Genomic DNA, 115,343 nt, shown 5'->3' with positions numbered 1-115,343 from the left:
GACACGGCGACGTTATCTCGTGCGCCGTTCGCATTTCATGACGATCGTCGCCGCATGGATCGTCACCGTGCCGGTTTCGGGTGCGCTTGCGGCAATGATTTATTGGGTTATGTTCGCGCTCTTCGTCTAAAGCGCGTCGCGATCTTTCAGATCCGCGTGCCGCGCTTTAGGTCTTTATTTTCTAGCATGTCACGATCGCAAAACCGCTGCACAGGTTTGCGAGACATGCTTCACGACCTCGAGTTTTTTAATGCGCGCCAATTTCCGCATGCAACGGCTTTTCGTCGACGCGCCGCTTACGCGCGGTGCCGTCGTGGAGGCGAATGCCGATCAGTTCAACTATCTCGGCAATGTGCTGAGGATGGAGGAAGGCGGGGAGATCCTGCTCTTCAACGGCCGCGACGGCGAGTGGAAGGCGACCCTTACATTCCCCACCCGCAAACGCATCCTGTTGACAGCAACCGAAGAGACGCGGCCGCAGCCGCAGCCTTGCGACCTGCATTATCTCTTTGCGCCGCTCAAAGTCGGCCGCCTGGATTATCTCGTGCAGAAGGCGGTCGAAATGGGAGCCGGCCTGCTCCAGCCGGTCATGACCCAGCACGTCCAGGGCAAGATCACCAATCTCGACAAGCTGCGCGCCAATGTCGTCGAAGCGGCGGAGCAATGCGGCATTCTCGGCATTCCCGATGTCGCCGAGCCGGTGAGGCTTCTCGACCTGCTCGACCGCTGGCCGAGCGAGCGCCGCATCATCTATTGCGACGAGGGTGATGCCGGGCAGAACCCGCTGCCGGTGCTGTCGGCGGTCAAGGAAAGACATCTCGCTCTGCTTGTCGGGCCGGAAGGCGGCTTTTCGGAAGAAGAACGGGCGCGGCTTCGAAGCCTCGATTTTGTCACCGCCATTCCGCTCGGGCCGCGCATCCTGCGGGCCGATACCGCAGCCGTTGCGGCACTGGCAGTAGTCCAGGCCGCGATCGGCGACTGGAAGTAAGGTCGAAAACGGGTTGACATGGAAATCGCTGTTATTTTTTTGATGCGTCGTTGAAACAATTTCACTTGCAACATGGGTGGCTTGGGTCCTAATCACCCTTCCAATTGCCCGGCCCCCTGGGCGCCTTTTTGAATACAGGTATCCCGCATGGCCCGCGACACTACCGACCAGACACCGATCTCTTCGGTCCAGGATTTGACCGACTATATCGCCGCGGGCAACAAGCCGCGGGAGCGCTTCCGGATCGGCACCGAACACGAGAAATTCGCGTTCTTCCGCGCCGACAACAGCCCGGTTCCCTATTTCGGCGATGCCAGCATTTCGGCCCTTTTGACCGGCCTGCAGAAAAAAAGCGGCTGGGAGCCGATCACCGATGGCGGCAATATCATCGGGCTTGCCGAGCACAACGGCATGGGCGCGATCTCGATCGAGCCCGGCGGCCAGTTCGAGCTCTCCGGTGCACCGCTGGAGACGATCCACGAGACCTGCAAGGAATCGAACCAGCATCTGGCGACGTTGCGCCAAATCGCCGAGCCGATGGGCATCCGTTTCCTCGGCATCGGCGGCAGCCCGAAATGGACCTATGCGGAAACCCCGCAAATGCCGAAATCACGCTACGAGATCATGACCCGCTACATGCCGAAGGTCGGAGCTAAGGGTCTCGACATGATGTACCGCACCTGCACGATCCAGGTGAACCTCGATTTCTCCTCGGAAGCCGACATGCGCAAGAAAATGCGCGTCTCGATGAAGCTGCAGTCGCTGGCGACCGCTCTGTTTGCTTCCTCGCCCTTCACCGAAGGCAAGCCGAACGGGCTGCTCTCCTGGCGCGGCGATATCTGGCGCGACGTCGACAACCGGCGCTCCGGCCTGCTCGATTTCACTTTCCGCGACGATTTCGGTTTCCGCGATTATGCCGAGTGGGCGCTCGACGTGCCGATGTATTTCATCGTCCGTGACGGCCGCTATCACGACTGTACCCACGTCACCTTCCGCCAGTTCATGAACGGCGCATTGAAGGGCGAGGTCGCCGATCCGGCGCCGACGATGGGGGACTGGACCAACCATCTTTCGACACTCTTCCCCGACGTGCGGCTGAAACGCTTCCTCGAAATGCGCGGCGCCGACGGCGGTCCGTGGCGGCGCATCTGTGCCTTGCCGGCCTTCTGGGTCGGCCTGCTCTATGACGATGCGGCACTCGATGCCGCTGATGAGTTGACGAAGGATTGGAGCTTTGCCGAGGTCCAGGCACTGCGCAACGCCGTTCCCGCCGAGGGGTTGACGGCTGAGTTTCGCGGACACCCGCTCTTCGACATGGCGCGCGAGGTGGTCGGCATATCAAGGGCCGGCCTCAAGGCGCGCGGCAGGCTCAACCGGGAAGGCCAGGACGAGAGCATCTTCCTGGCGCCGCTCGAAGAAGTGCTCGCCAAGAAGGCGACACTCGCCGAGGATCTGTTGTCGCTCTATCACGGCCGCTGGCACGGCTCCGTGGAACCGGTCTTTGAGGACTATCAATACTGAGTGGGTTCCGCTTTTCCCGGAATTGCTCCGACAGTCCCTAATTCGGCTGTCTCTGAGCAGCGGAAGTGAAGTCCGGCCAGGTGGTGCTCCACGCGACCTGTCGCTGGAGCCTTAGCCGAACGCTCTAAAGCGTGTCGCGATCCTTCAGATTCGCGTGCGCGCTTTAGATCTTTGCTTTTCCGCATGTCTTTATCGCAAAACCGTTGCTCACTTTTGCGAGACATGCTTTAGGGAAACTCCTCCCTAAGTTCTTATGGCAAAAAGCCGTTTGCGCATTGCCATTTCCGGTTATAGTGGCGTTACAACGCGTCACGACCCGGGGAAAGGGACTTCCATGCTGCCACTCTTCGACATGATGATGCAGGCGCAGAACGGCGCGGCGATGGAGGCGATCGCCCGCCAGTTCAACCTCGCACAGGAACAGGCGACGAAGGCGATGGCGGCACTGATGCCGGCCTTTTCCGCCGGGCTGAAACGCAGCACCAGCAATCCCTATGATTTCGTCGGGCTGATGCAGGCGGTCTCCTCCGGCGACTATGCGCGATATTTCGAGGATATGAACCGGGCCTTCACGCCGGAGGGCATTTCCGACGGCAACAACATCCTTGCCCAGCTTTTCGGCTCGAAGGAGGTTTCGCGCGCGGTCGCCGCCCAGGCCGCACAAATGACCGGCATCGGCCAGGATATCTACAAGCGGATGCTGCCGGTGCTGGCCGATACGCTGATGGGCGGGCTCTTCAAGCAGACGACCGGCCAGATGGCGTCGCCAGTCAATCCCTTCTTCAACACGGCGATGGGCGAGACCATCCAGAAATGGCTGGAGAGTACCGGCTTCGCGCCAAAGCCGGCCCCGGAGCCCAGCGTCTTCGACAATCCCTTTACGCAGGCGATGCAGCAGATGTTTTCGGTGCCAAAGCCTGCGCCAACGCAGACGCCGAACCCCTTCCTCGACAATCCTTTCGCCAAAGCCTTCCAGGAGATGATGGGCGGGCTCGGCCAGCAGCCGGCAGCCCAGACTAAGGCCAAGACGCCTGAAGCGCCGAAGGAAGAGGCGAAGATCAATGCCGACAGCTATACCGAGATGCTGAACGCCATGTTCGACAGCGGACTGGAGGTGCAGAAGAACTACCAGAGGAACTTGGAAGCGATCTTCGAAACCTATCGGCCGAAGCCCCGGTCCAAGACGAGCGAATAACCCCGGATGCGGGGCGTTAGCAAGTAAAAAAAACCCGGAGATGGCTTGGGAAAGCCGATCACCGGGTCAAGCGGCAGGGCTATTGGCTATCACCCTGCGGGGAAACTCGACGCTCCTACTCTTCGTGGGAGCGGAAGAGCGACAGGCGCCAGCGATTGCGTGCCGAGCGCGTCAGATGTTCCGATGGGTCCTCGAAGAAGGTCGAGGCCAGGAACGCGGAGGTCAGGTCGGCCCGGCTAAGGCCGATATCCCTCAGCTGCGTGTCGTTCAGATCGTGCAGCGCGTTGATCTCCATGCGATTGCGGAAGACGCGAAAGAGGGAGGCCAACGGTGCGAGGACTGCTGCCAGACGCTGGGAAAACGTCGGGGTGAGCTTGCCGCAGTCGAGTTCTATTGTCCGGTCTGTCATGCGCATGGGACTCTCCTTTCTTTCGATTTTTTTCAGGCGCGCAACAACCCACCCCCTGCCGCGAGGTCATGCGGGAAGGAGTACGGCTGAATTGGGCTCGGACAGGCAGGGCGTCTGTCCTTCACTTTGCTTGATTTGCATCCCGAAGATGCCAAAGACCTATTGATCAGTCCAACGAATGTTTCTAATGATTATCATCAGCTATCTTTATGGGTGAAAGCATGTCCGCGCCTCTTGATCTCGACCAATTGCAGACTTTCATCGCCATCGTCGATTCCGGCAGCTTCACCAAGGCCGCCGACCGGGTCTACAAGACCCAATCGGCCGTCTCCATGCAGATGCGCCGTCTCGAGGAACGCATCGGCAAGCAGCTGTTCATCAAGGACGGACGCGGCAACCGGCTGACTGTCGAGGGCGAAAAACTGCTCAACTATGCCCGGCGCATCATTCGCCTCAACAATGAGGCGATTGCGGCTTTCGACGACAACAGGCTGGAGGGGATGCTGCGCATCGGCACGCCGGACGATTATGCCGACCGCTACATGCCAGAAATCATCGGCCGCTTCGCCAAGACGCATCCGAATGTCGAGCTCTACATCGTCTGCGAGCCCTCGGTGGATCTTGCCGAGCGCATGCATAAGGGCGAGCTCGACATTGCGCTCGTCACCCACAATCCGCGCGAACGCATGTCCGATGTGGTGAGAACCGAGCCGCTCTGCTGGGTGGGCTCGGCCAACCATCCGATCCGCGACGACGCACCGGTGCCGCTTGCCGTCGGCCGGCGCGACTGCCAATGGCGCCAGCTCGCCTGTTCGGCGCTCGATGCGGTGGGACGCGAGCATCAGATCCTGTTCACCAGCTGGTCCTGCACCGTCGTTGCCGCTGCCGTGCTTGCCGGCATGGCTGTTTCGGTGATGCCGGAATCGGCGCTGCGGACGGGCATGAAGGTGCTGAGCCAGGCGGACGGCTTTCCGGCGCTGCCGCCGGTGCAGATCGGCATCATGAAGCGGCCGGGCGTTTCGCTCTCGCTGATGAACGCGATCACGGCGCATATCACCGCCTGCCTCGACAATATCACGCCCACTGTCGTCGACGACAGCCTCGAGGCGGACGTCAAATCCGCCCAGGCGCGCCTTTATCCGCGGCTGAAGGCGGCTAATATGGTCCCAAGCTGGTAGTCGCTCTCAGGCGGCGCGCGGCAGGATCGTGGCAAAAAGGGAGGCGCGGATGACGCGCTTCCACTCATCGAGCATGCGCCGCGCCAAGGCCTCCTCGCTCACGGCGGCGAGCCGGATGACGGCGCCGATCAGGTGGCTGAACAGGTAAGTACGCGCATACATGTCTTCGTCGCAAAGGTCGGGAGCCAGCTGACGCACGGCGTCATGGAAGATGCCGGCGACGCGACCGCTATGCTCGATATTCAGCTGCAGCAGATCCTGATCGGTCTCCGTTCCCATCCAGACGCCGAGATAGACGGGATCGTTGTGGTAGGAATCGTAATACCAGTCGATGGTGGCGCAGATGACGTCCAGCGCCTGGTCAAGTGACCGTACGTCGGCAAACATCGCCGCCATCTTCGCCTGGATCGCCGAGGCGTGCTGGTCGAACAGGGCTTTGACGATTGCCGCCTTCTCCGGGAAATACTGGTAAACCGAACCGATCGGCACCTTGGCGGCAATGGCGAGTTCCGTCATCCGCATGGCGCTGACGCCCTTTTCGGCGATGATCTTGGCGGCGGCAGCGAGAATGAGGTCCAGCCTCTGGATGCTGCGCTCCTGCTTCGGCTTCCTGCGCAGGCCGATCCGATCTATGCTTTCCGCGCCCATGTCGTTCCCATTCTTATCGTTCGCAATGGAAGGCATGTGCCAAACCACCGCGTCGGGTCGATATGACATGCAGGTCTTCATCCGCCGTAAATGGAAACGCTCGCATTTTAACGGCCGGCAAAAGCGTGTGAAAACGGTGCGCTACCGTACAATTCAAAGTGTTACAGCGTCCTGTGCACGCCTGAAAAAGACGCACGGCGCCGCCACGCATATCATGTCAGCATTTCACCGGCAGCGCCGCTTGCGCCCCATGCTGCTGTGCGTTGTCTGCGATCTTGGGAATGGCCCAACGTCCGGCGGCCATCTTGCCGCCAATGCCGGCATGTTCCGTCGTCGGGCTGCAGCACTTTGAATTGCTGTAGATCTTATCCTTAGGTCGATCCCGATTTAGGGAATTACGGAGCAGGTGGCGGGCAAATGATGGGGCGGTAGCGCCTGCCGCCTCAGCTCATCAGCATCCATGCGACAAGCCAGATCCACATGGCGGCAAGCACCAGGTAACCGGCGGCGAAGATCGGGCTGCGATAACGCAGGTCGTTGCTGGTAACATGGATGGCGGCGTGAGCATAGCGCAGGGCGACGAAGATCCAGGCAAGTCCGACGGTGACGATATTGTCGGCGTCCGTGATATAGAGAAGAATGCAGCAGGCGTAGAAGAGCACCGGCAGTTCGAACTGGTTGGCAAGGCAGCTCTTGACGGCGAGGCTTTCGGCCGGCTCGTCACGATTTTCGCGATAATCCGATTTCGCGATGTTGCCGGCGCGGACCATTTTTGCGCGCCGAAGGCCAAGAAGCACATACAGACCATAGACCAGGGCCACATGGGCAAGGAGTGGCCAGAAGATTTGATAGCCGGTCATATGGCCGCTTCCTTTCTGCTTCCGCATTTGTTGCGCGTATGACAGCGCCGCGCGTCTTTCAGGCGCGCAAAGGAGGCTGTAATACTTTGAGTTGCTGCATAATTTTCTCCTTAAATCGATTCCGATTTAAGGAATTATGCAGTAGCCGAAAGGAGAACCGGACACTAGCGCCGGACAGGCTGAAAGCGGCCTCAATCTTGGCGCGGCGAGAGCCAGCGACCGATGGCTAGCCGGACCATGAGGATGAAGCAGATGGCGAGGCTTGCGAATTTCAGCCGTGTCATCCACGGCAGCAGCTGCGTTGCAACAGTTGATGACGCACCGTTGCCGAAGGCGATGAGGCTCGAGATGTTCTCGCCGTAGTCGGCAATGCCGTAGATGAACGGCAGCAGGTAGACCGCCTTGCCGACCAGCGGATGCACCGATTGGCCGAACCACGAACCGACAGGACCGAGCTTGAGGAAGGCGAGGAATAGCAGCGCCGTCAGCAGTGCCGGAAAGATCAGCTCCGGCCCGAAATACATGGCGCGTAGCAGCCTGGTCGCTGTCTCGTTCTCATCGAGCAGCGTCTGCAGGTGGAAGACGGCCGACTCGTCGTAACCAGCGAAATAGGTATCGAGCACCGCCTGGCCGGTTTCGTGCTTGAACGGAACGACGAAGCCGAAGGTTGTCCAGGCGAGCACGGCGAGGCAGAGGGCTGCGAGCAGCGCGACGATCCAGAGAGGAATCCCGCTGCCCGCCTTCATGATCAGAGGCCGGCGCCCGGATAGTTCGGGCTCTCGCGGGTGATCGTCACGTCATGGGCGTGGCTTTCGCGAAGACCGGCACCTGAGATGCGCACGAACGTGGCCCGCTCCTGGAAATCCTTCAGATCCTTGCCGCCGACATAGCCCATGGCCGCCTTCAAGCCGCCGGCGAGCTGGTGGATGACGCCCGAGACCGGGCCCTTGTACGGCACCTGACCTTCGATGCCCTCAGGCACGAGCTTCAACGTGTCGCGCACTTCCGCCTGGAAATAGCGGTCGGCCGAGCCACGGGCCATGGCGCCGACGGAACCCATGCCGCGATAGGCCTTGAAGGAGCGTCCCTGGTAAAGATAGACCTCGCCCGGGCTCTCATCGGTACCGGCAAGCAGCGAGCCGATCATGACGGCGGAAGCGCCGGCGGCAATCGCCTTGGCAAGATCGCCAGAGAACTTGATGCCGCCATCGGCGATGACGGGCACGTCCTGATCATTCGCGGCCTGCACCGCCGACATGATGGCGGCGAGCTGCGGCACGCCGACGCCGGCAACGATGCGCGTCGTGCAGATCGAACCCGGACCGATGCCGACCTTGACGGCATCCGCACCGGCATCGATCAGCGCCCTGGTGCCGTCATAAGTGGCGACGTTGCCCGCCATGATGCGCACCGAGTTGGAGAGCTTCTTGACGCGAGCGACGGCATCGAGGACGCGCTGCGAGTGGCCGTGGGCGGTATCGACGACCAGCAGGTCGACGCCGGCCTCGATCAGGCGTTCGGCGCGCTCGAAGCCGTCATCGCCGACACTGATGGCGGCGGCAGCGCGAAGCCTGCCCTGTGCATCCTTGGAGGCGTTCGGGTTCAACTGCGACTTCTCGATGTCCTTGACGGTGATGAGGCCGACGCAGCGGCCCTCGGTATCGACGACCAGCAGCTTCTCGATACGATGCGAATGCAGCAGGCGCTTGGCCTCCTGCTGATCGACGTTTTCCTTGACGGTGACCAGATTGTCCTTGGTCATCAATTCGTGGATCTTCTGTTCCGGTTCAGAAGCGAAGCGGACGTCGCGGTTGGTCAGGATGCCAACGAGGCGGCCGGACTTCTCGACGACAGGGATGCCGGAAATGCTATAGGATTTCATGAGCCCGAGCGCATCGGCAAGCGTCGCATCGGGGCCGATCGTCACCGGATTGACGACCATGCCGCTTTCAAACTTTTTCACTTGCCGGACCTGCTCGGCCTGTTCGATCGGCGTCAGGTTGCGATGAATGACCCCGAGGCCGCCGGCCTGGGCCATGGCGATCGCCAGGCGGCTTTCGGTGACGGTATCCATGGCGGATGAAATGATCGGGATGTTGAGTTCGAAATCGCGGGCGATGCGGGTGGAGATATTCGTCTGGCCTGGCATGACCTCGGAATGTCCGGGCTGCAGCAGCACGTCGTCGAAGGTAAGCGCGTCTGCGCCGGTTGCCGTTTCAATGATACGTGCCATGGCCAAATTCCTTCATTTAATAAAAATGCGACCCTGTCCGGAAACGAATCGTCCGCCCCGGCGGTCTGCATGGGTTGCTTGGAAGTTGGCGAGGGCTGGTAACACGTCTATGACAGGAAGGAAATAGCAAAAAGCCCGGCATGTCCGCCAGGCTCGTCATGGGTGCCATGCGCCAGGAGCATTGCGGGAAAAGCGCTCAGCACTTTTCCGTCCGGAATTGCATAAAAACAAGAAGTTAGAGCGGCCCAGCGCTTCCGCGAAAGGCGGAACCGCTCCCGATCAGATGTCGAACTGATAGCTCTTCGGCACGAAGCGATAACCGCCATCCTGCCTTTCGACGAAGCCGACCGCCGGGAAGGGCATGTGGTAGCCAAGGAAGGCGATCTTCTCGCTCGCAATCATCTCGAAGACCTTGCGGCGGGTGGCGGCAGCCTGCGCCTTGTCCATGTCGAAGCGCACCTCCCAATCCGGCCGCAGCAGCGACAGGATATAATGGTTGGCCGTATCGCCGGTGAGCACAAGGCGTTTGCCCTCGGATTCGACGTGGAACACCATATGTCCCGGCGAGTGGCCGGCCGCCAGCACCGCAGTCACACCGGGCGCGACGCTATCACCTTCTTTGATAAAAGTAGTCTTCTCGGCGAACGGTACGACATTGGCGAGCACCGCCTTGTGGCCGCCCTCGGCAGGTGTGCCCTCACGTGCCTTGTCCGACCAGAAATCATATTCCGCCTGGCCGACGACATAGCGAGCATTCTTGAAGGCAGCCGCGCCATCTTCCATCAGGCCGCCGATATGATCACCGTGCAGATGGGTCAGCGCTACCAGCGTGACGTCGTCGGCCGAATATCCCGCCGCCTTCAAGCCTTCGGTCAGTTGACCGGCGCCACGTGCGCGGCCGGCAGCGCCGAAGCCGGTGTCGACGAGGATGACATCCGAACCGGTATCGATGAGAGCCGGCGTATAGCCATTCATGAACTTGTCGGCCGGCAGGAAGTTTGCGGTCAGCAATCCCTTGACGGTTTCGGGGTCCTGATTGGTGCCGAAGGTTTCATAGGGCTTTTCGACAATGCTGGTGCCGTCACGGACGACGGTGAACGTATAGGAACCGAGCTTGAATTGATTGATCTCGGGCAAAAGCGTTCCATCCATATGATTGCGTTCTCCAGTTGCGGCCGCTTCGGCCTTCTCTCGCAAAATGACCGGCGCCGCCAGCAGGCCAAGGCCTGCGGCAAAAAGGGTGCGCCGCTTTATTCCCGACGAAATTGTCATATGTCCATCCTTCATGACGTGCGAAGCGTCGCCGCACGGCCCCCAGTGTCGATTCCGGCCGGATTTCTTGCTCCCGCCAGGTAAACATATGTCAATCTTGACAAGCGACGTTAATGCGCAAGCCGTCTCACGCAGACGTGAAGCAAACGTGTCGTCGACCCGGATTTGGGGATTGGCAGAACCTGCAGCTGGGACTAAACAGCACCGGCCTTTCCAGCTCCATTCCGCGCCCATCAAGGCTCCCGCCTATGAATCGCATCGTCCCGCTGATCCTTGCCGTCGCCCTCTTCATGGAACAGATGGACTCGACTGTCATTGCGACGGCGCTGCCGGCGATCGCGGCGGATCTCAATGTCGGGCCGATCACGCTGAAGCTGGCGCTGACCTCCTACATGGTGGCGCTGGCGGTGTTCATCCCGGTCAGCGGCTGGATGGCCGACAGGTTCGGCGCCAAGAAGATCTTCCGCCTTGCCATCTCGGTCTTCGTCATCGGCTCGATCTTCTGCGCCGTGTCTTCTAACCTCGTCGAATTCGTCTTTGCCCGCTTCCTGCAGGGCATGGGCGGCGCGATGATGACGCCGGTCGGCCGCCTGGTGCTGGTGCGCACGACGCAGCGCAGCGATCTGGTCTCGGCCATGGCGCTGCTGACCATCCCCGCGCTTGTCGGCCCGCTCACCGGACCGCCGCTCGGCGGTTTCATCACCACCTATTTCAGCTGGCACTGGATCTTCCTGATCAACGTGCCAGTCGGCATCATCGGCATCTGGCTTGCGACGATCTTCCTGCCGGAGGTGGAAGCGACGGCGCCGCCGCGGCTCGATTTCACCGGTTTCGTGCTGACCTCGCTATCGGCTGCGGGCGTCGTCTTCGGCCTGTCGGTGGTCAGTCTGCCGGCCCTGCCCCCGATCATCGGCGTCACCGCCACCTTGATCGGCCTCATCTGCGGCATCCTCTACGTGCGCCATGCCAAGCGTCATCCGGCGCCGATCCTCAATCTCAACCTGTTCAAGAACCCGACGTTTCGGGCCTCCACCTTGGGCGGCATGCTCTTTCGAATTTGCGTCGGCGCCATGCCATTCCTGACGCCGCTGATGCTGCAGCTCGGCTTCGGGCTGACGCCGTTCCAATCCGGCCTCATCACCTTTGCAGGCGCGATCGGGGCGATCACCACCAAGTTCATGGCGAAGCGCGTCTTCGCCGCCGCCGGCTTCCGCACCACGCTTCTCGGCGCCGCTATGGTGACGACCCTGGTGACTGTCGTCACCGGCCTGTTCACGCCGTCGACGCCGCATCTCGTCATCATCGGCGTGCTGCTGCTCGGCGGCTTCTCCCGCTCCTTCATGTTCACCGGCGTCAATGCGCTTGCCTTCGCCGACATCGAAGATTCGGAAGCCAGCCAGGCGACATCGATGAGTTCGGTGATGCAGCAAGTCAGCCTGGCGCTCGGTGTTGCGGTCGCCGCCGCGATCCTGGAGAGCTCGATCTATTTCCGCGGCGAAGCGCTGCAAGTGGCCGATTTCCACCTTGCTTTCTACATCATTGCCGGACTGACGGTCATTGCGACCATTCCCTTCATCCGAATGGACCGCAATGCCGGCGCACTCGTTTCCGGCCACCGCTTGAAGACGATGACGGCCGCAACTGTCGAAGCCGAACAGCACGCGGTGAAATAAAGCATGTCGCGCGAAAGTGTGCAGCGGTTTTGCGGGAATGACATGCGTGGAAACAAAGACCAAAGCGCGAGGAGCGAATCTGAAAGATTGCGACGCGCTTTAGGCAGCCGTTACTCCGGGCTTTCGCAGACGGCAGAGAGCTTGTTGCCGTCGAGATCACGCACATAGGCGGCATAGAATTGGGCATGGTAGGAGCGCAGGCCGGGCTCGCCCTCATCCACGGCGCCTGCCGCGATTGCCGCCGCATGGAAGGCATCGACATCAGCCCGCGTTTCGGCTGCAAGCGCCACCATGGCGCCATTGCCTGAGGTTGCCCGGCGGTGATTGAACGGCGTCACCACCCAGAAGCGGCAGCGCGTATCGCCCTCGGCGGAATAGCCGATTTCCTCTTCGGAAGAGCGCTGACGGCGATAGCCGAGGGGAGACAGCACGGCATCATAAAAATGCCCTGCGCGATAGAGGTCGTTGGTTCCGAGCGTGACGTAAAGAAGCATGGGATCAGCGGTTCAAATCCTGACAGCGCGGTGCGCCCTTCAGACACGCAAAGGACGCGGCAACGCTTTCCATTGCTGCATATCTTATCCTTAAATCGATACCGTTTTAAGGAGTTATGCAGTCGATCGCCATCATCCGTCGGGACCGGCCCGAAGATCAAGCTTCCTCTGCGTTGCCTTCGGCCTTGCGTCCCTTGAACCCCTTGGCCAGCAGGAACATCTCGACCGATTCGGCGCGCGACGAGTTCGGTTTGACATGGACGACCTGGCGGAAATTCTGCTTGAGCATGGCGAGCAGCTCACGCTCGGTGCCGCCCTGAAAGGTCTTGGTCAGGAAGTGCCCGCCCTCCCCCAGGACTTCGACGGCGAAATGGGCCGCGACTTCGCACAGATGCATGGTGCGCAGATGGTCGGTGCGGTGGTGGCCGGTGGTGGGCGCCGCCATGTCGGAGATGACGAGATCAGGCGTGCCCCCGACGGCCTCCAACAGCTTTTCCGGCGCTGTCGGATCGAGGAAATCGAGCTGCAGGATCTTGACCCCCGGCAGCTGGGTCATTTCAAGGAAATCGATCGCAGCCACACGAATATCATCATCCGTCGAGCCGGTGACCTTGGCGGCGATCTGCGACCAGCTGCCGGGAGCGGCCCCCAGATCGATGATGCGCCTGGCGCCGCGCAGGATGTGATGTTTCTCGTCGATCTCCAGCAGCTTGAAGGCGGCCCGGGCGCGATAGCCTTCAAGCTGGGCGCGCTGCACATAGGGATCGTTGATGTGGCGCTCCAGCCATTGGCGGGAGGAGGCCTTCATCTTCTTGTTCTTGACGCGCTGGCCGAGCTTGCGGCCGGTGCGGTTTCCCGCGATCGGTGCCTTGGTCATGCCTATTCCTTATCTCACGATCTCACGCGCTGGCCGCGGCGGTTACGATTGCGCCGCCACACGCCGTCATCGGCCATCATGTCGGTGAGCAGACCTTCCCTCAAGCCGCGATCGGCAACCCGCATGCGCGGGCTCGGCCAACGGCGGCGGATCGCCTCGAGAATGGCGCAGCCGGCGAGCACCAGATCGGCCCGGTCAGGCCCGATGCAGGGATTGGCGGCACGGCTTGCGAAATCCCAGGAGAGAAGCTTTGCCTGCATGGCGGAGACCTCGTCGTCGGACAGCCAGATGCCATCGACCTTGCGCCGGTCATAACGCGGCAGGTCGAGATGCACGCCGGCAAGCGTTGTCACCGTGCCCGATGTGCCGATCAGGTGAAAATCGCCACTCTGGGCGACCTCGATCTCCGGGCAATTGAAGCTTCCCAGCATGCCTTCGACTTCACGCACCATGCCTTCGAAGGCCTCCGGCGTGACGTCGTGCCCGCCATGGCGCTCCGACAGCGTCACGACGCCGACCGGAAGCGAGGTCCAGTGGGTAATGTGATTGGCAAGGCGGCTGAAGCGATTGTCGCCGATACGGATGACGGCGATCTCCGACGAGCCGCCGCCGATATCGAAGAGCACGACGGAGCGCGTCTCGCGACCGACCAGCGAGGAGCAGCCGGAGACGGCAAGCCGCGCCTCTGTCTCGCGATCGATGATTTCGAGCGCGAGGCCGGTTTCGGCAACGACCCGGCTGAGGAATTCCTCGCCATTGACGGCCTGGCGGCAGGCTTCGGTGGCGATCAGCCGCATGCGGCGGATCTCCCGGTTCCTGAGCTTGGAGGCGCAGATCCTCAGCGCCTCGATCGCCCTCTCCATCGCCTCATCGGACAGACGGCCGCTGGTCGCAAGACCTTCGCCGAGGCGCACGATGCGGGAAAAGGCGTCGACGACGCGAAATTGTCCTGGACGGGTAGGCTGGGCAATGAGCAGACGGCAATTGTTGGTGCCGAGATCGAGGGCAGCATAGAGCTCCTCCGGCCACACATGTTCGCCGGCCTGACGATCCCCCTGATGCCCGGAATGGGGATGGCTTTCCTGGCGGCCTCTGCGGTTGGTGCTCGCACCATTCAGTGTTTCACGCAGTTCGCCACCGAGCGCCGTCTCTTCCGCGCGGCGTTCCTGTTGCGAGACACCTGATGGTTTTGCCGGTGTTAGCGGCCGGCCCTGCAGACCGCGCTTGCCGCGATGCTTGCGGCGGTTGCGACGGCTCGGCGCCGAATCGCCATCGGAGCGGGCGGCATGATCTGCCGCTCCGGCCTGTTCCATCATATGAGGTTGAGGTGAACCATCCTGCACAGCACCATGGCCGCCACGACGGCGACGCTTGCGCTTGCGGGCCGGATTGCCGGCTGCATCTTCCATCGGGCGCGCAGGCTGTCCGGCACCGCCGGAAGGCTCATGCGAAGCGGGATGAGCACCGTTGCGGGATTGCCCGCCACGTTTGCCCTTGCGGCGCCTGGACTTCTTGCCGTCCTTGCGCCCTGCCGCCGACGCCCCGTCAAATTGCAGCTTTGCGCCGCCTTCGGGGTCTTCCACGTTGTTTTTCCATCGCGCCGCGCAAGTCTTGAGATATGCAGCAGGCGCTCATTCGATTTTTGCGTTGCGGCAAGAATATCAGCGCCCGCCGAAATCGCCAAATTCTTTTTTGGACAGGGGATTTGCAGCGGTTTCACCTTTCCGCGGCAGCACCGATTTTTTTCAAAACAGCTATTTGCAATCCCCCGGCTTTTGGTTATAAGCGCCGCACACCAGCCGACCGCCCGCCGGTTCGCTTATGCTGGGGAATAGTTCAATGGTAGAACGACGGACTCTGACTCCGTTAATCTTGGTTCGAATCCAGGTTCCCCAGCCAATTCTCCCTAAATGCCCTTAATTCCTTGATTTTCCAGTCGTGCCGGATATCGTTTTGGCATCATTGGCGACCTGATGCCCAGAACTGTAGCCCACAGGTGATGCCCACGCGGAAACTGCGTGGGACGTCGCAGGTGGCAGGCAGGGGCAACTTCCCATGGCGGTCCGCCACGACGTCGAGAACCTTATTCGCCGCGGCAACATCTTCTACTGGCGCGCTCGTGTTCCCACTTCTTTCGCGCGGTGCCAGCCGGGCAGCCGGCTTTCACTGAGCCTTCATTGTTCCGATCATAAAAAGGCCCAGGCGATTGGCAGGAAGCTCAACACGCTGATGGCCGAACTGAAGATGAAATCGAAGGAACCAATGTCGAAGGCCCAGCTTCAAAAGCTTTGCGAACACGAACGCGACGTGATGCTCTTGCATCTCGAAGACGTCTCGATCGTCGCGAGGCGCTATGGCCGTCCGGCTGACATCGAGGAACTGGAACTCGATCTGGAGAATGGCTGGGCATACAAGCTGCTCGCCATGTTTGGCATCCGCCAGAAACTGACGCTAGAGGAAGGCTGCAGCGGATCCAAGTACCTGCTCGAAAACGGCGTGCCTTCCTCACATTTCCTCGCGGTCAGATCGAACTATTTCGAACTCCTCCATGAGGCGAATACACGCGGCTTTCAGGATGGAATCCGAATGCTGATGCATCAGTTCGATATCAGCCAAAACGCCCTCAACCACGAAAAGGCGATGAAGGCCTATTTCAGCGGGCGGGCAGAAGCTCTCTTCGATGTCGCTGAAAGACATTCCCTTGCTGATCGCAACCTGAGCGAACTCACTGGCGGTTCGAGTCCGCAGGCGCAGCCTGTCTCCGTTAAAACTCCATCCGTAAACACGACGCCGTCGGAAACGGTGATCGCCCGTCCCGCCGATGACGTTGCGACGCTCCCTGCGCTTGAAGCTCGGCCAATCGCGACGCTTGATCTGACTCCCTTGCCACGGACCGCTGCTCTCGAAGAGCCGGTTGGGGACAAGACCCGACCCGTGATCCAAGTCGCGGACTTCGAGGCCGAGTGCGAACAGCTCGTCAAGAACATGAAGGACGCCTGGGACGACAGTACCGCACGTGACGCCCGCGCGCTGGTTCGCATGCTCAAGGGCGTACTAGAAGAACACGGTGTCAAACATACCGGCCAGATTAGCCAGTACCATCTCGGCAAGCTGCGCCAGCACTTCAATGACATTCCGGTACGTTGGGGACAGAGCGCCAGAATGAGGGCGATGTCGGCCCCCGAACTACGGGCCGAAGGGCAAAGGCTCCGCGAGCAGGCCGAGACGGAGGGCAAGGAGGCGGCAGTGGGTTTGAGCGCTGCGACTATCCGCAAGCATTTTGGAAACCTGAACCACTTCTTGAAGCATGTGCGCGGGCACGGGTTTGAACTCGACGATTGGAGCTTCGATGGGCTACGGCCGAAAAAGCCGAAACTTGGCGCTATTCGTGGCCAGCAGCACAAACCGACACCCGAAGAAGTCAAACCTATCTTCTCGTCACCGATCTACACAGGTTCGCTCAATGATCAGCGTGGTCGTGGTAAGCCGGGGCAGCGCATTTTTCACGATGCGGCTTACTTCCTGCCCATTCTACTTACCTATCTCGGCGGACGCAGGCGAGAGTTTGCAGGGCTGGCTCTTGATGACATTGCGGAAGATGATCAGGGACTGGTCCTCATGCTACGGTCGAACCAGTTTCGGCGACTGAAGAACGAGCAGTCGAAACGGGTGTTGCCTCTTCCTGAGGAAATGATCCGCCTGGGCTTCATGGACTACTGCGTTGCTCTCAAGGACCTGGGGTATGAAGCCGTGTTTCCCGACCTCATTTCGGACAAGACGATGAACGATCCGGGTGATCGGTTCTATGACGTCTTCCTCCCGATCATGAAACGCTGTTTGGGAGAGAACCTGTGGGATCGCACTCTCCATGCATTGCGCCACGGCATGGCGGACACGTTGAAGCAGGCCGGCGTGTCTCCAGAGGTAATCGATGATATCTCCGGTCGCCTGAGTGAGGGAAGCGAAACCAACACGCGCTATACAAACCCAGCCGGTCTCCCATTGATGCGCGAAGCCCTCAGTAAGTATCCGATCATTACGGGCGGGATCGAGCCGAAGCCGATCAAACTGCTGCCGTGGATCGAACAACGCCTGCCACCGCCATGGGCGCGTGACGCGAAAAATGAGGCGAGACGCCGGAAATAATTTCCGACATCTCCTTCTGACTTATGCGGCTTCCCAGACTTGATTGAGGATGCGAGCGGCGAGCGCTGCTTTGTCCTGCGGGAGAAACCGCCCGTAGTGCTTGGCGACCATGTCGGCTGTGTCCTGGATTGCGTAGCTCGCCTGCTCATAGGAGCCGGTCTGCTTCAGGATATGGGTCGCCAGCACGTCACGTACGTTATGAGGTCCATGCGGCAAGAGCCCCTTAATCGCGCCGCGCCCTGTGTAGGGATTGTAGATCCCGTAGCGCTGGATCGTCAGACGCCATGCCTCGTAGAAGGTCGTGACGTCGTAAGCGGCATCCGTGCTGGTCGTCTTGACGGTCTTGACGAAGAAAGTGCCGGGATCGGCGGCTGAGCGCAGCAGTAAGGCGCGATGCCTTTCGACGTAGGCGTTTAAATATTCGTAGAGATCCAGGAGGTCAGGCAGCACGAGACGAAACGGCTTGTCGCCGAAGAAGAACGAGTGCGCGTTTTTGAACGCGACCGCTGGAATGAACACTTCCCAACCACCCTCGCGGTCACTCCAACGGATCTCGCCGCGCTTCATCTTCTCCAGAACACGCTCCGAGCGGGGCATATGACCTTTGGGGCAGAGCATGAGCTGGCGCAGATTTTTCTGCCGCAGTCCGAGATGCAAGCCCAGCCTCAGCATCAAAAACGCGCGAACGGCTTCGGCGGCAGGCCGCGGATAACGATGTTCATCCGGCATCAGACGGATGATCTCCTCGGTGATCTTGCGATACTCGCCGACAGGGCTTGCTGCCTCGAGGACCGGCATGATCGGCTCGAACGGATCGCGGTGAACGCGGGCGATCCGCTGAATTTCCTTTACGCGATGAGCCGCATGTTTGTGGAAGTCGTCGCAGGCACTATGCCAATCCGCATGGGCATAGTCGATTTCATTTTGCGAAACGAGACCGGCGATCGGCTGGACCCGAGCGAGAAGTTCAGGATGCTGGCGAAGCCACCCGGTGTCTTCCTTGGTAATCGCCAGAGCAATCCGCAACATGTCGACTTCCCAAGCTGTGTAGAAGCCGCGCCGTGTTTCACGCCACTGCAGATACCAGTCCCAGACGCCGGGAAAGAGCAACAGGCCGAAGGTTAGTTGACGCAGCGGCACGCCGTTGCCCCTGACCTCCCCATCCTTAGCTGCGGCAAGGGCGCCGAACATGAGCCCGAGATGCTCGATCTTCTGAGACGCCGTCTCCTCGCCCCAGACACCGTTTCGCTGGAATCCAACCGACGTGAGAGCCGACGTCTTGAAGCGCACGAGGTCGGCCATTTCCATCGCTAGCGCCGGCGGCGCCTCGATGACACCAGACAGCAGGTCGGGATCTTCTATCCACGTTTCCTCATAGTTAGCGGGAATGGTGATCTTCCCATCCCGCGGTGCGCGACCGCCATAGGACACGCCTGGAAAGCGGATCGCATATCGCTGCTTGGCGGCTGCCGCCTGAAACTTTCTGTAGTCGGTCGACCCGCTGATGATAACGCGCCGAACCCAATCAACGATCTCTTCGCGCTTCTGGAAGGCAGCGAGTTGAAGTCCTCCGGCAGGTGCCACGCGAGCCGCCGCCGCTCCGCGGGTTCGATCCCGGACAGGTTGAAACCCGAAGCGGATCGTGACGGGTGCGGGAGCTTTGCCTTGAAATAGCCCTCCGGAAGCCGATAGCGCCGCTCGATGCGGGATAGCACGTGGAAACTCTCCGTACTGCGAGGCACCCTCCGGCCTTCGATCCAGCTCAACAGCGTATTCTTGTCCGTCAGATCATCAGGGCCGATGATGCCGCGATAAAGCGTCCAATAGGTTTCTCCGTGGCGCCGAAGATGCAGTTGCAGAGCCTCCGCGAAGTCCGTCGGATCTTCCCAGACCTTGAACAGGGCTTCTGGAAACTCGACGTTGACGCGGGCAGACGCCTCGCCGGCAGGCTTCGACTTTACTCGCGACTCCTGCACTTGTGGCGCCGCTCGGGCGACCGCTGGCGGCGCCGCCATGGCCCTCGACGTCTTCGCTGGTTTACGCACGTCAGGTTTCTCGGCACCGGCGGCGAGGCGAGTATCTCTGATCCACCGAGCAATCGCATCCAGGGCAGGATCGATCTGACGCGCACTCGCCGCGAGCTCCTTAGCATCGATGCCGGACGCCGCTGCAACGACGCTCCAGTCGGTCTTGCCGTTAGTCCGAGGCGCTGACCGCCTCGCCTGGATGAGGGAGTACAGGTAATCCCTCAGCCGACTTAGCTCATCGACCCTCAGCAAAGGCGAGAGGCGGAGCTGGCAGAAGGCGTCGATCTTGCGTCGAAAAGTTTTCGCAGAAAATTCGTTCATTTCCATTCACATAGCTGTTGTTGCGTTTCCCGCGGATGCGGGGCACGCGGGTTATGTGATGGCGATTAAACTCTGGTAACTGACCGGCCATGAAGGCGGCGGACTCTGAAAAAATCGATTCCTCTGCAAACGGCGTTTCAAGAAGTAACGGGGGGACGAAGTCCCCTTATGTGAACGCCGTTTGCAAAGTCGGTCATCAGATTAAGAGGCCGAGATCGTCAGGCTCGCAAGTGAAGCTTGCGGCGGAAGGGCTGGTCATCGCGGGCATAGCGATCGACGATGCCGTCGAAGACGTCGTAGGACGCCCGCTTGTCGAAACCCTGGTCGCTTAGAACGGCGACGGCCGCGTCGGAAAGCTGGTCAATCCGGTCGGGCCGCCGTTCCTTGAGATAGCTGGTGATCGCCCAGAATAGCAAGGCCCGAGCGACGTCGTCGCGATCCGGGCGCCGCTCATCTCTATGACGGTCCCGAAGCCGCTGCTGCCGCTCCCTCTGCCTGGCGTTTCGCTCGTCCGGGGTCTGTCGTGCCATGATGTCCTCCCTTTTTGTTATGGATGGCACTTCCATGGTCAGAGGACCGGCGGACTGGCGCAACCCGTTTGTCGCGGAAACGGAATCATTGTGTTCTGAATCGGAATTCCGGGACTTTGAATCGAATGAGCGCAATTTGACTCGAGTTTAGCGCACGTCGAAACAAATGACCGGCAAACCCTCGGACCAAGGCTCAGCGAGTAGGCGGATGTGAAGACGTCCGCAGCCCCCTCGAAAATCCGTGAATCGGAATATTACGGTTTGGAATCGTCGGCCGGGAATATTGAAACGTCAGTCCGGGACTTGGAATCGTTCGCCCATCAGTCCGAATCGAATGAACGCAATTTGTTTCAGGTTGCCGGCAATTGATATCACGTCGTTTCAGTTTACGCGTGGCTGATCCGCTGATCTCATGGCCGCTGGCCGAGTATCCAACCTTCCCAGGTCGCGACGTCATCGTCGTCTGGGACTCCTTCAGTGCGGCGCCGCTCGACGACGTCGATCATTCCGAACAGACCAACGACTGCATCGAACCGATCCTCACCGGTCTTGTCTATCCCAAACCCATCAGTGATCGCCGCCTCCAGCGCCGCTCCGCCGATTTGGGGGCGGTCGGCCAACCATCGGAGGAGATGGCCTCCAGCAGTACGGCGGCCAGCCTGCTGTCGCTTGCTCCACACGGGGCGCCGCGGAATGCCAAGTTGGCTGTAGACATCTCCTGGATACGTTTCAGCAACAACAGTTGCTCCGGGCTTTGTGAGTTCAGCAAGGCTTCCGTCGAAAGGCCATAGAGCTAGCTCCGAAACGTTCGGGATAATGATCTCTCGCCAGCCGCTGATGGCTGCTTTTCCCACCTGATTGCCGCCAAGCGTCCAAAATAGCATGCAGGCATCGCCACGCTCCGCCGTTGCGCGCTCGCAACGGCGGAGAAGCTCACGGCCGCTCCCGACTCCAAGGGCATCGAACAGGTCTCGACGATGTGTCCCACCTGGCCGCATGGGATAGAAGGGACGATCGATGGCGATGTCGTTGCGATGTTCCGCGACGTCGAACCACAGCGCAAATTGCCCGGCGCCAAACGCTCGCAAGGCAGAGCGGAAGTTGGCGAGACCCAATGCTTTGCCATAAGCGGCCGGCAAGCCGATCGGGAAATCGAAACCCATCAACAGCGCGGCGTCTGTTTCGGCACGGCTTCGAAGCCGAGGGATGACGTCCTTCGTTTCGCCGACAGGCTCTGGCGCCGACAAGATCCATTTCGCCCCTTGGCGCACGGCGACACACATCCACCGCTTTTTCCGGTCGATACTCCAGTCGCAATGAGCAATGACCGCCACAGACATCCTGACCTCCGCTGTTCCCACAAGGATCTAGGAGGTGGGGGCTAGGATGTCCATCACCGCATCGCCATCGAGCGCCTGGGCGTCGAACAGCGCCCGGACCAGCCGGTCGAACGTCGCTCGGTGTTCGAAAATCACCTCGGTGGCCCTGGCCTGCGCAAACTCCAGACGCTGGTGAACCCGCGTTGCCAGATCGGCGTCTCGACTGAGGATCGCTGTCGGATCCCTGTGTTCGAGATAAAGCAGCGGATAGCGACCGCCGAAGCCAAGGGCCTGTTCCATGTCGAGAGCGATGCGCGTGGCGCGGGCGAGATCGCTCTGCTCTGCGCCGCCGGAGCCTGCGGATACGGTCTTCAGCACGATAAGTTCCGCTGCGCGTCCGGCTAACAACATGGCAAGCAGCCGCTCATACCAATTCACGGTATCGGGCGTGCCAGTCGCGAACGTCACAGCATTGTGGCCGCCGTCCTTGGTGTCGATCGTCAGACCCTTAATGGAGCCAAGACGCAAGGCGTGATGGACGACGGCATGGCCGGATTCATGGATCGCATAGCGCCACCGGACGTCGTATGGGACAGGCGGCCGATGACCGCGAATGCCGGCTTCGATGTCGGCATAGGTTAGACGCCGCTGCTCACGGCGCGCCTTCAGCCTTGCCTCTCGTACGACCCGTTCGATGTCGGCGCCCGTCAGACCCATCGCCCGCGTCGCTAGACGTCGGAGCGCCTGAGCAATTGCCCCTTCCTCCTTGTGCACGTCCGGCCCCTCGTTATCGCGCGGATCGTCATCGTCAAGAACGATCTCCAGCTCGTCTGTGGGGCCACCGATCTGGGTAAACCTCGTCATGGCTGACCTCCGTCTTGAGTATCCGATTTGGCTACGACGTCGAGATCGGCACCAAGATGATGTGCGAGAATGCCGGCGAGCGCCGGGATATCGGGTCGCGGGATCTCGATATGAGTCTCCAGCCTTCCCGACCTGCGGATGGCCTCGTCGATTTCGTTCGCCCGGTTGGTCGCACCAACGACGATGACGCCCTCGCTCTTCACCGCACCGTCGAGCAGCTCCAGGAGCTTGTTGACGCACGCATTCCAGTAGTCGGCATATTGCCGCGACGCCGAGACGCGCGTTCCGATACCGTCGATCTCGTCGATGAAAAGGATGCATGGCGCCTGGGCTCGGGCCTCGGCGAAAGTATTTGCCATCCGATCAAGCACGGCGCTCAGGTATTCGCCCTGCAGCCATGTCGAGACGGAGGTCACGACCAGCGGGATCCGAAGGCTGTTGCACATCGCGCGCGCAAACGTCGTCTTGCCCGTTCCTGGCGGTCCGGAGAGAAGAAGCTTGGTACTCATGTCGGACCAAGCCAGATCGCCGGCGAGGTAATCAGCCAAATCCGTCTTCAGCCCAAGCGCCCAATCTGTCGCTGCACCGTAGCCACTCAGCGTCTCCACCAGCAGCGGCGGCCGGCCCTCTCCTGGCGTCTCACCATCTGCAGGCAGAGGCTGGATCAATTCGGCGCCGGTCGGCTGGGCTTTTGATCTGCGGTTACCTGCCGACGACGATGAGCTGTCGCCCTTGGCGCTGCGGTCTTGAGACGACTGCGCTGCCCGTTCACTGGGGCTCTGGGTAATCAGCCGCCGCGAGGAAGCCGTGTGGCCTTTGTCCTTCTCGTTGTCCCGCTCTTCGCGATTATGGACAGCAAGCCCCACCAACGCTTCAATACTGGACAGGATCGGTCGGCCAGGCCGGATGGCAATAGAGAGATCATCGAGCGTCAGGGCGCCCGCATCAATCACCGCGATGAGGCCGTCATGGTGTGACACATCATCACTGCCATAGACCGCTTCCAGCAAGTCGGCGAGAAATGTGACACTGATCCCTCCGCCCGTCAGCCGGACATCGCTTGTCAGATCGACCTGATCCGGAACGGCGTGGTGGGTTTCAGCCACGGCGAGAACCGGAGAGCCGTGCGCCAAGGCCCAGAGCAACTGAGCGCGCATGGACGAACTGGTTGGCCGATAACTTTTAGCGACCGGAATCTGCAAGAAGACACGTTTGGCTTGGCCATCCACATACCTCCAGAGCTCGTCCACGAAAGTAAAATCAGCAGCCATGCCGACGTAAGGGCCGAACGGCAAGAAGGCCGTTTCTTCGACAAGGTGCGGCAGTGCCCGCTCGAATCCTTCGACCGACACCTGCACGGCGAAGACCCCGGCGGGTTGCCGAAGGAACGCGACCAGATCGCGCAACTCGACGCCGGATTCCTTCATGGCCGCCGCGAGCAAGAGGACGGTCGCCATCGTCTTGATGCAAAGCACTTCACCCGCCTCAGCGACAACCCTGACTGCATAAGCGAGCGCGTCATCGTCAGCGCCGTTCCTGACCAAGCGTCGCCTGAGCTGCGGCGGCCACACAGGCGCCGCCGACAACAGGTCGGGTCGGCCGCTCGCATCCTGCGGGGCGTCGATCAGGAAGGCAGCGAGACGATCGCGGACCCACTGCCGGTCTCGCTCCACCTCGCCCGTCAGATGGGAGGGATCGAAGGCTGGAACGTAGCGGCCGACGACAAGCCCGTCGATGATGGCGGTTTTCATCATCAGCAGACCGTTGCGGACAGCCAGCCGCCGGATCTCGCGGCGCTGCAAGTGGCGCAGACGCCGAAGCAGGAAGGAAGACAGACGATCCATCACTTTTCCCCCACGGTGCTTGCCGAAGAAGCGAAAACAATTTCCGCAAGACCGGCGTGCTGGGCAGCGGCATGACGGCCGCTAGAGTCAGCAAGATCGTGCTGCGTGTTTGCTTTCTCAGTGAGCCAGTCGAGAACCAGGAGGCAGGCTGGGTCGCCAGACCATGCGTGGTGGCACAGCCGATCAAGGAGCATCGGCGGAACGGCCGCGGCTTCGCCCGCACCTTGTCGGGTGAAGGCGAGCGCGAGGCCGACGATCAGCGCCGGGTCATTTTGGCAATCGCGACGACGCCGGCCGGCCAACGCGGTGTCAGTTCTGGCAGAACCAGGCAATTTGGACGGCGATGATGAGGTGGATAAGATTTCTACGGACATGCAAGATCTCCTCGCCGGTCCAACTTTGGTCACCGGCGTCTTCAGAGCACGAAGGGAACAGGGAAAGGCGGGCTGCGGGAATTAGCGCCGCAGCCATCACCTTAGTCAGAGCGAAAGACGGATGCCCTCAGGCGTCGAGCAGACGCCGCGCAAAGCCGACGCGGATGTGCTGCGGAGGCCATGCGGCTGCGGCGTCATCTTCTGCGTCCGCGTCATCCCGACCGTCGTCGAACGGATCGTCGTCGCCACAGCGGCATCCGGACGGATGCTCATCGCAGCACGCCGGATCATCACAGATCATGACGCGGGGGGTGGCCCGGAGGATTCCGAGACGCCGGGAAGATGTCGAATTTGCAGCCGCCGATGTCAGCGGCGGCGTTGCCGCATCCGGAATACCGAGCGCACGTCGCGCCTCGGCCCCCAGAAGCTGCTGCACGCGGCGCCCGAACCGCAGACGCAGTTCCGCCATGCAGGTGGCCGCGCCATCGATCTCCAGCAGGTCGTCGATCTCCGACAATGCCCAGACGCCCGCCGCATGATCGCTCGGGCGGCTCGCCCCATCGACAATCGCGACACCGACGGTTTCGACCATAAGCCGCTTCTGGGTCTTGTAGAGCCAGTCGGGCAGGATCATTGCCGACGCCAACATCCTGAGCTTCAGCTCTTCCAGCCGGCTGGTATCGCCGTAAGACGCGAGCGAGCGTTTCAGGTCCAGCACGAAGGCGGCGCGCTTTGCGCGGTTCACAAGGATCAGGTCCGGCGTGTAGCTGCCCTTCGCAGGCGCGTCGCAATCGAGGCGCACGCCCTCAAGATGATGCCAGTCATTACCGGCGACCGCTTCGATCGCCGCCTTCACTAGCGGCAGCTTGATCGACTGCATGAGGACCACGAGGTCGGGATTGGCCTTGGCAAGCCGCTCGACGGCCTGTTCCAATAGCTTGCCTTCGCGGAACGACACGGCCCGCACGAGTGACGCCACGTTGACGTAGTGGCCGAGGATCTCGTCCTCGACTGGGTCGCCTTCGGCAATGGCGGCGATTGCCTTGTCGATCAAGACGTCGAAGTCCGCCTCGATGTCGGGGTAGCGCACCAGATGCGGATGACGGCGCAGCACCGGCGGCTCGGATGGGAAAGCCGCACGGTCGGCTAGGTACCGGCGCAGGGACATTGCATTCGAGTGGCCGACGGTGGAAGAAGCGGTGGACGCGGCGCGCAGAACTTCCCCCATGGGGGACGAAGAGTGTAGGTTGGTCAAAGCCCGATTCCTTTCAACAGAAGGCTTGAGGGTCAGGCCCTTGTCGGTGTTACGAGCACCGGCTTGGGCCGCTTGCTCCGATGACTTCGGAGCCGCCCATACCTGACAGGACCAGAACCAGATCTCAAGGACCCCTCAGGCAAAAAGAGAACGGATCCCGAACGCGGTTAACGAGGGACCTAAAGGCGAATTCCGCTGGCTGCATGTTGGTCACCCGCAAACGACCTGCGATCTTCCGGATGAACCGGACGCGCCAGGAACGCCGGCGGCTGGAATCAAGAAAGGGGGCCAAAACCCCCTTCCTTGTGTTCAGTCCGCCGAGACCTCGGCGGGTTTCGGCTTCAGCCAAGCCGGCTTCCTCAGCCCCGACCGGTTTTCAGTAGATACCATCGGGATCACATTGGGGGCGTCGGCTTCGGGTGCTGAAGCCGGACGCGCAAGGAAGGCCGGCGGCTGGAAGTCCCGGAAGGCAGCGCCATTGTCACCGGCCGGATCAAGGCTTGGCGCCTCAACCCGTACCACGCCGCCAAGCGCCTCAAGGCCGCTTCGCATGACTGCGTCTGCGGACTTCGGAGCGACTGGGGCTTCAAGCGGCCATTCGGGTTTCTTCGTCCGAGACGTTGCCCAGTCGAGCAGCAGCAGTACGTCTTGGCGCAACCAAGTTTCAAGCCCTTTGGCTTCGGGCCACGACTCCCTGTTGCCGAGATGGTCCAACGTCTGGAAGACCTTGTACCAATGGCTCGCAGCAGAAAGCTCGCTTTCCGAGAGCTTGCGGACGTCGACGTCACCCGGCGCATCGAGAAGCAAAACATTGCCTAGGCTGCGTTTCGCCACTCGAGCCAAAGGCTCAAGCACCGGGATGAGTGTCGTTTTCTGCAGACGCTTGCCCTTGCTCTCAAGAGCACTGACAACTGCTGCGGCAAGAGCTGCGCCACTTTCGACGAAAGCGGCTACACCACTCTTCGTCTTGAGGTCGATCAGCGCCCGCAGACCGGATAGTCCACCGACGTCGGCAAGCTCTGCGCCGATGATCTCTTCGGACGCCGTCTCAGAGCCATCCGCTAGCAAGGCTTTCACCTCACTGACGCGAATGCCGTCGTTTTCCTCGGCATAAACCAACGCATCCTCAACCTTATCCTCAGGCGCGGACGCAAGATGGAAAAGGACTGTCGGGCTGATCGCAAGCTCGACTGCTCGCCCCCGGAAAGCGTTGAGGTTTCGAGCAACGGCCCGGTAGTTCCGGGCTGTTTTCGAGGAGATGTCGCATCGCTGCGATACCCATTTTTCGAAAGTGCCCGGTTCTACGTGCTCGGAAGCCTGCTCCAGCAGGAGGCCTAGCTCGAAGGCTTGGTCCGTGGACCGGCGCCCCAGGGCCTGGATGCCAGCGGCTGCCGCTTCCAACGCCTTCTTGCTCTGCACGCCGATGTCGAGCGCGTCGTAGTCAAAGCGGGCTGGCGCCCGTTTTGCTGTCTTGTTCGTCATGTCAAAGATCCTTGCGGGTTGCAAAAGTACCAACCGTATTTGCGCGATTGATGTATGTATTATCTCACCGCGTATTGACAATAACAACGTTTACTATAGGTTGCCGCCGAGATATTAACTTCAAATATCAGATGCTTACTTCATATTTTACTTACCGTTATTAAATAGTCGTTCCAAAAAATTATTTTATACATAAAATCACTTAAGTATCATTTCTGCATTCTCTGGTTGTACATCACTCTATCTGCCAACCTGGCACCAGATACGCAGATTCAAATGAGTGACACTATGTCAAAGGCAGTGCTGACAACGAAACTCGGACCTAAGATGATCTTCCGGAGCAGCGGTATCATCTCCCGCGCACCTATCTGCGTCAGGTCGAAGCGGCGAGTGGTGACTGGATTGTCTAATACGAACCGCGGCGTCCGAGCGAGTTGATGAAGACCGGTGGACGGCGGGCTTATTTCGCGACGGCCCTGATCGCCGACATCATTCCGGATCCATCGAAGCCTGACCATTTCTACGCGTTGATCGAGGACTTCCTACCTTTCGATCATGCCGTTCCGTTCAAGGAAGTGGACTACTACTACGAAAGCGGCCTGCGCCAGGAGGACGGCTCAACGAACAAAGGCGCATTCGGCGGCGCTGTCTAAACGTCTCTGACGCCGAGTATGGCCTGATCCTTACATGCCTTCCTCGCGCACATCCTCAGAAGACGAGGCCACGAACGGCCTGCGCCGGTTCCGGATCTGGCCAACGAACCGTGCATCGGACTTTGGCGACAATCTGAAGACGCTATACGGGACTGACGGTATCGTCGCTAACAGGTGTCCGAGGGATAAACGGGCGGAAATGATTTCCGACAACGGAACCTCGTATTAACGCATCCGTGGACAGTAATTCTGTTCGCCTTGCAATCTTTCGATGAGTAATGAATGTACCTCTGTCAGGGGATACGCATGCCTAAATCATGGATAGTTCGCGCTGACCGCAAGAGACGATTATTTGACGCTTTCAAAGAGATATTCGTTGTGGCCATCGGATTGAACGCACTCTGTGATCTTTCCGGAACGACGACCGTCGGCGCGCTTGCAAAGGTGTATTTCCGCTCCAACAGCCAATCCATGGCTATTGGCCAATTTCATCGATTTTTTAACGAGATGAGTATTAGCCACCACGTGGCCTTGGCATACAGTTTTACGCAAATGGCCAACATGTCACATTTTGAGCCCGTTCTTGAAACTGGTGATCACCAATTGCATGCTACAGCGACGACTGATCATCAAACCTACCTGGCGCAGGATTTGATGACTGCAGGAGCATCCCCTCGTGACAAGTGAGAACGAACAACATTATAAGATGTCATTCGTCGTTGGCGGATTGTTTCTCAACGAAAGCATCGACGTCGTGAACCTTCATAGGTCGTCTGCGAATTGGAACCAAACGCGACAAATGGCGCTTGGCGAGAGCATCACATCTTTGCCAAAAATAGCCTCTCGTCGTAGGACCCTACGTGAAATTGCGAGTAGGCTGTCAAAGCTGAATGATGCGGAGCTGCGCTTTTTCGGTGAAACGAGAGAGCGCACCGATCAGCAGGCTTTGCTGTGGCTGGCAGTATGTCGCGAATATCGTATCGTGCATGAATTTGCGACTGAGGTTGTGCGGGAGCGCTTCCTGTCTCTTCAAACTGACTTGTCAGTCGAGAGCTTTGACACTTTCTTCGCTCACAAAGCAGAGTGGAATGACGCGCTCGCGAGCATCAGCGCAACGACACGATCAAAGCTGCGGCAGGTGCTTTTCCGGATCATGCGCGAGGCTGGCATCATCTCAAAGGAGAACAAGATCCTGGCGACATACATCTCGCCGCAGCTCGGCGGAATAATTGCAGAGCACAGTCCTTCAGATATCCAGCTATTTCCGGGTTTGAAATCCGACAGAGGCATCGCATGAACCTGCCAGCCACCCGCAAAGCACGTTCTGAACATCTTTTCAAAGTCATCACGAGCCCGCGATTCTTGACCAAACAGGGCCTTGGGAATGAAGTGCCCTTCTTTATCTATCCCTATGACGCCAAGGAAGGGCTGTCGATGGATGAGGACAGGCGCGACCTAGTGGCTCGAGTTGGCCACGCAGGTGTCGCCGTCCTGGACCTCAACCTGTACAATCTGTCGCTCGGTATTTTGGAAGAGCGCGGGATTTTCGAGCAGGTCCTCGACGTCGAATCAGAGACGGATAAAATTGAGCTTCGGGAGCTGCTTCAGTCAGTCCTGGACCCCCAAGCCAATCTGATCCCCAAGATTGGCGAGGCGATTTCATCAACGCCGCACGACGTCATATTCCTGTCGGGCGTCGGTGAGGTGTATCCCTACATCCGCTCGCACAACGTTTTGAACAATCTGCAAAGCACGGCAAAGGACAAGCCGACGGTTCTTTTCTTTCCCGGAAGCTACACCCATTCGCTTGCGACCGGAGCGTCGCTGGATCTCTTCGGGTGCTTGCACGACGACAAATACTACAGAGCTTTCAATATCCTGAATTACGAGGTCTGATTTATGACGATCGCGATGCGTGACATTTTCGAAAAACCTGTCGATCGTTCCATCGATGGCGTCATCAAGGCGGATGATGAAGCAAGTCTGCGGGTGGAGTTGGACGAGTACGTCATCACCGGCGAAATCGGGCTTAGGCTGGGTCAGTTACTGGAGGCCTACAACAACTACAGCACCGCGAACGGCGTCTGGATCTCCGGCTTTTTTGGCTCCGGCAAGTCGCACCTTCTCAAAATGCTCGCCTTGCTACTGGAAAACCGTGAGGTTGACGGCATCAAGGCCTTCGATATTTTTGCTCAGAAAGATGAATTGAAGGGTGATCCGATGCTGGCCGGCGCTTTGCGCAAGGCCGTTTCGATCCCGTCGAAATCGATCCTCTTCAACATCGACCAGAAGGCCGACGTGATCTCAAAGACTGACGTCGATGCGCTGCTGGCTGTGTTCCAAAAAGTGTTCGATGAAATGTGCGGCTATTACGGGAAGCAGCCGCACATCGCCCAGTTCGAGCGGCAACTGGATGAGCGCGGTCAACTCGACACCTTTAAGACGGCCTTCCTGGAACTGTCCGGCAAGCCATGGGAAACCCGCGGCAGAGAAGAGGCTCTGCTGGAAGCACGCAACGTCGCCGCAGCCTTCGCTCGCGCTACCGGAACGGACGCCGCGGATGCAAGGGATATCCTGACGCAGTATCGTAAGGATACACGGGTCTCGATCGAGGATTTTGCCAACACTGTGAAGGCATGGATCGACCGGCAGGTACCTAAGTTTCGACTGAACTTCTTTGTCGATGAAGTCGGTCAGTACATCGCTGACAACGTCAAGCTGATGACAAACCTGCAGACCATTGCCGAAAGCCTGAACACCAAGTGCAAGGGACAAGCGTGGATCATCGTCACCGCGCAGCAGGCTCTCACAGACGTCGTGGGCGACATGACGACGCGCCAGGAGAACGACTTTTCCAAGATTCAGGCCCGCTTTTCCAATCGCATGCCGCTGAACTCTGCCGATGTGGCAGAGGTCATCCAGAAGCGTCTGCTGGCGAAAACCGATGCCGCGGAAATTACGCTGGGCAATTTGCACGACAAGGAAGTGAGTAATCTGCGGACCCTATTCGATTTTGCCGATGGTTCTATCCCGCTCAAAAACTATCGCGATCGAAACCATTTCATCGCCAGCTACCCCTTCCCGCCGTACCAGTACACGCTCTTCCAGATGGCGATCACCTCACTTTCGGAGCACAACGCTTTTGAAGGCAAGCATAGTTCTGTTGGCGAACGATCCATGCTTGCCGTGTTTCAGGAGGTTGCCAAGGCTCTGAAAGATATGCCGGTCGGCGGCCTCGCGACCTTCGATCGCATGTTCGACGGCATACAATCGGTACTGAAGTCCTCCGTCCAACAATCCATCCATATTGCGAAAGACAATCTCGATGACCCCTATGCCTTTCGTGTCCTGAAGGCACTGTTCCTCGTCAAATACGTCAAGGGCTTCAGGGCGACAGTGAGGAACATCAGCATCCTGCTGCTATCCGAATTTGATGTAGACCAAGGCGAACAGCGCCGCAGGATCGAGGAGGCCTTGGCTCGCCTCGAGCGGGAAACTTACATCCAGCGCAATGGCGATGTTTATGAATTTCTCACCAATGAGGAGAAGGACGTCGAGGCAGAGATCAAGGCGCTCGACGTCGACCCGGAGGAAAGCACCAAGGCGCTGGAAGATCTCGCGTTCGACACCATTCTCCGTCACCGCAAGATCAAGCACCTGACGACGGGCTACGAATATGCCTTCAGCCGGAAGCTCGACGACCATCTCTTGGGCCGCGAATATGAACTGTCCATCAACATCATCAGCCCGGTCGGCGATGATATTGCGGTCCCGGAGACAGTCCGCATGCGCAACCTCGGGCGCGAGGAGCTGGCTGTCGTCCTGCAGCCAGACGTTCGGTTCGTTCGCGACCTGCGGCTGTTCCGGCAAACGGACAAGTACATCCGGCAGGCTCGCACCGGCTCACCGCAGCCGGGCCGCGACCGCCTTATTCAGGAAAAGAGCGATCAAAACGCTCGCCGTGCGAAGGATCTGGAAGCCCGGCTTCGAAAATTGATCGCAGACGCACGTCTCTTCGTGCGCGGCGATGAGCTTGATGTCGGCGGCGACGAGCCGCAGGAGCGCATCGTCAAGGCATTCCAGTCTCTCGTCGACAAGGTCTATGTCAACCTGCCGATGCTGCGGAGCGTGACCTACCAAGAGGCAGATATTGCCAAGGCGGCAAGCCTGGCGAACGACCTTCTCGGCGATACGGGTCTGAAGGAGGAGGAGCAGGAGGTCCTGAACCATATCCAGGGGCAGGCCCGCAATGGCGTGAAGGTGTCAGTCAAGTATCTGACGGAGCGGTTCGGCGCCAAGCCCTATGGCTGGCCGACGGTCGCCACCCTTTGTCTCACCGCAAGCCTGGTGGCCAAGGGCAAATGCGAAGCCCGGTCGGATGGCGCGCCGCTTGAGGGCGCGGGTCTCGCACGAGCGCTGAACAATAGTCATCAGCTAGGCAATATTCTGCTCACGCCGCAAGTGGAGTTCCTCCCCTCCCAGATCCGGGCTGCCAAGGATCTGTACCGGGAACTTTTCGGCCAGCCGGCAGATGGCTCCGATGCGCGCGTACTTGGCGGCGAGTGGGCAGATAGCGCACGCAAGCTCGCGGACGAACTCAACCGGTTGCTGTCTGACAAACGAAACTATCCCTTCGTGGTCGCCCTCGAGCCGTTGCGGGATCGGATCGCCGACATGACGGGTAAGCCGCCGGCCTGGTACATCACCGAGCCGGTGAAACAGGAAGACGCGCTGCTGAATGCCAAGGAGGACATCCTCGACAAGATCCGCAGCTTCATGGCCGGTGCCCAGAAGGAAATCTACGATGACGTCCGGGATTTCCTCCGGTCACAGGAAGCCAATATCGGCTATGTCGACGCTGGTGCCGGGGAAAAGCTGCGCGCAGCGCTGAACGACCCGGATTGCTACAAGGGCAATGTCGTCCAGTCGCTCAAGGCAGACCTCTACGCCCTGAAGGACAAGGTAGAGCTTGACGTCTTGAAAGAGCGCAAGGCGGTGATCGCGGCGGTGGATGAATGTGCCGAGAAGATCGCCTGGACGTCCGAGTTCCAGGCGCTGACCCCGGAGCAACAGGACAAGATCCAGCGCAGCATCGAAACCCACAAAACCGGTGTTGAGACGGTCAGCATGATCCCGATCCTGCGGGACAGGGCGAATGGTGCGCGCACGGGCCTGATGCAGCAGATCCTCGCGGATATCGCCAGGCTTACTCCTCCGCCTGCGGCGCCAAAGCCCACGACGCCAGGCATGGGCGAGCGGCCAGCCCCAGTCATCAAGCCGCCAACCTATATCAACGCTTCGCAAATCAAGGTGGCCTATCCGCGACCATACCTCGCGGAAGAGGCCGATGTGGAGCAATACGTCAATGAACTGCGCAAGACCCTGTTGGCAGAGATTGCCGCAGGCAAGAAAGTGATCGTCTGATGGATACTAATGGCCTGAAGAAATTCGCGCAAAGCGCCCGCAACCTGCTGATCGATCAGGTCACCGCAAAGCTGGGTTTGGTGCTGGATCCGGCCTCTGCGGCGCGGCGCGAACAGCCGGCGGCGGTCAAGGCACTAGAAGTCGCCATTCATGAGGCGAGCGAACGGCAGGTGATCGAACAGGTGGCCTATACCTGGTTCAACCGTTTCACGGCACTGCGCTTCATGGATGTGAACGGCTACACCAATCCACGTGTCGTCTCCCCCGCCGATGGCGCGACGCGGCCGGAAATTCTGGCGGAAGCCATGGCTGGCAATCTGCCGGAAAAGGCACCTTCTGCCATCTCAGCTTTGCTGGAAGGCCGCACTCCTTCGAACGATCCGCAGGCGGAGGCCTACCGGCTGCTGCTGGTGCATGCCTGCAATGCCTGGCATGGGGCAATGCCCTTCCTGTTTGAGAAGGTGGGCGATTATACCGAACTCCTGATGCCGGAAGATCTGCTGTCGCCTAGCTCCATCCTTGCCCGCCTGCGCGAAGCGATGGCGGATGATGCTTGCGCCGATGTCGAAATCATCGGCTGGCTTTATCAGTTCTACATCTCGGAAAAGAAGGATCAGGTCTTCGCCGGGCTGAAGAAGAACATAAAGATCACAGCGGAAAACATTCCCGCCGCAACGCAGCTTTTCACCCCGCACTGGATTGTCCGCTACCTGGTGGAAAACTCGCTGGGACGGCTGTGGCTGCTCAATCGGCCGGGCTCGAAGCTTGCCGCGCAGATGGGCTATTACATCGCCCCCGAAGAACCAGAGACCGACTTCCTGAAGATTGGCAAGCCGGAAGAGATCAGGATCTGCGATCCGGCCTGCGGCTCCGGCCATATGCTGACCTATGCCTTCGACCTGCTCACCGCGATCTATGAGGAAGAAGGCTATGACCCCGCCGAGATCCCGGCGCTGATCCTGAAGCACAATCTCACCGGCATCGAGATCGATGACCGCGCAGGCGCATTGGCGGCCTTCGCGCTCTCCATGAAGGCGGCAGCGAAACTGGGCCGCCGCCGCTTCCTGCGCATGGAGGTGAAGCCGGATATCGTCGTGCTGCAAAACGTCACCTTCACACCTGCCGAACTGACGGATGTGGCCGCCGTGGTGGGCAAGGATCTGTTTACGGATGCGCTGCGCGAAACGCTTGCGCAGTTTGAGCAGGCGAAGAATTTCGGCTCGCTGATCGTGCCGAAACTGCGCGACCCGGCGGAGACGCTGCGGCTGGTCGAGGCACGGGATTTCAGGTCAGACCTGTTGCTGAAGGAAATGCAGGCACGCGTTCTGGACGTGCTGCGCATGGCCAACGCGCTGTCGCAGACATACCATGTCGTAGTCGCCAACCCGCCATATATGGGTTGGAATGGGATGAACGGGGGACTGCAGTCATTTACGAAGCGATCGTATCCCGACTCGCGATTTGATTTGATGACCTGTTTCATGGAGCGCTGCACTACCGCAACCCTTCCAAATGGCTACTGGGGAATGATCAACCTGCCATCCTGGATGTTCCTTACGTCATTTGGGAAGTATCGTGCAAATACCGTTCGTGCCCAGGAGATTACCTCTCTTCTTCATTTGGGCCGTGGGATCTTCGGTTCGGACTTTGGCTCAACAGCGTTTTCGTTTAGGAATGCGGCCCCAAGGAAAAGTGGTCGGTCAGTTTTCAGAAGATTGTTCAAACGACACGTAGACGTTAGGTCACCTAACGAGATTGAAAAAATATTTCGCGATCCGCTGAGTGGCTTCTTCAAGTTTGAGCAGCGCCGGTTCGGAAAGATCCCCGGAACTCCGATTGCCTATTGGTTAAGCGACAATACCCTACGCGCTTTCGAAAACTATCCTGCCTTTTCTGAAGGTGGAAGAATTCTCGTTGGGCTCCAGACTGGTGACAATGAGCGCTTCATAAGGTTTTGGCACGAAGCGTCCCTAAAAAAGACGCGGATCAGCAACTCCAACGGTACTTGGGTGCCATATGTTAAGGGCGGTGAGTACCGAAAATGGTACGGCAATCGGGACATGGTCATTGATTGGTCCGAAGATGGGCTTGAGATCATACAGCATCCAAGCGCTAGACCCCAAAACCGAGATTACTACTTCCGCTCCGGTGTTACCTATACGAACGTCTCCAGCGGCGCATTCTCAGCCAGATATGTAGATGGAAAAGGGATTTTCGATCAAAAAGGTAGCATGATCTTCTCCGAGACCACTTTCTCCGAAAAGGCTTTCATGGCGCTTTTGCTGTCTAAGGTCGGCACGAAATTCCTCGAGATCCTTTGCCCAACAATTGATTTCAATCCTGGCAGCATCAGCCAGTTTCCAGTTCTTAAAGATGCCCTCTTGCAGATCGAGCCGATGGCCGACATGCTCACCAATTCGGCGCGAACAGACTGGGACGCGTACGAAACTTCCTGGGATTTCACCACGCTCCCGCTGCTCTCGCCCGAGCACAGGGACGAGACGCTGGAGGCGAGCTACGCCCGTTTGCGCGCCGACTGGCAGGGCATGACAAACGAAATGCAGCGGCTGGAGGAAGAGAATAACCACATCTTCATCGACGGATATGGTCTGGCTGAAGAACTCACGCCTGATGTGCCCATCGAGGAGATCACGCTGACCTGCAACCCGGCCTATCGCTATGGCGTCAAGGGAACGGTGGAAGAGCGGGAAGCGCGGCTGAAGGTCGATACCATGGCCGAGTTCCTCTCCTATGCAGTCGGCTGCATGTTCGGCCGCTACAGCCTCGATGCGCCGGGTCTGATCCTTGCCAATCAGGGCGAGACGCTTGCCGATTATCTAAACAAGCTGCAAGAGAAGGGCGTAGCGGAACCGAGCTTCCTGCCGGATGCGGACAATGTGATCCCCGTGCTGGATGGCGACTGGTTCCCGGATGATATTGTGGACCGCTTCCGCAAGTTCCTGCGCGTGACTTTCGGCGAAGAGCGGTTCCGCGAGAACCTTGCTTTCATTGAGGCGCAGATTGGCGATATCCGCAAATACTTCACCCGGACCTTCTATGAGGACCACCTGAAGCGCTACAAGAAGCGGCCGATCTACTGGATGTTCTCTTCGCCTAAGGGCACCTTCCAGGCGCTCATCTACATGCACCGCTACCGGCCTGAGACGGTTTCCGTGCTGCTGAACGATTATCTACGCGAATTCATCCGCAAGCTGGAAGCCGAGCGTGCCCGGCTGGACAAGCTCTCCGATGATCAATCGGCCGCCCAGAACGTTCGCACCCGCGCCCTCAAGGATGTCGGCACTGTCGCCAAGGAGATCGCCGAACTGGAGGAATGGGAGCGCGATGTCATCTTCCCGCTGGCGCAGAAGAAGATCGATGTAGATCTGGATGAGGGCGTGAAGCGCAACTACCCGCTGTTCGGCGCAGCGCTGAAGCCGATCAAGGGGCTGGAGGCGGCCGATGAGTGATCGCATCGCCGCCAGCCTGCGGCGTCTCTACGAAGAGCACCGGATCGTCTTCTGGTACGACACGGACCGCAACATGCGGGCGGAGTTTGACGCGCTTGACCTTCCTGGCGTGACCAAGCTGGACATCGCAAACAATGAGTTCGGCCTGAAGTACCGCATCCTGCGAAAGGAGCCGTATGCCTATTTCCTTCTGTTCAAAGACGGGCATGAGCCGCCGATGCCGGAAAACTGGCTTCTCGATGTGCAACTGGCAACGACTGTGTTCAAGGCGGATCAGGCCGCGATCTGGGTTGCGGAGCTGGGCCTGCCTCTGCAATTCGAAAATGCCGTTCGCGCGCATATCGGTTTCTTCGGCGCCAAGCCTCGTGTCGAGGTCCTAAAAAAGCTGCTGCACACCTCCGACACCCAAACCCAGATGCGCCTGAAAATGCTGGCCGTCTGCGCTGGCGCCGAGGGCGGCCTGGATACAGTGATCGAAGCTCTGCTGGGCGATCTTGCCGCTGGCAAGGAGGATGGCTTGCGGCTGATCGAGCGCTCCGGGCTCACAGAATACTTCTGGACGCAGGCAAGCCAAGCCTATGGCTACAAGCCAAGCGAGCCGGATTTCGAGGACTTCGCCATCTCCCTGTTCCAATCGGCCTATGTCCGCGTGCTGGGCGAAGATGGGGCGCTGAATGCCGAGGCACTGCTCGTCTTCCGCCGCTGGAAGAACAACCGGCACTGGGCGGATGCCTTCGAGACCCTTTCTGCCCGCTATCAGGATCTGCTGGCCATTCCCGCCGACTTGAAGAAGCGCGATTTCCGCACCTTCGTCACCATCGACCATTTCGAGGAAATCGACCGCGAGATCATCCACCAGATCGTGCAGGCTCTTTCAGCGCAGGCGGTCGGCGCGCCGGAGGTGCTGAGCTGGGTGCGCGAACGGCGGCAGAGCCACTGGTATTCGAAGTACGAGGACATCTATCAGGCCATCGGTTTTGCGACCGAGTTCCAGCAGGCGCTGGCGGAAGCCCATCTCGGCATGACCAATGCCTCCGAGGGCGTGCAACGCTATGTCAGCACTTGGTACCGACTAGACCAGCTCTATCGCAAATTCATCTACCACATGCAGAAGAGCGGTCAGGCGCAACTGCTGGCCGACCTCTACGAGTCGGTCGAAAACCGCTATACCAACAGCTATGTTCTGGCCGTCAACGATGCCTGGCAAGACCAGGTCGCCCGCTTGAGTGACTGGAAGATCCCCGGCTATCCATCACAGGCGGACTTCTACCGCGAACAGTCGGCGGAGTACCGCCGGAAGGATCAGAAGGTAGCGGTAATTATTTCCGATGCGCTGCGTTTCGAGGTTGCCGAAGAATGCCTGCGCCGGATCCGTGCGCTGGATCGGTTCGATGCCGATCTGAAGCCGATGATCAGTTCGCTCCCGAGCTATACCCAGCTCGGCATGGCCGCACTCCTTCCGCACAACGGGCTGGCCATGGCCGAGGATGGCAGCGGCGATATTCTCTCCGGTGGTGAAAACACCCGAGGTCTGGCCGCACGGGAAAAGCTGCTGGCCGCCGGCCGTAATGGCGACACAGCCAAGGCGCTGAAATTCGAAGACGTCATGAACATGCGCGTCGACGAGGGAAAAGCGCTCTTCCGTGACAACCATATCGTCTACATCTACCACAACCGCATCGACGCGATTGGCGACAAGATGCAGACGGAAGATCTGCTGCCGGAAGCTGCCGAGGACACCATCGAGGATTTGACCAAACTGGTGCGCAAGCTGACATCCGCCAACTTCTCCAATATCATCATTACCGCCGACCACGGTTTCCTCTATCAGCACCGCGCGCTCGACGAGAGCGACTTCGCCATCGCCGATCCGAAGGGTGACGAGGTCCTTTTCCGCAACCGCCGCTTCGTCATTGGCCGGGGACTTGTTGCCACTGATGGGATGAAGCACTTCACGGCCACCAATCTCGGGCTTTCCGGCGAGCTGGACGTTCTGATTCCGAACTCGATCAACCGTATGCGGGTGAAAGGTGCCGGCAGCCGTTTCGTTCACGGCGGCGCTAGCCTGCAGGAGATCGTCATACCCGTCATCCGGGTCGGCAAGCAGCGGGAGGCCGACATCGGTCAGGTCGAGGTGCAGATCCTCGTTTCCGGGCGCAGCCTGATCTCGTCCGGCCAGACAGCCGTCACGCTGTATCAGGTTCAGCCTGTCTCGGAAAAGATGCGGTCGCGCGAGGTTTTGGCGGGCATCTATGCCACGGATGGAACGCTGATTTCCGACGAATACACCCTGGTGTTCGACTTCAGCTCCGACAACCCGCGTGAACGCGAAATGCCGCGAAAATTCCTGTTGTCGCGAGAGGCTGACCGCTTCAACAATCAGGATGTCATCCTGAAGCTGCGTGAGCGTGTTGGCAAGACGAGCCGTTATCAAGATTGTGCCACGTATCGGTTTGAATTGCGTCGCGGCATAACCACTGACTTTGATTTCTGAGGACCGGCCCATGAGCGATCTCGATAGCAAGATCAACGAACACTTCGCGGGCTTCGTTGTCCGGAAAGATCTCGTGAAGGCCGTCAAGGGCAATGCCATCGTGCCGACCTACGTGCTGGAATATCTGCTGGGGCAGTATTGCGCGACGGACGACGAGGCGTCGATCCAGACGGGCATTGAAACGGTCAAGGACATCCTGCGCAAGCACTATGTTCACCGCAGCGAGGCCGGCCTGATCCAGTCCACCATCCGGGAGCGCAGCCGCTATAAGGTGATCGACCAGATCAGCGTTTCACTCAACGAGAAGACCGACAGCTATGAGGCGGTATTCGAGAACCTCGGGATCAAGAAAGTCGCCGTGGACAGCACCACGGTCAAGACACACCCGAAGCTGCTGGTGACCGGCGTCTGGTGCATCGCCGATGTGCTGTATGAATTTTCTGACGAGGCGCGGGTTTCGCCCTGGATCCTGGAAACGATCAAGCCGATCCAGATCGCCAAGGTGGACTATGAGCAGTATCGGGACTTACGCCGGTCCTTCTCCACGGACGAGTGGATCGATCTGCTCATGCAGAGCATCGGCTTCCGCCCTGAGGCCTTCGGGCGTCGGAGCAAGCTGCTGCAATTGCTGCGCCTCATTCCTTTCGTCGAGCGGAACTACAATCTGATTGAACTGGGCCCGAAGGGAACGGGTAAGTCTCACGTCTACTCGGAATTCTCTCCGCACGGCCAGTTGATTTCAGGCGGCGAGATTACGATCCCCAAGCTCTTCGTGAACAACTCGAACGGCCGTATCGGCCTCGTCGGCTACTGGGATGTGGTTGCTTTCGACGAGTTCGCTGGACGTGAAAAGACCGCGAACAAGGCGCTGGTCGACATCATGAAGAACTACATGGCCAACAAGACATTCTCCCGTGGGGTGAACCCCATGGGAGCAGAGGCCAGCTTCTCCTTCGTCGGCAATACGGACCATAACGTCCCCTATATGCTGAAGAACAGCGATCTCTTCGAGGCATTGCCCAGCCAGTTCCATGACTCGGCTTTCATCGACCGCTTGCATGCCTATCTGCCAGGCTGGGAGATCGACGTCATCCGCGGCGAAATGTTCACGGCGGGCTACGGCTTTATCGTCGACTACCTCGCCGAAATCCTGCGCCATCTGCGATCCGAAGACTTCTCCAATCGCGTTCAGCACTATTTCAAGATCAGCGAAAATATCTCAGAGCGGGATCGCACAGCGATCTCCAAGACCATGTCAGGGCTCCTCAAGCTGATCTTTCCGGATGGCAGCCAAACAGAGGCTGAAGTCGAAGAGCTGCTGCGCCTAGCCATGGAAAGCCGCAAGCGAGTTAAGGACCAGCTCGCACGTATAGACAGCACCTATCCGGAAGTTGATTTTCACTACATTGGCGTCGACGGCGTAAAGCGCGGCGTGACCACCGTGGAGGAAGAAGAGTATCCGCAGTTCTACCACACGAAAGGCGCCGATGGTGGCGATGCGCAGGAAGATACCTTGCTCGATGTCCCTGTCGCGCCGCTTTCGATTGAGCGGAAAGAGGGGGCGCCCCCTCCCGTTCTAGTGACGGCTCACCCAGCAGCTCAAAGTTCCATCGCACTTGCGGAGGGCCATTTCGTCTATGCCGAAAACCGCAAGGGCGTCAGCTATGACAAGCTCTTTGGTCCCTATGTTGACGGAGCCTCTCTTGTCGTCGTGACCGATCCGTACATTCGGTTCTTCTATCAGATCCGGAATATGATGGAATTCGTGGAGATGCTGGTCCGCCGCAAGCGCCCCGAGGATCAGCTACGGGTTCATCTGGTTACGGCGCCAGACGATGGCAATCTGTCGCGTCAAAGAGAGCTTCTCGATTCTATCAAGGCAGCCTGCACTGGCTCCGGAGTAGAATTTAGCTGGGCCCTCGACACGTCTGGAACAGCTCATGCTCGCGATATCGTCACTGATACCGGGTGGAAAATCGTACTTGATCGCGGGCTCGACATTTTTCAGCCACCGATCAAGACGGAAGGCTTTTCACTTGGCGATCGCTTACAGGACCACCGGGTGATCAAGGGGTTCTATGTGACCTATGTGAAGGTACGGGATGATAATGCGGACTCGATCGGCCAGCAGGCGACTGGGGCAGCTCGTAGCGGGTGATCGCGTTGGGGCCGTAACCTGTTAGTCGGCTTTTGGTGACGCGCCGGCTAAAGCAGGCATTCGTCGCGTGGCCAGATCTTCGCCCAAGCGGTCGCGCGTGTGTTTTTTTGCTAGAAGCCGAAACTTGGTCGAACAACGTGGCCGGCGGCTCCGTGACCGACGGTTGGTGGCGCATTGGAGGTGTTGGCTCGACAAATATGCCCTCGGCAATTCTTTCACCGGCGCTAATGCGGTTGGCGTTTTTCCGAGCCTCTAATTGGCGCGGAAGAGCAAGATACTGCGCTGGATGCATGTCGTCGAGCGTTGCGCACCGCCCACGTCATTCCAGTTGGAAAGGGTCATTCTTCTTTTGTAATTCAAGAATACTCTTGGACGAATCTGGTTGCATTAAGCTAGATGGTGCTACCACGTGTATTAGCTGAGCCGCACCGATGCATCTCCATTCCTATCGCCTGAAAAATTACCGTCGCCTGCGAGACGTACATATCGAACTGGCATCCGATATCTCTATCTTCGTCGGGTCGAACAACAGTGGGAAAACGTCTGCTACGCAGGCGATCATCATGTTCCTGTCAGGCGCGAAGGACAGATTCACGCTGTTCGATTTCAGCTCTCATACCTGGCAGCAGCTCAATGAGATCGAGGCGGCCGATCCTTCTTGGGACTCGTCGGCGGAACTGCCGAAGATCAGCCTGGATCTCTGGTTCGAGGTGAACGCGGCGGACCTGTATCTGGTCATGCCGATCCTTCCAAGCTCAGCTTGGGAGGGCAACATGGTAGGGATGCGCATAGAGTTGGCGGCACGGTCGCCCTCGGAGCTCCTGCAACGGTTCCGCCAAAGGAAGGCCGCCGCCGTCGAAAGGGCGGACGCGCTGCCCGGCGGTCCGGGCGACTACAAGCCATGGCCGAAGTCGCTTGCCGATTATCTCGAGAAGGAACTGCACAACGAGTACGAGTTTCGCTACTTCGTCCTGGACAGGGCCAGGTTCAATCCCGCCTTGGTGGAGGAAGCAGGATACGAGCCCGCTGCGCTAGCTGCGGAGTCGAGCGGGGCCGCAGTTTTGCGATCGCTCATACGTGTAGACTGCCTGAACGCCCAGCGCCATCTGGCGGATCCTGCCTCACGTTCGGAAGGCGGGGCGGGACGTTCAGAGGATCTCTCTCGGAGACTTAGTCGGTTTTACGAGCGCAACCTGGTTCAGAGGGAAGAGGACCACACCGCACTCAGGGCGCTTTTCAATTCTGAGGCCGGCCTTAACGACCACCTCAAGGATGTATTCAAAGAAACTTTGGACCGGATCGCTACCCTCGGCTACCCCGGCCTCAACAATACGCGTCTTGAGATAAAGTCGGCGCTCAACCCCGCTTCCGTAATGAGCCAAGACGCCAGGATACACTACGTACTCGGCGACGGCGACGACGCTACCCGATTGCCAGACAGCTACAACGGTCTCGGATTCAAGAACTTGATCTACATGGTAGTCGAAATCCTCGACCTCCACGAGAAGTGGAAAGCCGACGAGGAGAAGCGGTCGCCCCTGCATCTGGTCTTCATAGAGGAACCGGAAGCTCACCTGCACACGCAGTTGCAACAGGTGTTCATCCGGAATGTCCTCAGTCTTGTCGAGGAGAAGGACGAGACAGCGTTCGCCAGCCAGGTCGTCGTCACGACCCACTCTCCCCACATCCTATATGAGCGGGGTTTTGCTCCGATCCGTTACTTTCGTCGGCACGCAGAGGGCGAGCAGACCACGCAGGTGCTGAATCTTTCGTCGTTCCAAGTAGGTGACGCGCCAAAGGACCGGGACTTTCTACAGAGATATCTCAAGCTCACGCATTGCGATCTGTTCTTCGCAGACGCTGCGATCCTGGTCGAAGGCAACGTCGAACGCCTTCTGCTTCCTCTCATGATCGAGCGTGAGGCGCACACTCTACGGTCCGCCTCCCTTTGTATTCTCGAGGTCAGTGGCGCCTTCGGCCATCGTTTCAAAGAGCTGATCGAATTTCTCGGTATCACGACCTTGATCGTGACGGACATTGACAGCGTCACGGCAAGACCGGCCCCGGAGCCAGTAGATGAACATTCGGACGAAGAGGAAGAAGAGCTGGAATTCGAGGTTCCTGGCGATGCTGCAGGTGAACCTGCCAAGAAACGTTACGGCAAGGCATGCCTGCCTTCGGTTGATGGCGCAGAAACGTCCAACCAGACCTTAATCAAGTGGCTGCCCAAGAAGCGGCTTATCACCGAGTTGTTGGTTGCAGAGGATTCAGAAAAGACCGCGGAGATCGCGGGCTCAGAACCGGCGAAGGTATTTGTAGCATACCAGGTCGCCACCGACGTTAGTTGGCGGGGAGCGACGACCTACGTCTGCGGGCGAACGCTGGAAGAGGCCTTCGGCCTAGAAAATGCCGAATGGTGTCAGTCGGAGGACCACAAGGGTGTCGGTCTGAAGCTCAAGAAGGCCCCGTCCGATGTCGCGGCTTTGGCAGGCGGCCTGCACAAGCGAGTAGGCGGAAAGCACTTCGACAAGACCAAGTTCGCGCTGGAGGTCATGGCCTCCGGCGGCGGGGGGTGGGTCACTCCCAAATACATCAAGGACGGACTGGTCTGGCTTGCCGGACAAGTCGCACTGGAAGTCGCGCAGGAAGCGGAGGCGATAGTTGGGGCGGTCGATGTTTTCGAGGAGGCTGCAGAATGAGTGGCGGCCGTATCGACAAACCCGACACGGAGGCGGACAAGCTTCTTAAGGCATGTCTCACCGGCAAGGCAAAACGTAGCTTCATCATGGTGGCCGGCGCCGGATCGGGTAAGACCACCTCGTTGGTGAAAGCACTAGCAACCGCCATCCAGGTGCATGGGCAGGAGCTTAAACGCCGCCGGAGGCGAATCGCTTGTATCACCTATACCGAAATCGCGGCCGGTGAGATCTGGGCTGACGTCGGCAACAACCCTCTTCTGCATGTCTCCACCATCCACAGTTTCTTGTGGTCCATCACGAGGTCGTTCCAGGCGGACATCAAAGCTTGGGTGCTGCAGCGTATCGCGGAACGGATCCTAGAACTGGAGGAGACGGCGGCCAATTTCGGCCCCCGTGTTCAACAGCGGACGCGAGTAAAAAACCAGAGCGACATCGACAGGTATAGGGCCAATATTCCTGCCGTCGAAAAGGTCACAACCTTCCGCTATGGTACCGGAAGCGACTACCCGAGGGGCGTACTCGGCCATGACGATATCATCCGTATGGCCACCTACTTTATGTCGAACCGCCCGCTCTTCCGGACGCTCGTAGCTCAGCAGTTCCCGATTGTCTTCGTGGACGAGAGCCAAGACACACAACCTGTCGTCGTGGAGGCCCTCAAGGCTGTTGCCCATCAAGCCGGATCGGACTTCTGTCTGGGTTTCTTCGGCGATCCCATGCAGCGCATCTACGCCACAGGCATCGGCGACATCGTAGCGGAAGAGAACTGGGAGGAGATCGCCAAGGAAGAGAACTTCAGGTGCCCGACCAAGGTACTCTCCGTCGCCAACGCCATCAGGCGCGACGGCGACGACCTCATACAGACGGGAGGGCGCATCGCACCGGACCCGGCTGACGGCGCGCCCAGATCAGTCGAGGGATCGGCATGGATATTCATTCTGCCCGGCGATGACAGGCGCGATGAGAAAATGGCGGCGGTCCGGCGCTTGGTATCCGAACAGGTCGGCGATCCCATATGGGCTGGCGGTGCGGATGCCGATATCAAGCTATTGGTGATCGTCCATCGTATGGCCGCGAACAGGTTGGGTTTCGGAGAGCTGTATGCCGCAATGAACGATAAGGCGCCGAGCGCTTTCAGAGATGGCTTCATGGAGGCGACTTCTTGGCCGCTCAAGCCCTTCGTCTCCTTTATCCTGCCTATCGTCGAAGCGATGAAGACAGGCAACGAATTCGAGGCGATGTCGTTGTTGCGCAAGTCGTGTCCCAAGTTGCAACCGGATGTGGCCGCGAAGTCGAACGTCGCCGAAATTCTCGCCTCGGTGAGGACCGCCGTACTGACCTTGGTGCAACTGATGTCGGACGAAAAAACCACCGTCCGGGATGTTCTGCTACATATCGCCGAGAACCGGCTGATGTTGCTTGACCCGAAGATCGCCGCATTCATCGGACAGCCGCTTCTTGAACAGAAAGTGGCAGCGGCCGACGAGGATGGGGAGGAAACAGAGGATGCCGATAAGGAGGAGGTGTCCTTGGAAGTGGACGCCATGGATCGTTTCCTTGCGTGTCCGGCGAACCAGTTCATCGGATACCGGGACTATATCCGGCAGTCGTCACCTTTTTCGACACAGCAGGGTATCAAGGGTGCCGAGTTCGAACGCGTGCTGGTCGTTCTCGACGACGACGAGGGAACCCATGTGCAGTTCTCATATGATAAGTACTTTGGCGTGAAACCGCTGTCCAAGCGCGATAATGAGAACATTGCCGAGGGCAAGGAAACGGCGGTGGATCGGACTAGGCGCCTGTTCTACGTCTGCTGCACGAGAGCGCTGAAGGATTTGGTGGTAGTCTATTTTACCGACGATCCCGAAACGGCGGAGTGTCGAGTCCGCGATGCAGGCATCTTCCCTAATGAAGCCATCTTCACGGAGGACGCGCTCGGTTAAGGCCGGTTTCGGACAGATCAGACGCAGGCTCGGGCCGAAGCAGGTCGCAGCTTCTACAATTGTTTGCTGATGGACTGAACGGCAGAAATGAGGGCGCAAAGCTGAAGTCACTTCCGCAGTTGCCCCAATAAGAAACCATGTTCAGGCAAGATTTCCGCGGGACATCGGTCCAGCTATTCTGGGGGGATCCGACCCGGCAAGGCAAGCTCGATCCGCTCGGCGATTCTTGCATCCGCACATCCGGTCGTTCCAAATGCCTAGCTGTTCTAGGTGCTGTGCCGTGAAGTAGACGTATTGCGCCATCGACCCGATCATCCCGACCGTCTGGGCGGTCGAGCCTCGACCATGTGGTTTCGCCGCTGATCACAAGGCTCGGTCGCCTCGAGCTATACCATTGAAACTAGCCGTTCTGATAGGATCTGACCATCCCACACTGCCATGGAGAGCAAGGGCCTCGTCATGAGGATGCCGATAAACGTTGGACGCACCGTAAGAGATTAAATAACTCGCTCGTCCAATTGGAGCAGGCGGCCTTGAAAATGCGCTATGAGCGCGTCCTCCGTGATGGGTAGCCACTAGCCCGTCGACATGCAATGTACCAAACGGCAGGCTGTTATAGTCCGCATCCCCTGCCAGCAATATATTTCGTCCATCAAGAAGCGAGGCGAGCAGTGCCAGACCCGTACCGTTTCTGCCCAAGCCCGTGCATTCTCCAACGTCACCGACATCAAATGACGCAGATCCACCGTTCCACACGTATAGACGCCGGGCGGTCGCCAAACCTCTGGCTAGCGACGCGGCTGCCGGTCCAAGGATCTGGTCAGGCACTATCCATCTACACCGCCAAAGCGAGGGGATTTGAAACGCAGCGTGGAAATGGTCCCAATCCCAATGCGAGAGAAGGATTGGCACGCGTGTGTCCAGGTCTACGGCAAAAGGTGCCGTCCTTGCGCCCTTCGCATTGAAGGCCGTAGGAGAGCCGACGTCAAAGTGAAGACAAGGTTGCCCGTATCTCAGTAGCGTCGTGAAGCTCCCTTGCCCAACATCATGTATGAGCACCTTGTCGGACTGTGGAACGCGCGCCAGCACATCTTGAGCACTTAACCGAGACACACGCTGCGGTATGCGGCAGACAGCGGCGATTGCTGACGGCAGCGTGAGGGCGGGCACGGAAGCAGCACCCAGCGACGACGGACGAGGCGCGGGATCGATGCTGGAAACGAGCCGTTCGGCTTTGACTATCCGCCCCTTTGAGAATGCGGTGAAACCGAAAGGAGTGCGCCCGGCAAACCAGGCACGCATCCCCCCTGCCGATTGATTGGGATCCAGCTTCAGGTGAAACCAAAATCCCGGTTGCACATCGACAATGTCGTTAGCGAACTCGGCGAATTTGGTTGGTGTCGTGGTGAGGCGAAGCAACCCGAAGTTGGTGCTGTACTCGGCTGCCCCGCTTTCAATCCAGTCGGCAGCACGATCACCAGCATCCGCGGTCACAGTGTCGAGCTCGATCACCGATCGGGCAAGCGGTCCGGCGCCGATCTGATCTATCCGACTGACTCTGGCAAATACATGTCGTTCTGGGAAAACACCCAAGCCAAAAAAGAGAAAAAAGAAGTCGGCCTCCTGAAAGCTAAAATCGCACTCTGGAGCAGGACATTAAGACAAGCTTCTAAAGAAAATCTGACCTCCCGGCCGATCTCGTATGCTTAGCTGGTCAATGGGTCCAGCGGTTTCGCATGAGAGGTCACGCCTTGAGGTTCTCGGGGCGAATACACGGCTAAAATCTGCTGTCGACGCGAAGGCGACAAGTCCCTTGGTCAAGACGATGTCTGCTTTCAGGCAGGCGCGAGGAAGCGATCTGTGGCTGACTTGACCGCGCGCTTGAGACCTGAAAAGCACTTTGCGGAATAAAAGGTGGAGCAACATCTCAAGCGGGAACGCTGAACAACGATGACACCTCTGGACAACAGCCTATCGGCTCGTAACACGCTCCAAGAACTTTGGTATTGTCCGGCCGATAACATTTCTTGTGCCCGATTCGCTCAGCCACCAAAGCTGGTCTGCTTTCTTTGGATCTGAGCAAGTTCCTGCTCGTCCGGGTCGCTTCCGTACATTTTCCGGATCCGGCTCTCAAGCCATCTACTGGGCTGGAATAACCACCATAGCTACAAATGCTGGCTGAACTGAGAGAACCAAGTTCGAGAACGACTTCCTTCTGAGTGTTTCCATACTTGCCAGCGCCATTGTAGAAGTATTCGATCTCCTGCCCGTATAAAGCGACGGCTTTCTGAAATTCTGGCTCATCGTACAGCCGCTCCAGATTTGCCACTACGGAACCTGCAGGCGGTTTCATGGCGAGCATGATTGAACGGTCTTGGTCGCCCCACGCCACGCCGCCTTTAAAGGCCTTCGCCACCTCTAACGAAGTCGTCCACGAAGCGATTGTTTCCGGCAACTTGTCATCGATGAGCACCTGGAAGGTTCGGTCCTTCTGATGGCATTCCTGTCTGAAGCATAACGCAATTTCGCGTCGAATCCTATGTGACTTGCTCCAGATCTTGCGGATGCCTGGAGCTCTGTAAAAGACGGCTGGGAACCTTAACTCGACCTCCCTCAAGACAAGCCGTGACCAACGACAGTGTTGGGCCGCGAGCGGGCCGGCAGCTTGCAGCCGCAGTCGAGGAAACGCACATTGGGAGAGGCAGATCGATGTTCTTGACGTGATCCCTTTAAGCGATCCTGTGACCGCGTATGTCGGAAAGCTGTTGACGCGCTGAAAGCACATGAGACGGCAGACCGTTGTCACGGAACGATTATTTGTGCGAGAAGACGCATTTGAACCCACTGCGAAAGTAGCTTGTATATTCGGCGCGCGACGCAGCGACCGCTCCTGCTACTAATAGCGCTTAGCGGCCCACAGGCCAGTTTTCGGCACCGTCGCACTTGCCGGCATCCCAGCATTGACGGCGCCAGTCATTCGGCGAAATCTGGTCAGGCAGGCCCCAGGCACCGCGCTTGCCCGCTTTTGCCTCATCTTCGGCCTTTTTGCTTTCCGGGTCCCGCACCCAAATAGCCTTGGACGGCAGCCAACCCCATCCGCTCTTGATTTGTTCAAGATTCAGATTAACGGTTCCCCTGAATACATGGCAGGCAAAGCGCCCGTACATATCAGGTTCATAGCATTCGACCCGCACTTGGTCGCCGACGGAAACGAGCTGCAGCAAGGCTTCCGTTGCCGCCCGTCCACCCGCCTGCCCCGGCCTAAAGGGGCTGCCATTGCAGGCACAGTCATTGTCAACGTACGGCTTGTGAGAAACCTCCGGCGTATCGATATCCGAGAACCGGATCACGAATCTTGCCTTCCCTTTGCCGATGATGTCGATGGTGTCCCCGTCGTCGATCGATTTCACCGTTCCCGTCATTGTGAAATTTACGAGATCTTCTCGTGAGGCGGGTGCAACGGCGAGGAGGTCTTCTCCAGACCGCTCAATTCCCAGGCCTTCCTCGGGACGCGACTTCATCCACTCGAATGAATTCTCCGCATAAGTATTCTGAGTCAGACAAAGTCCTGTCAGGCCAAATAACCATGCGTAACGCATTGCGGGCCTCCTACGTTTTACGTTGCCCGGTAGCCCCCTCAGCCGTTTCGGCAGCAGGCCAATCCTTGCTACTTGCCTGAGAGGATCTTGAAGTTCCCTTGCATCAACGCGCGCTCGGAGCCGTTAGGATCTTCCAAAACCGTTACAGCGAGAATCTTCGATTGGTCGCCCGCCAAGTCGCCGAGCATAGCGTGACGCACTTGTGCCAACTGATCATCGGTCGGCTCGGGCAATCCAGCTATCTGGGCATAGGCACGGATAGCTGCGTAGGCGTGGTTGTGAGCTGCCATTTCAATATCCCCTACACTTGACGTTTGATCCGTTTCGAGTCCTCATTAGGTATTACAGCAGTATAAATTCAAACCAACAGTGAAGTGAAGGGGAGTATCTTGCTTTTTCCCGCTCTTGTCGAGTCTCACACCTCACGTCATACCGTTTCTGAGTTGATAACTGCTGGCCACTGGCCAGGTTACTTCCATGGCTATCCGCACAAACGAGCGTATCGTCCACTGGATGGAATGCGCCTATTAGATGCGTGGAAACCCGCGAGTGGTGGACCGCTAAATATTTACGTACACATACCTTTTTGCACTCAGCGCTGCTCGTTCTGCAACCTCTTCCTTATCCCTGTAAATGCAGAAGCGTCACAAGACTTCATCGGGGCCTACGTAAATCGCCTTACTGACGACATCGCTTTCGCTGCGACAGCCGTTGCGCCTACAGCGGTAACTTCAGTCTACTTCGGTGGTGGCACTCCCTCTATGCTCTCGCTTAGTCTGATGGAGAGCATCTTCGGAGCGCTTCGCACTGCGTTTCCGACTTGGCAGGATGCGGAGCCCTGCGTGGAGTGTGGCCCCGAGACGATCGATAAATCGTACTTGCAGGGTTTGCGATCGTTTGGTGTCGAACGCATTAGCATAGGCGTCCAGAGCCTGCGCCCAGCAGCGCTCAGGCATATGGCACGGCGTTACACTGCAGATGACGTCGAACGGATCATCGCAGATACGCAGGACCTGAAGATGGAGATCAACGCGGATCTCATCTACGGCCTTCCCGAGACGACGACTGATGACTTCCTCGAAGACCTTCTCCGACTAATAGAACTTGGCGTCGACAACGTCTCTATCTACCCGTTGGCGGTCCGCGAGAAGACTCGCTACCAGAACCTCCCTAGTGCCCATTTGCGAAAGTACGAGATGTGGCGGCTCGCAGATCAAGTACTGGCGGCGAGAGACTTTGTTCGCGAAACCTATGTACGATATCGTAGAAAGGCGTCAAAGACGACCTATCGCCAGCAAAAGCTCGAGTTCGCCGGCGTACCAACGCTCGGGCTGGGTTCCGGTGCGAGAAGTTATGCCCCGCGTCTGGACTACGCGCAAGAATACGTCGTAAGCGGTCGAGCATCAAAGGGCATCATTGCCGACTATATCGGCTCGACACCGGATACCCGGACCTATGTCGGCTTCAGGTTCTCAGATGGCGAAATTGCTCGCCGAGCGGTCATTTTGGGTCTGCTTGCGGGCGGTGTGAATCTCCCTCGTCTGCGTGCGGATACGAGTAGCGAGATTTGGGAGGAATTCTCTTCAGCCTTCGACGAGTTACAAGGGAACGAACTCATCGACTCGTGCGGCGAAACCGTCTTCTTGACCACACGGGGACGCCAATACTCGGATATCGCCGTTTCTCGTTTCGAGAGCCTGGAGGTGCTGTCCAGCAGATCGGAATTCCATGTCCGCTAGTTTAGTGCGCCGGGGCGGGATTCTCGGTCACCGATTGAGAATGGCGCAGCACGGGGCGCCAGGACGCCTGCTGGCTTTTACCGGGAACGATGGCTCGGGCAAGACGACGCTGCTGGAGCATTGTGCGGCTCTGCTGGCTCGCGAGGGCAAGGAGACTCTCGTGGTCGCAATGCCTAGCCGAGAGATCCGCGCAATGTCGCTTTTTCGTGACTTCCACGACGCTCCCACCGAGACAATCCGGTCACACGAGATCCGACTGGCACTCACCCTGATCGCATCAGGTGACCGGCTACGCTTGCTGCATCTCGTCGTCTTGCCGGCATTGCAGCGGGGATGTTGGGTGCTTTGCGATCGCTATGCCTATACCGGTTTGGTCAGGTGTCCCGACAGCATCATTCACGATGTGACCAATCGCTTCGTGGCGCCCGATCTGGTCTTCCTCGCGAGTTGCCCTGTCAATATCTGCGAGCAACGCGTGCGTTCGCGTCCCGATGAAGCGACCCGCTTTTATGATCATGATGAGGAGGAGCGTGTTCGGGATAACTACCTGGCCCTTGCTCGAGCCAATAAATTCTGCGTGGTCGATACGTCGCAGCCGATCTCAGACTGCTACTTCCTCGTCGAGGAGCGTCTAGGTAGGGTCGGGGTCGGACCGAGGTTGCCAACTAGATAGGTCTTGTATGCTTCCGACGCACACCGAAATCGCTGGTTGGTACTCCTCACTACGGGCCCGGTCGTCGGGGTTGATCGACCAGAGGATGAACGCCGCAGCTAACGCCTTGGAGGTTTCGTTTCCAGGGTGTGAGGATGCTTATGTCGTTGGGTCGACGGCACGGGGTTGGTTCCTCGGGACCAGTGACGTCGACGTCGTCGCAATTACCGAGGATGAAGGAGAGGAAGTCACAACGACCTCAGACGGACTGACGGTAAGCATAACTCGGATGCGACGAAGCGATGTCATGGACAGACTCCAACCCGGCTCAGCGACTCCGAGCACTCTCCGACTTGCTTCCAGTCTGTCCGCGGCACTGCCTCTTCGGCAGACTGAGGCAACGCCGTTCTTCCTAGGCGCGAACAAGGCTTTGAGACCGGATCCTGCTCTCGTTCATTGGTACCTCGAAGTCCGCAACGCGTGGACCGCGGCTCGCCGGCACGGTCAACGCAGGCTAAGCCGCATAGAAGTAAGTCGAATGCTCCAGATCAACATTTTCCTAGTCCTGCTCTGTAGTCCGTTCAGAGTCATCAAACACCGTTGGAATTTGATGTGCCTGCGGCAACTGGATCCCGTCTTCTTCGATGCTATCGCGTATGCATACAACCTCTTGGCAGTGCCAGATCAAGGGTCAGCCATCAGCCACCTCGCGTCGTCCTTGAGACGGGAGGGACACCTGACGTCGTTTCACGAGAGAGCACTCGCCGAGGCACTGCAGGACGCCCAACTTGCGGAAGCCCACCAGATCCTCCTACCACCGCAAACGGCCAGTTATGTGCTCACTTTGGCGTTTTGCCTTGTAGCGAGCGCATCCGAAAAGAATCGGATGATAGCGGAGACGGCCCATGAAGACTTCGTCGACAAGTCGGTACTCGAGGTCCTGCGTACGTGCAGTGATCGGGCCGACCAACTGATAGTTTGGGACGTCGGGAATCCACCCCGCTAAATATAGCTCTCGACCGCCGACGAAATCCCGTTCCGCGCGGGAGCCAAGGCCTTGGCTTAGGAGAGACAGACCTTGCGCGGACAACATTTTTCCATTTCGGGACACGGCAGCGGCGGCGCCAGCATCTGGTCAAGCTCATCGATTAGCGGTAGCCGGTGTTCTGCTTCCACGTTGTCCTCGCCGCCCTAATCTGTGATCGCCTTTCCACGGACAAGCAACGTGGGTTTCTCCATGGAGACTACATTGGAGTTTCTCACCACCAGAAAGTCTGGACGTGAGGCTCCCCGGCAAATGGCCGGACGAGGTTAAGGCGCAGATCGTTTCGGAGAGCCTTCAGCCTGGTGCGATCGTCTGCTTTTCGAATGAAACATCGCATGGCAACGGCAGATTGGGATGCAAGGCGGAGAAACGCGCGGAGACATGTATCGGTCAACGCCCAACATTTAAAAGTTGTACTGATGGCTCTAAGGAGCGAAGTTACACACGCATCCAGATTGTAGCAATAAATTGTCGGGCAAGGTGTGGTTAAATGAAATTTTGCTATTTCAATCATATGCCCTGGCGTCACATGACCCAACCTTGTGGGGTGTGGCCATACGAGCGCTCTCAATACGATGCGATTGTCGGTCATGAAGAATTTACAAACTTCTTCGAGCAAGTGACGCTGGCCGAAGAAAGCGGTTTTGACTGGGTGGCATTTGGCGAAGAGCATTCAACACCGTTTGGTGTTCTTCCCAACTCTTCGCTAGCCTGCGCGATAGCTGCCAGAATTACCAAGCGCGTTCGGATTGCTGCACTGGGCTATCCAGTCCCGCTCCTCAATCCGCTTCGGCTTGCTGAGGAGTGCGCTTGGCTCGACGTGATGAGCGCTGGTCGTCTCGAAGTTGGCTTACTTCGAGGCGTACCACAAAGCTACGTGACGTATAACATCGATCCAAGCAAATCGTGGGCACGATTTGAACAGGGCGTGGAGTTGGTCATGAAGGCATGGATGTCGGATGACAGCTTTTCTTGGAGCTCCAGCGAGTTTGAATTTCCTACTGTTGCAGTTTGGCCGCGTTGCCTTCAAAAGCCACACCCTCCTATTTTATTCTCTGCGGGTAGCGAGCGGTCGCTGAAATTGGCGGCAACAATTGGAGCGAGAGTAGGGCAAGTCCATCTGGTAAAATTGGGCGCGGTTGAAGAAGCCGCCACCGCGTTCGCAAATTTCAGGCGTTTCTGGCGGGAGGCCGGGCGCCTCTATCGCAATGACGATACTTTGCTAGGTCTATATGCCTGCATTGCGGATTCAAGATCCGAGGCGCGGGATTTGCTAAACGACGCTTTCGAGTATATGCGCAAATACTTGTCCGGGGCATTCCGGAGTCAAAAACAGAAAATATTTACCGAAACAGGTTATGCCGAAGATGCAAGGTCCGCAGACAAAAGCTTCGTGCCGGGCGAGGAACTAACCATTGAACAGCGCATTGAAGCCGGCCTTGTAATATGCGGAACTCCGGCCGAGGCGTGTGACCAGATAGCTCGACTAAAAGAACTTGCTGATCCCGGTATACTGAGTTTGCACTTTCAGGTGGGGAATATGGCGCACAAAGCAGTATGCAAGAGTATAGCCCACACGGGAAAGTATATAATACCAGCTTTCAGAAATTAGCCTTCGGTTAAGCCCTTTGCCGCCAGCCAGTTTCGCTAAGAAACATCCCGTCCAACCTCTGATACTCACATATATCGCTGCCGAAGAACATTGATATCTGCGTCTCCGCCTCCTCATATGTAGCGGCTCTGTGTATTACGTCCGCCCCCGTCCACATGGAGTACTTTCCGCGGATCGTATAAGCAGGATTTTCTTCTGATTTTTTTTCTGGCCCGGCTAATTCGAAAGCGCGCTTTATTGCATTTCGCCCTTCCAAGACGAATGCAACACATGGGGCGCATTGCATGCTGCTTTTGACTTGATCGTGAAAAGCCCTTTCAGGCAAGAATGGATATAGGCCGTATAGCAACTCATCATTTAGAAAAAGCATCCGCATGGCACTAATACGGAAGCCCTTCTGCTCAAACTCATTCAATATTACGCCTATAAGCGCACGCAAAATGGCGTCGGGCTTCAACAATAGAAACGTCCGCTGGATTTCTGTGCTCACTGTCAACGCTCCGCCTGGGCAACCGTAAGAGCTAAAACGTCTGCAACTCGAGCTACTAGCCGCTCATTCATTGAAACATGACATGGCAACGGAAGTGTACCGGAAACAAGACGCTCAGCATTCGGACATGTACGAGAATAACGTTGGAAGATCGCGCGTTTATAGGCTACATCATAGCCATACTTAACGAAATCGCTTTCAATTCCTTCTTCATGATGAAGGCGCCTTAGTAGAGGCACGTCGTAGCGCGCCGGGTCTGCGGTCAATACTAAGCTGTAGCAATTTTGAATGCCGCCAGCCGCGAATGAAATCTCTCTAAATGGGAGATGCGATATTGAGCTAATTATCTTCTCGGCGGATGCGCGCTTTTTACTGATCACCGATCGCAACTTTCTGAGCTGTATAGTGCCGTAGGCCGCGCACAATCCGCTCAGCTTATAGTTCCATCCGAAATGGAAGCCATCCAAACCGCCTAGCCTGGTGATAGACCGCAATCTCTCATAAATCGCTGCATCGTTTGTAAGGATGAACCCTCCTTCACCGGTTGAAAGCGGTTTATTGTCATGTGTACTAAAGCAACCTATATCTCCTACTGTTCCGACAAAACGCTTGCCATATTGCGATCCATGAGCCTGCGCAGCGTCTTCTACAACTTTTATTCCGAAGGACCTAACTTCTTCGAAAAGATCAATTTGGTCAAATGGATAACCCCACAGGGGAACTGATAGAAACGCCACCGTGTGTGGCGTTATTATCTTTCTCAGGTCTGAAATTGAGGTGCCAAAGTCAGTTGGATTCGTATCAACGAACACCGGCGTTGCACCCGCGGCCAATACAGGCAACACGGTGGGAATTGGTGCAATTGCGGGCACAATAACTTCTTTGCCTGGCCCCGCTCCGGCAATGTGTAGCGCGGCGTAAAGGGCAGCCGATCCAGAGGAAACGCTAACCGCGTATTTTGCGCCGAACCATATGGAAAGCTCCTTTTCGTATTCTTCAACAACTTCACTTGTACCACTCAATTTTCCGCCTAGGTATTTGGCCAATTGAATGGCGTCGTCTGGTGATCTGTTTGTTTCACGGATTGGAAAAAAGGGGGACGGCATGTTCGGTACACTCCCGCAAGCGCGATTATCTTAATAAACTACGAGTGCGCTTGAATCGGCGCCATCCTTTGAAAGAGTTTCGTATGCGGTTTGCAGTTCTCGGAAGAAGTAGCGACGTTTCATTGATTCATGAACAATAACGTCTCGTTGTCCAATCAACGCGATGGCCACTTGTTCTTGACGCTGACGTGTCCATAATGGTGATCTTCTGTGGGATCTATTGTTCACTGACATTGAGCTTTTCAACGTCAACCTGTTTCTGCCCCACTCTCCCATCAAGTCCACGCCGAGATCATTGGCTGATGGGGACGAGTACGTGCTTATAGTAACGATAGTCCCTTCGCTTCTGACAAGCCGCATTGCCAAATTAAGCCCAGCGCTCGTTCCCGAGCATTCGATGATCTTGTCGGGCAAGATGTCGCCGAGTGTTTCTTTTATAGATGCCGCCGTTGCCTTATTTTCCACGAGTATCGCCGAGACGTCTATGATTGAGGCCAGTTGAAGCGGTCGGGGATCTGTGTCCAAAACATAGACTTTCCTTGCCCCAGATAGAAGTGCAAGCTGTGCCGCAAGAAAACCAACTGCGCCGAACCCAACAACACCGACCACGTCGCCCAGGAGGATCTCAGCATCGTGAATTCCAGCCATTGCTATACGCGTCCGAGCCACGAAAGTGTAATTTTCTAATTCTCCAACGTCATCCGCGGCGGGAATCAATCCATGTTCGTAATCACTAATCTTAAGAACGACATGGGTAGAATGATTTGAAGGTGTCCATATCAACCTGCCCTTCAGTGATGGATCTACTGTGGATCCGCAACGGACGATACGCCCTACATTTTCGTAGCCATTACGAATTGGCCAGCGGTTGGAAGACTTCGAATTCAGATATACGCTAAGACCATCGTGCCACTCGAGCTCACTCGCTAAGCCGAGATAACGGCGAATCTCAGTTCCCTTGCTTATGCCAGAGAACAATGTCTCAACTACTACTTCGGTGGCGTCGATATCGTCTATTCGAAAAGGTCGAAAGGTAACCTCTTTCGCTCGAGGAACAACGGCTTCAAAGCAATCCTCCGTCAATGCCGACTCCCTCGCCGCCTGCTGGGGGTAAATGGGAAGTCAAACGTTGGCGTCGAAGCAAACAGGGGGGTTAGCATCCACCCCCAATCGCGTACGCCATCCGCTGGACGCAGCGCATCGGTTATTTCCGCGTCGAACACTTTCGGCCCGATTTCATTTAAAAAAGTCAGAAAATAATACACTGCGGGCTGAATTCGTAAATCGCGAGCATGACGCGCGACTTCTTCCCACGACACTACTTCACGAGTCAGCAGGGCACGAAGGTAAACAAAATCCCGCAGCGATCTCTTTCCGTGCGCGGCTACCTCGACATAGTATCGAGAAGTGGTGAACCAAATAGCATCATGAAATGCGAGGGTCATTGCGCCATTAAATATGCTAGGTACTGCGCGATCGAACAATTCTTCGCCATTCATATCCATCGAAATGCCATGGTGTATGTCTAATTCGACGACGAAGTAAGCTCGGTCGCCGACAGTCCAAATCGGAAATTCATTATAGGCGGTTGCTTCTCGAAACTCATCCTCCGGAAGCAATATCTCTTCTATCCAAGCGAAAGGTGCGAGTTCATAATGGCTAAGTTCCATCTTCGCAATTTCGGACACATCGCGATCGATGAATTGCTTGAGCTCACCATCGAATATTGCCTGCCGAAAGCCGCGACCTATCAACGCGCGCTTTGTGGCACCCACATCGTTGCGTTTAATCAGAATATCGACATCGTAAAGCATTCCGATCGAATGGCCATCGAAATAGCGCTCGACAAATTCAGCGCCCTTAAACACCAGAAATTGTATGCTTGCGTCATTTAGGGTTTCAATGGCGGAAATGAGGATCTTTCGCTGCAGGCGCCACAATCGATCATAGAGGCGCTGCCGAACGGACGTCGGGTCGGAAGCGAGATAGACTAAACTGTCGACACGCATCTTCCGCAATCTTTCAATGTCGTCTGGATTAAGCGTCTTTGATTGATTGACTAAAGCTGCAGGAATCTCGGAAAAATCTGGACTCCAAGAGATCATATCACATGCAAAACTCGACCACTGCGGAAGCACTGATGTTGCCATTTGCATCTCACATTTCGAGCAAATTGAAAAGAAGCTTCGAGATGGGCGTCCAAAAGCGTTATCGCGTCAGTGTCTACTAACGTGATGGCCAGCTTTCTAAGAATTGTTTTGTGTCAACACCATTCATGCCATAACGGCAACAAATGGCTTTATGCGGCGCTCAGATATATTGTTATCTGAGGTAAACGGTAGCGGAAACTTTCGAATCGTCCTTGCCAATAGATGCGAGTGCTTTCGTTATGATGGAAAGTTCTCCTCGCAGCCTGACGGCAACCGATCCAGCCGACTTTGTGCCTTCAACTAGGCTTTTAACCGTCTCTTCCGATAAGCCCCCAGTCAAAGTAATAGACATACTTCCAACATTGCTATCGCCGGATGCCATATCACTCTCCTCCAAATGGTATATAACTAAAACAACTAGCACAGGTTTTGTCGCTGGGAAAGATATTTCTCTGTTACGAACGCCTTGTGTTTAGATCTCGGCACGCAGGGTAGAGCCTTTAAATTGATCACAATGAGCGACGTCGAGAAAATCAGGATATAGCAAAGCATGTGAACGATTGCGTTGGTTTTCCTAATCCGGATGACCGCCGTTAGGGGCCGTGCCAATGCGAGGGGAGGATGAATCAACCTACCGAAGGCGCCGCCGCGCGGGCGAAAGCAGCCTGGTTGATATCTGCAGGAATTGCGCCGGGCATGTTGGGTGTGAATGCCGCGCAGTTCCGGTGGGGCCTGCGTGCCCACCAGGTCGGTGACGACAGAGCCCATTCGAACGTGAATCCTGTGACGCGCCTTGTTCTGAGTGTGAATGCCTTAAACACCGGGCTGAGATACGCGCGGGCGACTGGGCATCATCGGCACTTCCGCAACTGGCTTGAGAGCGATTTCCGCGCCGAGACACCCGCTCCCGTATTGCCCGACTGGTGGACTGAGCAAGAAGGAACTAGACTCTATTATCCAAGCCAGTCCACCTCGATGCCCGCTACGTGCATTCATCACCATCTGCCAGAGTGAAACCACGACTGGGTAAGGCTCCGTAATGGGTCCCCCTCACCGCCGATAGCGGAAATAATTGCCGCTAGATCCCTTCTGTTGACTGAGGCCCAAAGCCAGGGCACATAGGTGGCATCCACGGTCGCTCGCGGCTGGAAAACAGAGAGAATTTCAAGGTCGTTAGTTAAGCCATTGAAATACGTGAGAATCCAAGGCCCCAGGCAAGCGATTTTGGAACATATTTTCGCTGTTTAGAAGCTGCCATTCCCACTAAATGACGTCTTTACAGCTACTTGGTACAATTTCGAGTCAGAAACGATGTGACGTTCTCCAGATCCCGAGAACGTCCAGAGATCAGTAAAAGACGGCTGGGGATCGTATTCGGCTGCCTCAAAAAGGGGTCGCCCCCAACGACAGTGTTGGGGCCGACATCAGGCTGACGCTCCCGATGTTACAGAGCGGAAGCAGACGTTAAGTCTCTAACCGCAAAGGTCTCAAACGGGCTCAAAGCTGATCTTTTGTCATTGTCCACGCTGTGCGATGACACCACATCGCACAGTCAAAATACCGACGTTCATTACGAGCAAGCTATCAGCCGAACACAAGCTCTGGCACAATTACTTCCCAAACATCTCGGTGAAGGTGCACCCGGAACTCTTCCTGACTGTCGGCCTTGCGCCAGCGCACGATGGCGCCGACCTCGCCGCGGAGGAAGTTGAGTCCTTCGGGAGGTGACCAGCTTTTGGCCATGCGTCCGAGAGTTTGCCCCCGAGCATCCTGCATTATCCAAGTGAGGCCATCGCGCACGATCTGAAGTGGAGCTCCTGCCTTTGCCGCCGAGATTGCGACAAGCGAGGGATGGCGCGGCCCGAGACGCCCGGCCCACGACAGGTCCACGGTCTTGAGGTTCGGCACTTGGTATAGCACAGCCGGAGAATCGGCGGCATCAGAGATGTCTGGCGCGGCGCGGCGCAGCGCATACTCTTCGCCGTCCGGGACGAACAAATGTTGTCCTTCGGCAATGATGGCAAGGCTACGTCGCGCTCTGGTCATGGCGACATAAAAGAGGCGGCGCGGCGCATCAGGATCCTCGCCCTTAGAGGGCCGGTCCCAACCGCCATTCAAAATGACGACATCGTCGAACTCCAAGCCTTTCGATCGATGCGCCGTCAGCAGCAGCAGTGCGCGCTGATCGCTGCGCGCATCATGGGCCCACTCAGCGAACCACTCGACGAGGTCAGGCACGGGCATGGTTTTGTTCGCAAGCTCTTTCGCCAGCGCGGCGACGCCTTCGGCGATCAGGTCCGTCCAGCGGTTGGACGGTATCGCGTTCAGCATGCCCACCAGATCACGGACGCCCAACAAACGTGTAGTATCGCGGCGCAGAACGTCGATGAACTGCTGCATTTCGCGCAGACGCCAGATGCTGGGCAGGCTCTCATTTGCCATCTCCACCGGAATGCCGAGCGTTTCGGCATAAGCGCGCACCGGAGCCAACCGCCGCCAGTCACGAGCTATGACCGCCGCACGCGACCAACTCCACTCCGGATCAAGGCGCGATAGGCGGACGAGTTCATCAACTGCGGTCATCGCCTGCGCCACATCGCCGGATGGGCAGTCCAGCACTTGCACCCGCCCACGGGCCACAGGATCGAGCGCCGCCATCTCTCCGCCTGGCGGCACCGTGCTGCGTTTGCGATCGATGGCAATGTCGTGGCCGGCTTTCATGCGGGCCGCGGCTGGCGCAACGACTGCGTTAGCGGCTGCAATGATATGCTCAGTCGAGCGGTAGTTCTCGACCAGGAACATCGGTCGTGCATTATAGTCGGCCTCGAACTGGCGGATGAAGCGGATGGATGCCCCAGCGAAGGCGTAGATGTTCTGATCGTCGTCGCCCACTGCAAACAAGCTGAGCCGAAGCTCCTTATCGTCCAGTGAGCGGCCTGCAACGGCGGAAATCAATGCATATTCCTCAGGGCCAATATCCTGATACTCGTCTACCAGAATCCAACGATAGCCCTGAATCAGCGTATCACGTTGTGCCTCTGCCTCTGGTTTGCTCAGTCCTTCGCCGTTCAACTGGCGTACGGCTTCCATAACGATCCCGTCGAAGTCGTGGGAGGTCTCGCTCGACGTTAAGGCAAAGCTCGCGCCCACCAGTCGCATTGCGAGGGCGTGGCAAGTGGATATGGTCACTGCAGCCGCGTCATCGCCGATCAGATGTCGCAGCCGGATGCGTATCTCGGCGGCGGCATGCCGGTTGTAGGTCAGCACCAGGATGCCGCGGGGGTCTTCGCGGCGGACACGGATCAGGTAAGCGATGCGGTGCACCAGAACACGCGTCTTGCCCGAACCCGGTCCCGCCAGCACAAGGACGTTTGTCTGTTCGCGGTCGTCAGCGACGATCTCTTGCTGAACTGGATTCTTCAGCGCCTCAACGATCGCTTTCCAGGAGCTGCCAGTGGTTTGACGCCGGATCTCACCGCCCTTGCCGGGCATCCAGCGACGCAGAAAGGCATCGCGTTCCAGCACGAAGTAATCCTCGGACAGCCGATGCGCCTGATCCATCGCAGCAAGGCCCCTTTCGGCATAGGTCGCCATCACATGGGTCTGGATCGTCTGCTCAACGTAGTGTTCCTCTAGGGGTGTAAAATCCTTCACGGTGAACTGGCCGCCCGAGGTGTTCAAATGGACCGTCATTGCCTGCCGGAAAATCGTTAGCCCTTTGCCCAGCGTTACCACCTCCTGCTCGTGCAGCCACAGAAGTGCGCGCTCCATCAGTTTTGTCATGTCCTGAATGCCGCTGCCGCGTAGCAGCGCGTCTCCTGTCAGGGTGGCGAGCAGATCACCCATCGTGGTTTCGACCTGGATATCCTTGCCGCGGCTGCCCTTTGGCAACCTTCCCAGAAGGTGCGCTAGCAACAGTTCGCCACCCTGCCGCCGCAGGTTTGCCGTCTGTTCCAATGCCTGCCAGGACCGTTGCAGCGTGACCATCAACGTGTTTCGCGAAGCCTTGCGCAGCCGCAAATTGCCCTTACCACCATCCTGATCGCGCCCGTCGCGGCCCATGCTGCGCAGCAGCTTTTCCACGATGTCGGGCCGCACAGCGCTGTGCCCCTGATTTCGGAGCGCCTGACAGGTTTCGGCCAGATGCAGGGGAATGCCTTCGGCACCTTCGGCATCGGGGGCTGCCTCACGCATCAGGGCAATCAGCGCCGTTTCAAGCCGCGCGGCCTGCGCCAGACGCTGCTGGGAATGACCGTCGACTGCAACATGGACAAAGATCGTGACGACGACGTCGTTGCGGGCGATCCCGAGCGCCTCGAGATCGGCCAACGCCTTGTTCAGCATGCCCCCTGTTAATCCGCTGATCCCGGCCAGCTCGTCGGTGGAAATGCCCTGATTGGGCGGTGCGTTCATCAAGTGGCGCGTAATATCCAGAAGCTGCTTGAGACGGGTGCCGGTGATCGCGGCCTTGGCCAGGATGGCCTCGACTTCCTCCAGGTTGCGGATCCTGAGGGATGAGGGAAAGACCTGAACCTTGTTCTCCTCTCGCCTCAGCAGCGTGGCTTCCTCCAGCCAGGACACCGCGGTCTTCACCCTGGTGTCGTCGGTGTTGATGTCGCGCTCAAACTCCTGATCGCGTTCAGCTCGGACAACTTCGCCTGAGGTGGCCACCACGGTGCCGGTCTTCTTCGTCCGCTCGTCAAGTCGCCGCAGGGCCTTCAGGATCGCGCCGATTTCGTGCCGGGCCAGACGCGAGCGAGCCGAAAGCGAGAACTGGCGCTCGACGTCCTCTTCGGCAAAGAGCAGCACGCAATTGGCATGAGCGCGGTCGCGGCCGGCCCGCCCGGCTTCCTGCAAGTAGTTTTCCAGTGATCCGGGAATGTCGCCATGGACCACCAGTCGGATGTCGGGTTTGTCGATCCCCATGCCGAAGGCGTTGGTCGCAGCGATAATTCGCAGTTCGCCGATGCGAAATCGTTCCTGAATGTCACGCTTCTCCTCGGACGTCAGCCCGGCGTGGAACCGTTCCGCAGACAGACCCTGCTGCTTGAGGAACCCCGCAACGCGCTGCGTCTCGCTACGCGTGGCGGAATAGACCACTGCACCCGAAGCGCCCTCCTGTGGTAGCTTGGTCTCAATCACATCGAGGATGTCGGCCAGCTTGGTGCCCCGCTGCGTCGGCCGGACCTCGAAACTGAGATTGGTGCGCACTGCGCCACCGTCCAGCAGCAAAAGTTCGCATCCAAGCCGTGACTTGAAATGCTCTCGGATGTCACGCACCACTTCGGGTTTGGCGGTGGCGGTCAAGCAGAGCACTTGCGCGGGCGCTTCATCCCCCGAGGATTCCTTGATGAAGCGGCTGACATAGCGGTAGTCCGGCCGGAAATCGTGGCCCCATTTCGACACGCAATGCGCCTCGTCCAGCACCCACAGCCCAATCGCGCGCTGCGCGAGAACCGATCGGACCGAGTTGCTGCGCAGTTGCTCGGGCGAGATCAGCAGCATTGCCGCCTCTCCCATGCGCACCCGGTCCAGCGCATCCTGCCGCTCAGGCATCGAAAGCATTCCGTTGATAGTTACGGCAGAGGAGATTCCTGCCCGCGCCATGCCCTGCACCTGATCGGCCATCAACGCGACCAGCGGCGAGATCACCACCGTCAGCGCTCCGGTCTTGTCGAACTTCGACAGGGCGGGGATCTGATAGCAGACCGATTTGCCGGTGCCGGTCGGCAGAATACCGAGGACGCTCGACCCGCGCATCGTCTCATCGACGATCCGCTCCTGCAGGGGGCGGCCCATATCATCCACCGGATCAGCGCGGAAGGCATCGAACCCGAACCAGCGCGACAACGCGCGGACCGGGTCGTTCTTCTCGCTACACCAGGTGCAATCCGGGCTTTTGCAATTGGCGTCGCGTAGGTGCCCCACGATCAGTGCAGCCTCGCGGAACTGCGCCCGTACCCAAGGTGGCATGACGGAATCCCCGCCCGCGACCAAGATCCAGGACAAAGCATAGGCCATCGGCCAACCAAGCTGCGGGTTCGATAGGCGGTTCAGCGTCTGCTCGACCCGCCTCTCGCAGGCGCGCCCCACCAGAAGCCGTGAGATCGCTTCTCTTGCCACAAGAGGGTCGGGCGCGGGAGCACCGCGAACCTCCCGAAACACCGCGTCGAACCCGCCTGGGTTCTCCATTCTCGTAGCAAGGAAATGAAAGGCTGCCACGGCATCGGGTTGGTCGGCGTTCTGCTGGGTCAGAGCCGCGAGTTGATTGCGCAGTACCTGAAACACCAGTCGCGCATCCAGTTCAGGGTCATTGATATGGCCCGCTTGCAGGCGCCCGTCATGGTAGTGCTTGACCAGGTGGTGGTAGGGATTACGCGGAAATGCGAGCGGATTGAGCCATAGAGTGTCTATCGGTGATCTAAGAATATTCGCCAGCCTGGGCCGCACCGCGAAAAGATGAGGCAAGTCATGCCGAAGTATGTTGTGGCCGAGCAGATGCACGCCGCCAGTTGCTTCTGCTTCCAGGCGATCTAGGGCTGCCAGGAGATCGCGCTTTTTTGCCAGTATTGCGGGCCGAGCATCATCACGCACCGCCGCAAAAGCGAAGATGCTGGCGGTTGCAGGATCAACTTCTAGGTCGATCGAAACGCAACGCTGTAGGAAGAGTTCTAAAGGTTCAGTCATACGCAACAATTTTATTCACGTGATGAAACGATTTTCGATCATGGTCGTGCGTTTGGCGAAAGGTCAACGTTCAACTTGTGCTACACAAGAACTTTGCCGGATGGCCACCTATCTAGCTCAGTTTTATAACGCGATCCTATACCGTGGCCACTGTCGCGACCGCCCCTGATATACATCACAGAGGGCATGTGCGCCGGAGTTCTTGGCGCGGTGGTTACCAGTCGCAAAGCAATATCCACCCAACCAGCATCTCTCCCCCATAGTACACAGTACTTCGATGCCAAGAGATAACGCGACGGGCTGAGGACTCTGAAGGCGGGCTTGCAACCGGAGGGTTGAGTGGACATCCGCTTTCGATCCGGCAGGCACCATGTGCTCAAGATCTGCGTTGAGGGCGCGAAGCTGCCGGGCGCTATGGCCGCCTGACCGCAAACTTGAGGTCCGCACGCGGAAATTATTACCGCTCCACCGTCCTGTTGACTGATGCCCAAAGCCAGGGCACAAAGGTGACATCCACGGTCGCTCGCGATGGGAAAAGAGAGGGGATTTCAAGGCCTTTCTGCTAAGCCATTGAAATCATGTGAGAATCCAAGGTCCCCAGGCAGACCATTTTTTGGATCTATTCACTCTCTTTCAGTGAATGCCATTCCCCACCAGAAATTGTCGTCTTTTCAGCTACTTGGCGCGCCTTCGAGTCAAATGGCATGTGACGTTCTCCGGATGCCGCGGATGTCTGGAACTCTGTAGAAAGACGGCTGGAGACCCTATTTTCGGGCTTATCCCCTTTCCGTAGTTCACCACCGAAATCGTGGCGCCTTTTCAGCTACTTGGCGTGACCCCGCATCAATCATCCAACGGGTTTCGTTGCCTCAAAAAACTGTGACCAAGGCAGGTGTCGGCCTCCGGATGCTCCAGTGCTCCGATGCTTCCCCGAGCGGAAGGGGCGGAACAGAATTTTAGCTTCAAAACTCACCGAGCTATAACCGGAACAAGGGCGGCGTCGAGGGTGAGAATTGCCGATTGCAGTTCATCCAATTCCAGTTCCCTATTAAGGACGCCACCGTCAATTGCGAAGTTTAGTTTCCTCAGAAGGGCGGCCACCGGCGCAGTGACCGATGTCGGCTGGTCCAACCATAAGTCAAAGTAATCTTCACTTTGACGCGACATGAGCAAGAACTCGTACTCCTTGCCATCAAATACGCAATGAAGTTCGAGCCATGGCTCTTCGGCTGAGAAGGTTTCATGATACTCCATCGTTAGTGACTTGAGTCCGCTGCCTTCCTTCAAAGCGACGTAGGCGGCATAAGTATACAGTTCCACGTGTGCGCCGTTCATCTGTGATCTCTTAAGCGGGTAGGTCCCAGCTTCATCAAATCGAATCAAGCTTTCGCGACAATATTGGAAGATGGCTGGTGTGTTTATCACCACCCGGCGCCAAGCCTCATCATCCCATTCGGTTTCGATGATTTGCTTCAGCGTTTCTTGGGGATCAGAAGGGTTGGGCAGCTTGTCCCATAGACCTTTGACGACTTCGCCCTGAGGTTCGCCTATTGCAGCCACTCGCAACAGGCGTTTCCAACTGCCTTGCCCTTCCTTGAAGCTTGGCAAGGCCCAATTCCGACCGGCCTCCAACAGAACATCGCCAACCGAAAGCAGCGCCAATTCCCAAGCTCGGCCCTCGTCGCCACCATTTGTTAGGTCCCTGAGCATTTGCCTAGCGCAAGCAAAATAATGTTCAAACGCCTTGATCGCGTCACTTGCCTTGGCGCTGTCTGGCGACACTGGTTCACGATTGGCTTCACCAAGGTCGAATCCCGCAAACTTTAGCAAGAAACCGATTTGCCCCTTGAGATAGTCATGCCCCTCAGCGGCGGATATCCGCTCAAGCCAGCCGTCGCCCAACGCAAAAAGCCTAGCCTTGAGGCGCTCTTCGAGCACCTGGGGCTGTGAGAAGCCGCGAATTTCTGCACTCGGCTCGGTCAAATAGGCGTTTATGTCGCTCATGCGGGACTCGACCGATGCCAACCCCGAGAAACTTCGGCGCAGGTCGTCGTTACGATTGTAGTCAGTGTTCACGCCGAGGTTGAACACCACGCGCATCCATTCACCAAAGGCACTTTTTTGGACATTTCCCGCAGCCGCTGTCACGAATTGCACGTAGCCGGCGAAGAGGGCCAGATCCTGAAAGGTCAGCCGAGAAGGATCGGTGATGATTTTACCGAAAGTTGCGCGCACGTCGAATGGGCTGTCGTCGGGCAAATGGGTGGGCAATTCCTGGTCCGGCCCGCTCCAGCATTCAAGCAGTGATACTAAGGCCGTGACAAGGCTCCGGTCGAGCCAGCCTTTCTCGTGGAACGCCATGAATGTATTAGGCAAGTCTCCCCGCAGTTCGGCAAGCTCGGTATCGGTTATGGTGCCGCGCTCCGGATCGCGCGTAACGATGATGAGCACACGCAGCAGGTTCATGATCGCTGCGTCGAAGGTTGCGGTGTGCTTGTCTCGGTAGGGCCAGAAGAAGTCGGACCATTCTCGATCCATGCGTTTGGCAAAGAATTTGTTGACCGGCTCACCACCGGACTGGGGCAGTTCCAGGTCTGCAAAGTTGGCCTTCAGATGCTGCTCGAAACGGGCCTTAAAGTTCTCGAATTGCGTCAGCGGTTTCCCGCGCGCATTCATCTTAATGTAGAGTTCGTCCGTGAGCGCGAAATCTTTCAGATCCAGCAGTTGGAAGGCGACAGCCGGGTTTTCTGGGTCAATAAGACGTTCATAGAGGTTGGACGACTGCCCCAATTCGACGTGCATCGCCCCCAGCATGTCCAGCGCCGAGCGAACCGTCTGGTCGTACTGCCACGCGCGAAAATACCACTGCTGATCTCTGACCAATGCAACCACATCGATCTCAGGTTGGAAAGGGCCGGGATCAAAGCATGCCAATTCGTCGACGAAATCCTTACTGCTGGGCCGCACCTGATAGCCGAATCGCGATCGGCCATCGGTCATGAAACGGGCCCGGAAATCGTCCAGCTTTCCATCGACCCAGGCCAGGTACCAATGCAGCAGGAACAGCGTGGTGAGCCTTTGCTGGCCGTCGAGCGGCTGGAAGGCGCCTGAGGCATCGTTACCATACACGAAGTCGAGGTCGAGAGGCAGACGAGCATCGTCCAGTGGCCATGACAGGGCATCATTGAGCGCGCGGAGGAAGTCGTTTCGCACGTCTTTTTGCTCTGTGCGGCCCTGGGCATAGTCGCGCTGGATGATCGGAATCTGTACCTGTCTGCGTTTCGCAATCAACTGGGCAAAGGTCGTTCTGGATTCCATCACTCAGCCTCCGCCGGGACCAGGAAGCTGGTCAGTGTTTTACAGATTGCGTTGAAATAATCGTCGGCGTCCTCTTCGCGCCAGAAGGTCACGTTGGCAACGGTGTCGCTGTAGCATTTGAGGAACACATTGCGCGTGCAAAGCGGGACGAAGGTTCCGGCCTGGTCATTCTCGAGCAGGATCTTGCGTTTGACGGCAAAGACGGCATTCTTGTAGCCGCGATTGGTACGGCTATCGAGTAAGGTCAGATTTGACAACGCATTACCCCCACCTTCTCCGGCTTCCCCGAAATAGGCGAGGAGCTTGCTATCGATCTTTTCGAATGTGCCATCATTGGGCTTGATGGTCTTGCTCTTAATATACTTGTCGATCTGTTTGATAAGTTGGTTAGCTTTGTCATCGTCGGTTACAGTGGCCAGAAAGGCACGACACTCTTTCAGCCAGCTCACGCGATCGCCCGGACTATTCGGTCGTTCGTCACTGACGGAGCGGATATGTTCCATGTCCCAGCTATGCTTCTTGAAGCTGTCGAATTGGAAGCGGATGTTGGACTTCTCGTTATCCAGTAGCGTGGCAATGTTGAAAAACAGCAGGAGCTTCCGAACTTTTACGGCGTGGCGGTACTGCACCGCGGCGCATTGATCGCGCACCACGTCCGTGATGCTATCACCGTCCGCCGGCTTGGCGATGCCAAAAAGCGAAATGAAAATGCGTTGGCGGAGACTGGCCTGGAATGCATGCTTGGACATGCTGCGGCTCTCCTGCAGCAAACTGCCGATCTCCCGTTCGCTACGATCGCTGTGATGCAGCAGGAAGCCGATGACATGAAATAGATGGCGGTCCTCGAACCATTCCTCGAGCGCGAGGAAGGTGTTGTTAACATCCTTCCAGACGGCGTCGGCTCCTCGCTCGGCCAGGGCAGCCGAGAAATAGGAAAAGGCGGCATGGTCGTCGTTTTCCTTGTCCTTCCAAGTCTGGGCAACCAGATCGAAAAGCAGCCCGATGCGGTTAGTCTGGGTGCTCGAATTTTGCAGGAAGTACCAGAAGGCGTCTTCCTGCAGGCGGTGTTCGATCCGGTCCCACTGATAAGCAACGTGCAACTGAGAGGCAGTTCCTTCCTTACCCGCCTTACGTAGGAAGAGTGCGCGGATCAGTTCGGATTCGGTGAGGGGAATTTTGCCGACATTGAGACGGGTGAAGGCGGCAACGGCATCGTCCTGTGACGTCAGCTCGTACCAGATGACTTTGACATTGTGGCCGATCTCTTCGTCGGCCAGCAGATGCTGCAGCAGCTTGAGGGCGTGAGGTGCGCCATGCCGGTTGACCCATTCGTCCACCGCGCGCCAAGCCTCAGCCATATGGTGGAAGTCGACATTTTCATCGCTCCGCTCGAGGTCTATGTTGCGCAGGAAAGCCTCATCCCGCGTTTCGTAGCTGATTACGAAGCTGGCCTTCTCCAGCAACGCCATCATCGTGCTGAGTCGCGACATGATGATGTGAATGGTGGTAAGACGTTGCTGGCCATCGACGACTTCATAGCTGCCGTCCGGCAGCTTTTTTACCACCAGCGGCTGCAGGCAATAGAACGAAGATCTGGGCCGTCCGTCGCTGGCCTGGATAAATTCCCAGATATCGTTGAGCAGTTGCCGCACCTGAATCCGGTTCCAACGATAGCCACGCTGGTAGGATGGGATAAAGTACCTTGCCTGCTCGTCATTTTCGTCTTTGAGCAATTGCACGATTGGCCGCAATTCAATGGTTGCGCTTTGATGAGGCATGAACGACTCCGATAGTTATCTTCGTTTACGTGTATTTCAGGCCGTTCAGCAACTGACTTTTTGAGCATTAAGCGCGGTGTCCTCCTCTGAAAGGAAGCCATTCCCGCCAACTACAAGCTCGCTGTGATCTTCTCCTGCGGGTAGGCCAGAGGTGGTCCAGATCGCAATGGGGGCCAAAGCTGCCGCGCGCTTTGTGGCTGCCTTACCGCACACTTGAGGTCCGATAGCGGAAATTATTGCCGATCGACCGTCCAGTTGACTGATGCCCAACGCCAGGGCGCTAAGGTGGCATCCATGGTCGCTCGCGATGGGAAATAAAGGGAATCTCAAGGATTTTCCGTCAGGCAAGTCTCATAAGACAGCGGGAAGTCGATGACAGATGATGAAGCCAGCCCGATCTTCGAGGAGCTGCTAAAACTCTTGAGCGAAAGACGTGATGCCGATCAACCGATAGAGCGAGACGACTATCTGCGTGCGATTGAGACCGAAATAGCGCTGGGCAAGCCCGTTACCGTGAATATCAAGGTCCCTGATGACCGAAAAGCCACAGACCCCGTTGCTGGAGCTAGGACCTCTAGTTCCTCCGGCAAAGCCGAGTTTGTTGGTAGCGAAGAATACAGCGGGCGGGAGAAATTGAGAATTCTCCTCGACGTGCTTAGCCTCGCAACGCTTGCTCCATCCAGCATGGCAATTCGACTTACGAGTGCCGTAGTCAGCCTCTCAAAAAAAGACACTTGGCAGTCGTTCGAGTTTGGAAATGACCAGAGTTCGAGCCCAGTACGCTCTATCAATTCCAGGTATATGGCTGACGCCCTTCGGCCCACCGTCGAGCTAGAGAAGCTGTTAGAAGAGCTCCGCGCTGAGCTCGCTAAGACGGAAATTTAGGATTATCGGATTTCGCCATGCCTCTGCGTCCAAGTTTGATGACCGAGATAGCAACCGCGTTAGCAGGTCTCCCAAGCGCGAACCTTTCCACCGCGTCGGCTGGATACGACTGACCTTGCCCCGTTGAAATAATCCATTTTGAAGTAAGCTCTGGCCATTGAGAGGACCAGAGGATGAAGCGCAACCGTTTCACAGACGAACAGATCATCGGCATATTGAAGGAGCACGAGGCAGGCACGCCGGTCTCGGAGCTTTGCCGCAAGCATGGCGTCAGCGATGCTAGCATCTATAAATGGAAGGCCAAGTTCGGCGGCATGGAGGTGTCCGAGGCCAAGCGGCTGAAGACGCTTGAGGACGAGAACACGAAGCTGAAGCGGCTTCTGGCGGATGCGATGCTCGACAATGCTGCCTTGAAAGACCTTTTGGGAAAGAAGTGGTGACGCCCGCGGCCAAGCGGAAAGCTGTCGCGCATCTGATGAGCCATCATGAGATGAGCGAACGGCGGGCGTGTAAAGCCATTGGTTTTTGCCGAATGACGGTCCGTTACGAGACCAGGCGCGACGATGATCATGAGCTTCGCGAGCGAATGAAGGCGTTGGCGCATGAACGCCGCCGCTTCGGATATCGACGCATTCATGTGCTGCTCCGGCGGGAGGGTCACCTCGTGAACCACAAGAGGCTCTTCCGGCTCTATCGGGAGGAGAAACTGACGGTGCGCAAGCGCGGCGGTCGCAAGCGAGCGATAGGCACGCGAGCGCCGATGCTGGTGCCGATCGTGGCCAATGATCGTTGGTCGCTAGACTTCGTGTCGGATCAGTTCACCGATGGGCGCAGGTTGCGGATTCTGACCGTTGTCGATGATTGCACGAGGGAGTGCCTGGCGCTCGTCGCCGATACATCGCTTTCCGGTCTTCGCGTCGCACGGGAGCTTGACCGGATTATCGAGGAGCGCGGCAAGCCGAGGATGATCGTCAGCGACAACGGCAGCGAGTTCACCAGCAACGCGATCCTGCAATGGGCGGACCGGACCAAGGTTGACTGGCATTACATTGCGCCTGGCAAGCCTATCCAGAACGCTTATATCGAAAGCTTCAACGGGCGGCTGCGAGACGAGTTCTTGAATGAAACTCTGTTCTCGTCGCTTGCTCACGCCCTGTCTGCGCTTTCAAACTGGCGCAGCGATTACAACGATCAACGCCCGCATTCAGGCCTTGGCTGGCTGACACCGGCCGAATTCGCTCAGACACTCAACCCGCGACGTGATGCGGTGCTGCGCAGCCAAAATGGCTCCGCACCGCAACCCGCCGCTACCGAACCAAAAACAGCAACCCAAATCCGCTGGAGCGAACTCAAAACTGGATAAAACTTGGGGGCAAGGTCACGACTTATACGAGGCGTATGTTTGGGCGTTGGTGCTGCTGGCAGCAAAGAACGAGGGAGCGGTTATCACCTTTAAAGCACGTGACGGGACCGTCCCTACGAGCTTTTGGTTCCGGACATCGCCGTCTCACATCGCCTCGCTAGCACATAACTACTGTCACGCAGAAATCGAGTTTCCCGGTAAGCCACCACTTGAAGCACATATTGGCATTTTCGTCGCAGGAAAGTCACAAGTCGCCCACGAATGCGACGTTGCAGTTCTTTATAAATCCGAAGCCGATACCTGCCGAGATAGAAACGTACAGCCCAGAAGTGGGAAGATCGTTATGGCAGTAGAATGCAAGTTCTATATGGGCTCCACCATCGGCATTAATTTGGGACGATCGTTCCTCGGCCTGCTACACGATGTCTACAAAGGCGACCGCTTCTTCATAGGCAGCAGCGATTCTCCCAACGTTCGAAAACTTTTCGCCAAGCATAAGAAAAGTTACGAATTAGGCCTGACGCCGTTGGATCTTCGGTTAGGAAAATCGTCTGATTGGTGCGTTTGAGACGACTTTCAAGAATTTCCGGTCTTCCACCTGATCCCGCTAGCCTACGATGGCCTTTGTGAAGCTAGTTGGTGAGATGTGGTCTATTCAAAGCATGTATGTAGCCGCACAATACGTAGGCAGCGGTGTCTCTCAATGATCGCTCTGGCGCGAAGCGACCATGCGTGCGGCGATCGTCCGACGGCAGCCTCGCCTCCAGCAGCGGTAATTATTGCCGCTAGCCTCTTGCTGTTGACTGAGGCCCAAGGCCAGGGCACAAAGGTGGCATCCATGGTCGCTCACGGCGGGAAAATATAGGGAATTCAAAGGCGATTTCGCTAAGCCATTGAAATGATGTGAGAATCCAGGTTCCCCAGCCAATATTTCACTAAGCGATTGATTTTACGGCAAAACGGGTTTGCTTTTATCTGCCTCCCCGTCCCCTCCTCCGAGGCCTGCTTCCTTGTCGCTGCCCTGATTATTTAAATCGACGGGCGCAAGATGGCAGCGAATCGACATCCTGTCTCGGGCGAGCATTTACGCATTACATGCGCCTATTTCGATTTTTGTTGATTTCGGCGTCGGCCTGCCGTCTTGTCGCTTCTGGAACGGCCCGTAGACAAAATTGGTCAGCGACCGGGAAAACAAATGCAGACTAATGAGGGCTCCGGAATGCTGATTTACAACAGCACTGAAAATAAAGATTGAAATCGGCCGCGCCCGCAAATCTTTTATCAGGCCACACTGTTCTCCTCCAAGATCTCTGTGGTAGGCAGCCCACAAGCGCCGATCTTGCGCGCGGCGAAGTTACGCTCTCGATATCGAAGGCAGGCGCTAGCATTGAAGGTTTACAGACCAGAGATCGATGGCTTAAGGGCCATATCGGTGATCGCGGTTATCCTGTATCACGCCGAGTTCACGATTGCCGGCCACACGTTGCTGCAGGGCGGATACATCGGCGTCGATGTGTTTTTTGTGATCAGCGGCTTTCTGATTTCCCAAATCTTGTTGACAGAAATCGAAGCAACCGGGCGTATTGATTTCCTTAAGTTCTACGCCCGGCGTGCGCGAAGAATTCTTCCTGCGTTGTTCGCAGTCATTTTCGCGACAATTCCTTTCGCATATTACCTTTTATTACCATCGGAACTGCTGGATTACGCGAATTCCATAGGTTCGACGCTCCTATTTGGATCAAATATCTATTTTTATTTTACTGCGGCTCAGTACGGGGAGCCCAATACCCTTCTTAAGCCTTTTCTTCACACCTGGTCGTTGAGCGTCGAAGAGCAGTTCTATATTGGGTTTCCGCTCTTATTGCTGATCACACGCCGATACCTGAAATCAAGGTTTCTGCCATGCGTGTTGCTCGTGGCGTCCCTCAGCTTTGTATTGTGTGTGGTGACGGTACGGTATGATCAGCAGCAGGCCTTCTACTCGCCACTCACCCGGACCTGGGAACTGCTGGCCGGAACACTTCTCGCCTATCACCAGGTGAGGCGCGGACGAACTCGCCCTCGGCCGTTACTCGCGGCGGCCGGGCTTGTCCTCGTTGTTGGTTCACTGATCTTGTTCAGAAAGGACACGGTTCATCCCGGCGTGTTGACTGTGATCCCAGTCATCGGGACCTGTCTGGTGCTCGCATTTGCCGGTCATCAGGACGCAGTCGGGCGCCTGCTGGCTTCTCGGCCTGCGGTGCTCACCGGATTGGTCTCCTACTCCTTGTATTTGTGGCATTATCCGATCTTCGCCTTCTGGCGACTGACAAACTTGAATTTCGACAATGTGGACAAGTTTCTTGCCATCGCAGCGACGGCCCTGGTCGCCGCCGTCAGCTTTGTCGTCATCGAAAAGCCCCTTCGCCACACCAGGAGAAGCCGCGCTCTCTGGACCACCCTGAGCTCATCCGTTGTCACCATCACGGCTGCTGTCCTTTCAGCAATCTATATGGACGGTTTTCCTTACAGGCTGAATGAAGTCTATCCACCTCTCGCCCAGGCAAGCGAAGCACGGCTCGAAAGCACTTTTCTAAGCTTGAACAACAACATTCAAGCGGGGAAACCCGTTATCTTCATCATCGGGGACTCGCACGCCAGAAACTGGTCAATCGCGCTGAAAAATTACATCGATACCGACCGGTATCAAGTCGTGGCGCTCAGCTATTTGAACTGCATGGTTGAGATCAAGAACGATATTGTCAGGGCCCCCTCTCGTGCCAGCATTTACGATAAATACTGCATTCCCTTTGAAAAATTTATCAACGACAAATCATTGCTCAGCCGAACGAAAGCGATCTTTCTCACGAGCTTTCGGCCCTTTGAGTACACCGTCAACCCGTTCCGGTTCGAGCTTCTTTCCTGGATGAAAAGCCACTCGGATAATGCGCGAATTTTTGTTTTCGGGAACTATTTCCAGCTCGACCAATCGCACTGGTGCCTGGGGCTGATGCTTCAGAGAAAATCCGATGCCTCTATATGCCTGCGGGAAGCGACCTATCCGCTGGCCAACCAGCCTTTGGCGCAACTACCATTTTACCCATTCGATCTTGCGTTCACCTATGTCGATATCGTCAAGCTTCACTGCGATTACGACAAGGAGAAATGCCTCACCAGCAGCAGGGGTGTTCCGTTCATCACAGATTGGAACCATATGACAGCGGAATTTCTGATAAGCCTGATTGGTGACATTCTGGAAAAGAGAACCGCTGATCTGCGGAGTGACGGTCTCCTCGATTTCCTGGTGCCGCCGCGCGCCAGGCAGGCCGAACGAACGGCAAGTTCTCAGCCGAATGATGGCTCTACGTCTTCCCCTTCTCCATGAGATTGAGCGAACAGACGCCGGGAACGACGGTGAACTTGGTGTTCAAGTCCGGACTTTCGGCATACCCCATCGTCTCAATCAAGGGCAGCAGCCACGTCGTCTAAAGCTGACGGCTCACACGTCACGCCGATCGCCGCCCTTTGGAGTTCTAGATGCTCGACAGCTATTGTCGCGCCACGGCGGCGTTGCTTTCGAACTGCAGAAACCAATCATACACTGCGCGGATACCTTCCTCCAGCGAGATGCGTGGCTTCCACCCCATGTTCTTCAGCTTGTCGGTGCTCATAAGCTTACGCGGCGTCCCGTCAGGCTTGGAGAGGTCGTGGGCAATTTTTCCTTCGTAACCGACAACACGGCAAACCAACCGCGCGAGCTCGATGATTTCAATGTCCTCTCCCGAACCGACATTGACGTGCTGCGCGTCCGAATAGTTCTTCAACAGGAAAACCAGCGCATCCGCGCAATCGTCAACGTGGAGGAATTCCCGTCGTGGCTTTCCGGTTCCCCAGATGGCAATTTCGGATGCCCCCGTCGCCTTTGCGAGGTGCGCCTTGTGAATTAGCGCCGGCAGAACGTGACTTGATTGCAGATCGAAATTATCGCCCGGACCATAGAGGTTGGTGGGCATGGCAGAAATATAATCGCGTCCGTGCTGCTTGCGGTAGGCGTCGGCCAACTTGATCCCGGCAATCTTGGCGACAGCATACCACTCGTTGGTCGGCTCAAGCGGTCCGGTCAGAAGCGCATCTTCAGAAATCGGCTGCGGCGCGAATTTAGGGTAAATGCAGCTTGAGCCCAGAAACAGAAGCCTGTCGACGCCATTACGATGCGCGGCTTCGAAGATATTGGCCTCAATAATCAGGTTATCGTAGAGGAAATCGGCCGGGAAGGTATCGTTCGCAAGAATACCGCCAACCTTTGCGGCAGCGAGGATGATCGCATCCGGTCTGTTCGTCTGGACGAATTTCTCGACCTCGTCCTGCCGTTTGAGATCAAGTTCCTGTCGCGTTGCCGTGATGACAGCGCAATTTTCTGAGTGAAGCCTGCGCACAAGCGCGCTGCCGACCATGCCGCGATGACCGGCGACCCAGATTTTCTTGTTGGACAGGTCGGACACTCAGATCTCTTTCCGGCTGTTTTGAGCCTTCCAGTGTTTGACATCCTCCCGCACCATTTCGGCGGCGAGTTCGCGAACCGGGGTCTTGTGGTGCCAGCCCAATTTCTGACGTGCCTTGGTCGGGTCGCCAAGCAAAAGGTCGACTTCCGTCGGGCGGAAATACCGAGGGTCGATTTCCACAAGGCAGGCACCGGACGCGGAGTCATAACCCTTTTCGTCGACGCCGGACCCCTTCCATTCCAAAGCAATGCCCACGTCGGCAAAAGCCCACTCCACAAACTGGCGGACACTCGTCGTCTCACCGGTCGCCAAGACGTAGTCATCCGGCTTGTCCTGCTGCAGCATGCGCCACATGCCCTCGACATATTCACGCGCGTGGCCCCAGTCACGCTTGGCGTCGAGATTGCCGAGGAAAAGCTTATCCTGCCGCGCCAGATGGATGGCGGCCACCGCCATCGTGATCTTGCGCGTGACAAAGGTTTCGCCGCGGAGCGGGCTTTCGTGATTGAAAAGAATGCCGTTCGACGCATGCATGCCGTAGGCCTCGCGATAATTCACGACGATCCAGTAGGCATAGAGCTTGGCTGCGGCATAGGGAGAACGCGGGTAAAAGGGCGTCTTCTCGTTCTGCGGCACTTCCTGCACAAGACCGTAGAGTTCCGAGGTCGATGCCTGGTAGAATCGGGTCTTTTCCTCAAGCCCCAGGATACGGATCGCTTCGAGCAATCTCAACGTCCCGATGCCATCGGCATCCGCTGTATATTCAGGCGTTTCGAAGCTGACACCCACATGGCTCTGTGCGGCAAGATTGTAGATTTCATCGGGCTGCGTCTGCTGCACGATCCGCAGCAGGTTGGTCGAGTCGATCATATCGCCATAGTGGAGAATGAAGCGGGGATGGGTCTCATGCGGATCCTGATAGATATGTTCGATGCGGCCGGTATTAAAAGACGAGGACCGCCGCTTGATACCGTGCACCGTATAGCCCTTGCTCAGAAGCAATTCGGCCAAATAGGCACCATCCTGACCAGTCACCCCAGTAATAAGCGCGGTTTTTGTCATTTTTTCACATCGTCTTTCGATACAATCTTCGGGTCGTGTTTATGGAAACGGCCGAACGAGTGCAACCCCCATGTAACTGCGGCCAGGCTGGCGAAATGAGCATCGCCGATCTCTTCGGTTGACGTGAGACTGGCACAATGAGACCTGAGCTTTCCATTTGTCAGATGTCCAAGGGGATAAATATGATCCTGGTGACGGGACGAGCCGGCTTCATCTATGAATTTCGTGCTCGACTGGCTTGCGCTTTATGATAAGGGCAAGAGGTCATTTTGCCCTTTGGTTTGCTTTCCCGCTCCAGGTTTTGATGGCCATTCAAGCACCATAGAAGAAATAGTCGATCACTGTCTCAAGATTGCAACGACACCCTCCAAACAGGTGACCGGGCCGTTGTGGGTGTTGTCGTGATCGCAGGATATGCTAAGGCAAATACTAGGAAATAAGTAGGTGCAACTGAATGGATGACGTGGATGACCCCTCGCGCCAATTGGTGAGAGCGGCCTTTTGCGGATTTCCGTGACGATCAAGTCGTGACAGCATCCGCTAGCTGTGACCCCTTACAAAGGGGACGAGAAATTGAGGAGCGAGATCCACTGTGTCAGATTATCTGTGAAAGCGGTTCTCCGGCCTGATCGAAATGTGAAGTAGGCGTCTGCTGGCGCGGACGCCGAGGTTAGTCAAAGCATGAAAATTGGCATCTTGTTAGAAAACCCGATCCAGGTCGGTGGCGGATTCAATCAAGCAATCAATGCGATCGTACAACTCCAGCGTATCATCGGAAAACAGCACGAGGTCGTGGCTTTCACGACGATCAAAGCCAATCTGCAGCATCTCAAGCGGCTTGGAGTTCCCGCAGAATACCTGCCTGCCGCCGGAAGGCCATCTCGAATTGCACTCGCTGTGTTGCGCCGCTTAATCCGCAAAGAAATTGGCAAAGCGTGGATGGCAAAGAAGATTGAAAATGCGCTGCTGAAGGCAGGCATAGATCTGGCGTATTTCGTTACCCATTCCTCAACTCCGAACTATTTCCGCAAGCTCAACTACGTCACGACCGTCCTTGATGCCTGTCATCGGGACGATCTCGAATTTCCAGAAGTTAGCTCCGATGGCAGATTCGAAGAACGAGAGCGGCACTTTTGGACGTGCCTGCCACGTGCCGTCGCCGTCATCGTGGCATCACATCAGCTACTGAAAAGGATTGTCAGTCGCTACGGAATTGACGAAGAGCGCATGATTGCGATGCCGTTCGAGCCCTCTCCGTTCTTAAGTGAAGCGCATTCGATCGATCGCACAGCGGTGCTTGGCAATTACGGGCTGAGAGATGGCTATTATTTCTATCCGGCGCAATTCTGGCCTCATAAGAACCATGTCCGCATTCTTGAAGCGGTTTCACTCTTAAAACATAAGCTGGCCGTTGGTGCCGACATACGCGTGGTCTTTTCGGGTGCGGATCATGGCAATGTTGCCTGGATCAAACAGCAAGCTCGACAGCTGGGCGTATCTGACAATGTGACATTCCTCGGCTTCGTCCCGGTCGATCATATGCGCGCACTCTACGAAGGTGCTCTGGCCGTCGTGATGTCGACTTATTTTGGCCCAACCAATTTGCCGCCGTTAGAAGCTTGGGCGCTCGGTCGCCCGTTGATCTATTCCGCGCACCTTAACGAGCAGATCGGTGACGCGGCGTTGCTGGCCGATGCTGATGACGCCGGGCAGTGGGCCGACGCCATGTTACGCATCCGAGATCCTGCGGTGGCAGTTGATCTGATCGAAAAAGGGCGTAAGCAGCTAAAGGTGGTCGATGCGGAGCGGCTCGAAGCCGAGACTCTATTCGCACGCAGGCTCGAACATTTTGTGCAGCGTAGAAAATGCTGGGAATAATCATGGAATGCGCACCGGTCATACTTTTTGTCTTCAATCGTCCCATGCATATGGCACGGACCGTCGCTGCATTGCAGGCAAACGAATTGGCGGAACAGACGCCGCTGTTCATTTTTTGCGACGGTCAGCGCAATGAAAAAGAAGCGGAGCGCGTGCGCCAGGTCCGTGAACTGGCAAAGACGGTAACTGGTTTCAAGGCAGTTACTATCGTCGAGCGTGAAAAAAACTATGGTCTTGCCGGCTCCATCATCGATGGGGTCGGGCGCCTGTGCGAACAATATGGCCACGTCATCGTCGTCGAGGATGATCTGATAACCTCGCCTGACTTCCTGCGCTATATGAATCATGGGCTGAATCTTTATGCAGACGAGGAACGCGTCGCCAGCATCCACGGCTATGCCTATCCGGTCGCAAGTGACGATGCTCCTGACAGCTATTTTTTACGTGGGGCGGACTGTTGGGGATGGGCCACTTGGGCCCGGGCATGGAAACATTTCGAACCCGACGGAGCAAAGCTGCTGAAGGCGCTGAAAGAGCGGCGCCTCGCCAGAGCTTTCGATTATGAAGGGAATGCCTTTTTCCTCGCGATGCTGCGCAATCAAGTCAAAGGCAAGAATCAATCCTGGGCGATCAGGTGGCATGCCAGCGCTTATCTGGACAATATGCTGACTCTCTACCCTCGCCAGAGTCTCGTGGTGAACTCAGGGTTTGATGGCAGCGGAGCCCACTGCAGCGACGTCGATTATTACGCCGGCAGCCTCGGGCATGCGCCAAAGAAATTGAAAAAGATCCCCGTTGAAGTTAACGAACAAATGCGACTGCGCGTGCTGGGCTTTTTCGCGGAGATGCGCCGCCAGCGGAAGAATGATTTTTACAAACTCGTATTCTCGGCCGGGGTCAAGCGTATACGCAAAGTAGTCCGTTTTGCAGCATCCTGACGCACCCGCCGATTTGGGAAAGAGAAGCATGATAGAAAAGATCGTGAACGGCGGCGAACTACAGGCCATGATATTGCGGGCGAACTACACGTTCGACGGCATCCAGTTTTTCACGCCGGACGAATTCTCGCAGCAACTTGCCTATATGAAGCGACCGACCGGCTATGTCATCCAACCCCACGTCCACAACGCCGTCGCGCGCGAGGTCCTCTATACGAAGGAAGTTCTGCTTATAAAGTCGGGCGTTGTCCGCGTGGACTTCTATTCCGACTCGCAGGAATACTACGAAAGCGCGATCCTGCGCGCAGGCGACGTCATACTGCTGGCCTTCGGCGGACATGGTTTTGAAATTATCGAAGAAGCTGAAATCATCGAAGTCAAACAGGGACCTTACGCTGGGGAATCCGACAAGACGCGATTTGTACCGTCGGTGCGCGAACTGAAGATAAAGGGTGCCGAATGATTCCGGTTAATGAACCGTTGCTGAATGGTAACGAGAGTAAGTATCTGCTGGAATGTATCGAGACCGGCTGGATTTCCTCCGAAGGCCCCTTCATCACACGTTTTGAGCGTGAGTTTGCCGCGACTGTCGGCCGCAAGCACGCAATCGCCGTTGCGAATGGTTCGATGGCTCTCGACGCTGGCATGATGGCGCTTGGTCTGGAGGAAGGCACTGAGGTCATCATGCCATCCTTCACGATCATTTCCTGCGCCGCAGCCATCGTGAGAGCCGGTTGTGTGCCGGTTGCGGTGGACTCGGACCCTCTCACCTGGAATATCGATCCGGCGAAGATCGAAGCAGCTATCACGCCGAAGACGCGCGCCATCATGGTGGTGCATATCTACGGCCTGCCCTGCGATATGACCGCGATCAACGAGATCGCCCGCCGCTACGACCTCAAGATCATCGAAGACGCTGCAGAAATGCATGGACAGACATATAACGGCCAGCCTTGCGGCAGTTTCGGCGATGTCAGCATTTTCAGCTTCTATCCCAATAAGCACATTACCACAGGCGAAGGTGGCATGATCGTCACCGATTCCGACGCCTTTGCCGACAGATCCCGGAGCCTGCGAAATCTCTGCTTCCTGCCCGCCCGCCGCTTCGTTCACGAGGAACTGGGCTGGAATATGCGTATGACGAATATGCAGGCGGCTCTGGGTTGCGCGCAGCTTGAGCGCCTTCCGGAATTCGTCGAGCGCAAACGTGCGATGGGCAGACTGTATACCGAGTTGCTTCAGGACCTGCCCGGCATTCAACTGCCGTTACCCGAGACAAGCTATGCCCGGAATATCTATTGGGTCTATGGCATCGTGCTGAAGGACGAAATCGATTTCGACGCAGCCGAAGCGATGAAACGATTGGCGGCTAAAGGCGTGGGCTGCCGCCCGTTTTTCTGGCCGATGCACGAGCAGCCCGTTCTGCAGAAGATGGGCTTCTTCAAGGACGCAGATCTTCCGATCGCCGCAAAGCTTGCGCGCCGCGGCTTCTATATTCCAAGCGGCATGGCGCTAAGGGAAGATCAAATTCGCGAAGTCGCGGGTATCGTAGCGGAGGTCATCCGTTGACGACCAGTTTCGGATTGTACTCCCAGTATTACGATCTTCTCTATAAGGACAAGGATTACGAGGGCGAAACAGCTTATGTGAAAGCTCTGCTGGAGCGTTATGCCACCGGCCCAATCTCGCAGATTCTGGAACTCGGCTCCGGCACCGGTATTCACGCCGAGAAGATGGCAGAAGCCGGATATGGGGTGCTGGGGGTAGAGCTGTCGGAAACCATGCTTGCGGCGGCCATGGCGAAGGCGGCACAGTCGGGCGGCAAACTTGATTTCACGCTGGGCGATGCACGCACATTCCGGACGGATCGGCGATTCCAGGCGGTCATCTCCCTTTTTCATGTTCTGAGCTATCAGACGTCCGATGCCGATCTCGAAGCGATGATCGAGACTATTTCCTATCATCTCGAAGATGGCGGAATTTTCATATTCGACTTCTGGTACGGACCAGCAGTCCTTTGGCAGCGGCCGAGTACCCGCGTCAAGCGCTTGGAAAACGATGAAATTTCCGTCGTTCGCGTCGCTGAGTCGGTCGTTCATGACGCCGAGAACGTCGTGGATGTCAATTACACGATCTTCGCGACGGAGAAGCTGAGCGCCAAGACCGAAATGGTTTGCGAAACCCACCGCATGCGCTACCTCTTCCTGAACGAGATAGACCGCCTGTTGACGAATGCGGGGATGAGCCGTGTGATTGCCGAAGAGTGGATGTCCGGTTCGACTCCGGGGACCGAAACCTGGGGCGTCTGTGTCGTAGCGCGCAAGAACGCGGGCTGACTGTTGGCGATACATTTGGACAGCCGAATTACCTTGCGTCGGAAGAGGATTGGTTTCTATCTCGGAGTAGGCCGCCATGCTGGTGGTATGTTCCAGTACGCGCAAAGCCTCGTGCAGGCCCTGTCATCAATCAACGGCACGGACGTGGAGGTCATCGTTGCCTATGGGGACGAAGCCTGGCGCTCTGAACTTAATGCCAGCCCGCTGAAGGCCGTCCCGCTGCAGCACTGGAAGCGGGGCGAGACACTTGCCAAGCTGTTCATGGTTCTGCCCGGCTCCGTAGCGCGTGTCGTCGCCAGACGGATGAATCCACTCGTGCAGGAATTGGCATCTCTCCAATGTGATCTGTGGATTTTTCCGGCTCAAGACGCCCTGACCTGGCAGATCAAGGAGCCCTCGATCGCAACCGTTCACGATTTGATGCACAGATACGAACGCAGCTTCCCGGAAGCCGGAAGCTGGTTGCGCTTTCAGCTGAGAGAAAGCCGGTTCCGTCACCTTGCGAACCAGAGTGCTGCCGTGCTCGTCGATTCCGAAACCGGGCGGCGGCATGTCATGGAAAGCTACGGCACGCCAGAAGATCACATATATCCGCTGCCTTACATAGCTCCGAACTATCTTACGGATTCGGTCGAGACGCCCGCCTTCGCCGAACGCTACCGGCTTCCGGAAAAATTCTATTTTTATCCGGCACAATTCTGGCCTCACAAGAATCACTTGCGGCTCGTGCAAGCGCTGGCAGCCGCGCGCACGATTCATCCGGACATGGAACTGGTATTGGCGGGCAACACACAGCGTGAATATGCGGCCGTCAAAACGAGGGCAAGCGAGCTTGGGCTATCCCAAGCTGTTCACTTCGTCGGTTATGTGCCGGATTCGGATCTGGCTGGGTTTTATCATCGTGCCAGAGGGTTGGTCATGCCGACTTTTTTCGGCCCGACAAACATCCCGCCGCTTGAAGCGATGGTCTGTGGCTGTCCCATCTTGATCTCAGACAAGTATGGAATGCGTGAACAGTGCGGTGACGCAGCGCTTTATTTCTCGCCCCAATCCGTCGAGGAAATACAAAGAGCGATGAGCCGCCTGTGGGAAGACGAAGCCCTATCTTCCGTTTTGATCAAAAAGGGACTTGAAAGAGCTTCCTTGTGGAAGCAAGAGGATTTCGACCACCGTCTAAAAGACATTTTGGGGCGTGTCCTCGCTAAAGTCGCGTGATACATGGGTTGCTCCACGCAACCCCCTCAGGCCTTAGAAAATATGGCGCGGCTGACCGCTAACGGAGAGTTTGAGCATACTGATATGACAGGTCACCTGACGAAGCGGGAAAGTGAGATCGGAACCGAATCCTGGGATATAATCATCAGGCCGTCCGGCAAGACAGGCGTCGGGCTGACGGCTGCGTGGAAATATCGTGAACTTATCTGGATGTTCTTTAAAAGGGATTTTACGACTTTCTACAAGCAAACCGTACTTGGACCGGTTTGGTATCTCATACAACCGACACTGACGACGATCACCTATTACATCGTCTTCGGAAAGATTGCCAATCTCTCCACCGATGGAATTTCCCCGCTTATCTTTTATATGTCCGGCACCATTATCTGGAATTATTTCTCAGCTTGCCTCACCAATAACTCAGAAACATTTTCGAAAAACTCGAACTTGTTTGGAAAAGTGTATTTCCCCCGGCTAGTCGTACCACTCGCAGTGGCGATGAGCGGCCTGGTCGCATTTGCCATCCAATTCACGCTTCTGCTTACAATCTCTTTTGTCCTCTGGCTTAGCCAGGATGGAATGGTGATCAACTTGCGTTTCGTTTTGGCGACACCGCTGATTTTGCTCTATGTTGCGACGCTTGGTGTGGGCGCGGGGCTCGCGGTTTCCGCGCTGACAGTCCGATATCGCGATCTGGTTTACGCCGTCGGTTTCGTGGCTCAACTTTGGATGTATGCGACACCCGTCGTCTACTCCTACAGCCAAATTCCGGAACGATATCAATGGTTTTATCATCTGAATCCGATGACGACACCGGTTCAGCTATTTCGCTGGGCATTGTACGACGCGTCGCCGCTCCCACTTAGCGTTTGCCTGGCGAATGTGACCGCCACTCTGGTGATTATGATTGGCGGTTTGATACTTTTCGCACGGGCCGAGGCAACCGCTATGGATACGGTCTGATGAATGAAATCGTTGTACGCGCCGAGAATGTCAGCAAGCATTATCGGCTGGGAATCATCAATCACGGTACCTTATATCGCGACCTTCAAAGCTGGTGGGCGCGGCGGCGCAACCTGCCCGACCCGAATGTCTCCATGTCGGATTACGCATTCGACCGAAAGAACAAGACCCGCTTTAACAATGATATTTTCCGTGCCCTCGATGAGGTCTCTTTCGAGATTTCCCGCGGCGATATCGTTGGTGTCATCGGCCGCAATGGCGCAGGAAAATCGACCCTTCTGAAGCTGATGTCTCGCATAACGCGTCCGACATCGGGCTACATCGGCATTCGAGGTAGGATTGCAAGCCTGTTGGAAGTTGGAACCGGCTTCCACCCCGAGCTCACTGGGCGTGAAAACGTTTACCTGAACGGCGCCATTCTCGGGATGACGCATGCCGAGGTTCGCAGGAAATTCGATGAAATCGTCGAGTTCGCAGAAATTGGCGAGTTTATCGACACCCCGGTCAAACGGTACTCTTCAGGCATGTATGTCCGGCTTGCCTTTTCCGTTGCGGCACATCTCGACCCTGAAATCCTTCTTGTCGACGAGGTTCTCGCAGTTGGTGATGTCAACTTCCAGAACAAATGCATGGGCCGGATGCAGGAGGTGACCAAGGCGGGTCGGACAATCATGTTCGTCAGCCACAATATGACGGCAGTGAGCAGTCTTTGCCCCCGTTCCATTCTACTGTCCGACGGACGGGTGGCTGCCATAGGCGACACGTCAGATGTAATACGCGCTTACTTCGACCGACCTGAGCTTAGTGGGAAGATACATTTTGAAGCGGCGCCCAAGGATATTGAGGGCAAGGCCGTCATATGTCGGCTTTCCATTCAAAATGAAGATGGCGAAATTTCTCAAACCGTTGAGCTGACAAAGAACTTTATCATCGAGGTTGAGTATGAGCTGCGCGAGCCAATGACGGGGCTGTCGGTCGGACTGCAGATCATGATGGAGGATGGCTACTCCGCAGTCATCAGCCTATCTGATCCGGAGCTTGATGTAAGCCGCCTCGATGTCAGACCTCCAGGTTATTATCGGGCGCGAGTGGTCATCCCGGCCGGCTTGTTGAACACCGGAACTTTCTATCTCCGCGCAGGCATTTCCAGCCGTTTTTCGATCTATTCGGTGGTTGAAGGCATACGGTTCGAGGTCGAAGACAATGTCGGGATCATCCAGATGCTCGGGCAGCAGCGAAAGCCGTCGATCTCGGCGATCCAGCTCCCCTGGGATGTGAAGATGCTTTATCTCCGCGATTCTAAAGGCCTATTGAAATGAAGAAAGTACTCGTGACCGGTGCGGACGGCTTCATCGGCTCTCACCTCGTTGAAACATTGGTCAAGGCAGGCGTGGAAGTCCGCGCCCTTTGCCAGTACAACTCGTTTTCCAGCTGGGGCTGGCTGGACCAGTCTGAATACCGCGGCAAGTTCGAGGTCATTCTTGGAGACGTTCGCGACCCAGCGCAAATGCGTGCCGTCGCTAAAGGCGTTGACACGATATTTCATCTGGCCGCGCTCATCGCTATTCCCTATTCCTATCAGGCGCCGTCCAGCTATGTGGACACCAACATTAATGGCACGTTGAATGTGCTTCAGGGCGCTCTCGATGCCAGCGTTGGCCGCGTCATCCAGACCTCGACCAGTGAGGTCTACGGAACGGCGCGTATTGTGCCAATCAGCGAAAGCCATCCGCTGCAGGCACAGTCGCCCTATTCGGCGTCAAAAATCGGTGCTGACGCGATGGCCTACAGCTATCATTCGAGCTTCGATCTGCCGGTGACGATCGCACGGCCTTTCAACACTTTCGGCCCGCGACAATCTGCAAGGGCGGTTATTCCGACAGTGATTTCGCAGCTTCTGAGCGGGCGGACGATGCTGAAGCTTGGTGCGCTCTCGCCCACCCGGGATTTCAATTTCGTGCAGGATACATGCGACGGCTTTCTGGCGCTCGCAGCCTGCGACGAAGCCATCGGCCTGACGGTCAATATCGGCTCCGGCAGCGAAATATCGATCGGCGATACCGTTCGGCTGATCGCCGACGTCATCGGCGTCAGCGTGGAGATCGAATGCGATGAACAGCGTTTGCGTCCGAGAAATAGCGAAGTGGAGCGTTTGTGCTGCGACAACAGCCTGATCAAGTCTCTGACAGGATTTTCGCCGCGTTACAGCTTGGAAGATGGTCTGAAAGCGACGATCGACTGGCTGCGTCAGCCGCAGAATCTGGCGAGATACAAGGCGGATATCTTCAATGTCTAGGCGCGCAGTCATTCTGGCGGGCGGAATGGGAACGCGGTTGCGGCCCTATACTGTCGTACTTCCAAAGCCTCTGATGCCGATCGGCGATTATCCTATTCTTGAGGTGATCATTCGTCAGCTGATCTCGGGCGGATTTCAGCATATAACGCTTGCCGTCAACCATCAGGCGGAACTGATCAAGGCTTTTTTCCAGGATGGCGACAAGTGGGGTGTACGTATCGACTATTCGCTCGAGGACGAGCCTCTCGGCACCATGGGGCCGCTACGGCTGATAAAGGATCTGCCGGAGAATTTCCTGGTGATGAACGGAGACATTCTGACAGATCTGAACTATGCCGATTTTCATGATGCTCACGTCCGCGACGGAAATATATTCACGATCTCGTCCAAGACGCGTCAGCATCGCATAGACTATGGCGTTCTTGACACCGGCGAGGCCGGGCTGCTGACCGGTTTTCGAGAGAAACCGACAGCTGAATACAAGGTCAGCATGGGTGTCTACATGGTGTCTTCGAGGGCCGTCGAGCACATACCGCAAGGTGGTGCCTACGGCTTTGATCAGTTGATGCTTGATCTTCTTGCGGCCGGCAAGCCGGCCACGGTTCGAGATTTTGCGGGCTATTGGCTCGATATCGGACGGCCTGACGATTATGCCTTGGCGATCGAGCAGTTCGAATCCATGCGGTCCAGGTTCTTGAATGGCTGATGCCATCGTCACCGGTGCTGGCGGTTTTCTCGGGAGCCGTCTGGTCAGACGGCTCAAGGAGGCCGGTTTCGACGTGCTTGCGCTTGACCGAACACATGGAGATATAAGCGAAGAAAAGGTTTGGCAGGAGCTTCCCGCCGCACGCACGCTGTTTCACCTTGCCGGCAGGACATTCGTCCCGGATAGCTGGACACAAGGCCCGAGTTTCACGGCCGCCAACGTCCTCGGAACGCAACACGCTTTGAGCTGGTGCAAGCGACACAAGGCCAAACTCGTGTTCGCAAGCGCCTATATCTACGGGGTGCCCGAGCGGCTGCCGATCCATGAAAGCGATCCGGTCAGGCCGAACAACCCTTACGCTCTTTCCAAACATCTTGCCGAACAGCTTTGTGAGTTCGCCGCCACGCACGAGCAGATACCGGTGGTGGTATTGCGTCTATTCAACATATATGGCGCAGGGCAGCGACCCGAATTTCTGATACCGACGCTTCTGAACCGGATACGGGCGAAGCAGGAAATACAGGTCCTGGATCTCAGTCCCCGGCGTGACTATATCTTCGTTCACGATGTCCTGAGCGCCTTTGCCAAGGCCATGGACGTCGCGGAAGGCTACCATTGCATCAATATCGGCTCCGGAATGTCGTATTCGGTGCAGGAAATAATCGACATCTTGCAAGAAGCTGCCGGCACTGCTCTACCTGTAGTGTCATCTTGCACAGTTCGGCGGAATGAAATACCTGACGTGCGGGCCGATATCACGCGGGCTCGCGCCGTTCTCGGATGGCGACCGGAATGGGATCTGCCGGCCGGAATCCGCGCGATGATGAAGGAGTCGTAAATTGAACGAACGTTACGTTCCGATCAACAAGGGCAACTACTCGATGGACACGGTCGAGCGCGAAGCCGCGTTCGACAAATTCCGGGGCGAAGGGTGGGAAGCCGAATACGCAGATTACCGTCGCAAATGGTCAGAATATGCTCTGAACCAGCAGGTTTCGGACTATCCGCTGCTCGTCGATCTCGAGCTGGCATCGATCTGCAATCTGCGTTGCCCGATGTGTTATACGATCAGCGACGAGTTCAAGAAAAGTGTGAACACGACGCGGATGGACTGGGATCTCTACTGCCGTATCATCGATGAGATCGGCGGCAAGGTTCCTGCGATCCGCCTGTCGCTGCGGGGCGAGGCCACGCTGCACAAGCGCTTCGCCGACTGTGTGCGCTATGCCAAGGACCATGGGATCAAGGAAGTCTCGACCCTCACGCACGGCTTCAAGCTCAACAGAGACTATTTCGCTCAGCTCGTCGATGCCGGCATCGACTGGATCACCGTTTCGATCGATGGCACCGGTGAGACCTACGAGAAAATCCGCAAGCCAATCAAGTTCGAGGCCCTGCTCGACAAGATCAAGGACATCAAGAAGTACAAAGACGAGCGTGGTCTCCATCGTCCGGTCATCAAGGTGCAAGGCATCTGGCCGGCGATCAGGGAAAATCCGGATCTCTATTATGAAACCTTTGCGCCTCACGTAGATCTTGTCGCCTTCAACCCGCTGATCGACTACCTCGGAAACGATTCTGACGTTCAGTATCTGGATAATTTCACCTGCCCACAGCAATACCAGCGCCTCGTTATCGGCGCCGACGGGCTTGTGATGAAGTGCTCGAACGACGAGGAAAATCGCGAAGTCATTGGTGACGCGACGACGGAGACGGTACACCAGATTTGGCACGGCGAAAAAATGAATGCAGTGCGCGCCTTGCACAAGGAACCGCAGGGCTTCTTGAAAAGCGAAGTATGCCGCCGATGCTACCTGCCTCGCCTGACGGATGACGAGCCGACCGAAATCTGCGGCCGGAAAGTGATCGTCCGAAATTACGTGGATCGGGCTCAGGAAATCGGAAAATAGAGAAGCAGCCGGGAGTCGTATACCGGTCGTGTGCGGGATGACATCGCACAGAGCTGGACTGAGCTGTGTTACCGCCATTGGAACGCCGGCTGTATAGTGAATTGCGGGAGTAGCAGATGTTCCGGAACTACCGACCTGACCGGTGTTATATTATCGCCGAAATCGGCGGGAATTTTACGACTTTTGATCAGGCAAGACGGCTGATCGACGAGGCCAAGGCGTCCGGCGTGGATGCTGTCAAGCTCCAGACTTATCGCGCAGAGACCCTGTCGAGCCGCAACGCCATGTTCGATATGGAAAACACCGGCGTTACCTCGCAATTCGAGCTTTTCCGTAAATATGAAATCGGTCACGAGCTTCACGAAGCGGTTTTCCGCTATGCCGAGGAGCAAGCGCTGGACTGGTTTTCGTCTCCCTCGCATGAAACGGATGTCGACCTGCTCGAGCAGTGTGGAGTTGGCGCCCACAAGGTAGGTTCGGACGATGCAGTCAACATTCCCTTTCTTCGCTATCTGGCAAAAACGGGCAAGCCGATAATCCTGTCGACGGGGATGTCGACGCTTGAAGAGGTTCGGGAATCCGTCGCCGCAATCAAGGAAGCCGGCAACGACAAGCTCATTCTGCTGCACGCCATCACAAGCTATCCGACGCATCCGGAAAATGTGAACCTGCGTGCAATACAAACGATGATGGAGGCGTTTCCGGATCTCGACGTTGGCTATTCCGACCATACGCTGACCCCGGTCGCAAGCCTTTGTGCCGCCGCGATGGGTGCACGGGTTATAGAGCGGCATTTCACCTACGACAAAACCGCCGACGGTCCCGACCACATGCTCTCGGCCGATCCAGCAGAAATGAAATGGCTTGTGGACGCGATACGTGCGTTCGAGGTGATGAAAGGCAGTGGTCGCAAGGAACCGGCCGCCAGTGAAGCGACGACCAGATTGAACAACCGCAAGAGCATTGTCGTCAATCGACCGCTCAAAGCCGGCCATGTCATCTCTGTCGGCGATATCTCGGTGAAGCGACCTGGGACAGGGATTGAACCGAAGCATCTCGACACTCTTGCGGGGCGACGGCTCGCGAAAGATCTCGATGCGGACGCCGTTCTCCAGTGGAGCGATCTGGCGTGACGCTTGGAATCATTATCCAGGCGCGGATGGGATCGACCCGATTGCCGGGAAAGGTGCTTCGCGACATTTCCGGCAAGCCGCTTCTCGGACATGTCCTGGGTAGGCTTCAGATGTTGAAGCGGCCTGCCAGGATTGTCGTTGCGACCTCATCGGCCAGCGAGAACGATATTATCGAAGCCTGGTGCCTTGAGCACGGCGTAAGCTGCTTTCGTGGCGATGAAACCGATGTTCTCGATCGTTATTATCAATGCGCAGAATCGCTCGGAATGTCCGACATTGTTCGATTGACCGCAGATAATCCTTTCACTGACATCGAGGAGCTCGAGAGGCTAATCGATCTGCACCATAGGCAGGGATTCGACTACACGCATGCGTTCGGCCAGTTGCCGATCGGCGTTGGCGCCGAGATATTTACGTTCGAAGCCTTGGCGCGCAGTCATCGCGAGGGAAAGCTGCCGCACCATCGCGAGCACGTGAATGAATACTTCACCGATCGGCCGGAACTGTTCAAGATCGGCCAGCTTGAGGTGCCGCCGGCCAAAATATCCCCCGAACTACGCCTGACGGTAGATACTGAAGAAGACTGGAGACGTGCTTGTGCTCTTGTAGTGAGCGGGGGTGGGAACTGGCTCGGGACAGAAGAAGCGATCAGACTATGTTCGTCTTCTGCATAGAAAGTTCGCATGCACGCGGCATGGGGCATCTGTTTCGGTCACTGACGCTCGCCACCGAACTGCGTTCGCGCGGTCATCCGGTCCTATTTTTAGCGAACGATCATCCGAATTCGTTGAGGATCATCCGGGAGCGCCGCTTTGACGTGGCGCTTTATGATCTCGCCTCCGTGACGGGATGGGAGAATGGCTTTATTGAACCCGATGCATCATCTTCAGTCTGGATTAATGACCGCCTGAACACGCAGCGATCCCACAGCGAGGCGATTAAGCGTTTGGGCGCCAAGCTCGTTACCTTTGATGATCGTGGTGATGGCGCGGAACTTGCCGACATGAATATCTGCGCTCTCCTGTTCGAAAAGACTGAGGGTCTCAAGGGCAAGGATGTTCGGCTGGGAGTGGAGTACATGATACTCAATCCTGAAATCGCGGCGTATCGCAGGATTCGGCAAAGCCTTGCATCGATACTCGTCACGCTCGGAGGCGCCGATACCTACGGCGTGACGGTCCGCGTCGCCAAATGGCTGACCAGCAAGTCTTTTCCCGTCACCATCGTCACAGGCCCGAGCTTCCAGCACATGGCGGAGCTTGAAGGGGTCGTCGCGATCGCTGCACCGGGTCGGTTCAAACTGCTCAACCAGGTGCCGTCGCTTGCGGCAGAGATGCATGGACACGATCTGGCGATTACCGGCGGCGGTGTCACCCCATTCGAAGCCTGTGCGGCTGGCTTGCCGTGCGTGGTGATCGCCAACGAACCTTTTGAAATCCCGGTCGGGCGTGCGCTCGAGGAGCTTGGAGCAGCGTTCTTTGCCGGGCATCACTCGGCATTCGATCTCGGCATCCTGGAAAAGCCGATCCCCATCAGGACCATGAGCGAGACTGCCATGGCCAAGGTCGACCTTGGCGGGGTCGGCCGCGTTGCCGATCTGCTGGAAAGATTGGCTGCATGACTCTGACAGCGGTGATCCATCAGCCGGACTTTGCATCCTATCTCGGCTTTTTTCAGCGTTTTCTGAACGCCGACCTCTACATCGTTCTGGATCATGTTCAGTTCGTCCATGGCACGAGCAAAAGCTGGACGCACCGTGACAAGATAAAGACGGCACAAGGCGACCGCTGGCTCACCGTCGGAATTAGAAAGCCAAGCTTCGGTACACCGATCAATGCGGTGGAACTGGCACCCGGCACAGGATGGATAGACCAGAACCTTTCCCTGCTTCGGGAAAACTATCGCAGATCTAACGGTTGGAGTGAGGTCTTTCCCCGTATAGAGGTGCTCTATGGCAGGCGGTTCGAGCTGCTGGCCGATTTCAACATGCATTTCCTCGAAGGAATCCTGGATATGCTTGAAGTCACCATGCCGATGGTACGATCAAGCACTCTAAGCCCCGAGGGTCATAGGAACGAATTGCTTGTCGAACTGCTGCGCAAAGTGGGAGCAACACGTTATCTCTCGGGTCTCGGCGCGCGCGACTATATGCGGCCGGAGGTGTTTGAGGCAGCCGGAATCGAAATCGAATGGCAGCATTTCGTCCACCCGGTTTATCCACAGCCATTCGGCGAGTTCATTCCCTATCTCAGCATTCTCGACACACTATTGAATTGTGGTATTGCAGGCACGCGTGACCTGCTCTGGAGTTGCAAATGAATATTCTCGCGATCGGTGCCCATTTTGACGACGTGGAACTAGGCTGTGGCGGTGCATTGGCGCGCCATGCGGCAAACGGAGACACGGTTTACGTCTATGTCGCGACCGTATCCGGCTTTTCCAACCAATATGACCAGTCCGTCCGCAGCAGCCAGGTCGCCAGGGCGGAAGCGGATGCTGCGATGGAAATCCTCGGCGTCCAGAAAATGTTTTGCGGCGAGTTCAAAACGCTCCAGATCGAATTCGTCGACCCGCTGAATATCGAGATCCTCAAGCTCGTGCAGGATCTGAAGATCGATATGGTCTACACCCACTGGGTCGGAGACATCCACCATGACCATCTTGCCTTGTCGCGGGCGTCGCTGCACAGCTGCCGCCATGTGCCGCGCCTGCTGATGTACCGCAGCAACTGGTATCATTCGACGGTCGATTTCAGGGGGAATTTCTACGTCGACATCACCTCCCATTGGGACCAGAAGGAAAAGGCAATCCTTGCCCATGAATCCGAGATGGAGCGCACAGGGCGGAAATGGGTGAGCTTCTTTCGCAATGAAGCGGAGAACGCCGGCCAGCGCATCGGTGTGCAATACGCGGAGGTTTTTGAGGTGGTAAAGTGGCTGCAGCTTTGAGAAAGATTTTGACCTTTGGTTCCATGCTGCTCCCCTATGGTGTGCATGAGCTGAAGCGCAGGCTAAAAAATCGTCACAAGTTATCTGCTGATGTCGCGAGATCGCTGGCAGAAAATCGACAGCTTGCTGGTCTGCACGCGGGGCAGCGCTGTTTTATTTTAGGCAATGGCCCGAGCGTCAAGGGCTTGGATCTGTCGCGACTTCAAGGCGAAAGCGTTATAACCGTTTCCAACGGTTATCTGCACTCCGATTTCGACAAGTTCCAGTCTCGTTATCATTGTGTTCCGCAAATTACCTACGGATTGATGACATCGGAGGACGTGGTCCGCTGGTTCGACGAGATGCATGCGCACCTGGGCGCCGCGGAACTGTTCCTCAGTTCCACGGAAGCGGAGCTGGTTCAAAAACATAATCTGTTTTCAGGGCGGACAGTTCGCTATCTCGTGCTGCGCGAAAGCTTCGACGAAAGGCCATCAGTGGAAATCGTCGACATCTCTAAACCGGTGCCTGGTGTCGATTCGGTGCCGGTGATGGCCTTGATGATAGCAATGTATCTTGGTTTCAAAGAGATCATCCTCCTCGGCGTCGACCACGATCGTTTCCTGTCATCACCCTACCAATACGCATTCGAACTCAAGGTGCAAAAGGGGAAAGATCTCACCGTAAACGCGGACGGCACCCCGGCAAGGAACCGTCACGACGACTTTCAGCAGGCGGCTCGGCTATGGCGACAATATCGAGCCCTCGCAAATATCGCGCGAGCGAATGATATCCGCATCTTCAATTCCACACCCGGTGGGGCGCTGGACGAATTTGAGAGGCGGCCTTTCCAGACTTGGTTCGAAGAATGAAGCGCCTTCATCCTGCGTCAATATTGGTTGATGGAACATACGCGCGGTTCGCTGTCGCCGATGTGTCTTTTATGAAACGCCCTGATTTCTGTTGGTTCGTAAGGAAAGACGACAATATTTGATGCGCGTAAACGTCCTGATTCCGGTCTTCAACCGACTTGAGCACACTCGCAAAGTGATTGCGTCCCTGAGGGCCCAAACCGTTGTCGACAATATTCGAATTGTTATCATCGATGACGGTTCCACCGACGGCACCGCTGAATTCCTCGCGGCGCAGCCAGATGTGACAAGCATAAGAGCCGATGGCAATTTGTGGTGGGGCGGAGCTATGGATGTCGGCCTGAGGCGGGTTCTGCCTGAATGCGGCACCGACGACTACATCCTTTTCGTCAATAACGATACGTGGTTCGGCCCGACTTATGTTGAAACACTGATACGGTGTTCACGCGAAAATGGGAATGCCATTGTCGGCAGCGTCGTGCATGAGGAGGAGAGCGACCCGCCTTTGACGGGCGTGGGACCGCGCTTGAACATAAATCGTATTGCGGTATGGGATATTCTTGCCGAGTTGAGTGAAGAGGAGCGCCGGAATCCTAAGCCGCTCTATAAGGCGGACGCGCTCAGCGGTCGCGGAACGTTGTTTCCCGCGGAACTGTTCAAACGGCATGGAACCATGCGTCCCCGTCTCCTGCCGCATTATATGGCCGATTACGAAATATCCATGCGCTTCGCACGAACGGGCGTACCACTCCTTGTTTCCAGCGAAGCCATAGTTTATTCACCGCCCGTCTACGGCGCTCACGTGTCGAATACGTCTTCGTGGAAGAAGCATTTTGGCCGGCGCTCGCCCCACAATGTATTTCAGCGGGCCGCGTTCTATTCTTTGATCGGCACGCCTTTGCAACGGCTGACAGCGCCATTGCGCATGGCGGCCTTCATGATTATCCGGACGGCCCATGCTCTGCGAGCGAAGAAACGAAAAAGGACAATAACGACGCGATGAAGAGCGATCATCAGATGCAGTGTATCGCCTGAGGTTCGAATATGGAGACATTTATCGAGCGCATATCCGACGATTGATACAGCTGCCCCGGTGTATATTCGATCAAGAGGTGCGTGTCTTGCGGTCATATGACGACGACACCGCCGCTCACGGAAGAAGACCTGCCGGGGCTTTACAGTACGTATTATCCACGCCGGGAAGTCGATTTCTCCGCCATCGAGCGAGAAGCTGCGCTGGTAAACAAGCCTTTCGCCGCTTTCAATCGTTGGATGGCCGGCACCGAGCACCAAGGCCACTATCTGGCGCTGCCTGGTGTACTGGATGTCGGTTGCGGCTCATGCATTTCACTCCTTTAAATGCGTAACAAGGGTATTGAAAGCCGGGGGATCGGGCGGATCCGAATGTGCGGAGAATCGCTGATCATTTCGGTCTGCAGGTCCATATCGGCAACATTTGCGATCTGCCTTTTCCCGACATGAGGTTCGACCTGATTGTATTGAATCAGGTGCTCGAACATGTGCCGGATCCCTCGGCCATGCTGCAGGCGGTAAGAGAACGTCTCACCCCCCAGGGTCGCGTGATCATGGCGTTCCCCAATACGGGCTCGTTTCATCACAAGATCTGGAAAGACCGCTGGATCAATTGGCACATTCCCTATCACCAAAATCATTTCAACCGCACCTCTTTTACTAAACTCGCCGGCAAGTTTGGTTACAAGGTCGAAAACGTCAGAACAGTTACGCCTAATCTCTGGTCCGTCCTGCAATTACGCACCGCACGCGAGCGGAAGCAGGAGGGCAAGTCATCATCCACCTGGACGCACAATGCTGATGCAATCCAAGTCAGGCCACCGTTCTTCACTCGGCTGAAGAACGTAGCCCTATCGCGTGGCGCACGTGGGGCCGGAATGGTGATGGGATTGGGCAATCGAATTCTGGATGCCGCAGGCAAGGGCGACAGCCTTCTCTTCGTGCTGAGGCCGATCTAGAAATTCCAGCCCGCTCTCCCGCAAGGTCAGGCGATCGCACGTAGGAGAATTCAACGGAACGCTCCAACTGCATAGGATATGCGAGCACGGGTGCAGTTCAAGCTCACGCCGCAAGGCCTGGATGCAATGAGGTATGGCGTATCAAGAACCGGAGGAAGTTGCTTCGAAATGTCGAGGGGCGCAGGATGGAGCCGAGTGCTCGAGCCCCCGGCTAGCAAGATGCCTTTTGCGCAGCTTTTTCTTCGAAAACAAGGGACCTCCTGCATTGATCAAGGATAATCTGCAGTACTGGATTGCGACGCCGCCTTTCCGTCTGCTACGGGTTGGCCAGATTTCGCCCCTTAGAATGTAAGCAAGACACCCGTCAAAATGGCTGCAGACACTGCCGATCCACGTACTCCCCGGATAAGCCTCATCACTGTTTGCTGGAACGCCGAGCAGACCATTGCCGATACGTTGCGGTCCATCGACACGCAAACCTACCGCGATTTCGAGCACATCATCATTGACGGTGGCTCAAGCGATTCCACGCTCGCCATCATCGCTTTGGCGCCGGCGGACAACCGCCGCGTACTTTCGGGACGGGACGGAGGTATCTATGAGGCCATGAACAAGGGGATTGGCCTTGCGAGCGGCGACATCATCGGCTTCTTGAATGCGGACGACACTTTCGAGAGCAGCGACTCCCTCGAAACAGTGGCGGCCGCGTTGGACGATGAAGCCTATGACGGCTGCTATGGCGATCTCATCTATGTTTCCAACCAGCATCCCGATCGCAAGGTCCGTTATTGGAAATCCTGTGCGTTTGAATCCGGTACTTTTGGACGCGGCTGGTGTCCGCCGCATCCTACATTCTATGTTCGGCGTCGCATCTATGAACGGTTCGGGACGTTCGATCTGCGTTATCGGCTGGCAGCCGACGTCGAGCTTATGATGCGATTTCTGGAAGTCGCGCGCATCAGGACCCTTTATATCCCCCGCGTGTTGGTGAGGATGCGCTTGGGGGGCGCCACAAACAAAAACATTCAGAACATATCGCGTCAGAACAAGGAAGTGCTGCGTGCCCTTGCTGACCACGGCTTAAGGGTCTCGACCCTCATGTTCTGGGCATCGAAGCTTGTGAACCGCCTCGGTCAGTTCGTGAAACGAAATCGATAGCAGGATTTATCAAGTCCGATTTCAGGCCGGGTCAATAGCAGGTCAGACCGCCACTTTCCCCCACACCCCTTCCGCAATTGCCGTCATCCTGTCCGCCGCCGCATGGCCAATCAGCATGAAGGCGTGCGTGCCGTTCGACCAGTAGACGATATTCATGCCCTTGCGGCTTTCGAGATCCGGCGCTTTGGGACCGGCATCGGAGCGGACGATGCAGAGCGCCATCGGGCCGGTCTCGGGGTCGAGATAGGCGACCTGGGCAAGCGCCTTACCGTCATATTGCAGCAGCAGGGCGCGTTTGAAATCGATCCCCGGGAGCGAGACGGCTTCGGGGGAGAGTGACAGGCCGAGCTTTTCGTCAAAACTGGCGAGCTGGGCGGCCTGGTCCTCTCTACCAGGCACGGGGCCAGCCAGGGTCTCCGGGGTATAGAGCGAGATATAATCGGCGACCACGGCGCGCCATTCGCTGTTTTCGTCCTTTGCCGAGAAGCTCCTGCCGATGCCGATGACGGCGCGGTCGATGGCGATGCCGGCGACCAGCGAGGCGGCGAGCGCGCCGAGGAAGCGGCGTCGGCTGGCAACTGCGGGCGTGGAGGCGGGTCTTGCGCTCGGCTGCGCCGGAATGGCGGCAAGCATCGTCTCCAGCTTCTCGCGCGGGGCTTCCGACAGCAGTGGGGCGAAGGCCAGCTTGAACGGCAGGCTGGCGCGCGCCAGGAATTCCAGCCGTTCGGCGGTGCTCTCGTCTTCCTCCACCATGGTTTGAATGCGCGCGGCCTCTTCGGCCGTCAGTTCGCCGTCGATGAAGGCGGTCAGGTCCTCGTCGGAGGGAATGGTGTGTTTCGTGTTCATTGCCGTCCCCCTTCCAGTCCGGTGCCGGAGAGCTTGGCGCGGGCAGCAGCCAGCCGGCTCATCACGGTTCCGATCGGGATATCCAGTATGCCTGCAACCTCGCGATAGGAAAGTCCTTCCACATAGGCGAGGAAAACCACCGTCCTCTGCGCCTCAGGCAGCGCATTCACCTGTTTCAGCACCTGATGGGCCATCACCTGCGTTTCGGTGTCGTGCGCGCCGTCGAAGGTCAGCGTCTCCCCGGCATCGACGAAACCCTGACCCTGCCGCACCCGGCGGGAGCGAATCTCGTTCAGCCAGATCGAGTGCAGGATCGAAAACAGCCAACGGTCGAGCCGGGTGCCGGAGATGAACTGGTCGGCGCGCTCGAGCGCGCGAAGGCAGGTCGCCTGGACCAGGTCGTCGGCGACATCGCGCTGATGCGAGAGAACGAGACCATAACGCCAGAGCCTTGCCAGATTTTCCGTCAGGCCGCTTCTGATATCCGCTTCGCTCGCGATGGCCACCTCCGCCAATCCTGCATCTCTTGAAACCGCCGGATGAACCGGCGATTCCATTCTCGCGCGACTATAGGCAGGAAATATGCTGCGCGCGACCGACATTCTCACATCCCATTCGTGGTTCGGTATTCTCGCCCGTGGCCGGCCGATCAGATCTTCGAAGGGTCGAGGATCGCGGCGTTCAAGTCCTGATATTCCTCGCAACCGGTGCCGCAGATCGCCTTGATCGTGTTCAACTGATCCTTGGCGAGATCGAGCTGGCCTTTGATGACGTAGGCTTCACCGAGATATTCGCGAACCTTGGCGTAATGCGGGTCCATCTTCACCGACTTCAGATAATAGGAGATGCCCTCGTCGGTGCGGCCGAGCCTGCGGGTGGCATAGCCGCGATAATTGAGCACTTCCGCGGTGTTCTGGTCCTTGACGGTGTCGAGCACGGCAAGCGCCTCTTCATAACGACCGGCCTTGGCCAGCGAATAGGCATAATCGGCGCGGTTCTCGTCCGAGACGTTGGCGCTTTGCTGCTTGACGCATTTCTTGGTCTTCTGGTCGTAGATCTCGCCCTTCTTGCAGGTGGGCGTTGTGCTACTGTTATCGCCAACCGCAAAGACCGGGCCGGAGAAAACAGAAGCAACAAGGCAGCCGCCGAGAACGATGGAAGCGATGCGGGCTGTCGTGATCGTCATGGGGAAACTCCTCTGGAAATGACGTTGCGAGGAGAGAACACCGCTGCTTCGGGCTTTATTCGGCTGCTCCTCGCATTTCTTTCGTCACGGTTTCGTGAAGCGCGCTGATCCGAATAATTTCGGCGTAGGCGTGTTCTCAGTCGTTGCGCCGGGAACGACAAGGAGAACTCCGTGACCGATACCGTGAAACTCGTCAGCCTCGCCGTCGCCACACCCGAACATGTCATTTTCCAGAAACAGGCGGTCGAAGCCTCGGCCCGGCTGTTTGCCGACCGCTTCGAGGATTTCCGGCATCTTGCCCGCGTCTTCGACAGCGCCGGTATCGAAAAGCGTCATGCGGCGCGGCCGCTTGCCTGGTTCGACGAGCCGCATGGCTGGCAGGACCGGATGCAGGCCTTTGCAGAGGTGGCGGGCGGGCTTTTCGTCGAGGCTGCCAGCTCCGCCCTTCGTCAGGCGGGGCTTCAGGCCGGCGATGTCGACTGTGTCGTGACCGTCTCCTCCACCGGCTTTACGACGCCGAGCCTCGATGCACAGCTAGCTGGCCGGATGGGTTTCAGACCCGATATCGAACGCGTGCCGGTCTTCGGGCTCGGCTGTGCGGCTGGCGTGTCAGGCCTTGCGATCGCCTCGCGGCTGGCGCGAAGCCGGCCGGGCACTGTTGTGCTTTTCGTCTCGATCGAGCTTTGCACGCTCGCCTTCCGGCTGGACGAGCTGACGCGGCCAAACATCATCGCGACAGCGCTTTTCGGCGATGGCGCTGCCGCCTGCGTGCTGCGATCAGGCGAAGACGGGCTGGCGGAAGTGGAATCGACCGGCGAACATCTCTTTCCCGACACGCTCGATATCATGGGCTGGAAGATCGACGACGGCGGCTTCGGCATCGTACTGGCGCAATCGCTGCCACCCTTTGCCGAAAAGGAGCTTGGCCCGGCGGTAACGGCCATCCTGGCGCGAAACGGGCTGAAACCGGAGGATGTCGACCGCTTCATCTGCCATCCCGGCGGCACGAAGGTGCTGGCGGCGATGGAGAGCGCGCTTTCGCTGGTGCCGGGCACGCTCGATCACGAGCGCGCCGTGCTTGCCGAATATGGCAACATGTCCTCGCCGACCATCCTATTCGTGCTGGAGCGGGCAATCCGCGCCGGGTTGCCGGCGCGCTCGGCGATGATCGCCATGGGGCCGGGCTTTTCGGCCAGCTGCGTGACGCTCAGGAGGGCGGCATGATGTGGCAGTCGATCGCGCTTCTGGCATTCGTGACGCTGCAGCGGCTGGCGGAACTCGTGCTCGCGCGGCGCAACACGGCGGCGCTTCTTGCCAGAGGCGCCAGAGAGGTGGCACCCGAGCATTATCCCACCATGGTGGCGCTGCATGCCGGCTGGATCATCGGGCTTTGGCTGCTTGCACCGGGCCGGCCAGTCGCGCTCCTTTGGTTTCTGGTGTTCATGGGGCTGCAGGCGCTGCGGCTCTGGGTGCTGGCGACGCTGAAGGGCCGCTGGACGACGCGTATTATCGTCCTGCCCGGTGCGCCGCTCGTCAGCTCCGGGCCCTATCGCTTCCTCCGCCATCCGAACTATGCGATCGTCGTCGGCGAGATCGCCGTCCTTCCCCTCGCCTTCGGCCTGCCACTCTACGCGATCGTCTTTTCTCTTCTCAACGCGCTTATCCTCCATGTCCGCGTGAAGGCTGAAAATGCCGCACTGAAAAGCGCAATGATTTTGAAATGAATGCGATTTTCCGTTTGCGTCGCGGTATCGGCGCGGGCATTTTCACCGCATTAGACAAAGCGGAATGCAAGCGGAAATGACGAAAAACGCAATCGTGCTCGGCGCCGGCATCGTCGGGGTTTCCACGGCCATCCATCTTCAGCGGCGCGGCCGGCAGGTGACGCTGATCGACCGCAAGGATCCAGGCAACGAAACCTCGTTCGGCAATGCCGGCCTGATCCAGCGCGAAGGCGTGGCACCTTACGGCTTTCCCCAGCAGCTCGGGCTTTTGCTGCGTTATGCGCTGAATAACCGCATCGACGCGCATTATCACCTGCGCACGCTGCCGAGCCAGATCGCCTTTCTCGCCCGCTACTGGTGGAATTCCAATGCGCGCCGCCACGCGATCATCACCCGGGCCTATGCGCCGCTGATCGAAAATTCGATTGTGGAGCACAAGGACCTGATCGAGGCGTCGCAGGCCGAAGGGCTGATCCGCAAGGACGGCTGGATAAAGATTTTCCGCACTGAAGCCAAGCGCGACGCGGCTTTCGCAGAGGCAGCACTTTGGCAGAATGAATTCGGCGTGGAATATGACAGCCTGACCTCCGTCGATATCGCCCGCATGGAGCCTCATATGATGACCGGCGATTTCGCCGGCGGCATCCGCTGGCGCGACCCCTGGTCGGTGCTCGACCCGCATGCGCTGACATCGGCCTATCGCCGCTATTTCGAGAGGCTCGGTGGCCGGTTCGTCACGGGCGACGCCGCCTCGCTTGGTCCGTTCGGCTCCGGCTGGAAGATCATGACCGCGGAAGGTCCACTCGAAGCCGACGATGCTGTGATGGCGCTCGGCCCCTGGGCGGCCGTTGCAACGCGCCGGCTCGGCTACTCCTTCCCGCTCGGCGTCAAGCGCGGCTATCACATGCATTATGCCGCCGAGGGCAATGCCGTGCTCAACAACTGGACGCTCGATGCCGAACGCGGCTATCTTCTTGCGCCGATGAACCGCGGCATCCGCCTGACGACCGGGGCGGAGTTTGCAACGCTCGACGCGCCGAAGACGCCGGTCCAGCTTGACCGCGCCGAAGCCGTGGCGCGCACGATCTTCCCGCTCGGAGGCAGGCTCGATCCCGAACCCTGGATGGGTGCGCGCCCCTGCACGCCGGACATGATGCCGATCATCGGCAAGGCGCCGCGCCATCAGGGCCTGTGGTTTGCCTTCGGTCATGCCCATCATGGCCTTACGCTCGGGCCGGTGACCGGCCGCGTGCTTGCCGAACTCATCACCGGCGAGACGCCGTTCATCGATATCGCGGCCTATTCGCCGCAGCGTTTCAACCCGTAACGCCTAGTGTTGCAAGACCGTCGAGGGCCGTTGCCGCAATGCCGTCCACCGTGTCGTCGATATCGACGGTGACGACGCCCGGCTCGCCTGTGGGCACCTCAAGCGTCGCCAGCTGGCTGTCGAGCAGCGAGACCGGCATGAAGTGCCCCTTGCGCTCGCCCATCCTTTTCACCAGCAGCGCCCTGGAACCTTCGAGATAGACGAAGAACAGATTGCCGCCGGCAGCAGCCCTGAGCCTGTCGCGATAGACTAGCTTCAGCGCCGAGCAGGAAACGATGATGCCCTTGCTCTTCTCCAGCGAGGCCTTGATATCTTCGCCGATGCGGTCGAGCCACGGCATCCGGTCGTCATCGGTCAGCGGAATGCCCTTCGACATCTTCTCGACATTGGCGGCCGGATGAAGCGCATCGCCTTCGACGAAGGCCAAGTGCAGGGCTTCGGCGAGTTTCTCGCCGACGGAGGATTTGCCACAGCCGCTGACCCCCATGACGATGATCGCATAGGGCCTGTTCATCTGCTTATCCGGCATGTTTGCTCCTCGGGCTTATCTTCCCGCTCAATCGAGCGGGAAGTGACAGGCATATTGTTGTGCGCCTTCCCCACTTAATTCGGGAGAAACCTGGCGACAATAGTCCTGCGCCTTCCAGCAGCGCGGATTGAAGTGGCAGCCCGTCGGCGGCTTCAGCGGCGAAGGCAGTTCACCCTGCAGGCGAATGCGGGTCTTCGCGCGGTCGGGATCGGCAATCGGCGTCGCCGACAGCAAGGCTGCCGTGTAGGGATGGCGCGGCCGGGCGAAGACCTCGGCGGCGGGACCGGTTTCCACGGGACGGCCGAGATACATCACCATCACCTCGTCGGCGATATGATGGACGACGGACAGGCCGTGCGAGATGAAGAGATAGGCAAGTCCCATCTCCTTCTGCAGGTCCATCAAGAGGTTCAGCACCTGCGCCTGGATCGAAAGGTCGAGCGCCGAGACCGGTTCGTCGAGCACCAGCACCTTCGGCCGCAACATCAGGGCGCGGGCAATGGCGATGCGCTGGCGTTGGCCGCCCGAGAACATATGGGGATAGCGGCCATAGTGCTCCGGCCGCAGGCCGACGCGGGCCATCATCTCCTCCACCTTGCGGCGGCGGGCGGCGGCGTCGAGACTGGTGTTGATCTTCAGCGGCTCTTCGAGGATCGAGCCGACCTTCTGGCGCGGGTTGAGCGAGCCGTAGGGGTTCTGGAAGACGATCTGCACCTGGCTGCGCAGGCTGCGGTCGCCGACATGGGCGGGCTTGCCGTCGATCAGCAATTCTCCCGATGTCGGATTCTCGATCATGGTGACCAGGCGAGCGAGCGTCGACTTGCCGCAGCCGGATTCGCCGACGACGGCGAGCGTCTTGCCGGAATGCAGGCTGAAGCTGACGCCGTTCAGCGCCTTGACGGTGGCATCGGCTTTGAACAGGCCGCGGTTGACGGTGTAGAAGCGGGCGAGATCCCTGCCCTCGAGAACAGCGCCCGTCATACGAGGTCTCCTGCAGTTTCAACGGCCATGATGCCGGGATGTCCGAGCGGCTTGCCGTCCTTCAAGGGATAGTTGCAGAGCGCCAGTCCGAGCTCCGGCCCCTGGCGGACGACGCCGCGATCGCATTCGACCGTGGCAAAGCCACAACGCGGAGCAAACAGACAGCCCGTCGGGCGACCATGCTGGCCGGGAACGACACCGGCGATGGAGGGAAGACGCTGGCCGACCTTGGCGCGCTCAGGCAGCGCTGCGAGCAGAGCTGCGGTATAGGGGTGATGCGGATCGCGGAACAGCGCCCTCACCGGCTGTTCCTCGACCTTCTGGCCGGCATATTGCACCTGCACGCGCTCGGCGGTTTCGGCAACGACACCCATGTCGTGGGTGATCAGCACCAGCGCCATGCCCTGCTCCTTCTGCAGGCGGACGAGCAGGTCGAGAATCTGTGCCTGGATCGTCACGTCGAGCGCAGTCGTCGGCTCATCGGCGATCAGGAGCTTCGGATTGCAGGCGAGCGCGATGGCGATCATCACGCGCTGGCTCATGCCGCCCGACATCTGATGCGGGAAGTTCGACAGGCGCTCTTCCGGCGCCGGAATGCCGACGAGGTTCAGGAGCTCGATCGAACGTTGGCGGCGCTCCTTGCGATTGAGGCCCATATGGACGCGCAGGGTCTCGCCGAGCTGGAAACCAACCGTGAAGCATGGATTGAGGCTCGACATCGGCTCCTGGAAGATCATCGCCATGTCCTTGCCGATAATCCTGCGGCGCTGGCGGGCGGAGATGCCGCGCAGGTCCTTGCCGTCGAACTGCATGCGGTCGGCGGTGATCTTCGCCGTCCAGGGCAAAAGCCCCATCAGGGCAAGCATGGCAACGGATTTACCCGAGCCGGATTCGCCGACGACCGACAGGATCTCGCCTTTGTCGCAGGCAAGCGATACGCCGTCGACGGCGCGGAAGAGACCGGAAGAGGTCTGGAATTCGACAGTCAGATTTTCAATCTCGAGGAGTGGCATCACGACCTCTTCAGCTTGGGATCGAGCGCGTCGCGCAGGCCGTCGCCCATCAGGTTGATGGCGAGAACGGTGATGAGGATGGCAAGACCCGGAAACGTCACCACCCACCAGGCGCGCGAAATGAACTCACGGGATTCGGCCAGCATCGTCCCCCATTCGGGTGTCGGCGGCTGGGCGCCCATGCCGAGAAAGCCGAGGGCGGCGGCATCGAGAATCGCCGCCGAAAAGGCGAGCGTCGCCTGAACGATCAGCGGCCCCAGACAGTTCGGCAGGATCGTCTTGAACATCAAACGAAAGGTGCCGGCACCGGCCACACGCGAGGCGATCACATATTCCTTCTCGCGCTCTGAAATGACCGAGGCGCGCGTCAGCCGCACGAAATGCGGCTGGTTGACCAGCGAAATCGCGATCATCGCATTGGTAAGCCCTGGCCCGAGCACGGCCACCAGCACGAGAGCGAGCAACAGCGACGGGAAGGCCAGGATGATATCCATCAGGCGCATGATCGCCGTATCGATCTTGCCGCGGAAATATCCGGCGACGAGGCCGATCAGCACGCCTGAAATGACCGAAAGCGTGACGACGACGACGCCGATGAAGAGCGAGAAGCGTGCGCCATAGATCAGGCGTGAGAGGATATCGCGGCCGACGGCATCCGTTCCGAGCGGGAAGGAGGCGCTGCCGCCATCCATCCAGAACGGCACGGCGAGCAGTACCGCACGGTTCTGCTCGTTCGGTTCATGCGGCGCAAAGAGCGGCGCGAAGACCGCAACGACAAGGATGATGGTGAAAACCACGAGGCCGATGACGGCTCCCTTGTTGCGGGAGAAATAATGCCAGAACTCCGCAAGAGCGGATGGCTGGCCGGCTTTGACGGTGACGGTGCTCATGAACCGCTCCTAGTGACGAATGCGCGGATTGATGAAGCCATAGAGAACATCAACAATCAGATTGACCAGCATGATGACGCCGGCGATCAGCAGAAGACCGCCCTGGACCACGGCGTAATCGCGCTTGAAGACCGAATCGACCATCCATTTGCCGATACCCGGCCAGGAGAAAATCGTCTCGGTGAGGATGGCGCCGGCAAGAAGGACGCCGATCTGCAGGCCGATCGTGGTGACGACGGGGATCATCGCATTGCGCAACGCGTGCACTCCGACGACGCGTAGCGGCTTCAAGCCCTTGGAACGCGCCGTGCGGACATAATCTTCGCCAAGAACCTCGAGCATTGCCGAGCGTGTCTGGCGCGCAATGACAGCAAGCGGGATAGTCGCCAGCACGATGGTCGGCAGGATGAGATAGCTGATGGCGGAGGCGAAAGCCCCCTTTTGGCCTGACAGCAGGCTGTCGATCAGCATGAAACCGGTAACCGGCTTGAAGAAATACATCAGAGAGATGCGACCGGAAACCGGCGTCCAGCCGAGATAGCCGGAGAAGAAGATGATGAGCAGCAGACCCCACCAGAAGATCGGCATGGAATAACCGATGAGGGCAACACCCATCACGCTCTGATCGAACCACGTGCCTCGCTTGACCGCCGCAAAGACGCCGGCGGGCACGCCAAGACAGACGGCAATGATAATGGCACAGAGCGAAAGTTCCAACGTTGCCGGAAACAGCGTCAGAAATTCGCCGAGAACCGGCCGCTTGGTGACGATCGAGGTGCCGAGATCGCCGTGCAGCACTTTTACGAGGTAGTCGAAATACTGCACATACATGGGCCGGTCGAAGCCGAGATCGTGCATGATCTGGGCGTGACGCTCCGGCGCCATGACACGTTCACCCGACAGGAGCATGACGGGATCGCCGGGAAGCATGCGGATGAACGAGAAGGCAATGAGGGAAACGCCGAGAAATGTCGGGATCAGCACCGCGAAGCGGCTGATGAAAAAACGCAACATGGCAGGTATCCAATAGTTTCCGGCGGTCAGGAAGACCTGACCGCCGGCTGCGCCCAGCTTTGCCGGGCATTCTTACATTATTCTTGTTATTCGGATACGTCGACGCCGTCGAAGCGGTGAATGCCGAGCGGATCCATGAAGAAGCCCGAGACCTTCTTGCTCATCGGAACGAAGACGAGCGAGTGATCGAGGGCCGCCCAAGGGGCTTCCTTCTTGAAGATCAGCTGAGCCTGCTCATAAGCCTTGGTGCGCTCGCCGACATCGGCCGTGAGCTTGGCCTTGGTCATCAGGTCGTCATATTCCTTGTTGCACCACTGCGCGCGGTTGTTGCCGCCGACGGCATCGCAGCCGAGCAGCGTATCCATGAAGTTGTCCGGGTCACCGTTATCACCGGTCCAGCCGAGGATGACGGCGCCGTCGCGCTTCACGTCGGAGGAGAGCTTCAGATATTCGGCCCACTCATGTGTGACGATCTCGACCTTGACACCGATCTTGGCGAAATCCGCCTGCATCAATTCGGCGGCGCGGCGCGCGTTCAGCATATAGGGGCGCGAAACCGGCATCGCCCAGATCTTCATGCTGAGATCCTTGACGCCGGCATCGGCGAGAGCCTTCTTGGCAGCATCCGGATCGTACTTGTCGTCTACGACGGCGTCGTTATAGGACCACATCGTCGGCGGGATCGGGTTCTTGGCAACGGCGGCAGCACCCTGGAAGACGGCGTCGATGATCGCCTGCTTGTTGATCGCCATGTTGAGCGCACGGCGAACTTCCGGCTTGTCGAACGGCGCCATCTGGGTGTTGTAGGCGAGGAAGCCGACATTGAGACCGGCCTGCTCCAGCACGGTCAGATTGTTGTCCTTCTTCAGCTCGGAGACGTCGGCTGCATTCGGATAGGGGATCAGATGGCATTCGCCGGCCTTCAGCTTCTGAGCACGGACAGCCGCGTCAGAGGTGATGGCGAAAACCAGATCGTCGATCTTTTCCTTGCCCTTGAAATAGGTTTCGTTCGCCTTGTAGCGGATGACGGCATCCGGCTGGTAGGCGACGAAGGTGAACGGGCCAGTGCCGAGCGGCTGCTGGTTGAGCTGCGCCATCTTGCCGTCGGCGGCGAGCTTGTCTGCATATTCCTTGGAGACGATCGAGGCGAAGTCCATGGCGAGGTCGGCGAGGAACGGCGCTTCGGGATGGTTGAGCGTGAACTTGACCGTGAGGTCGTCGACCTTTTCGATCGACTTGATCAGCTCCGGGAAGCCCATGCCGGCGGCGTATTCGTAGGAACCGCCCTCGACATACTTGTTCCAGGGATTGTCGGACTTCAGCTGGCGCTCGAAGGAGAACACGACGTCGTCGGCGTTGAAATCGCGCGTCGGCGTGAAGAAGTCGGTGGTCTGGTACTTGACGCCGGGATGAAGCTTGAAGGTGTATTCCGTGCCGTCGGCAGAAACGCTCCAGCTGTCGGCCAGACCGGGCTCGATCTCGGTCCCGCCATGCTTGAATTCGACGAGGCGGCTATAGACCGTGCGCGACGACGCGTCGAAGGTCGTGCCTGCCGTATAGAGGCTCGGGTCGAAGCCTTCCGGCGAGCCCTCGGAGCAATAGACAAGGGTCTTGGACCAGGCCGACGTCGCCATGACGGAAATCAGGGCCGTCGCTGCCAGGAGGACGGAGATCTTTTTCATAATATTGTTTCCCGGTTGTTCTTCTTGATGTTTGGAGATCGTAGAATGCATCTCGATCGACGGTTGATGGAACGATATTTATCTACTGAAAGCAACGGGCTATGCAGAAAAATTTTCCAGCTGGACAATTTTAGAAATTTTCAGTCAAAAATCAGCCGCATTTGGAAATATTCGGACAAAAATGACCGAAGTTTTGTCGCATTTGGTATAAAAGCGCGCCCATCGCGACATGCAACCGGCATTTTCCCAGCATTCGGAGGCCGATGAGACGTCCGCAATAACAAAAAACCGCAGTTGCCAGGCAACCGCGGTTCAGAAGCAAATTCTGCTCTTTAAATCAGGCGGCGGGGGCAACGATCGCGGGCTTGCGATATGCCGGCTCGCCGGTAATGCCGAGAAGGAAATTGATCTGCGGACGCGCCTTGACGAGGTCGTCGATGGAATATTCCGACAGCACGGCGAAGAAGGCGTTGAGCGCCTTGCGCAGCGCCGAATTCAAACCACAACTGTCGACCAGCGGGCATTCGACCTCACCGTCATCCTCGAAGCATTCGGCCATGGCGAAGCTGTCTTCCGTCACCCGAACGACGTCGAAAAGACTAATGTCGGCGGCCGGCTTGCCCAAGCGCACGCCGCCATTGCGACCGCGCACCGTTTCGACCAGACCCGCCTTGTTCAGCGGCTGGAGGATCTTGAAAAGAAAGAGCTCGGAAACGCCATAGGCCCTGGCGATTTCGGGAATCCGGCTCAAGTGCCCGTCATTGGCAGCACAATACATCAACATGCGAACCGCATAGTTCGTCTGCTTCGTCAACCGCATGCCATTCTCCTGACTCGTCTGTTCAGACCTATATAGGCGGTTTGCTAGTTTTGAACAATTCCAAATTATGAAATTCGCATTCAGCTTATGAGGCCATTTGCCGCGACGTCAATCCCGCTCCAATATCTCGACGTCATAGAGGATCGCCCACCTGCGCTCGGGCGTGCCTTGCGCATCAGTTTGACCTCGGCACTGGTGAATGGGAGATGGCGAACAGACTGTGCCCTTGTCTCAGAATATGCTCGATGCCGACCGACATCGCCGGCAATCAGCATGACGATGAAAAATTCGGGAGCCAAAAAGGCCCCCGAATTACTGATTTCATATCGGAATGTCGTGACGATCACTTCATCGTCGGCATGACGAATTCCGCGCCGCTCTTGATGCCGGAGGGCCATCGGGCGGTGACGGTCTTGGTCTTCGTCCAGAACTTGATCGAATCCGTGCCGTGCTGGTTGAGGTCGCCGAAGCTCGATGCCTTCCAGCCGCCGAACGAGTGATAGGCGAGCGGAACCGGGATCGGAACGTTGATGCCGATCATGCCGATATTAATGCGCGAGGCGAAATCGCGGGCGGCATCGCCGTCACGGGTGTAGATCGCGACGCCGTTGCCATATTCGTGCTTCATCGGCAGCGACAGCGCCTCCTCATAGTTGTTGGCGCGAACGACTGAGAGCACAGGTCCGAAGATCTCGGTCTTGTAGATATCCATCTCAGGCGTGACGTGATCGAACAGGCAACCGCCGACGAAATAACCGTCTTCATAACCCTGGAGCTTGAAATCGCGGCCGTCGACGACGAGCTTGGCGCCTTCCTCGATGCCGCGGTCAATCAGGCCGCGAACACGGGTGTAGGCTTCCTTGGTGACGAGCGGGCCCATGTCAGCCTTGTCATCGGTATAGGGGCCGATGCGTAGGGATTCGATCTTCGGCGTCAGTTTCTCGACAAGGCGGTTGGCGGTCTCCTCGCCAACCGGAACGGCAACCGAGATCGCCATGCAGCGCTCGCCGGCCGAGCCGTAGCCTGCGCCCATCAGCGCGTTGACGGCCTGATCCAGGTCTGCATCGGGCATGATGATCATGTGGTTCTTGGCGCCGCCGAAGCACTGGGCGCGCTTGCCGTTCATCGCCGCGGTGCCATAGACGTAGCGGGCGATCGGCGTGGAACCGACGAAGGAGACGGCGCCGATATCGGGATCGGTGAGGATCGCGTCGACGGCGCCCTTGTCGCCATTGACGACGTTGAGGATGCCGGCGGGCAGGCCGGCCTCGATCATCAGTTCGGCGAGGCGGATCGGCAGGGAAGGATCACGCTCGGAGGGCTTCAGGATAAAGGCGTTGCCACAGGCGATCGCCGGCGCAAACATCCACATCGGGATCATGCCTGGGAAATTGAAGGGGGTAATGCCGGCGCCGATGCCGACCGGCTGGCGGATCGAATACATGTCGATCGCAGGCCCAGCGCCCTCGGTGAACTCGCCCTTGGCGAGATGGGGAATGCCGCAGACGAATTCGCAGACTTCGAGGCCGCGAATGACGTCGCCCTTGGCATCCTCGATCGTCTTGCCGTGCTCCTTGGAGAGGATTTCGGCAAGCTCGTCCATGTGCTTGTTCAAGAGTTCGACGAACTTGAAAAAGACGCGGGCACGGCGCTGCGGATTGGTGGCAGCCCATTTCGGCTGCGCGGCCTTGGCGTTTTCGACGGCAGCGCGCAGTTCCTCGACGCTTGCGAGCGCGACCGTCGCCTGTACTTCGCCTGTTGCCGGATTGTAGACGTTGCTTACGCGGCCGCTGGTGCCGGCAACCTGCTTGCCGCCGATGAAATGACCGATCTCACGCATGGGTGTTCCTCCTATTTTTCGATGGCCGACAATCGCACTTCAATTTGCACAAATCAATGCGCTGATATAAGCAACCGTTGTGCGTAAATTATAGCCCTATCATTGCATCAGGCGCTGCGGCTGCTTCCAAACTTGGCACCGCACGCCAACAAGTCAAACCCCAAGGGGAGGTCAAACCGATGAGCCGGAAACCCGTCGTCAGAATGGCAGAGCTGGAGATCGACCCGGACACGCTTGAAACCTATCGCGCATTGCTCACGGAAGAAATCGAAGCATCCCTAGCGCTGGAAGATGGCGTCCTTTCCCTGAACGCTGTTTCCGTCAGGGACAACCCAAGCCAGATCCGTATTCTTGAAGTCTACGCCGACCAGGAAGCATACGAGGCCCATCTGCGAACACCGCATTTCCTTAAGTACAAGAACCAGACAGTGCACATGGTGACATCGCTGACCCTTGTCGAGGTCGATCCGATCGCAATGCGTGCCAAGCCATGAACTGGGACGATGTTCGTATTTTCCTTGCCGTCGCCCGCACCGGACAGATCCTTGCCGCCTCGAAGCGGCTGGGGCTCAATCACGCCACGCTCTCACGTCGACTGACTTCGCTGGAAGAGGCGCTGAAGACACGGCTTTTCATCCGTCGCACGAATGGCTGCGAGCTGACGGCCGAAGGCGAAGTGTTCCTGGCATCCGCAGAGCGGATGGAAACGGAAATGCTCGCAGCACAGGCCAGCCTCGGCCACACAGATACGGCAATTGCCGGGACTGTGCGCATCGGCGCGCCCGACGGCTTCGGTGTTTCCTTTCTTGCGCCGCGCATGGGCAGGTTGATCGAGCGCCATCCGGCGCTGAAGATCCAGCTCGTGCCGGTGCCGCGCTCTTTCTCGCTGTCGCAGCGCGAGGCGGATATCGCCATCACGCTGGAGCGACCGGACCAAGGCCGGCTCGTTTCCTCGAAGCTGACGGATTACACGCTCGGCCTTTATGCCTCGCGGGATTATCTGGCTTTACAGGGAGCACCCGCCGATATCGACGCGCTCAAGGCGCATCGCCGTATCGGCTATGTCGAAGATCTAATCTTCACCGCGTCGCTGAATTTTTCCGGCGCAGTCATGCGGAGCTGGGACGCAGGTTTTGAGATTTCGACGGCGATCGGGCAGACGGAGGCGGTACGAACAGGCGCCGGCATCGGCATCCTGCACGATTATATCGCCAGGCAGTATCCGGAACTCCAGCGCATTCTGCCGGAAGTTTCGATCCGGCGCGCCTACTGGACAACCTATCACGAAACGGCGCGCGACCTCATGCGCGTCAGGAGCGTCGCCGATTTCCTCCAGGAACTCGTCAGCGCCGAACGGCACATCTTTCTTTAAGTTTCGAAAGTGTGTTTTGCCGGCTCGTCGTTCTCATCGGGATTGGGAACCGGCGCCTCGTCGGGCATCCGATCCGGCTCCGGCTCCTTGATCGGAGGCACTGGCTTCCAGCCGGGCGCCGGCATCGGCGGCTGATCGGGAATGGGTTCGTTGGGCACGGACATGACCGCCTCCCTTTCATGATTTCAGTTTACGCGACGTTCGGGCTATTTGTCCGGCTTCAGCGATTCGGCAGCACGCATCGGCATGCTATCGATGATAGCGAAGAGCTCTCCATCGGTAATTGGCTCGCTGGCCTTGAGCTTCACGGTGCCGTCCTTGCCGAGAAGGAAAGCGGCGAATTCGCCCACCTCCGGCGCCTCAAGATCGCGGCGGATCGCTTCGCCGTCGAGGCCGTCAGCCGCACCAAAGAGCGATCGAACGCCGGCGCCGGAAACCTTGAGCACCACCAGGTCACGCTCATCGAGGGCCGAGCGGTTGGCGAGCAGCTGATTTTCCTGCCGGGCGGCGCGGGCATTATCCCTGTCGGCGAAAACAACGAAGACGCGGTTCTTCCACTGAAACTGGGCGAGACTTTCGACCGCCGCATAAGCGCTGTTGGTCTCGTCGATCTTCGTCGCACCGTAGAGAAGGGTTTTCGACATGCATATTCTCCCGTTAACATGGAGAACGGTCCGAGAAGGCACGGGTTCCATCTAATCGACAGGATCCCGGTTTTCGTTCCTGCACTCGAGAGGCTGCACGTGCGCTTCCGGATCTCACTTTGCAAACCTTATGCAGGCCAGCCGCGGCGCTGCCGTCTCAGCGGAATTGGTACACGCGGTTACCGGTTAGCCTCTTCCCGCCAAACAAGGTGCCGCGAGGTCCGAGCAAAGATTACGCAAAGAAGAAGTCCCACGATTGCAGGCTTGAAACAGCAACATTCGTTAACGTTATGGTGTTGTCGGAATCGGCTGTGATAATTGTATCGTTCCCGAACTGCTCGATTGCCGCAAAAAGCGATTCCCAGTCGGCGAAAATGCTGTCATCGATCGAGATCACGTCATGTGCGGAGCCGGTTGCCGCGAAGTTTGTGATCGTATCATGGCCCCAGTTCGCCGAATAAACGAAGATGTCGGTTGCTGCTCCACCAGTGAGGGTATCGTTGCCGGCGCCACCTATCAGCGTATTAGAACCACTGCCGCCGACGACAACGTTGTTCAGCGCATTCCCTATTCCGATAAACGCCCCAGTTCCGATAAAGGTGAGGTTCTCGACATTGGCGGCAAGCGTATAGTTCGCCGATGTCGCGCGAACCGTATCGGTCCCGGCGTCGGCGGCTTCGGTGACGATGTCGCTGGCATTGTCGACGATGTAGGTGTCGTTGCCCGCCCCGCCGATCAAGGTATCCGCACCTGTCCCGCCGTTCAGCACATCATTGCCGGCGCCGCCGGTGATCGTGTTGGCGAGCGCATTGCCGGTGCCGGTGAAGCTGGCGG

95 protein-coding genes, 1 tRNA gene and 2 pseudogenes (1 of these 98 only partly in view) are annotated in these 115,343 nt (G+C 57.6%); 55 read left to right on the top strand and 43 right to left on the bottom strand.

Annotated features, from left to right (window positions below):
* The 4 genes from HFO99_RS19510 to HFO99_RS19495 form a co-directional block, all read left to right on the top strand.
* On the top strand, positions 1–130 hold the final stretch of the coding sequence (locus HFO99_RS19510) for an inorganic phosphate transporter (RefSeq protein ID WP_222362992.1). It extends 1,370 nt beyond the left edge of the window; 130 of the gene's 1,500 nt are visible here — the last part of the coding sequence; its start codon lies beyond the left edge, outside the window; its stop codon occupies positions 128–130.
* A gap of 120 nt (positions 131–250) precedes the next feature.
* The gene (locus HFO99_RS19505) at positions 251–988 is read left to right on the top strand and encodes a 16S rRNA (uracil(1498)-N(3))-methyltransferase (RefSeq protein WP_222310995.1); all 738 of its coding nucleotides are present in this window, start codon (positions 251–253) and stop codon (positions 986–988) included.
* A gap of 147 nt (positions 989–1,135) precedes the next feature.
* Positions 1,136–2,509 (top strand): glutamate--cysteine ligase, encoded by a 1,374-nt coding sequence (locus HFO99_RS19500; protein ID WP_222362990.1) that lies wholly within the window; start codon positions 1,136–1,138, stop codon positions 2,507–2,509.
* Positions 2,510–2,843: 334 nt separating this feature from the next.
* The gene (locus HFO99_RS19495) at positions 2,844–3,704 is read left to right on the top strand and encodes a DUF937 domain-containing protein (protein WP_222362988.1); all 861 of its coding nucleotides are present in this window, start codon (positions 2,844–2,846) and stop codon (positions 3,702–3,704) included.
* Positions 3,705–3,819: 115 nt separating this feature from the next.
* On the opposite strand, the gene HFO99_RS19490 is transcribed toward HFO99_RS19495, so the two are convergent.
* On the bottom strand, positions 3,820–4,119 hold the full coding sequence (locus HFO99_RS19490) for a DUF1127 domain-containing protein (RefSeq protein ID WP_222362986.1): 300 nt from the start codon (positions 4,117–4,119) through the stop codon (positions 3,820–3,822).
* A 215-nt stretch (positions 4,120–4,334) separates the two neighbouring features.
* On the opposite strand from HFO99_RS19490, the gene HFO99_RS19485 reads away from it, so the two are divergent.
* Positions 4,335–5,291: a LysR substrate-binding domain-containing protein gene (locus HFO99_RS19485; protein ID WP_038614725.1), complete on the top strand. Its 957-nt coding sequence runs from the start codon at positions 4,335–4,337 to the stop codon at positions 5,289–5,291.
* A gap of 6 nt (positions 5,292–5,297) precedes the next feature.
* On the opposite strand, the gene HFO99_RS19480 is transcribed toward HFO99_RS19485, so the two are convergent.
* Positions 5,298–5,939, bottom strand: a complete 642-nt coding sequence (locus HFO99_RS19480) for a TetR family transcriptional regulator (protein ID WP_261323237.1) — start codon at positions 5,937–5,939, stop codon at positions 5,298–5,300.
* 67 nt (positions 5,940–6,006) lie between these two features.
* On the opposite strand from HFO99_RS19480, the gene HFO99_RS19475 reads away from it, so the two are divergent.
* Entirely contained in the window at positions 6,007–6,291 is a 285-nt protein-coding gene (locus tag HFO99_RS19475) for a hypothetical protein (RefSeq protein ID WP_222362984.1), read from the top strand.
* A 91-nt stretch (positions 6,292–6,382) separates the two neighbouring features.
* Here the strand turns inward: HFO99_RS19475 and HFO99_RS19470 are convergent, their stop codons facing one another.
* The 4 genes from HFO99_RS19470 to HFO99_RS19455 form a co-directional block, all read right to left on the bottom strand.
* The gene (locus tag HFO99_RS19470) at positions 6,383–6,799 is read right to left on the bottom strand and encodes an MAPEG family protein (RefSeq protein WP_222362982.1); all 417 of its coding nucleotides are present in this window, start codon (positions 6,797–6,799) and stop codon (positions 6,383–6,385) included.
* A gap of 191 nt (positions 6,800–6,990) precedes the next feature.
* On the bottom strand, positions 6,991–7,545 hold the full coding sequence (locus HFO99_RS19465; RefSeq protein ID WP_222362980.1) for a hypothetical protein: 555 nt from the start codon (positions 7,543–7,545) through the stop codon (positions 6,991–6,993).
* Positions 7,546–7,547: 2 nt separating this feature from the next.
* Positions 7,548–9,032, bottom strand: a complete 1,485-nt coding sequence (gene guaB, locus HFO99_RS19460) for an IMP dehydrogenase (protein WP_222362978.1) — start codon at positions 9,030–9,032, stop codon at positions 7,548–7,550.
* A 279-nt stretch (positions 9,033–9,311) separates the two neighbouring features.
* A complete protein-coding gene (locus HFO99_RS19455; RefSeq protein WP_222343104.1) occupies positions 9,312–10,304 on the bottom strand; it encodes an MBL fold metallo-hydrolase in 993 nt (330 codons plus the stop codon).
* Positions 10,305–10,552: 248 nt separating this feature from the next.
* Here HFO99_RS19455 and HFO99_RS19450 point away from each other — a divergent pair, with 248 nt between their 5' ends.
* Complete coding sequence (locus HFO99_RS19450; protein WP_222362976.1) at positions 10,553–11,977, top strand: DHA2 family efflux MFS transporter permease subunit; 1,425 nt, start codon at positions 10,553–10,555, stop codon at positions 11,975–11,977.
* A 110-nt stretch (positions 11,978–12,087) separates the two neighbouring features.
* On the opposite strand, the gene HFO99_RS19445 is transcribed toward HFO99_RS19450, so the two are convergent.
* The 3 genes from HFO99_RS19445 to HFO99_RS19435 all read right to left on the bottom strand — a co-directional run bounded on the left by HFO99_RS19445 (position 12,088) and on the right by HFO99_RS19435 (position 14,931).
* Positions 12,088–12,471 (bottom strand): VOC family protein, encoded by a 384-nt coding sequence (locus tag HFO99_RS19445; protein WP_221965333.1) that lies wholly within the window; start codon positions 12,469–12,471, stop codon positions 12,088–12,090.
* 157 nt (positions 12,472–12,628) lie between these two features.
* Positions 12,629–13,348 carry an RlmE family RNA methyltransferase gene (locus HFO99_RS19440; RefSeq protein ID WP_012756166.1) on the bottom strand — a complete coding sequence of 240 codons (720 nt, stop codon included), beginning with the start codon at positions 13,346–13,348 and terminating at the stop codon, positions 12,629–12,631.
* Between the two features lie 14 nt (positions 13,349–13,362).
* On the bottom strand, positions 13,363–14,931 hold the full coding sequence (locus HFO99_RS19435) for an exopolyphosphatase (RefSeq protein ID WP_222362967.1): 1,569 nt from the start codon (positions 14,929–14,931) through the stop codon (positions 13,363–13,365).
* A 242-nt stretch (positions 14,932–15,173) separates the two neighbouring features.
* Between HFO99_RS19435 and HFO99_RS19430 the strand changes: the two genes are divergently transcribed.
* Both HFO99_RS19430 and HFO99_RS19425 read left to right on the top strand, forming a co-directional pair.
* Positions 15,174–15,247, top strand: a tRNA-Gln gene (locus HFO99_RS19430).
* A 156-nt stretch (positions 15,248–15,403) separates the two neighbouring features.
* Positions 15,404–17,494: a DUF6538 domain-containing protein gene (locus tag HFO99_RS19425; RefSeq protein ID WP_222362965.1), complete on the top strand. Its 2,091-nt coding sequence runs from the start codon at positions 15,404–15,406 to the stop codon at positions 17,492–17,494.
* A gap of 21 nt (positions 17,495–17,515) precedes the next feature.
* Here the strand turns inward: HFO99_RS19425 and HFO99_RS19420 are convergent.
* The 8 genes and pseudogenes from HFO99_RS19420 to HFO99_RS19385 form a co-directional block, all read right to left on the bottom strand.
* Positions 17,516–19,848, bottom strand: a pseudogene (locus HFO99_RS19420) (hypothetical protein).
* Between the two features lie 212 nt (positions 19,849–20,060).
* Positions 20,061–20,372 carry a hypothetical protein gene (locus tag HFO99_RS19415; protein ID WP_027666522.1) on the bottom strand — a complete coding sequence of 104 codons (312 nt, stop codon included), beginning with the start codon at positions 20,370–20,372 and terminating at the stop codon, positions 20,061–20,063.
* A 410-nt stretch (positions 20,373–20,782) separates the two neighbouring features.
* Positions 20,783–21,712, bottom strand: coding sequence for a DUF429 domain-containing protein (locus HFO99_RS19410; RefSeq protein WP_222362962.1), 930 nt, complete (start codon positions 21,710–21,712; stop codon positions 20,783–20,785).
* A 27-nt stretch (positions 21,713–21,739) separates the two neighbouring features.
* Positions 21,740–22,555 carry an ATP-dependent Zn protease gene (locus HFO99_RS19405; RefSeq protein ID WP_222362960.1) on the bottom strand — a complete coding sequence of 272 codons (816 nt, stop codon included), beginning with the start codon at positions 22,553–22,555 and terminating at the stop codon, positions 21,740–21,742.
* Positions 22,552–24,399 (bottom strand): AAA family ATPase, encoded by a 1,848-nt coding sequence (locus HFO99_RS19400; protein ID WP_222362958.1) that lies wholly within the window; start codon positions 24,397–24,399, stop codon positions 22,552–22,554. The genes HFO99_RS19405 and HFO99_RS19400 overlap by 4 nt, the downstream gene beginning before the upstream one ends.
* Positions 24,399–24,773, bottom strand: a complete 375-nt coding sequence (locus HFO99_RS19395; RefSeq protein WP_222362956.1) for a hypothetical protein — start codon at positions 24,771–24,773, stop codon at positions 24,399–24,401. The genes HFO99_RS19400 and HFO99_RS19395 overlap by 1 nt, the downstream gene beginning before the upstream one ends.
* Positions 24,774–24,900: 127 nt before the next feature.
* The gene (locus tag HFO99_RS19390; RefSeq protein ID WP_261323227.1) at positions 24,901–25,827 is read right to left on the bottom strand and encodes a hypothetical protein; all 927 of its coding nucleotides are present in this window, start codon (positions 25,825–25,827) and stop codon (positions 24,901–24,903) included.
* Positions 25,828–26,337: 510 nt separating this feature from the next.
* The gene (locus tag HFO99_RS19385) at positions 26,338–27,510 is read right to left on the bottom strand and encodes a hypothetical protein (protein WP_222362955.1); all 1,173 of its coding nucleotides are present in this window, start codon (positions 27,508–27,510) and stop codon (positions 26,338–26,340) included.
* A 437-nt stretch (positions 27,511–27,947) separates the two neighbouring features.
* Here HFO99_RS19385 and HFO99_RS33460 point away from each other — a divergent pair, with 437 nt between their 5' ends.
* The 11 genes from HFO99_RS33460 (at position 27,948) to HFO99_RS19330 (ending at position 48,061) form a co-directional block, all read left to right on the top strand.
* Positions 27,948–28,163, top strand: coding sequence for a hypothetical protein (locus HFO99_RS33460; RefSeq protein WP_261323226.1), 216 nt, complete (start codon positions 27,948–27,950; stop codon positions 28,161–28,163).
* A 306-nt stretch (positions 28,164–28,469) separates the two neighbouring features.
* A complete protein-coding gene (locus HFO99_RS19375) occupies positions 28,470–28,850 on the top strand; it encodes a hypothetical protein (RefSeq protein WP_222362954.1) in 381 nt (126 codons plus the stop codon).
* Positions 28,840–29,460, top strand: coding sequence for a DUF1819 family protein (locus HFO99_RS19370; RefSeq protein ID WP_222362952.1), 621 nt, complete (start codon positions 28,840–28,842; stop codon positions 29,458–29,460). The genes HFO99_RS19375 and HFO99_RS19370 overlap by 11 nt, the downstream gene beginning before the upstream one ends.
* Positions 29,457–30,059 carry a DUF1788 domain-containing protein gene (locus HFO99_RS19365; RefSeq protein ID WP_222362951.1) on the top strand — a complete coding sequence of 201 codons (603 nt, stop codon included), beginning with the start codon at positions 29,457–29,459 and terminating at the stop codon, positions 30,057–30,059. The genes HFO99_RS19370 and HFO99_RS19365 overlap by 4 nt, the downstream gene beginning before the upstream one ends.
* Before the next feature lie 3 nt (positions 30,060–30,062).
* A complete protein-coding gene (gene brxC, locus HFO99_RS19360) occupies positions 30,063–33,587 on the top strand; it encodes a BREX system P-loop protein BrxC (protein ID WP_222362949.1) in 3,525 nt (1,174 codons plus the stop codon).
* Positions 33,587–37,057, top strand: coding sequence for a BREX-1 system adenine-specific DNA-methyltransferase PglX (pglX, locus tag HFO99_RS19355; RefSeq protein WP_222362948.1), 3,471 nt, complete (start codon positions 33,587–33,589; stop codon positions 37,055–37,057). The genes brxC and pglX overlap by 1 nt, the downstream gene beginning before the upstream one ends.
* Positions 37,050–39,551, top strand: a complete 2,502-nt coding sequence (gene pglZ, locus HFO99_RS19350; RefSeq protein WP_222362947.1) for a BREX-1 system phosphatase PglZ type A — start codon at positions 37,050–37,052, stop codon at positions 39,549–39,551. The genes pglX and pglZ overlap by 8 nt, the downstream gene beginning before the upstream one ends.
* Positions 39,552–39,561: 10 nt before the next feature.
* Positions 39,562–41,709: a BREX system Lon protease-like protein BrxL gene (gene brxL, locus HFO99_RS19345; RefSeq protein WP_222362946.1), complete on the top strand. Its 2,148-nt coding sequence runs from the start codon at positions 39,562–39,564 to the stop codon at positions 41,707–41,709.
* Between the two features lie 431 nt (positions 41,710–42,140).
* Positions 42,141–44,408: an ATP-dependent nuclease gene (locus HFO99_RS19340; protein WP_222362944.1), complete on the top strand. Its 2,268-nt coding sequence runs from the start codon at positions 42,141–42,143 to the stop codon at positions 44,406–44,408.
* Positions 44,405–46,351 carry a UvrD-helicase domain-containing protein gene (locus HFO99_RS19335; protein WP_222362942.1) on the top strand — a complete coding sequence of 649 codons (1,947 nt, stop codon included), beginning with the start codon at positions 44,405–44,407 and terminating at the stop codon, positions 46,349–46,351. The genes HFO99_RS19340 and HFO99_RS19335 overlap by 4 nt, the downstream gene beginning before the upstream one ends.
* 1,335 nt (positions 46,352–47,686) lie before the next feature.
* Positions 47,687–48,061, top strand: coding sequence for a hypothetical protein (locus tag HFO99_RS19330; RefSeq protein ID WP_222362940.1), 375 nt, complete (start codon positions 47,687–47,689; stop codon positions 48,059–48,061).
* 217 nt (positions 48,062–48,278) lie between these two features.
* Here the strand turns inward: HFO99_RS19330 and HFO99_RS19325 are convergent, their stop codons facing one another.
* From HFO99_RS19325 to HFO99_RS19315, 3 genes are all read right to left on the bottom strand, one after another.
* A complete protein-coding gene (locus HFO99_RS19325; RefSeq protein WP_222362938.1) occupies positions 48,279–48,824 on the bottom strand; it encodes a hypothetical protein in 546 nt (181 codons plus the stop codon).
* A gap of 433 nt (positions 48,825–49,257) precedes the next feature.
* On the bottom strand, positions 49,258–49,950 hold the full coding sequence (locus tag HFO99_RS19320) for a thermonuclease family protein (protein WP_222362936.1): 693 nt from the start codon (positions 49,948–49,950) through the stop codon (positions 49,258–49,260).
* A 68-nt stretch (positions 49,951–50,018) separates the two neighbouring features.
* The gene (locus HFO99_RS19315; protein ID WP_222362934.1) at positions 50,019–50,240 is read right to left on the bottom strand and encodes a hypothetical protein; all 222 of its coding nucleotides are present in this window, start codon (positions 50,238–50,240) and stop codon (positions 50,019–50,021) included.
* A 228-nt stretch (positions 50,241–50,468) separates the two neighbouring features.
* On the opposite strand from HFO99_RS19315, the gene HFO99_RS19310 reads away from it, so the two are divergent.
* The 4 genes from HFO99_RS19310 (at position 50,469) to HFO99_RS19295 (ending at position 54,998) form a co-directional block, all read left to right on the top strand.
* Positions 50,469–51,689 carry a coproporphyrinogen-III oxidase family protein gene (locus HFO99_RS19310; protein ID WP_261323234.1) on the top strand — a complete coding sequence of 407 codons (1,221 nt, stop codon included), beginning with the start codon at positions 50,469–50,471 and terminating at the stop codon, positions 51,687–51,689.
* 40 nt (positions 51,690–51,729) lie between these two features.
* Positions 51,730–52,362, top strand: coding sequence for a dTMP kinase (locus HFO99_RS19305; protein ID WP_222362930.1), 633 nt, complete (start codon positions 51,730–51,732; stop codon positions 52,360–52,362).
* Positions 52,363–52,369: 7 nt separating this feature from the next.
* The gene (locus HFO99_RS33950; protein ID WP_409994938.1) at positions 52,370–53,347 is read left to right on the top strand and encodes a nucleotidyltransferase domain-containing protein; all 978 of its coding nucleotides are present in this window, start codon (positions 52,370–52,372) and stop codon (positions 53,345–53,347) included.
* A 529-nt stretch (positions 53,348–53,876) separates the two neighbouring features.
* Positions 53,877–54,998 carry an LLM class flavin-dependent oxidoreductase gene (locus tag HFO99_RS19295; RefSeq protein WP_222362927.1) on the top strand — a complete coding sequence of 374 codons (1,122 nt, stop codon included), beginning with the start codon at positions 53,877–53,879 and terminating at the stop codon, positions 54,996–54,998.
* A gap of 7 nt (positions 54,999–55,005) precedes the next feature.
* Here HFO99_RS19295 and HFO99_RS19290 read toward each other — a convergent pair whose 3' ends face one another.
* The 7 genes from HFO99_RS19290 to HFO99_RS19260 all read right to left on the bottom strand — a co-directional run bounded on the left by HFO99_RS19290 (position 55,006) and on the right by HFO99_RS19260 (position 70,527).
* Positions 55,006–55,488, bottom strand: coding sequence for a nucleoside-diphosphate kinase (locus HFO99_RS19290; RefSeq protein WP_222362925.1), 483 nt, complete (start codon positions 55,486–55,488; stop codon positions 55,006–55,008).
* A gap of 2 nt (positions 55,489–55,490) precedes the next feature.
* A complete protein-coding gene (locus HFO99_RS19285) occupies positions 55,491–56,594 on the bottom strand; it encodes a DegT/DnrJ/EryC1/StrS family aminotransferase (protein ID WP_222362923.1) in 1,104 nt (367 codons plus the stop codon).
* A gap of 30 nt (positions 56,595–56,624) precedes the next feature.
* A complete protein-coding gene (locus tag HFO99_RS19280; protein ID WP_222362921.1) occupies positions 56,625–57,677 on the bottom strand; it encodes a zinc-binding dehydrogenase in 1,053 nt (350 codons plus the stop codon).
* Complete coding sequence (locus HFO99_RS19275) at positions 57,674–58,744, bottom strand: nucleotidyltransferase family protein (RefSeq protein ID WP_222362919.1); 1,071 nt, start codon at positions 58,742–58,744, stop codon at positions 57,674–57,676. The genes HFO99_RS19280 and HFO99_RS19275 overlap by 4 nt, the downstream gene beginning before the upstream one ends.
* A 1,584-nt stretch (positions 58,745–60,328) precedes the next feature.
* The gene (locus tag HFO99_RS19270; protein ID WP_222363105.1) at positions 60,329–65,431 is read right to left on the bottom strand and encodes a RecQ family ATP-dependent DNA helicase; all 5,103 of its coding nucleotides are present in this window, start codon (positions 65,429–65,431) and stop codon (positions 60,329–60,331) included.
* 969 nt (positions 65,432–66,400) lie between these two features.
* Complete coding sequence (locus tag HFO99_RS19265) at positions 66,401–68,749, bottom strand: DUF262 domain-containing protein (RefSeq protein ID WP_222362917.1); 2,349 nt, start codon at positions 68,747–68,749, stop codon at positions 66,401–66,403.
* Entirely contained in the window at positions 68,749–70,527 is a 1,779-nt protein-coding gene (locus HFO99_RS19260) for a DUF262 domain-containing protein (RefSeq protein ID WP_222362915.1), read from the bottom strand. The genes HFO99_RS19265 and HFO99_RS19260 overlap by 1 nt, the downstream gene beginning before the upstream one ends.
* A 372-nt stretch (positions 70,528–70,899) precedes the next feature.
* Here HFO99_RS19260 and HFO99_RS19255 point away from each other — a divergent pair, with 372 nt between their 5' ends.
* From HFO99_RS19255 to HFO99_RS19240, 4 genes are all read left to right on the top strand, one after another.
* A complete protein-coding gene (locus HFO99_RS19255) occupies positions 70,900–71,412 on the top strand; it encodes a hypothetical protein (protein WP_222362913.1) in 513 nt (170 codons plus the stop codon).
* A gap of 173 nt (positions 71,413–71,585) precedes the next feature.
* A protein-coding gene (locus HFO99_RS19250; protein WP_222362911.1) for an IS3 family transposase occupies positions 71,586–72,775 on the top strand; the annotation gives its coding sequence in 2 pieces (ribosomal slippage) (positions 71,586–71,835 and positions 71,835–72,775; 1,191 coding nt in all).
* Positions 72,696–73,343 carry a hypothetical protein gene (locus tag HFO99_RS19245; RefSeq protein ID WP_222363115.1) on the top strand — a complete coding sequence of 216 codons (648 nt, stop codon included), beginning with the start codon at positions 72,696–72,698 and terminating at the stop codon, positions 73,341–73,343. Before HFO99_RS19250 ends, HFO99_RS19245 begins: the two co-directional genes overlap by 80 nt.
* Before the next feature lie 819 nt (positions 73,344–74,162).
* Positions 74,163–76,139 carry an acyltransferase family protein gene (locus tag HFO99_RS19240; RefSeq protein WP_222362910.1) on the top strand — a complete coding sequence of 659 codons (1,977 nt, stop codon included), beginning with the start codon at positions 74,163–74,165 and terminating at the stop codon, positions 76,137–76,139.
* Between the two features lie 163 nt (positions 76,140–76,302).
* On the opposite strand, the gene HFO99_RS19235 is transcribed toward HFO99_RS19240, so the two are convergent.
* Positions 76,303–77,256: a GDP-L-fucose synthase gene (locus HFO99_RS19235; protein ID WP_315860487.1), complete on the bottom strand. Its 954-nt coding sequence runs from the start codon at positions 77,254–77,256 to the stop codon at positions 76,303–76,305.
* Positions 77,257–78,318: a GDP-mannose 4,6-dehydratase gene (gmd, locus tag HFO99_RS19230; RefSeq protein ID WP_222362908.1), complete on the bottom strand. Its 1,062-nt coding sequence runs from the start codon at positions 78,316–78,318 to the stop codon at positions 77,257–77,259. It abuts the gene before it with no gap.
* Between the two features lie 681 nt (positions 78,319–78,999).
* On the opposite strand from gmd, the gene HFO99_RS19225 reads away from it, so the two are divergent.
* From HFO99_RS19225 to HFO99_RS19125, 22 genes are all read left to right on the top strand, one after another.
* Complete coding sequence (locus HFO99_RS19225; protein WP_222333436.1) at positions 79,000–80,196, top strand: glycosyltransferase; 1,197 nt, start codon at positions 79,000–79,002, stop codon at positions 80,194–80,196.
* A 2-nt stretch (positions 80,197–80,198) separates the two neighbouring features.
* Positions 80,199–81,134, top strand: a complete 936-nt coding sequence (locus HFO99_RS19220; RefSeq protein ID WP_222362900.1) for a glycosyltransferase family 2 protein — start codon at positions 80,199–80,201, stop codon at positions 81,132–81,134.
* Between the two features lie 28 nt (positions 81,135–81,162).
* Positions 81,163–81,597, top strand: a complete 435-nt coding sequence (locus tag HFO99_RS19215; RefSeq protein WP_222333439.1) for a hypothetical protein — start codon at positions 81,163–81,165, stop codon at positions 81,595–81,597.
* Complete coding sequence (locus HFO99_RS19210) at positions 81,594–82,703, top strand: DegT/DnrJ/EryC1/StrS family aminotransferase (protein WP_222362898.1); 1,110 nt, start codon at positions 81,594–81,596, stop codon at positions 82,701–82,703. The genes HFO99_RS19215 and HFO99_RS19210 overlap by 4 nt, the downstream gene beginning before the upstream one ends.
* Complete coding sequence (locus tag HFO99_RS19205; protein WP_222333443.1) at positions 82,700–83,470, top strand: class I SAM-dependent DNA methyltransferase; 771 nt, start codon at positions 82,700–82,702, stop codon at positions 83,468–83,470. The genes HFO99_RS19210 and HFO99_RS19205 overlap by 4 nt, the downstream gene beginning before the upstream one ends.
* A gap of 15 nt (positions 83,471–83,485) precedes the next feature.
* The gene (locus tag HFO99_RS19200) at positions 83,486–84,685 is read left to right on the top strand and encodes a glycosyltransferase family 4 protein (protein WP_261323224.1); all 1,200 of its coding nucleotides are present in this window, start codon (positions 83,486–83,488) and stop codon (positions 84,683–84,685) included.
* A gap of 84 nt (positions 84,686–84,769) precedes the next feature.
* Positions 84,770–85,648 carry an ABC transporter permease gene (locus tag HFO99_RS19195; RefSeq protein WP_222363100.1) on the top strand — a complete coding sequence of 293 codons (879 nt, stop codon included), beginning with the start codon at positions 84,770–84,772 and terminating at the stop codon, positions 85,646–85,648.
* Positions 85,648–86,967, top strand: coding sequence for an ABC transporter ATP-binding protein (locus HFO99_RS19190; protein WP_222362895.1), 1,320 nt, complete (start codon positions 85,648–85,650; stop codon positions 86,965–86,967). The genes HFO99_RS19195 and HFO99_RS19190 overlap by 1 nt, the downstream gene beginning before the upstream one ends.
* The gene (locus HFO99_RS19185; protein ID WP_222362893.1) at positions 86,964–87,944 is read left to right on the top strand and encodes an NAD-dependent 4,6-dehydratase LegB; all 981 of its coding nucleotides are present in this window, start codon (positions 86,964–86,966) and stop codon (positions 87,942–87,944) included. The genes HFO99_RS19190 and HFO99_RS19185 overlap by 4 nt, the downstream gene beginning before the upstream one ends.
* On the top strand, positions 87,937–88,650 hold the full coding sequence (locus HFO99_RS19180; protein ID WP_003545678.1) for a nucleotidyltransferase family protein: 714 nt from the start codon (positions 87,937–87,939) through the stop codon (positions 88,648–88,650). The genes HFO99_RS19185 and HFO99_RS19180 overlap by 8 nt, the downstream gene beginning before the upstream one ends.
* Entirely contained in the window at positions 88,643–89,488 is an 846-nt protein-coding gene (locus tag HFO99_RS19175; RefSeq protein WP_222362892.1) for an NAD-dependent epimerase/dehydratase family protein, read from the top strand. The genes HFO99_RS19180 and HFO99_RS19175 overlap by 8 nt, the downstream gene beginning before the upstream one ends.
* Position 89,489: 1 nt before the next feature.
* Positions 89,490–90,560 (top strand): radical SAM/SPASM domain-containing protein, encoded by a 1,071-nt coding sequence (locus HFO99_RS19170; RefSeq protein ID WP_003545680.1) that lies wholly within the window; start codon positions 89,490–89,492, stop codon positions 90,558–90,560.
* A gap of 116 nt (positions 90,561–90,676) precedes the next feature.
* The gene (locus HFO99_RS19165; RefSeq protein ID WP_222362890.1) at positions 90,677–91,693 is read left to right on the top strand and encodes an N-acetylneuraminate synthase family protein; all 1,017 of its coding nucleotides are present in this window, start codon (positions 90,677–90,679) and stop codon (positions 91,691–91,693) included.
* Positions 91,690–92,367 (top strand): cytidylyltransferase domain-containing protein, encoded by a 678-nt coding sequence (locus tag HFO99_RS19160; RefSeq protein ID WP_222333451.1) that lies wholly within the window; start codon positions 91,690–91,692, stop codon positions 92,365–92,367. The genes HFO99_RS19165 and HFO99_RS19160 overlap by 4 nt, the downstream gene beginning before the upstream one ends.
* Positions 92,349–93,314 carry a PseG/SpsG family protein gene (locus HFO99_RS19155; protein WP_222333452.1) on the top strand — a complete coding sequence of 322 codons (966 nt, stop codon included), beginning with the start codon at positions 92,349–92,351 and terminating at the stop codon, positions 93,312–93,314. The genes HFO99_RS19160 and HFO99_RS19155 overlap by 19 nt, the downstream gene beginning before the upstream one ends.
* Positions 93,311–94,012: a WbqC family protein gene (locus HFO99_RS19150; RefSeq protein WP_222333453.1), complete on the top strand. Its 702-nt coding sequence runs from the start codon at positions 93,311–93,313 to the stop codon at positions 94,010–94,012. Before HFO99_RS19155 ends, HFO99_RS19150 begins: the two co-directional genes overlap by 4 nt.
* Positions 94,009–94,641, top strand: a complete 633-nt coding sequence (locus tag HFO99_RS19145) for a PIG-L deacetylase family protein (RefSeq protein ID WP_222333454.1) — start codon at positions 94,009–94,011, stop codon at positions 94,639–94,641. The genes HFO99_RS19150 and HFO99_RS19145 overlap by 4 nt, the downstream gene beginning before the upstream one ends.
* Positions 94,626–95,492, top strand: a complete 867-nt coding sequence (locus HFO99_RS19140; RefSeq protein WP_222333455.1) for a hypothetical protein — start codon at positions 94,626–94,628, stop codon at positions 95,490–95,492. Before HFO99_RS19145 ends, HFO99_RS19140 begins: the two co-directional genes overlap by 16 nt.
* A 121-nt stretch (positions 95,493–95,613) precedes the next feature.
* Positions 95,614–96,495 (top strand): glycosyltransferase family 2 protein, encoded by an 882-nt coding sequence (locus HFO99_RS19135; RefSeq protein ID WP_222362888.1) that lies wholly within the window; start codon positions 95,614–95,616, stop codon positions 96,493–96,495.
* 128 nt (positions 96,496–96,623) lie between these two features.
* On the top strand, positions 96,624–96,851 hold the full coding sequence (locus tag HFO99_RS33455; protein ID WP_261323222.1) for a hypothetical protein: 228 nt from the start codon (positions 96,624–96,626) through the stop codon (positions 96,849–96,851).
* A gap of 47 nt (positions 96,852–96,898) precedes the next feature.
* Positions 96,899–97,483 (top strand): class I SAM-dependent methyltransferase, encoded by a 585-nt coding sequence (locus tag HFO99_RS33450; protein ID WP_315860486.1) that lies wholly within the window; start codon positions 96,899–96,901, stop codon positions 97,481–97,483.
* 369 nt (positions 97,484–97,852) lie between these two features.
* Complete coding sequence (locus HFO99_RS19125) at positions 97,853–98,641, top strand: glycosyltransferase family 2 protein (protein WP_222333457.1); 789 nt, start codon at positions 97,853–97,855, stop codon at positions 98,639–98,641.
* A gap of 42 nt (positions 98,642–98,683) precedes the next feature.
* Here the strand turns inward: HFO99_RS19125 and HFO99_RS19120 are convergent, their stop codons facing one another.
* The 3 genes from HFO99_RS19120 to HFO99_RS19110 are packed head-to-tail and all read right to left on the bottom strand — an operon-like array spanning position 98,684 to position 100,673.
* Positions 98,684–99,487, bottom strand: coding sequence for an anti-sigma factor family protein (locus HFO99_RS19120; protein WP_222362880.1), 804 nt, complete (start codon positions 99,485–99,487; stop codon positions 98,684–98,686).
* Positions 99,484–100,089, bottom strand: coding sequence for an RNA polymerase sigma factor (locus HFO99_RS19115; protein ID WP_222362878.1), 606 nt, complete (start codon positions 100,087–100,089; stop codon positions 99,484–99,486). Before HFO99_RS19115 ends, HFO99_RS19120 begins: the two co-directional genes overlap by 4 nt.
* Positions 100,090–100,136: 47 nt before the next feature.
* Positions 100,137–100,673 (bottom strand): tetratricopeptide repeat protein, encoded by a 537-nt coding sequence (locus HFO99_RS19110; protein WP_222362876.1) that lies wholly within the window; start codon positions 100,671–100,673, stop codon positions 100,137–100,139.
* 171 nt (positions 100,674–100,844) lie between these two features.
* On the opposite strand from HFO99_RS19110, the gene HFO99_RS19105 reads away from it, so the two are divergent.
* The 3 genes from HFO99_RS19105 to HFO99_RS19095 all read left to right on the top strand — a co-directional run bounded on the left by HFO99_RS19105 (position 100,845) and on the right by HFO99_RS19095 (position 103,724).
* The gene (locus HFO99_RS19105) at positions 100,845–101,897 is read left to right on the top strand and encodes a type III polyketide synthase (RefSeq protein ID WP_222333462.1); all 1,053 of its coding nucleotides are present in this window, start codon (positions 100,845–100,847) and stop codon (positions 101,895–101,897) included.
* The gene (locus HFO99_RS19100) at positions 101,894–102,397 is read left to right on the top strand and encodes an isoprenylcysteine carboxyl methyltransferase family protein (RefSeq protein ID WP_222362874.1); all 504 of its coding nucleotides are present in this window, start codon (positions 101,894–101,896) and stop codon (positions 102,395–102,397) included. The genes HFO99_RS19105 and HFO99_RS19100 overlap by 4 nt, the downstream gene beginning before the upstream one ends.
* 76 nt (positions 102,398–102,473) lie before the next feature.
* Positions 102,474–103,724: an NAD(P)/FAD-dependent oxidoreductase gene (locus tag HFO99_RS19095; protein ID WP_222333465.1), complete on the top strand. Its 1,251-nt coding sequence runs from the start codon at positions 102,474–102,476 to the stop codon at positions 103,722–103,724.
* Here HFO99_RS19095 and HFO99_RS19090 read toward each other — a convergent pair.
* The 8 genes from HFO99_RS19090 to HFO99_RS19055 all read right to left on the bottom strand — a co-directional run bounded on the left by HFO99_RS19090 (position 103,714) and on the right by HFO99_RS19055 (position 112,493).
* Positions 103,714–104,253 (bottom strand): gluconokinase, encoded by a 540-nt coding sequence (locus HFO99_RS19090; RefSeq protein ID WP_222333467.1) that lies wholly within the window; start codon positions 104,251–104,253, stop codon positions 103,714–103,716. The two genes, HFO99_RS19095 and HFO99_RS19090, sit on opposite strands and share 11 nt — an antisense overlap.
* A 27-nt stretch (positions 104,254–104,280) precedes the next feature.
* Positions 104,281–105,234, bottom strand: coding sequence for a peptide ABC transporter ATP-binding protein (locus HFO99_RS19085; protein ID WP_222333469.1), 954 nt, complete (start codon positions 105,232–105,234; stop codon positions 104,281–104,283).
* A complete protein-coding gene (locus tag HFO99_RS19080; RefSeq protein ID WP_222362872.1) occupies positions 105,231–106,247 on the bottom strand; it encodes an ABC transporter ATP-binding protein in 1,017 nt (338 codons plus the stop codon). The genes HFO99_RS19085 and HFO99_RS19080 overlap by 4 nt, the downstream gene beginning before the upstream one ends.
* Positions 106,247–107,137 (bottom strand): ABC transporter permease subunit, encoded by an 891-nt coding sequence (locus HFO99_RS19075; RefSeq protein WP_222362870.1) that lies wholly within the window; start codon positions 107,135–107,137, stop codon positions 106,247–106,249. The genes HFO99_RS19080 and HFO99_RS19075 overlap by 1 nt, the downstream gene beginning before the upstream one ends.
* 9 nt (positions 107,138–107,146) lie before the next feature.
* Positions 107,147–108,151, bottom strand: a complete 1,005-nt coding sequence (locus tag HFO99_RS19070; protein WP_222362868.1) for an ABC transporter permease subunit — start codon at positions 108,149–108,151, stop codon at positions 107,147–107,149.
* 86 nt (positions 108,152–108,237) lie between these two features.
* A complete protein-coding gene (locus tag HFO99_RS19065) occupies positions 108,238–109,833 on the bottom strand; it encodes an ABC transporter substrate-binding protein (protein WP_222362866.1) in 1,596 nt (531 codons plus the stop codon).
* Between the two features lie 337 nt (positions 109,834–110,170).
* The gene (gene rirA, locus HFO99_RS19060) at positions 110,171–110,653 is read right to left on the bottom strand and encodes an iron-responsive transcriptional regulator RirA (protein WP_003545647.1); all 483 of its coding nucleotides are present in this window, start codon (positions 110,651–110,653) and stop codon (positions 110,171–110,173) included.
* Positions 110,654–110,996: 343 nt separating this feature from the next.
* Positions 110,997–112,493, bottom strand: coding sequence for a CoA-acylating methylmalonate-semialdehyde dehydrogenase (locus HFO99_RS19055; RefSeq protein WP_018070268.1), 1,497 nt, complete (start codon positions 112,491–112,493; stop codon positions 110,997–110,999).
* A gap of 179 nt (positions 112,494–112,672) precedes the next feature.
* On the opposite strand from HFO99_RS19055, the gene HFO99_RS19050 reads away from it, so the two are divergent.
* Positions 112,673–112,987, top strand: coding sequence for a putative quinol monooxygenase (locus HFO99_RS19050; RefSeq protein ID WP_222362864.1), 315 nt, complete (start codon positions 112,673–112,675; stop codon positions 112,985–112,987).
* Entirely contained in the window at positions 112,984–113,865 is an 882-nt protein-coding gene (locus tag HFO99_RS19045; protein ID WP_222362863.1) for a LysR family transcriptional regulator, read from the top strand. Before HFO99_RS19050 ends, HFO99_RS19045 begins: the two co-directional genes overlap by 4 nt.
* Here the strand turns inward: HFO99_RS19045 and HFO99_RS19040 are convergent.
* The 3 genes and pseudogenes from HFO99_RS19040 to HFO99_RS19030 form a co-directional block, all read right to left on the bottom strand.
* Positions 113,862–114,029, bottom strand: coding sequence for a hypothetical protein (locus tag HFO99_RS19040; RefSeq protein WP_196767176.1), 168 nt, complete (start codon positions 114,027–114,029; stop codon positions 113,862–113,864). The two genes, HFO99_RS19045 and HFO99_RS19040, sit on opposite strands and share 4 nt — an antisense overlap.
* Before the next feature lie 42 nt (positions 114,030–114,071).
* The gene (locus tag HFO99_RS19035) at positions 114,072–114,509 is read right to left on the bottom strand and encodes a DUF4174 domain-containing protein (RefSeq protein WP_222362860.1); all 438 of its coding nucleotides are present in this window, start codon (positions 114,507–114,509) and stop codon (positions 114,072–114,074) included.
* A 232-nt stretch (positions 114,510–114,741) separates the two neighbouring features.
* A pseudogene (locus HFO99_RS19030) lies at positions 114,742–115,343 on the bottom strand (rhizobiocin); the annotation flags it as partial.

It is taken from the genome of Rhizobium leguminosarum, assembly GCF_019798305.1.
Lineage (GTDB): Bacteria > Pseudomonadota > Alphaproteobacteria > Rhizobiales > Rhizobiaceae > Rhizobium > Rhizobium leguminosarum_U.
Note: the sequence above shows the minus strand (reverse complement) of the source record. Positions and strands in the feature narration are given on the sequence as shown.

Excerpts from the sequence above, each read along its gene's own strand:
- HFO99_RS19505 (WP_222310995.1), top strand. The coding sequence starts at position 251 with ATGCGCGCCAATTTCCGCATGCAACGGCTTTTCGTCGACGCGCCGCTT.
- HFO99_RS19500 (WP_222362990.1), top strand. The coding sequence starts at position 1,136 with ATGGCCCGCGACACTACCGACCAGACACCGATCTCTTCGGTCCAGGAT.
- HFO99_RS19495 (WP_222362988.1), top strand. The coding sequence starts at position 2,844 with ATGCTGCCACTCTTCGACATGATGATGCAGGCGCAGAACGGCGCGGCG.
- HFO99_RS19490 (WP_222362986.1), bottom strand. The coding sequence starts at position 4,119 with ATGCGCATGACAGACCGGACAATAGAACTCGACTGCGGCAAGCTCACC.
- HFO99_RS19485 (WP_038614725.1), top strand. The coding sequence starts at position 4,335 with ATGTCCGCGCCTCTTGATCTCGACCAATTGCAGACTTTCATCGCCATC.
- HFO99_RS19480 (WP_261323237.1), bottom strand. The coding sequence starts at position 5,939 with ATGGGCGCGGAAAGCATAGATCGGATCGGCCTGCGCAGGAAGCCGAAG.
- HFO99_RS19475 (WP_222362984.1), top strand. The coding sequence starts at position 6,007 with ATGCAGGTCTTCATCCGCCGTAAATGGAAACGCTCGCATTTTAACGGC.
- HFO99_RS19470 (WP_222362982.1), bottom strand. The coding sequence starts at position 6,799 with ATGACCGGCTATCAAATCTTCTGGCCACTCCTTGCCCATGTGGCCCTG.
- HFO99_RS19465 (WP_222362980.1), bottom strand. The coding sequence starts at position 7,545 with ATGAAGGCGGGCAGCGGGATTCCTCTCTGGATCGTCGCGCTGCTCGCA.
- guaB (WP_222362978.1), bottom strand. The coding sequence starts at position 9,032 with ATGGCACGTATCATTGAAACGGCAACCGGCGCAGACGCGCTTACCTTC.
- HFO99_RS19455 (WP_222343104.1), bottom strand. The coding sequence starts at position 10,304 with ATGACAATTTCGTCGGGAATAAAGCGGCGCACCCTTTTTGCCGCAGGC.
- HFO99_RS19450 (WP_222362976.1), top strand. The coding sequence starts at position 10,553 with ATGAATCGCATCGTCCCGCTGATCCTTGCCGTCGCCCTCTTCATGGAA.
- HFO99_RS19445 (WP_221965333.1), bottom strand. The coding sequence starts at position 12,471 with ATGCTTCTTTACGTCACGCTCGGAACCAACGACCTCTATCGCGCAGGG.
- HFO99_RS19440 (WP_012756166.1), bottom strand. The coding sequence starts at position 13,348 with ATGACCAAGGCACCGATCGCGGGAAACCGCACCGGCCGCAAGCTCGGC.
- HFO99_RS19425 (WP_222362965.1), top strand. The coding sequence starts at position 15,404 with ATGGCGGTCCGCCACGACGTCGAGAACCTTATTCGCCGCGGCAACATC.
- HFO99_RS19415 (WP_027666522.1), bottom strand. The coding sequence starts at position 20,372 with ATGGCACGACAGACCCCGGACGAGCGAAACGCCAGGCAGAGGGAGCGG.
- HFO99_RS19410 (WP_222362962.1), bottom strand. The coding sequence starts at position 21,712 with ATGTCTGTGGCGGTCATTGCTCATTGCGACTGGAGTATCGACCGGAAA.
- HFO99_RS19405 (WP_222362960.1), bottom strand. The coding sequence starts at position 22,555 with ATGACGAGGTTTACCCAGATCGGTGGCCCCACAGACGAGCTGGAGATC.
- HFO99_RS19400 (WP_222362958.1), bottom strand. The coding sequence starts at position 24,399 with ATGGATCGTCTGTCTTCCTTCCTGCTTCGGCGTCTGCGCCACTTGCAG.
- HFO99_RS19395 (WP_222362956.1), bottom strand. The coding sequence starts at position 24,773 with ATGTCCGTAGAAATCTTATCCACCTCATCATCGCCGTCCAAATTGCCT.
- HFO99_RS19385 (WP_222362955.1), bottom strand. The coding sequence starts at position 27,510 with ATGACGAACAAGACAGCAAAACGGGCGCCAGCCCGCTTTGACTACGAC.
- HFO99_RS33460 (WP_261323226.1), top strand. The coding sequence starts at position 27,948 with ATGAAGACCGGTGGACGGCGGGCTTATTTCGCGACGGCCCTGATCGCC.
- HFO99_RS19375 (WP_222362954.1), top strand. The coding sequence starts at position 28,470 with ATGCCTAAATCATGGATAGTTCGCGCTGACCGCAAGAGACGATTATTT.
- HFO99_RS19365 (WP_222362951.1), top strand. The coding sequence starts at position 29,457 with ATGAACCTGCCAGCCACCCGCAAAGCACGTTCTGAACATCTTTTCAAA.
- brxC (WP_222362949.1), top strand. The coding sequence starts at position 30,063 with ATGACGATCGCGATGCGTGACATTTTCGAAAAACCTGTCGATCGTTCC.
- pglX (WP_222362948.1), top strand. The coding sequence starts at position 33,587 with ATGGATACTAATGGCCTGAAGAAATTCGCGCAAAGCGCCCGCAACCTG.
- pglZ (WP_222362947.1), top strand. The coding sequence starts at position 37,050 with ATGAGTGATCGCATCGCCGCCAGCCTGCGGCGTCTCTACGAAGAGCAC.
- brxL (WP_222362946.1), top strand. The coding sequence starts at position 39,562 with ATGAGCGATCTCGATAGCAAGATCAACGAACACTTCGCGGGCTTCGTT.
- HFO99_RS19340 (WP_222362944.1), top strand. The coding sequence starts at position 42,141 with ATGCATCTCCATTCCTATCGCCTGAAAAATTACCGTCGCCTGCGAGAC.
- HFO99_RS19335 (WP_222362942.1), top strand. The coding sequence starts at position 44,405 with ATGAGTGGCGGCCGTATCGACAAACCCGACACGGAGGCGGACAAGCTT.
- HFO99_RS19320 (WP_222362936.1), bottom strand. The coding sequence starts at position 49,950 with ATGCGTTACGCATGGTTATTTGGCCTGACAGGACTTTGTCTGACTCAG.
- HFO99_RS19315 (WP_222362934.1), bottom strand. The coding sequence starts at position 50,240 with ATGGCAGCTCACAACCACGCCTACGCAGCTATCCGTGCCTATGCCCAG.
- HFO99_RS19310 (WP_261323234.1), top strand. The coding sequence starts at position 50,469 with ATGCGCCTATTAGATGCGTGGAAACCCGCGAGTGGTGGACCGCTAAAT.
- HFO99_RS19305 (WP_222362930.1), top strand. The coding sequence starts at position 51,730 with ATGGCGCAGCACGGGGCGCCAGGACGCCTGCTGGCTTTTACCGGGAAC.
- HFO99_RS33950 (WP_409994938.1), top strand. The coding sequence starts at position 52,370 with ATGCTTCCGACGCACACCGAAATCGCTGGTTGGTACTCCTCACTACGG.
- HFO99_RS19295 (WP_222362927.1), top strand. The coding sequence starts at position 53,877 with ATGAAATTTTGCTATTTCAATCATATGCCCTGGCGTCACATGACCCAA.
- HFO99_RS19285 (WP_222362923.1), bottom strand. The coding sequence starts at position 56,594 with ATGCCGTCCCCCTTTTTTCCAATCCGTGAAACAAACAGATCACCAGAC.
- HFO99_RS19275 (WP_222362919.1), bottom strand. The coding sequence starts at position 58,744 with ATGGCAACATCAGTGCTTCCGCAGTGGTCGAGTTTTGCATGTGATATG.
- HFO99_RS19270 (WP_222363105.1), bottom strand. The coding sequence starts at position 65,431 with ATGACTGAACCTTTAGAACTCTTCCTACAGCGTTGCGTTTCGATCGAC.
- HFO99_RS19265 (WP_222362917.1), bottom strand. The coding sequence starts at position 68,749 with ATGGAATCCAGAACGACCTTTGCCCAGTTGATTGCGAAACGCAGACAG.
- HFO99_RS19260 (WP_222362915.1), bottom strand. The coding sequence starts at position 70,527 with ATGCCTCATCAAAGCGCAACCATTGAATTGCGGCCAATCGTGCAATTG.
- HFO99_RS19255 (WP_222362913.1), top strand. The coding sequence starts at position 70,900 with ATGACAGATGATGAAGCCAGCCCGATCTTCGAGGAGCTGCTAAAACTC.
- HFO99_RS19245 (WP_222363115.1), top strand. The coding sequence starts at position 72,696 with ATGGCTCCGCACCGCAACCCGCCGCTACCGAACCAAAAACAGCAACCC.
- gmd (WP_222362908.1), bottom strand. The coding sequence starts at position 78,318 with ATGACAAAAACCGCGCTTATTACTGGGGTGACTGGTCAGGATGGTGCC.
- HFO99_RS19225 (WP_222333436.1), top strand. The coding sequence starts at position 79,000 with ATGAAAATTGGCATCTTGTTAGAAAACCCGATCCAGGTCGGTGGCGGA.
- HFO99_RS19220 (WP_222362900.1), top strand. The coding sequence starts at position 80,199 with ATGGAATGCGCACCGGTCATACTTTTTGTCTTCAATCGTCCCATGCAT.
- HFO99_RS19215 (WP_222333439.1), top strand. The coding sequence starts at position 81,163 with ATGATAGAAAAGATCGTGAACGGCGGCGAACTACAGGCCATGATATTG.
- HFO99_RS19210 (WP_222362898.1), top strand. The coding sequence starts at position 81,594 with ATGATTCCGGTTAATGAACCGTTGCTGAATGGTAACGAGAGTAAGTAT.
- HFO99_RS19195 (WP_222363100.1), top strand. The coding sequence starts at position 84,770 with ATGACAGGTCACCTGACGAAGCGGGAAAGTGAGATCGGAACCGAATCC.
- HFO99_RS19190 (WP_222362895.1), top strand. The coding sequence starts at position 85,648 with ATGAATGAAATCGTTGTACGCGCCGAGAATGTCAGCAAGCATTATCGG.
- HFO99_RS19185 (WP_222362893.1), top strand. The coding sequence starts at position 86,964 with ATGAAGAAAGTACTCGTGACCGGTGCGGACGGCTTCATCGGCTCTCAC.
- HFO99_RS19180 (WP_003545678.1), top strand. The coding sequence starts at position 87,937 with ATGTCTAGGCGCGCAGTCATTCTGGCGGGCGGAATGGGAACGCGGTTG.
- HFO99_RS19175 (WP_222362892.1), top strand. The coding sequence starts at position 88,643 with ATGGCTGATGCCATCGTCACCGGTGCTGGCGGTTTTCTCGGGAGCCGT.
- HFO99_RS19165 (WP_222362890.1), top strand. The coding sequence starts at position 90,677 with ATGTTCCGGAACTACCGACCTGACCGGTGTTATATTATCGCCGAAATC.
- HFO99_RS19155 (WP_222333452.1), top strand. The coding sequence starts at position 92,349 with ATGTTCGTCTTCTGCATAGAAAGTTCGCATGCACGCGGCATGGGGCAT.
- HFO99_RS19150 (WP_222333453.1), top strand. The coding sequence starts at position 93,311 with ATGACTCTGACAGCGGTGATCCATCAGCCGGACTTTGCATCCTATCTC.
- HFO99_RS19145 (WP_222333454.1), top strand. The coding sequence starts at position 94,009 with ATGAATATTCTCGCGATCGGTGCCCATTTTGACGACGTGGAACTAGGC.
- HFO99_RS19135 (WP_222362888.1), top strand. The coding sequence starts at position 95,614 with ATGCGCGTAAACGTCCTGATTCCGGTCTTCAACCGACTTGAGCACACT.
- HFO99_RS33455 (WP_261323222.1), top strand. The coding sequence starts at position 96,624 with ATGACGACGACACCGCCGCTCACGGAAGAAGACCTGCCGGGGCTTTAC.
- HFO99_RS19125 (WP_222333457.1), top strand. The coding sequence starts at position 97,853 with ATGGCTGCAGACACTGCCGATCCACGTACTCCCCGGATAAGCCTCATC.
- HFO99_RS19120 (WP_222362880.1), bottom strand. The coding sequence starts at position 99,487 with ATGAACACGAAACACACCATTCCCTCCGACGAGGACCTGACCGCCTTC.
- HFO99_RS19115 (WP_222362878.1), bottom strand. The coding sequence starts at position 100,089 with ATGTCGGTCGCGCGCAGCATATTTCCTGCCTATAGTCGCGCGAGAATG.
- HFO99_RS19110 (WP_222362876.1), bottom strand. The coding sequence starts at position 100,673 with ATGACGATCACGACAGCCCGCATCGCTTCCATCGTTCTCGGCGGCTGC.
- HFO99_RS19100 (WP_222362874.1), top strand. The coding sequence starts at position 101,894 with ATGATGTGGCAGTCGATCGCGCTTCTGGCATTCGTGACGCTGCAGCGG.
- HFO99_RS19095 (WP_222333465.1), top strand. The coding sequence starts at position 102,474 with ATGACGAAAAACGCAATCGTGCTCGGCGCCGGCATCGTCGGGGTTTCC.
- HFO99_RS19090 (WP_222333467.1), bottom strand. The coding sequence starts at position 104,253 with ATGCCGGATAAGCAGATGAACAGGCCCTATGCGATCATCGTCATGGGG.
- HFO99_RS19085 (WP_222333469.1), bottom strand. The coding sequence starts at position 105,234 with ATGACGGGCGCTGTTCTCGAGGGCAGGGATCTCGCCCGCTTCTACACC.
- HFO99_RS19080 (WP_222362872.1), bottom strand. The coding sequence starts at position 106,247 with ATGCCACTCCTCGAGATTGAAAATCTGACTGTCGAATTCCAGACCTCT.
- HFO99_RS19075 (WP_222362870.1), bottom strand. The coding sequence starts at position 107,137 with ATGAGCACCGTCACCGTCAAAGCCGGCCAGCCATCCGCTCTTGCGGAG.
- HFO99_RS19070 (WP_222362868.1), bottom strand. The coding sequence starts at position 108,151 with ATGTTGCGTTTTTTCATCAGCCGCTTCGCGGTGCTGATCCCGACATTT.
- HFO99_RS19065 (WP_222362866.1), bottom strand. The coding sequence starts at position 109,833 with ATGAAAAAGATCTCCGTCCTCCTGGCAGCGACGGCCCTGATTTCCGTC.
- rirA (WP_003545647.1), bottom strand. The coding sequence starts at position 110,653 with ATGCGGTTGACGAAGCAGACGAACTATGCGGTTCGCATGTTGATGTAT.
- HFO99_RS19055 (WP_018070268.1), bottom strand. The coding sequence starts at position 112,493 with ATGCGTGAGATCGGTCATTTCATCGGCGGCAAGCAGGTTGCCGGCACC.
- HFO99_RS19050 (WP_222362864.1), top strand. The coding sequence starts at position 112,673 with ATGAGCCGGAAACCCGTCGTCAGAATGGCAGAGCTGGAGATCGACCCG.
- HFO99_RS19045 (WP_222362863.1), top strand. The coding sequence starts at position 112,984 with ATGAACTGGGACGATGTTCGTATTTTCCTTGCCGTCGCCCGCACCGGA.
- HFO99_RS19040 (WP_196767176.1), bottom strand. The coding sequence starts at position 114,029 with ATGTCCGTGCCCAACGAACCCATTCCCGATCAGCCGCCGATGCCGGCG.
- HFO99_RS19035 (WP_222362860.1), bottom strand. The coding sequence starts at position 114,509 with ATGTCGAAAACCCTTCTCTACGGTGCGACGAAGATCGACGAGACCAAC.